We start from the raw sequence: 114,548 nt of genomic DNA on the forward strand, positions 1-114,548 counted from the left end.
CAGGACGGCGATGAAATCACCCTGCGCGGATGGTGCCAGGGCGAGGGATATCGCGTGGGCTTCGGCGAATGCGCGGGACGGATTTTGCCGGCGCGCGGGTGAAACACCGCGGCCGGTCGTTGCGGGTCAGGCTTTCCTGACGAACTCGGTCTTGAGGCTCATCGCGCCGAAGCCCTCGATTTTGCAGTCGATGTCGTGATCGGCGTCGACGAGCCGGATGTTCTTGACCTTGGTGCCCATCTTGACGACGCCACCGCCGCCCTTGAGCTTCAGATCCTTGATGACGGTGACGGTGTCGCCATCGTGAAGAACGTTGCCCGCGGAATCGCGATAGACCTTCGCGGCGGGCTCCGATGCGGTATCCGTCTGCGCGGACCATTCGTGCGCGCATTCGGGACAGATGTACATGCCCGCATCTTCATAGGTGAATGCCGACTGGCATTGCGGACAGGGAGGTAAAGCGCTCATACGTTTCCTTGATGCCTCGTAGCGGAATTGAAGGCCGGAAAAGTATACCGCCGACCTCGCGCCGAACGACACGCTCGAACTCCTAACCGCGCCGCTCCCACCACGCAGCAGCGAGAAACGCGCACGCGGCCGCCGTCAGCACGCCGATGAGCGCATCGGCGCCGACGCGCTGCATCAGCGTGCCCGCGACGATCGGTCCGCCGAAACTCGCGACGCTCCACGAAGCCCCGACAATCGCCGTCGCCGAGACCAGCGACGGTCCGCGAAAGCGTTCGCCGCACGCGACGAGCGACAGCGTGTACACGCTGCCCGCCGCCGCGCCGGTCACGAAGAGCATCGGCCAGCAGATCCACGGATACGCGATCGCCCAAGGCAAAAGCGGCAGCAGCAGCGCGACGACCACGCCCGCGCCCGCATGCACCTTCGCGCGCCCGATGCGGTCGGCGAGCCAGCCGATCGGGAACTGCATCGTCGTATCGCCGAGCAGGATCGCCGATGCGAACAGCACGCCGATATCCTCGCCGACGCCGTGCGACATCGCGAAAAGCGGCATCAGCGAGAGCGCGAGCGTGTCGAAGAGCGCGAAAAAGCCCGTGCCGATCACGAGCGCGGGCATGCGCGGCAACACGCTGCGCCAGTCGCCGTGCTCGCCTTCTTCCGATGCCAGCGCGTGCGGCGCGCCGCGTATCGATGCGAGCGCGGGCAACGCCAGCAGAAAGATCGCCCCGCAGATGGCAAAGCGCATCGACGGCAAGCCGCCGATCACGCTGACGAGCACCGGGCCCGTCATCTGGAAGAGCGTGAAGTTGGTCGCGTAGATCGCGACGACGCGGCCGCGCGTGGAGTCGTCGGCGAGTTGCGTGACCCATGCTTCGCCGATCGTGAAAAGCAGCATCAGCGCCGCGCCGCACAGAAAACGCAGCACGGCCCACAGCCACAGGTTCACGGTGAACTGCATCGCGATAGTCGAGAACGCCGCGACGATCACCGTGCCGACGATCGTCTCGCGCGCCCCGAAATGCCCCGCGAAGCGGCTCGCCACCGGCGCAACCATGAGCCCGCCGAGCGCCTGCGTCGCCGTCATCCAGCCGACGATGTCCGTGCCAAAACCCGATTGCGTCAGCGCGAGCGACGTCAGCGGCAGCGTCGCGCCGAGCCCCAGGCCGACAACCGCGACGCTCAGAATCAGCGCGAGAAAATCGCGCGAGAGAATGCCTTTCATGCAACGTACCGCCCGAAGGAACTCAGGCGGGTTGTCCGATCGAAAGGCGGCGCGCGCGCTTGTCGAGCGTCGCCGAGAGCAGCGTCAGGCCGAACGCGCTCACCGCCATCAGTACGCCGACCCACGGCAGCGACGTGAGCGGTGCGCCCGCGCCGATCACGCAGCCGCCGAGCCACGCGCCCGTCGCGTTGCCGAGATTGAACGCGCCCTGGTTCAACGTCGATGCGAGATTCGGCGCATCGCTCGCGCGGTTCACGATCAGCATTTGCAGCGGCGGCACGATCGCGAAGGCGAGCACGCCCCAGAAGAAGATCGTGATCATCGCGGCGACCGGCTGATGCATCGTGCCGGCGAAGATCGTCAGAACGGCGACGATCGCGAGCAGGAAGGACAGCAGCGAACGCAGCAGCTTCCAGTCCGCGAGCTTGCCGCCGAGCGTGCTGCCGACCGTCAGGCCGAGACCGAACAGCAGCAGCACATACGTGACCGCGTGCGGCGAAAGGCCCGTGACGTCTTCGAGAATCGGCGTGATATACGTGAACACCGAGAAAAGACTGGCCGACGCGAGCACGCTGATGCCGAGCACCATCAGCACTTGCGGGTTCTTGAGCACGTCGAATTCGCGCAGGATGCTGGTTTCCGGCATCTCGATGTGCTTCGGCAGGCACACATGCAGCGCGCCCGCCGCCGCGACGCCGATCAGCGTGACGACCCAGAACGTCGAGCGCCAGCCGGCCGCTTGGCCGAGCGCGGTGCCGAGCGGCACGCCGAGCACGTTGGCGAGCGTGAGGCCGGTGAACATCAGCGCGATGGCCTGCGCGCGGCGGTTCGGCGCGACGAGATCGGCCGCGACCACCGAGCCGATGCCGAAGAACGCGCCGTGACAGAGCGCGGTGACGATGCGCGCGCCCATGAGCACCCAGTAGTTCGGCGCGAGCGCGCACAGCAGATTGCCGACGATGAACACGCCGATCAGGCTCATCAGCGCCTTCTTGCGCGGCATCTTCGCGGTGACGACGGCGAGAATCGGCGCGCCGACCGTCACGCCGAGCGCATAGCCGGACACGAGCATGCCCGCCGCCGGAATCGTCACCGCGAGATCGCGCGCGACGTTGGGCAACAGGCCCATGATGACGAATTCCGTCGTGCCGATGCCGAACGCGGCAATGGCGAGAGCGAGAAGAGGCAGAGGCATGGCGGAAGAGAAGGAGATGTCACGTCTGGGCGCATCGTCGGATTGAGCGATGCAGGCGCCGAGGCGGAGTTGAAGGCTCGAATTGTACCGAAACGTCATTTTCGACGCTGGTATAAACCCTTATTCCGATCGGCCGATCCATGCTCCGGCCCGAACGGATATTCTTTCTGACGCGGCAGCGGCGCACGACTCTTGCAAACGCTGCGCCGCCATGCGTCAGATGTTTCCGGTAACACGCTCGCGGCCTCGCATTCCTTGCGCGTCGGGGGCGCCGCGCAGTGTTGGTCGCAGTGTTGGTAAAACGCAGCAACTTTTTGAACGAAAGATGTCACTGAAAAAATTCTGTATTCACGCGGCAGCCGCCGGCACGCTGTTCATCGCTACGCTTGCGTTCGCCCAGAGCGACGCCGCCGGGCCCATCGCAACGCAGGCGGGAACGCTGCACTTTCTCCGCGATGAATCCGGCATGGCCGCGGTCATCGACAAAGAGGTATTCGATCGCTTCGACGCGAAGCGCGTCGTCCATTTCGATGAAACTTCCGGCACGAGCGACACCGTCACGCGCATGCTCGTGCAGACCGGTTCGGGCCCGATCCTCTACGATTTCCGCCGCCATCCGCCGCTCGTGCAGCGCGCCGGCCAGCGCATGACGGTCAAGCGCGTGTTCTGGCAAGGCGAGGAGGTGGTGATGCAGTCGAATCTCGGCTGGTACCGCTTGCAGCGCGGCAAGCTCACGAAGCTGCAATCGTCGACGAACGTCTATCACTGAGCGGGAACACGCGCTCGCCCGCGATCACGTAGAGCGCTTCGCCGCGCACGCCGCCGTTGACTTCGAAGCCGCCCGTGAACGCGCCGAACGCCGGCAGCACGCCCGCGCGAGGGCCGAAGCGGAAGCACGGTAGACGCGCGCTGTCGACGCGCGTCGCGAGCCGGTACACCGGATGCTCGTGTCCCGCGAGCGCGTAAGCGCCATCGACCGTCTGCGGATGATGGCAAAGCGCCCACGGTCCGAGCGCGTGCGGTTCCTTCACGACATCGACGCCGAACAGCGCGGGCAGCGCGCCCGCGTGCCTGTCGTGATTGCCTTCGACGAGCACGAGCGCGAGTTCGCGATGCTTCGCGCGCCACGCGGCGAGGGCGTCGAGCGTCTCGTCGGCGTGGGATTCGCGCGCGTGCAGCAAGTCGCCGAGAAAGACGATCGATTCCGGCCGATGCGCCGCGACGAGCGCATCGAGCCGCGCGAGGCTCTCGCCGGTCGTGCCGACGGGCACCGGAATGCCGCGCGCGCGGAACACGGCGTCCTTGCCGAAGTGCGCATCGGCGATGAAAAGGCTTCGGGCGTGCGGATCGAACGCCGCGCGATCGGCGGATAGGACGAGCGCGTGGCCGTTTACATCGATGGTCAAAGCTTCCATTTATGTCTTCGCCGCCTTCTCCAGATCCGCGAGCATGCGCTCGACGCGATCCGAGAGCTTCTCCGTGCTCACCTTTTCCCGCAAGCGCGCGACGATCAGCGGAAACGCGAACGGCGTGGGCTTCTTCGGCGCATGCAGCGCGAGGCGGCTCGCGCTCATGCGTTCGAGCGCCGCGCGGATGCGGCCGAGTTCGAGTTCCTGCAACATCACTTCCTGATCGGCCTGCGCAAGCAGCAGATTGCTGCTGTCGTGCTTGCGAAAGACTTCGTAGAACAATCCGCTCGACGCCTGCAATTGCCTCGCGCTTTTCTGCTGTCCCGGATGCCCCTGATAAATCAGCCCCGACACGCGCGCGATTTCGCGAAAACGCCGCGCCGACAATTCGGATGCGTTGAGGCTCGCGAGAATGTCGTGCTCCAGATTCTCCGGGGAAAAAAGCCCTTCCGCGATGAGCGTCTCCCAGTCGAACGGTTTTGCCGACAGCAGTTCGAAGCCGTAATCGTTCATCGAAATCGAAAACGTGCTCGGCTGATCGCGTGCGACGCGCCATCCGATCAGCGATCCCAGGCCAATATGCGCCATGCGCCCCGCAAACGGATAGCAAAAGAAGTGATGACCTTCGCGCGAGCGCACGCGTTCGACGACGAGCACGCCCGGCCCCGGCAGCGCGGACCACTTCGCCTGCAAATCGAGCAGCGGTTTGACGGCGCGCATTTCCGGCTCGTCGTAGATGCCGTCGTTGGCGCGCGCGATCATCACGAGTGCGGCATCGGCCAGTTCGGACGACAGCGGCATCTTGCTGCCCGCCCATTGCGGCATCGCCCCGCGCGATGAAGTCGCGCGTTTCACATACGCGGTCATGTCGCGCACGCGCACGAGTTCGAGCGCGCGTCCGCCGAAGGTGAAGACATCGCCGGGCTTCAAGCGCGAGATGAACGACTCCTCCATCGCGCCGATGCGCCCGCCCGTCATATAGGCGACGTTGATGGTTGCGTTTGCAACTATCGTCCCGACGTTGTTGCGATGCCTGCGCACGAGGTCTTCGCGCGGCACGCGATACACGCCGTCATCGTCCTTCACTACGCGATGAAAGTCCGGATACGCCGCGAGCGATGCGCCGCCGCGCTCGACGAAAGCGAGCGCCCAGTCGAATTCCCGCTGCGTCAGATCGCGATACGCATACGCGCTCTTCACTTCGTCGAGCATGTCGGCGGGCGTGAAGCCGCCGCCGATCGCCACCGTCACGAGATGCTGGACGAGCACGTCGAGCGGCTTCAACGGCATGTCGCGTCCTTCGATGCGCCGCTCTTCGATCGCCCAGCGCGCCGCGGCCGCTTCGACGAGTTCGAGCGCATGCGTCGGCACGATCGTCACGCGCGATACGCGGCCCGGCGCGTGCCCCGAGCGTCCCGCGCGCTGCATCAGACGCGCGACGCCTTTGGGCGAGCCGATCTGAAACACGCGATCGACCGGCAGAAAATCGACGCCCAGATCGAGACTCGACGTGCACACGACCGCCTTCAGTTGCCCGTTCTTCAAGCCGAGTTCGACCCAGTCGCGCACTTCCTTGTCGAGCGATCCGTGATGCAGCGCGAGCAAGCCGGCCCAGTCGGGCCGCAATTCGAGCAGCGCGCGATACCAGATTTCCGATTGCGAACGCGTGTTGGTGAAGACGAGCGAGCTTTGCGCGCGCTCGATTTCGTCGGCGACGGGACCGACTTGCCGCACGCCGAGATGGCCGCCCCACGGGAAGCGCTCGATGGTTTCGGGAATCAGCGTATCGACGACGAGCGTTTTCGGCTGCGCGCCACGCACCACGACGCGCGGCGTCTTCACCGGATGCAGCAACGCATCGTGCGCGAGCGCGAGATTGCCGAGCGTCGCGGACAAGCCCCAGATCTGCAGATCGGGACGCCAGCGCGCGAGCCGCGCGATCGCCAGTTGCGTCTGCGTGCCGCGCTTGTTGCCGAGCAGTTCGTGCCATTCATCGACGACGATCATGCGCAGATGCTTCAGTTCTTCTTGCGCGTTGGCGCGCGTGAGCATCAGCGTGAGGCTTTCGGGCGTCGTGACGAGCGCGGACGGCATCCGGCGACTCTGACGCGCGCGTTCCGTCGATGACGTGTCGCCGGTGCGCAGCCCGACCGTCCACGGCACGTTCAGCGCAGTGACGGCGCTTTGCAGCGCGCGGGCGCTGTCGGCGGCGAGCGCGCGCATCGGCGTGATCCAGAGGACGGTGAGCGGCGCGGGATTCTTATCGGCTTTCGATGACCGCGCGAAAGCCGCGAGCGCCCCGAGCCACACGGCCCACGTTTTGCCCGCGCCCGTCGTCGCGTGAAGCAGGCCGCTCGCGCCACGCTCGATCTCACGCCACGCTTCGCGCTGAAATTCGAACGGCTGCCAGCCGCGCTCGTCGAACCAGCGCGCGATGCGTTCGTCGATTGGCTTTGCAGCTTCGTTCGCGTCGTACGCGAAAGGCGCGGGCGTGAAGGATTCGGCGGCGGCATCGAGTTTTGCCTGCGCCGCACGCGTGCGCGGCACGCGTCGAGGTCGCGGCGCGCGGTGCCTGCGCTCGCCGGCCGATTCGGACTCGCTCATGCCGTGGCCTCGTTCAGAAAGCCCTTGAGGATGTCGAGCGTATCGGCGTCTTCGATTTTTTTATCGGTGCGCCAGCGCAGCATGCGCGGAAAGCGCACGGCGATGCCCGATTTGTGACGCGGGCTCGCCTGTATGCCTTCGAAGCCGATCTCGAAGACGAGCGTCGGCGTGACGCTTCTCACCGGCCCGAATTTCTCGATGGTCGTCTTGCGCACGATCGCATCGACCTGGCGCATTTCTTCGTCGGTCAGTCCTGAATACGCTTTTGCGAAGGGCACGAGCGTGCGCATGCCGTCGGCTTCGTCCCAGACGGCGAAGGTGAAATCCGTGTACAGGCTCGCGCGCCGGCCGTGACCGCGCTGCGCATAGAGCAGCACGGCGTCGATCGCATACGGATCGATCTTCCACTTCCACCACGTTCCCGACGCCTTCGTGCGCCCGACGCCGTACATCGACGCGCGTTCCTTCAGCATGAATCCTTCGACGCCGCGCGCACGGCTTTCGTCGCGCAATTTCGCCAGTGCAGTCCAGTCGGATGCCGTCACGACCGGCGACACGCGCAAGACATTCACCGCAAGCGACGACGCGAGCGCGTCGAGTTGCGCGCGCCGCGTGTGCAGCGGCTCCATGCGCAGATCGCGGCCATCGATTTCGAGCAGATCGTAGGCAAGCAGCGCGGCGGGGGAATCGGCCAGCACTTTCTTCGTGAGCGACTTGCGCGTGATGCGCGGCTGCAGTCGCGCGAAGGGCAAGGGCGCGTCCGCGCCCGGTTCCCACGCGAGGATTTCGCCGTCGATCACGGTGCCGTCGGGCAACGCTTCGCCGAGCGACGCGAGCTCCGGAAAGCGCTCCGTGACGAGATCCTCGCCGCGCGACCAGATCCATACGCGGCCCGCGCGCTTCACGAGCTGCGCGCGTATGCCGTCCCATTTCCATTCGACGATCCAGTCGTCGGGCGAGCCGAGCGTCGCCGGATCGGCCTGCAGCGGATGCGCGAGAAAGAACGGATACGGCAGGCCGATATCGCTTTCGTGCGGCGTGTCGACGTCATCGCCTTCTGCTGCCGGCGCGATCAGCCGAAGATAGCGCGCGGCGCTCGGCTTCTCCCGCGAATCGGTCCAGCCGACCATCCGTTGCGCGATGCGCTTATGATCGACGCCCGCGACCTGCGCGAGCGCGCGCACGACGAGCTGCCGCGCGACGCCGACGCGAAAGCCGCCGCCGATCAGCTTCGTCAGCAGGAAACGCTCGCTCCAGTTGAGTTCGTCCCAGTAACTCAGAAGCCGCTCGCGCAATTCGGACGGATCCGCGCCGCGCAGCGTGAGGATGCGTTCCTCGATCCATTGCGCGAGTCCGAGCGACGATTCTCCCGACGCCGGCGGCAAAACGTGCGCGATGGTTTCAGCGAGATCGCCGACCGCCTGATACGACTCTTCGAAGAGCCACTCCGGCAAGCCCGCGCGTTCGCGGGCGAACTCGGTGAGCAGGCGCGTCGGCACCGACTGGCGCGGCTTGCCGCCTGCGAGAAAGTACGACGCCCACGCGGCGTCTTCGGCTTGCGCGCCCGAGAAATACGCGATCAGCGCTTCGAGCTTTTCGTTCGTCGATGTCGTCGCGTCGAGCGCGGCGTAGAGCGTCGCGAAGCGCTTCATGATGTTTGCGCCATATCGGCTTCGATGGCGTCGTCGCCGTATTCGGTCGTGAACGCGCCCGCATCGAGGCCTTGCTCGTTGAGCCAGCGCACCATCGGCTCGATCTGTCCGTGCGTGACGATCACGCGCTCGGCGCCGCTCGCACCGATGGCGAGCTGCAGGCCGGGCCAGTCCGCGTGATCCGAGAGCACGAAGCCGCGATCGACGCCCTTGCGGCGCCGCGTGCCGCGCAGACGCATCCAGCCGGACGCGAAGGCATCGCTGTATTCGCCGAAGCGGCGCATCCAGGTGCTGCCTTGCGCGGACGGCGGCGCGACGATCAGCGCGCCCTTGAACGCGGCCTTGTCTTTCGCGGCGATCTCGCTGACGAGGCGCGTCGGCGGCAACGCGACGCCCGATTCGCGATACGCGCGATTGAGCGGCTCGACCGCGCCGTGACAGAAGATCGGACCGATGGCGGCATCGACGCCCGCGAGCACGCGCTGCGCCTTGCCGAACGAATAGCAGAACAGTACCGACGCGCGGCCTTGCGCCGCGTTATGCCGCCACCATGAGTCGATGCCGTCGAACACATCGCGCGAGCTGTCCCATCGATAGATCGGCAGCCCGAACGTCGATTCGGTGATGAACGTATCGCAGCGCACCGGCTCGAACGGCGCGCAGGTCGGATCGGGCTCGACCTTGTAATCGCCGGACGCGACCCACACGCGGCCCTTGTGTTCAACGCGCACCTGCGCCGATCCGAGCACGTGCCCGGCAGGATGCAGCGAGACGCGCACACCGTTCACGACGATTGCTTCTCCGTAAGCGAGCGCTTGAACATCGATGCCCGGCAGCCGCGACAGCAACACGCCGACGCCCGGCTCGGCTGCCAGGTAATGCGTGTGCCCGAAGCGCGCGTGATCGGCATGCGCGTGCGTGATGACGGCACGTTCGACAGGCCGCCACGGGTCGATATGGAAGTTGCCCGGCACACAGAAAAGACCCTCGGGCCGCGCGACGATGAGATCGGAAGAAGTGTCCACGAGTCGTTGATCGGTGCCGTGAATGAAAGTCACATGACAAGCGATCTCGCAGGCTATGTCCATGTGTTCGATTCTGGCAACAAAAGCACATGCCGTGCCCGTCATGGCGCTTTCACGAATTGCGTCTAGGGTGTAAAAGTTTGTTTAGCCCGAGCGCCTGTTCAGCGGCGGTCGTTCAGGCTGCTTGTCAGCGAAACACGCGCGCACGGGGCGCGCGCGCCGCAGTCTTCTTCCTATGCCGAACATGGACACGATGGTTGCGCCGACCGCCGCAGAAGCGGTCTGGATCGTCAGATTGCAGAGCCATCCGCAGTACGACTTCGTGCGGCTGAAGCGGGTGTTCACCGACCATGGCTCGCGTCATCAGGTCGTGCTCGTCGACGTGAGGAAGCTCCTCGCGTGCGCCGATCGCGACGACACCGACTACGTGCTCAAGGCCGTCGACGACTGGCACGCGGGCAAGGTGCGCGGCATCCGCGAGTTTCTCGATCCGGACAATCCGCGCGTGCCCGAAATGCCCTACGTGACGATCAGCGTGCGCCGCTCGCCCGGGCTGCTCGGGTTGCTGGGCGTGCATCGGGAAGGTGTCGTGGCGTTTCGCAACGGCCAGCATCGCGCGCGCTACATGGCCTATGCCGGCGCCTTGTTGATGCCGGTTGAAGTGCACGAGCGCGAGGCGTCCTTGCTGCGCGAGATGTGCGCGGCGCCGGATGCGTCGAATGCGGAGTACGGGGAGGGTTGAGCGCCGCCCGATTCGGCGCTGGACGAAGCTTAGTTGTGCGGTGCGATCGGGAGATTGGGTCAGACGGCGGTAAAACGCCGTGCTGGCCCTTGTGCTTGCTATGGCTTCAGTTGGCGGTCGCGGTCGCGTTGCGCAACGCCTGCATCGGCATCATCGCCGGCATGGTCGGGCGGATGATTTCGTCGGGACGCGTGCCGCCTTGCGCGGTGAATTCCCGGCCGAGATAGTCCAGCGCATAGTCGATGAAAAAGCGCGTCTTCGCGGGCAGATATTGCCGCCCCGGATATACGATCGACACTTTCATGTCGGGGTCGTCGATCGAATAGCCGTCGAGCAGGCGGACGAGCGTGCCGCTTTCGATGTCCGCCCGCACGATGCCTTCGGGAAGAATCGAGAAGCCCATGCTTTTCAGCGTGGCGAGACGCACCATCAGCGCGTTGTTGACCGTGTAGACCGGCGCGAGCGTGACCTGATCGGCGGCGCCGTGACGATGCCGGAAATGCCAGGTCTGGCTGCGCATTTCGTTCGGCAGTCCGACGGACGGCAACGTTTGCAGATCGGTCGGCGTGGCGGGCGTGCCGTGCTCGGCGACGAACGCGGGCGTCGCGACCGTCACGAGCGCGCTGGTGCCGACCGGCCGCTCGATGAGCGCGGTGCTCGACACCATGAACGCCGTGACGATGCCGACGTCATAGCCGTCCTCGACGAGATCGACATGGCGCTCCGCGAGCGTGAGCCGCACGTTGACCTTCGGGTACACCTTGCGGAAGCCGTCGATGAGCGGCGTCAGCGTGAGCAGCGAAAGCGCGCTGGATGCAACGACGCGCAAAGTGCCGCTCGGCTCGCCTTCGGTGTGCGTGACTGTGGATTCCAGATGATCCAGTTCCTCCAGCAACGCGCGGCAGCCCTCGAGATAGCGTGTGCCCGCTTCCGTGAGAGACAGATTGCGGGTAGTGCGGTTGATGAGACGTGTTCGCAAATGCGCTTCGAGCATCGCGATTGCCCGAGTCACGAGCGCATTCGAGACATCGAGTTGTTGAGCAGCGCGGCGAAAACTCTCCGTGTCTGCCACGCGCACGAACACACGCATTGCATGGATCTGATTCATCATTTAGCCCTCTCAGGTTTTACCACACGGGCCGGACATGTTGTTCTAGGACAACTTTGTGTCCGGTTCTTGAATCTCGCGTTAAGTCGATAATATTTAGGGCTAACCAAATTTGCAATATCAAATTTCCATTGAGCGATAAATTTACCGCATCGTTATTGCCGCTGTTAATAGCGAAGACGCATGTTTCGAAAACTAATTTAGCGCTGTTCGAAATGCGATATGTACGAAATGCATGTATTTCGTAAATCTTTCGCGGATTAGGACTGTATGGTTAATTTGCTTAAAAAACGGCATTTTCTGCGCGCTTTCCGCGTGCGAACGCATCGAAGTAACACTCAAGGCCGAAAGAGATTTTATATATCGCCCGGTAAATGCCGATAAAAACTTTTGGTGCAAACCCGTTTCTCTTTTCGGATATTGATGGATATATCGATGCCGCGATTACGTTCGAAATTCGAAAACACGGGTTGACGTCATGATTTGGACTCTGCTTGCGGCGCATCCTGAAATCGCCCTATTTTCGAGCCTCGCTATTGGTTATCTCGTCGGGTCCGTGAAGCTCGGCCCCATTCAGCTCGGCGGCGTTTGCGGCACACTCGTCGTCGCGCTGATTCTTGGACAAAGCGGCGCGCGCATTTCACCCGATCTCAAGAACATCGCATTCGCGCTCTTCATCTTCGCGCTGGGTTTCACCGGCGGCCCGCAGTTCTTCGCGAACATCGGGCGCGGCTGGCGTTACGGCGCGTTGTCGATCGTCGAGATCGTCGTCGTGGTCGCGCTCGTGCTCGGCGCCGCCGTCATATTGAAACTCGACGCGGGAACGGCGGCCGGCTTGCTTGCCGGCGGCGCGACGGAATCCGCGGTGATCGGCACGGCGTCGGAGGCCATCGGGCGGCTCGGCCTGTCCACGACAGATACCGCGCGGCTGCAGGCGAACATCGTCACCGCTTACAGCGTGAGCTATCTGTTCGGCCTCGTCACGATCGTGCTGTTCACGAGCCAGTTCGCGCCGCTCATCCTGCGCGTGAATCTGCGCGACGAAGCGGAGCGCGTGTGGCGCAAGCTGGGCGGCGACGGCGCGCTCGGCACCGGGCAGACGCCCGCCGCGCCGCCGCTCGCGGGCCGCGAGCTAAGGGTGACGGCCGCCGCGGGCCTCACCGTCGGCGACCTGGAGAAGCGCTTTCGCGACAACATCAGCGTGCAGCGCGTGCAGCGCGACCGCTCGGTCATCAAGCCGCAAGCGGCGGTCATGCTGAAGGCGGGCGATCTCGTCGTGGTCGGCGGGCGGCGCGAGGCGCTGGTCGAGGCGATTCCCGCGATCGGCGAGGAAGTTTTCGGCAACGGCGTCTCCGATGTCTATGTCGAACGCACGGATGTGATGCTCACGCGGCGCGAACTGCACGGCCTCACGCTCGCCCAGGTGCGCGCCCGCGCCGCGCCCGCCGACGCCCACGGCGTCTTCGTCGCGGCCGTGACGCGTCTCGACAGCACGATTCCCGCGCTCGCCGGCACGCAGGTGCATCGCGGCGACGTGCTGACGCTCATCGGCAACAAGGAGGATGTCGCGCGCGGCGCGGCCAGGCTCGGCTACATCATCCGCGCGACGCAGAAGACCGACTTCGTGTTCCTCGGGCTCGGCGTGCTGCTCGGCATCGCGGTCGGGCGGCTGTCGGTACATGCCGGCGACATCGATCTCACGCTCGGGACGGGCGGCGGCTGCCTGCTCGCGGGGCTGCTGTTCGGCTGGATCCGCTCGCGTTATCCGCTGACCGGCTCGCTGCCCTCGGCGGCGGCGCAGATATTGAAGGACTTCGGCCTGTGCACGTTCATCGCGGCGGTCGGGCTGTCGGCGGGCCCGGACGCGTTGCGGCTCGTTCGCGAATACGGCATCGCGCTGCCGGTCGCGGGCATCGTCATCACGCTCGTGCCGGCGCTCGCGTCGCTCTTCATCGGACGATGGCTGCTCAAGCTCGACGTGCCGATGCTGCTCGGCGCGATCGCGGGGCAGCAATGCAGCACGCCCGCGATCAGCGCGCTCGTCGGCGTGACGGGCAACGCGACGCCGATGATCGGCTACACGATCACGTATGCGCTCTCGAACGTGCTGTTGCCGCTGCTCGGCCCGGTGATCGTCGGGCTCGCGAGCAAACTGGGCTGACCGTATGGAATGGCTCCACGACATCTTCCAGAAAGCGCCGGAATCGGCGCTCTTTCTTTCGCTCGCGGCGGGTTATCTGATCGGCCAGATCAGCTTCGGCAAGTTTCAACTGGGCGGCGTGGGCGGCTCGCTGATCGCGGCGGTGATCGTGAGCCAGGCGGGCGTGCAGATCGACAACGGCGTGAAATCCGTGATGTTCGCCGTGTTCATCTACGCGGTCGGCTACGACTCCGGCCCGCAGTTTTTCAGCTCGATCAACCGCCGCACGCTGCGCGAAATCGCGATGGCGCTGTTCCTCGCGGTGACGGCGCTCGCGAGCGTGATCGTCTGCGCGAAGCTGTTCGGGCTCAACAAGGGGCTAGCGGCCGGACTCGCGGGCGGGGCGCTGACGCAATCGGCGATTATCGGCACGGCGGGCGATGCGATCGCGCGGCTCGGATGGCCCGCCGATCAGACCAAGGCGTTGCAGGCCGACGTCGCGGTCGCGTACGCGGTAACGTACGTGTTCGGCTCGCTCGGCGCGATCATCGTATGCGTGAACATCCTGCCGAAGTTCATGGGGCAGAGTCTCAGGGATGCGTCGATCGAAGCGGAGAAGGCGCTCGCGGGCGGGGCGTCCGGTCCCGGACCAGGGCAGATTTCGGCGTTGCCCGCGCTCGTCGGACGCACGTATCGCGTGACGCACGATGGCGCGGCGGGGCGCACGGTCGCGCACGTCGAAGTCGACGACCGGGACATGATCACCGTCGAGCGCATCCGGCGCGGCGGGCGCGCGCTGGAGCCTGCCGCGGACTTCGTATTGCGAGCGGGCGATATCGTGCTCGTCGTCGGGCGGCGCGAGGCGATGGCGGGCGCGACGGCGCACATCGGCGAGGAAATCGCGGACGCCGATGGCAGCAGCGTCGTCATGCAGAAGCGTCAGGGCGTGTTCACGAAGCGCGGGATGAACCACGTGAGCATCGCCGACGTGCGCGCGACGGTCGATCGCGACATTCGGCACGGCGTGTATATCCACGGCATCACGCGTGCGGGGCATCCGTTGCCGGTGCTGCCCGAGACGACGCTCGATCACGGCGATGTCATCACGTTCTACGGCGCGCCGCAGGACACGAAGCGCGCCGTCGATGCCGCCGGTTACGAACTGCCGTATTCCGACAAGACCGATTTCATCTACATGGGCGTGGGTATCGTGCTCGGGTTGCTGATCGGGCTGATCGTCGTCGATGCAGGCGGCGTGCCGCTCACGCTCGGCTCGGGCGGCGGCTGCCTGCTCACCGGTTTGCTGTTCGGCTGGATGCGCGGCAAGCATCCGATGTACGGCGTGATGCCGCCGGCCGCATCGCAATTGCTGAAGGATTTCGGACTGGCGGCGTTCGTCGCGGTGGTCGGGCTGAATTCCGGCTTGCAGGCCGTCGTCACGGTGAAACAGAGCGGGCTGACGATCTTCCTGCTCGGCGTGTTCGTCACGCTGTTTCCGCTCGTGCTGACGATGCTCTTCGGCCGCTACGTCCTGCGTTACGACAACGCGGCGCTGCTCGCGGGCGCGCTCACCGGTTCGCGCAGTGCGAATCCGGCGTTCGGCGGCGTGCTCGACAAAGCCGAAAGCGCCGCGCCGACGGTGCCGTTCGCGATCACGTATGCGTTGGCGAACGTGCTGCTGACCTTGCTCGGACCTTTGGTGGTCGGGCTCGTCTGAAGCGGCGGGCGTGCTCCTTGCGCCATAATCGGCGGACCTGCAAGGAGACTTCTTCATGGCTCAATCCAATGCGGCAACCGTCACGCTTCCGTCCGGCGAAGCGATTCCGAAACTCGGCCAGGGCACCTGGGAAATGGGCGAGCGCCCGAACGCGCGCAAGAGCGAGATCGCCGCTTTGCGCGAGGGCGTCGATCTCGGCATGACGCTCATCGATACCGCCGAGATGTACGGCGAAGGCGAAAGCGAGAAGCTCATCGCCGAAGCGCTCGGCGACAGGCGCGACGAGCTTTTCATCGTCAGCAAGGTGTATCCGCATAACGGCAGCGAGCGCGGCGTGCAGAGCGCATGCGAGCGCAGCCTGAAACGCCTGAAGACCGATCGCATCGATCTGTATTTGCTGCACTGGCGCGGCGGCGAGGATCTCGAAGGCGTGATCGCGGGTTTCGAAAAACTGAAGGACGACGGCAAGATTCGCCACTGGGGCGTGAGCAACTTCGACACGGACGACATGGAAGAACTCTTATCGCTCGATGGCGGCGACGCCTGCGCGACCGATCAGATTCTCTTCAACGTCGCGCGGCGCGGGGCGGAGTTCGATCTGTTGCCGTGGCTGCGTGAGCACCGCATGCCCGCGATGGCGTACAGCCCCGTCGATCACGCGCGTCTGCCGCGCGGCGGCGCGCTGGAACAGATCGCGGCGGCGCGCGGCGTGTCGGCGTTTCAGGTGGCGCTCGCGTGGGTGCTGCAGCAGCCGCAGGTATTCGCGATTCCGAAAGCGTCGGATGTCGCGCACGTTCGCGAGAATCGCGCGGCGCTCGATCTTCACCTGTCCGCCGACGAGCTCGCGGACATCGATCGGCAGTTCAAGCCGCCGAAGTCGAAGCGCCCGCTCGAAATGCTGTGACGACGCGCCGGATCACGTGCACGCGTGATGCGCGTGCACCGAGCCGAGCACCGCGACTTCCGCGGGCGTGCGCCTCAGATCGGCTTCGTTGACCTGCTTCGCATCGGCGAGGAAGTCGTCGACGATCGACGACACGGTCGTGTCCGCGAGACACAGCGATACGCGCTTCGTCTCGCCATCGGGCAGCGAGGTGCGCTGCGACAGAAACAGCACGCCGTACTGATAACCGCGCACGATTCCGCGTACCGCGCCCACGCATTGTCCTTGCGCCGTGTTGTCGGACTTCGCGGCGCATTGCTGCGCGAGCGCGTAGGCCGAGAAAGTCGGATCGGACGCGCCGGGCGCCGGAGCCTGTGGTGCGGTCTGCGCCTGCGCGGCCGTCGCGACGCCGAAAGTCAGTGCGCAAAGCGCGGCGGAGAGGGCGGGTTTCATCGGTTGAATCCTCGTTGTTTTGAAGGTTGAACCGATGAGAGGCGCGCAACGCCGCTTTGGTTCCGACGAAAGCCTCAGCGCGCCTGACGCTGCAGCGTGCGCAATTCGTCGACGGGAATGTGGCAATGAATCGCGTGACCGTCGCCGGCGTCGCGGCACGGCGGCGTTTCGGTTTCGCAGATTTCGCCGATCTTGCGCGGACAGCGCGTATGGAACACGCAGCCCGAAGGCGGATTCGCCGCGCTCGGCAACTCGCCCGACAGCCGGATGCGCTTCGCGTGCGTCCCGTCGATCGACGGCACCGACGACAGCAATGCTTCGGTGTACGGATGCTGCGGTCCGTCGAAGACGGCGGCCGCGCGCCCGATCTCCATGATGCGCCCGAGATACAGCACGGCGATGCGGTCCGACAGATAGCGCACGACATGCAAATCATGCGAGATGAACACGTAGGAGACGCGGCGCTCGCGCTGCAGATCGGCAAGCAGATTGAGGATTGCGGCCTGCACGGAGACATCGAGCGCGGAAGTCGGTTCGTCGCACACGACGACGCGCGGATCGCCCGCGAACGCGCGCGCGATCGCGACGCGCTGCTTCAATCCGCCCGACAGTTGCCGCGTGCGCGAGCTCAGATAGCGCTCCGGCAGACGCACCGCTTCGGTCAGCGTGTGCAGGCGCTGTTCCTTCGCTTCGCCGTGCAACGCGGCGAGCTTCGACAGCGAACGCGCGATCAGTTGCCGCACGGAATGCGCGCGATTCAGCGCGGAATCCGGGTTCTGAAAGACGATCTGCAGCGACTTCACCTGTTCTTCGCTGCGCCGGGTCACGCGCTCGGGCAGCGCGGCGCCGTCGAGCTCGAGCGACGCGCCTTTGTCGGGCGATACGAGGCCGAGCAGCAGCTTCGCGAGCGTCGTCTTGCCGCTGCCCGATTCGCCGACGAGCCCGAGCGTTTCGCCCTGCACGAGATCGAGCGAGACATCGTGGACGGCGCGCACGTCTGCATCGCCGACGCGGAATGTCTTCGAGAGATTGCGCGCGGATAGCGCGAGCGGCTGATCGACACCGTCGGCATCGGCGACGGGCACCGGCGCTTCGTCGGCCGAGCGCGGCAGCGTTTCCGCGCGTTCGTGATAGTGACAGCGCGCCATCTGATCGCCGTGCGCCGACGCCACGCGATACGGCGGCGGCGCGTCCTTCAGACAACGCTCGTCGGCGAGCTTGCAGCGCGGCGCGAAAATGCAGCCCTGCGTGATCGATCCGGGCAGCGGGAGCGAGCCTGGAATCGTGTCGAGCCGGCCCGTTCCCTTGGCGCGCCCCGCACGCGGCAGACAGCGCAGCAGGCCGACCGTGTACGGATGACGCGGCTTGGCGAACACGTCGGCGGTCGTGCCTTCCTCGACGAGCTTGCCCGCGTACAGCACGCCGACGCGATCGCACATGCGCCCGATCACCGCGAGATTGTGGCTGATGAAGAGCACGGCCGTGCCCAACTCCGCACGCAATTGCGCGATGAGATCGAGCACTTCGGCTTCGACGGTGGCGTCGAGACCGGTGGTCGGTTCGTCGAGAATCAGCAGTTCGGGATTGCACGCGAGCGCCATCGCGATGACCACGCGTTGCTGCATCCCGCCCGAAAGCTGATGCGGATAACTCTTCATCACGCGTTCGGGCGATGCGATGCGCACGCGTCTCAGCATGTCGGCCGTGCGCGACAGCGCTTCGTCGGCGGATGCGCCCGTGACTTCGAACGCTTCGGAGACTTGCCGCGCGATCGTCAGCGACGGATTCAGCGCGCGTCCGGGATCCTGATAGACCATCGACACGGCGGTCGCGCGCATGCCGCGCAGCGCGTCGGCGTCGAGCGCGGCGACGTCGCGCCCGGCGATCGAAATGCGGCCAGCCTTCACGCGCCCGTTGCGCGGCAAGTAGCGCAGCACCGCGAGCGCGGCGGTCGACTTGCCACAGCCCGATTCACCGACCAGCCCGTAGGCCTCGCCGCGCCTGACGCGCAACGTGACGTCCTGCAGCACGTCACGTTCGCGTCCGCGCGAACGGTACGCGACCGTGAGGCCGACGACCGTGAGCGCGTCGGCCTGATCGCCTTTCGCGGCGCCGAACGTGGGAAAAGCCGATGGCGGCGGTCCGTTCATCGGTCGAGCACTCCTTGCACGGCATCCGCGACGAGATTCACCGCGACGACCAGCGATGCGATCGCGGCGGCGTCGAAGACGACGGTCCACCACGCGCCGCCCGCCATCAGCGTATAGCTTTCGGACAAGGCGAGACCCCAGTCGGCGGACGGCGGCTGAATGCCGAAGCCGAGAAACGACAGCGTCGCGACGGCGAAGATCGCGTAGCCGAGACGAACGGTCGCCTCGACGATGATCGGCGGCAGCACGTTCGGCAGAATCTCCGCGAACATGATGTAGAGCGCGTTCTCGCCGCGCAATTGCGCCGCGAGCACGTAGTCGAGATGGCGCTCGCTCAGCACGGCGGCGCGCACGGTGCGCGCGGTGATCGGCGCGAAGGTGAGGCCGATGACGAGGATCACTGTCGTGTTGCTCGCGCCGACGGCGGCGAGCGCGAGCAGCGCGACGATCACGAGCGGCAGCGCGAGCAGCGCATCGATCACGCGGCCGATGGCGGCGTCGACCCAGCCGTCGAAATAGCCGACGACGAGCCCGAGCGCCGTGCCCGCCGCCGTGCCGAGCAAGGTCGCGAGCGGCGCGATCGTCAGAATGTCGCGCGAGCCGACGATCACGCGCGCGAACACGTCGCGACCGAGCTGGTCGGTGCCGAACCAGTGATCGCCCGAAGGCGCGACGAGCGAGTTGAGCGGATCGGACGCGTAGGGATCGTGCGGCACGAGCCAGTGGCCGAAGAGCGCGCACAGCACCCAGAAGAGCAGGATCAGCACGCCGATATCGAAGGTCGCGGAACGCACGAGCGCGCTCAACGCTTCGAAGCGGCGCGATTTCGGTGCGATAGCGGCCGCCGTGCTCATTTCGCTTCCCCGGTGCGCAGGCGCGGATTGAGCACGACGTAGAGCGCATCGGCGATCAGATTCGCCGCCGTATAGATCACGCCGATGGTCAACACGCCCGCTTCGAGCATCGGAAAGTCCTTCGCTTTTGCGGCGTTGTAGATCAGCGAGCCGATGCCCTGGTAGTGAAACAGCGTTTCCACGACGACGAGTCCGCCGATCATGTAGCCGAGCTGCGTCGCGGCGACGGTGACGGTCGGCAAAAGCGCGTTGCGCAGCACATGGCGCACGATCACGACGCGCTGCGGCAAGCCCTTCAGGATCGCGGTGCGCGTGTAATCGGCGTCGAGCGCTTCGACGGTGCCCGCGCGCGCCATCCGCGCGATGTAGCCGAAGAACACGAAGACGAGCGGCAGCACTGGCAGGATCAGATGTTCGAGTTGCGTGAAGAAGCCCGCGTCGGCAGGCGCGGTCGCTTCGATCGGCAGCCATTGCAGCCAGACGCCGAAGATCAGGATCAGCACGATCGACGAGACGAATTCCGGCACCACCGTCGCCGTCAATCCGCCGATGCTGATGACGCGATCGATCCATCGTCCCGAATGCAGCGCCGCGTACACGCCGCCCGCGATGCCGAGCGGCACCACGACGACGAACGCGAGCGCGCCGAGCTTCGCCGAATTCCACAGCGCGTTGCCGATGAACGGCGCCACGGGCGCGCGAAACGCGTAGGACTCGCCCATGTCGCCGCGCAGGAAATGGCCGATCCAGCTCGAATACTGCGTGAGAAGCGGCCGGTCGACGCCAAGCTGATGGTTGAGCGCGGCGACCGCGCGCGCATCGGCGAGCGGGCCGAGAATCGCGCGGCCGACGTCGCCGGGCAGCAACTGGCCGCCCGCGAACACGATCATCGACAGAAGCCACAGCGTGACGAGCGCGAGCGAGAGCCGCACGCCGACGAAGCGCGCGATGCGCTTCATTCGGGCGAAGTCGGCGACGTGCGCCGTGGGCGTGATCGTGCTCATTCGCTTACGCCGAGATCGTCGCGCGGTCGAACCACATCTGCGAAATCGCGTTGAAGCGCACGCCGGAGACATTGGCGCGCGTGACGATCAGCTGGTCGTAGAAGTAGGGGATGACGACCGGCGTTTCGTCGAGCAGCAAATGCTGAATCTGCCCGGACAGCTTCTTCTGCGACGCGACGTCGAGCGCCGCGACGAACTGCGCGACGAGCTTGTCGTATTCGGGATTCTTGAAGTGCGCCGCGTTCCAGGTGCCGCCGCTCGTCAGCGGCGCGTTGAGGAACACGTTCGGCACGCCGCGATGCCCGTAATCGGTGATGCCGAGCGGCGAATCGAGCCAGTCCGACTTGCCGAACGTGCCCGAGCCGTAATAGAGGTCCTGACTCTCGACCTTCAACTGGATGCGTATGCCGATCGCCTTCGCCGCGTTCTGCACGACGACTGCGAGATCGGGAATCTCCATGTACTTTTCGGTCGTGAGCGTGACGTCGAAGCCGTTCGCGACGCCGGCATCGCTCATCAGCTTCTTCGCCTGCGCGATGTCGATCTTGCGTTGCGGCACGCTGAGATCGCTCGACGGAAAAACCGGCGCGAACGGGCTGTCGTTGCCGACTTGCGCGCGGCCGCGGAACAGGCCCTTCACGATGACTTCGCGATCGATCGCGAGCGCGAGCGCCTGACGCACGCGCTTGTCCTTGAACGGCGCCATGTCGCAGCGCATATGCAGTTGCCGATGCGAACTCGACTTCGTGCCGAGCACCTTGAATTGCGGATTCGTCAGCATCGCGACCCCGCCTTGCACCGTGAAGTCGCCCATCACGTCGGCCTGGCGGCCTTGCATCGCGAGAAGCTGCGCCTGTTGATCCGCGTAGAAGGAAAACTGCACGCGATCGGGCAGCGCTTTCTCGCCCCAGTAGTCGGGATTGCGCACGAACGATGCGCCCACTTTCGGCGTGTATTTCTCCAGCTTCAGCGCGCCCGTGCCCATGAACGTCTTCTCGTAAGGGCCGCTGAAATTCGCCGGGAGGATCACGGCGTTATACGTATCCGAGGAAACGTAATACGGGAAATTGCCATTGGGCGCGTCGAGATGAAACTCGACGGTGTGATCGTCGACGGCCTTCGCCGAATCCTTCGACAGCACGCCCTTCAGCACCGAAAGCGCAGCCGAGCCGGTCGCCGGATCGGACAGGCGGTTGAAGGTCGCGACGACGTCCTTCGCGGTCATCGGCTGGCCGTCGTGGAACTTCACGTTCGGGCGCAGCTTGAACGTCCACACGTCGCCCTTGGCATTCGACGACCACGACAGCGCGAGCGCCGGCTTGAGCGTCAGATGCTCGCTGTCGTCGTCGACGAGAAATTCGCCGGTCTGATTGATGAGCGCAAGCCCCGACGCATCCGTCACGGTGAGCGGATCGACGGCGCCCGCGGGCATCAGATGCGCGACGCGGATCGTGCCGCCCGGCTTGCCCGCGCCTTGCGCCCGCGCGCCCGGCATACCGAAGATGCCGCCCGCCGTGAGCGCGATGCCGAGCACGCTCGCATGGCGCAGCAACTCGCGGCGCGTGAGGCGTCCGGCCATGAACTCGTCGATCGCGTGATTGCCCAGTTCGCCCGCGCGAGGGCGGGCCAGTTCCAGAAGATGCGCGTCGGTCGAAGGTTTCTTCATCGTGTGCTTTTCCGTTGTCGTTGTTTGCTGGCCGTCGCCCACGCGCGATCGGCTCGACCGCGCCGTCGAGGTGCATTCGGGCATCGCTAGCAAGGAACGCGCCGCTCCATGACGCGCCCGTGCGCTTTTCAGTGATCGTGTGGATGCTTGTGAATCGGATCGACCCAATAGACTTCCTCGGGCTTCTCGACGGCATCGATGTTCAGATTCACCACCACCGCTTCGTTGTCGCTGCGCACGAGCACGCATTCGAGCGGATCGGCGGTGCTCGCGTTGATTTCCTGGTGCGGCACATAAGGCGGCACGAAAATGAAGTCGCCGGGACCGGCCTCGGCCGTGAACTCGAGATGCTCGCCCCAGCGCATGCGCGCCTGGCCGCGCACGACATAGATGACGCTTTCGAGCGCGCCGTGATGATGCGCGCCGGTTTTCGCATTCGGATGGATCGTGACCGTGCCGGCCCAGATTTTCTGGGCGCCGACGCGCGCCGCGTTGATGGCAGCCGCGCGGTTCATGCCGGGCGTCTGCGGCGTGTTGGTGTCGAGCTGATCGCCCTTGATGACCTTGACGCCGTGTTCGCGCCAATCGATGTGCTGATGTGGATCGCTCATGTCGCTCATGCCCGTGTATCGTCTGCGGATATGAAAAAGTCCGTTGCCGCCATCAAGGAAGCGAGCAACGGACTTCCGATACTACACGGTTCGATCGCGATTATTTCGCTTTCGAATTGATGATCGCTTCCGACACGTTCGACGGCGTCTCCGCGTAATGCTTGAACTCCATCGTGTAGGTCGCGCGGCCTTGCGTCAGCGAGCGCAGCGACGTCGAGTAGCCGAACATCTCGGCAAGCGGCACTTCCGCGCGCACGAGCTTGCCGCCGCCGCCCGCGATGTCCTCCATGCCCTGCACGATGCCGCGCCGGCCCGAGAGATCGCCCATCACGTTGCCCATGAAGTCCTCGGGCGTCTCGACTTCGACGGCCATCATCGGTTCGAGCAGCACGGGCTTCGCCTTGCGCATCGCTTCCTTGAAGGCCATCGAGCCGGCCATGCGGAACGCGTTTTCGTTCGAATCGACATCGTGATACGAGCCGAAGGTGAGCCGCACTTTCACGTCGACGACCGGATAGCCCGCGAGCACGCCGGCCTTCAGCGTTTCCTGAATGCCCTTGTCGACGGCGGGGATGAACTCGCGCGGAATCACGCCGCCCTTGATCTGGTCGACGAACTCGTAGCCCTTGCCGGGGTCCGGCTCCAGCGCGATCACGGCGTGACCGTACTGCCCGCGTCCGCCCGACTGCTTGACGAATTTGCCTTCGACATCCTCGACCTTGTTGCGCACGGTCTCGCGATACGCGACCTGCGGCTTGCCGACCGTCGCCTCGACGCCGAACTCGCGCTTCATCCGGTCGACGAGAATCTCGAGGTGCAGCTCGCCCATGCCGGAGATGATCGTCTGGCCCGATTCCTCATCGGTCGTCACGCGGAACGACGGATCTTCCTGCGCGAGACGGTTCAGCGCGATGCCCATCTTTTCCTGATCGGCCTTCGTCTTCGGTTCGACGGCCTGCGAGATCACCGGTTCAGGGAAGATCATCCGTTCGAGGATGATGACGTTCTGCGGATCGCAAAGCGTGTCGCCGGTCGTCGCTTCCTTGAGACCGACGGCCGCCGCGATGTCGCCCGCGCGCACCTCCTTGATTTCCTTGCGCTCGTTCGCGTGCATTTGCAGAATCCGGCCGAGGCGCTCCTTCTTGTCCTTCACCGGATTGAAGACCGTGTCGCCTGAATTCACGACGCCCGAATACACGCGGAAGAAGATCAACTGCCCGACGAACGGGTCGGTCATGATCTTGAACGCGAGCGCGGAGAACGGCTCGTCGTCGCTCGGATGACGCTCCGCTTCCTCGTCGTCTTCCGTGTGGCCGAGAATCGCGGGCACGTCGACGGGCGAGGGCAGGTAGTCGATCACGGCGTCGAGCATCGCCTGGACGCCCTTGTTCTTGAACGCGCTGCCGCAGAGCATCGGTACGATTTCGTTGGCGATCGTGCGTTTGCGCAGCGCGCCCTTGATCTCGTCCTCGGTCAGGCTGTTGTGGTCTTCCAGATACTTCTCGAGCAGCTCTTCGCTCGCTTCGGCGGCGGCCTCGACCATCTTCTCGCGCCACTCGTGCGCGAGATCCTTGAGGTTGTCGGGAACTTCCTCGTAGGTGAACTTGATGCCCTGGCTCTCGTCGTCCCAGACGATCGCCTTCATCTTCACGAGGTCGACGACGCCCTGAAAGTGATCTTCCGCGCCGATCGGAATCTGGATCGGCACCGCGACGCCCTTCAGCCGGTCGCCGATCTGCCGCTGCACGCGAAAGAAGTCCGCGCCGACGCGGTCCATCTTGTTGACGAACGCGATGCGCGGCACCTTGTACTTGTTCGCCTGACGCCACACGGTTTCCGATTGCGGCTGCACGCCGCCGACCGAGTCGTAGACCATGCAGGCGCCATCGAGCACGCGCATCGAGCGCTCGACTTCGATCGTGAAGTCGACGTGCCCCGGCGTATCGATGATGTTGATGCGATGTTCCGGATAATTGCCGGCCATGCCTTTCCAGAAGGCCGTCGTTGCCGCGGAGGTGATCGTGATGCCGCGTTCCTGCTCCTGCTCCATCCAGTCCATCGTGGCCGCGCCGTCGTGCACTTCGCCGATCTTGTGCGTCACGCCGGTGTAGAAAAGGATGCGCTCGGTAGTCGTAGTTTTGCCGGCATCGATGTGAGCGCTGATTCCGATATTCCGATAGCGCTCGATGGGAGTCTTGCGGGGCACGTGAACCTCCTGTGGTTTGAGTCGGCGCGGCGTGTGAAGCCAACGCGAATGCGTCGCGCCGAATCTTTTTAGGATAGCGCGTCGGCAGGCTCTTTGCAGGAATCCTGCCAGCCCGGCGCAAGCGACTTCCCGGACGCAAAAAAACCGGCGTGTCGTGCGACGACGCCGGTTGTTCGGGCGGGCAAGAAGCGCGTTACTGCGCGCGCGGCAAGCCTTTGATCTGCGTGCCCGGCTTGATGCCTTTCGCGGCAAACCATCCCTTCGGCATTTCGAGCGCATACACGCCGTTGTTGCGCGGGCAGTGGTTGTTCTCGGTTTCGGCCTGCATCTCGTCGATGTCGGTGATCGTGCCGTCCGCGCGGATGAACGCGATCGACAGCGGGATCAGCGTGTTCTTCATCCAGAAGCAATGCACGGCGTTTTCATTGAACACGAAGAGCATGCCTTCGTTCGGTGCGAGCTGCGTGCGATACATGAGACCTTGCTCGCGATCGGCATCGTTCGCGGCGACGGCGGCGTCGATCACATACATGCCCGCGGTCAGCTTTGCGCGCGGAAAGTCGGACGGCTGCTTGGCGCCGGGCGGCATCGTCTGCGCCTGTGCGAGCGGCAGTGCGGCGAAGGGCAGGGCAAGCGCGATCACGCATGCGCGCGCGAGCTTGCCGAGGTTGATTTGTTGATTGAAGAAGCGCGAGACGAGATTCACGGCAAAGCTCCCTTTCTGATCGATGGCTTGCGCCTGAGCCGGACAAACCCCGCGCATGTTACTCGATGCGCAGGCACAAAACAAAAGGGCAGACGCCTTGCGGCCATCTGCCCTTTGAACGCCGTAAGGACGGCGGTAATGCTCGTTCTTGACTTCGCTATACCGCCTCTTACAAAAAACTTACTGAGCTGCCGAAGCGGCTGCCGGAGCCGACGCAGCGGCTGCCTTCTTGTGCGACTTCGACGACTTGTGCGACGTCTTCTTGTGAGCCGACTTGTGAGCCGACGACGCAGCTGCCGGAGCAGCAGCGGCCGGTGCCGAAGCTTCTTGTGCGAAAGCAGCGGTTGCGAACAGGCCAGCGACGAGAGCAGCGATCAGTTTGTTCATCTGTGAATCCTCAGCTTGAGTTAATTAACCAAACGACCCGGTCATTGAGTCATGTCGGTAAACGAGCCACCTACCTTTCGGTTGACACTCGACATCGATAATTCAAATTCGATGCGACTGTGAACGCTTGAACCTTTCAAACTCCCTGGAGCACACAGGTAGTTGTAATCAGTTATTCGCTCATGCCGGATAGCTTTATGCGGCATCTGACGCCCTTAACGCGTCGCGTGAAGAGTCGGTTGACGCGATTTACAGAGAAAATTGCGCGGCGACAAAAAAATATCGGCGGCGCGATATGCGCTACTCGATCTCGATGACAGCACGTTTAAACACATCGCACTAAACGATGCACACGGCGATGCACACGGCCGATATTCAGGATAGTTGAATGCGATTCAACGAACGCGCTGCCACGGCGCGCGCGGGGCGACCTCGACAGTCTCGCCCGGCGCCAGGCCGAGCGTGAAGATATCGAGCGCGCCGATCGCGACGCGTACGAGCCGCAAGGTCGGAAAGCCGACTGCAGCCGTCATCCGCCGCACCTGCCGATTCTTGCCTTCGGTGATGGCGAGCTCGATCCACGTCGTCGGGATGGCGGCGCGATAGCGGATCGGCGGATTGCGTGGCCAGAGCGCTTCGATGTCGCGTTCGTCGACGAATGCGCTGCGGCACGGCTGCGTCACGTAATCGCCGAGATCGACGCCTTTCGAAAGACGCGCGAGCGCGGCTTCGTCGGGCGCGCCTTCGACTTGCGCCCAATAGCGCTTTACCAGCTTGTGACGCGGCTCCGCGATGCGGGCCTGGAGCGCGCCGTCGTCGGTGAGGAGGAGCAGGCCTTCGCTATCGGCGTCGAGCCGGCCCGCGGGATACACGCCCGGCGTCTTCACCCAGTCGCCGAGCGACGCGCGCGTCTCGTGCGCCGAAAACTGGCAGATGGTGCCGAAGGGCTTGTTCAGGGCGATAAGTGACATGCGAGGCGCGCGGCGTGGTCGGATGCGGCATCTTAAAGCATGCGCGCGGCGGCTTTCGGGCGCGCCGGGACAAGCCAGCATGGTTAGAATGATGAAGTGAACTTCATCGCGCGGGTTCATCGCTCGCGCATGCTGCATCGCATCGCTCTCTATCCAGTTTGCTTGCTTCCATTCAAGCCCGGCCTTATTTGGAGTCGACCATGCCGTATCAGCACATCAAGGTTCCGGAAGGCGGTGACAAGATCACCGTCAACGCGGACTTCTCGCTCAACGTCTCGGATCAGCCGATCATCCCGTATATCGAGGGCGACGGCACGGGCGTCGACATCACGCCGGTGATGATCAAGGTCGTCGATGCGGCGGTCGAGAAGGCCTACGGCGGCAAGCGCAAGATTCAATGGATGGAAATCTTCGCGGGCGAAAAGGCGACGCGCGTCTACGGCCCCGACGTGTGGCTGCCGGACGAAACGCTCGAAGTGGTGAAGGATTTCATCGTGTCGATCAAAGGGCCGCTCACGACGCCCGTCGGCGGCGGCATCCGCTCGCTGAACGTGGCGCTACGTCAGCAACTCGATCTCTACGTGTGTCTGCGTCCGGTGCGCTACTTCAAGGGCGTGCCGTCGCCGGTGCGCGAACCGGAGAAGATCGACATGGTGATCTTCCGCGAGAATTCGGAAGACATCTACGCGGGCGTCGAATGGCCGGCGGATTCGCCCGAAGCGAAGAAGGTCATCAAGTTCCTGCGCGAAGAAATGGGCGTGAAGAAGATCCGCTTCCCTGATTCGTCGGGACTCGGCATCAAGCCCGTTTCGCGGGAGGGCACGGAGCGGCTCGTGCGCAAGGCGATCCAGTACGCGATCGACAACGATCGCCGCTCGGTGACGCTCGTGCACAAGGGCAACATCATGAAGTTCACCGAAGGCGCCTTCCGCGATTACGGCTACGCGCTCGCGCAGAAGGAGTTCGGCGCGGAACTGATCGACGGCGGCCCGTGGATGAAGGTGAAGAATCCGAAGTCGGGCAGCGATATCGTCGTGAAGGATGTGATCGCCGATGCGTTCCTTCAGCAAATCCTGCTGCGTCCCGCCGAATACGACGTGATCGCCACGCTCAACCTGAACGGCGACTACATCTCGGACGCGCTCGCGGCGCAGGTGGGCGGCATCGGCATCGCGCCGGGCGCGAACATGTCGGATTCCGTCGCGATGTTCGAGGCGACGCACGGCACGGCGCCGAAATACGCGGGCAAGGACTACGTGAATCCCGGTTCGGAAATTTTGTCCGCCGAAATGATGCTGCGCCATCTCGGCTGGTTCGAGGCCGCGGACCGCATCATTTCGTCGATGGAGCAGTCGATTCTTTCGAAGCGCGTCACGTACGACTTCGCGCGTTTGATGGAAGGCGCGACGCAAGTATCGTGTTCGGGTTTCGGAGAGGTGATGATCGAGAATATGTGAGGACTCACCTCGATTCGATGTGGTAAATAAAAACCCCGGAAGGCCTACGCCTTCCGGGGTTTTTATTTCGCGCACATGCCTCATATGCGTGCAACGCGCGAGGCATGAAAAAACCCGGCGCGAAGGCCGGGTTTCACGAGGCTAAGACGATCGAACGGTCAGGCAGCGTCCTGAATGTTCGAAGCTTGTTTGCCTTTCGGTCCCTGGACGATCTCGAAGCTGACCTTCTGGCCTTCCTTGAGCGTCTTGAAACCGTTCATTTGAATCGCCGAGAAATGTGCGAACAGATCCTCGCCGCCTTCATCGGGCGTGATGAATCCGTAGCCTTTCGCGTCGTTGAACCATTTGACCGTACCAGTAGACATTCGTACTTCCCCTCTAACTCTTGTCGCACCCAGAGCACGCTCGAAAAGCTCGACGGCACACCCCACAATGTGAACCGCCCCCTCCTCACAAGCTCACCTCGGCCTCTTTTTTCGTCCGTGGTTGGCCCCCGGAAAAAAGTGCCAGTTTGATTGTTAAATCTCTTAAATCGGGTGTCAAGGAATTTTTGGGATAGCCGTTAAGCTCGTTGCAAAGAGCGCATTCGTAGGGTAATTCCTGCTTTGCGTGTGTGCTGCCGTCCAAGCAAGTCATCTTGAAAAGTCGCATAATCGACTCACTTGTGTGATACCCGGCGGCCCGCAGCGCTTGGTGCTCGGTTTGTTTTTTTTGAAGCTGTGCGATACTGGTTTCGACGAGGTGCAAGCGGGCCGCGCCGAAATGTTGGGCAGCGGCAGGATTCGATGGGCGACACCTGTGCGAGTGCGGTTTTCAGCGACACATTCCGACCGGGCGGTCGGTGCTGGAGCGGCGATTGCGAGGACGTCCGTGATGTTTAGAATGGGTGTATGGCGATCAATCCCAACAAGCAGGATGGCACGGTACTGGAGCGGCAGGAGCAGAAGCTCAAGAAGCCGGCCATGTACAAGGTGGTGCTGCTGAATGACGACTTCACGCCGATGGAATTCGTCGTGATGATCGTGCAGGAATACTTCAATAAGGATCGTGAGACCGCGACGCAGATCATGCTCAAGGTTCATCGCGAAGGCAGGGGAGTTTGTGGGGTCTACACGCGAGACATTGCGTCGACCAAAGTTGAGCAAGTCGTTAGCCATGCACGGCAAGCGGGGCATCCGCTGCAGTGCGTGATGGAGGAAGCATGATTGCCCAGGAACTGGAAGTCAGTCTGCACATGGCGTTTATGGAAGCACGTCAGGCGCGGCATGAGTTCATAACGGTCGAGCACCTGTTGCTCGCCCTGTTGGACAATCCGACCGCGGCTGAAGTGTTGCGCGCCTGCGCAGCCAACATTGAAGATTTGCGTCAGAACCTGCGCAATTTCATTCATGACAACACGCCGACCGTGCCCGGCACGGACGACGTCGATACTCAGCCGACGCTTGGTTTCCAGCGCGTGATCCAGCGCGCGATCATGCACGTGCAATCGACTTCGAATGGCAAGAAGGAAGTGACCGGCGCGAACGTGCTGGTCGCGATCTTCGGCGAGAAGGACTCGCACGCGGTGTACTACCTGCAGCAGCAGGGCGTCACGCGTCTCGATGTCGTGAATTTCATTTCGCACGGCATTGCGAAGACGAATAGCGGCGACGCCGCCAAGGCGAGCAGCGAAGCGAATCCGGAATCGGAAGACGCCGCTGCGCAGAAGGAAACGCCGCTCGCGCAGTTCACGCAGAACCTCAACCAGCTCGCGAAGGACGGCAAGATCGATCCGCTGATCGGCCGTGAACTCGAAGTCGAGCGTGTGGTGCAGGTGCTGTGCCGCCGTCGCAAGAATAATCCGCTGCTCGTCGGCGAAGCCGGCGTCGGCAAGACGGCGATCGCCGAGGGCCTCGCATGGCGCATCACGCGCGGCGAAGTGCCGGACATCCTCGCCGATGCACAGGTCTACTCGCTCGACATGGGCGCGCTGCTCGCCGGCACGAAGTATCGCGGCGATTTCGAGCAACGTCTGAAGACGGTGTTGAAGGAACTGAAAGAGCGTCCGCACGCGATTCTGTTCATCGACGAAATTCATACGCTGATCGGCGCGGGCGCGGCATCGGGCGGCACGCTCGACGCATCGAACCTGCTGAAGCCGGCGTTGTCGTCGGGTCAGTTGAAGTGCATCGGCGCGACCACGTTCACGGAATATCGCGGCATCTTCGAGAAGGACGCGGCGTTGTCGCGGCGTTTCCAGAAGGTCGATGTCACCGAGCCGTCCGTCGAACAGACGGTGGCGATTCTGCGCGGCCTCAAGACGCGCTTCGAAGAGCATCACGGCGTGAAGTATTCGTCGGGTGCGCTGTCGGCGGCGGCGGAACTGTCGGCACGATTCATCACGGACCGTCATCTGCCGGACAAGGCCATCGACGTGATCGATGAAGCGGGCGCGGCGCAACGCATCCTGCCGAAGTCGAAGCAGAAGAAGACCATCGGCAAGAGCGAGATCGAAGAGATCATCTCGAAGATCGCGCGCGTGCCGGCGCAGAGCGTGTCGCAGGATGACCGCAGCAAGCTCCAGACGCTCGATCGCGACCTGAAAGCCGTCGTGTTCGGTCAGGATCCGGCGATCGACGCGCTGTCGGCGTCGATCAAGATGGCGCGCGCGGGTCTCGGCAAGCTGGACAAGCCGATCGGCGCGTTCCTGTTCTCCGGCCCGACGGGCGTCGGCAAGACGGAGGTCGCGAAGCAGTTGGCGTTCACGCTGGGCATCGAACTGCTGCGCTTCGACATGTCGGAGTACATGGAACGTCATGCGGTCAGCCGTCTGATCGGCGCGCCGCCGGGATATGTCGGTTTCGACCAGGGCGGTTTGCTGACCGAAGCCGTCACGAAGAAGCCGCATTGCGTGCTGCTCCTCGACGAAATCGAGAAGGCGCATCCGGACATCTACAACGTGCTCTTGCAGGTGATGGACCACGGCACGCTGACGGACAACAACGGACGCAAGGCGGATTTCCGCAACGTCATCATCATCATGACGACGAACGCGGGGGCCGAGGCAATGGGCAAGGCGGTGATCGGCTTCACGTCGCGACGCGAGTCGGGCGACGAAATGGCCGACATCAAGCGCATGTTCACGCCGGAGTTCCGCAACCGTCTGGACCAGATCATCAGCTTCCGTTCGCTGGACGAGGAAATCATCCTGCGCGTGGTCGACAAGTTCCTCATGCAACTGGAAGATCAGTTGCACGAGAAGAAGGTCGATGCGGTCTTCACCGATTCGCTGCGCAAGCACCTGGCGAAGCACGGTTTCGATCCGCTGATGGGCGCGCGTCCGATGCAGCGTCTGATTCAGGACACGATCCGTCGCGCCTTGGCCGACGAGCTCCTGTTCGGCAAGCTGGTCAACGGCGGCCGCGTGACGGTCGATGTCGATGCGGACGACAAGGTGCAGCTGACGTTCGACGAAAACTCGGCGCCGCCGCGCAATCCGAATCCGGAAGCGATCGAAGTGGATTAACGCGTTTAAGGCGGGACGATAAGCGTGGACTCGAAAGAGCCCACGCTTTTTTTTTGCGCGTTTCACAACAGGCCGTTCCATGCTCAAGCATGTTTAATGTATCCGTGTCCCATCCCATCAGTCTCGAAGTCCAGATGATGCGCGGAAACGAGCAAGCGCGTTTTCTGTTTGCGTCCTCACGGGTTGAGCGTTCCGACCATGATGTTGATCGAGCTGATGGTTACGATGCGCAAGTCTTTATCTCCAGTTGTACCTGAGAGCCGAAACTTGCCGTGTTCCCCGTTATTGCTGTGAAACGAGACTGCCGATGAGGGTTTTACGAAGTCCGGCGACACTCCGAATATGGTGAAAAATCTCCAGCCGATTCCTTGCATGCACGACGAATCGTGGTGATCGTCGGGGCTCGCCAGTACGGTTTCCAGAGGCGGGGGCGGAAGCGGGCCAAGGATGATTTCCTCGCAGTCATTGCCGTGTATGTCTGCATCTACTTGAATGGCGACAAGGTAGAACAGGCCGTTATACGACGTCGGAAACAATTGCGCGGTGTAGGTGTTGGAGTAGAGACTCACTTGAGCCACATCAAGCTTACTTACTACGGTAGAAGTTGTTTCGCCCAGAAGCGCCTGCCCATCACGGCCGGGGTTGCAGACTGATTGGACGCCAGCGTCATTGGAGTAAAACCAGTGGTCATAGAATTTGAATCCGCTGGCAGGCGGTGCAAGGCCGGACAGCGAGACGGTGGGAAATTCCAGTGCGAGCTGATAGTTGTCTGAAAACATACATTCTTGGGCCATGATGCACTCCTAGAGATATGACTGTGAATCCTAAATAAAGCAGCGCGGATTAATCCAATTGGATCGAGTATTGAAGCGGTCTACATGGCTACCTCCACGGGTTTATTAAGTCAGAGTCGACAACAAACATTTGAATCGGAATTTCGCAGCGGAAACGTGCGTGAAAACATTGGGCTCATCGTCAAGCGATGAACTCGATGCTGTCTCGAACAACGCGCCGAGATAGCTGCAGTTATGTTGATGGAGATAGTCCGCGCGTTCTTTTGCTGTAGGGAGTTATAGGTTTGTAATGTCAAAATAACTGTGAAGGTTTGTAATACGCGCAAGCGATTTGATTGCGAGAATTTTCCTATTTGAAAGTTCGATATTTTGGATCGTTAAACAAAAACGCGGATTATCTAAAAGATAATCCGCGTTTCATCGGTAATGGAACTGATCAGTGGGACGATCTATGTCTCGTCCCAGCGCGAGTGCATTCGCTTTCAGTGTTTCCCGGTACTTCCAAATCCACCAAGCCCGCGCTCGCTCGCTTCGAAATCATCGACGATATTGAACTGCGCCTGCACGACCGGCACGATCACCATTTGTGCGAGACGCTCCATCGGGTTCAGCGTGAACGCGGTGTCGCCGCGATTCCACGTCGAAACCATCAGTTGGCCTTGATAATCCGAATCGATCAGCCCAACGAGATTGCCGAGAACGATGCCATGCTTGTGACCCAGACCCGAGCGCGGAAGGATCATCGCGGCATAGCCGGGATCGGCGAGATGAATGGCGAGGCCGGTCGGCACGAGCACGGTCTGATGCGGCTCGATGACGAGCGGCGCATCGAGGCACGCGCGCAGATCGAGGCCCGCGCTGCCGGGCGTGGCGTAGGCGGGCATGAAGTCGCGCATGCGCGCATCGAGAATCTTGACGTCGAGTTTCATGGATCGAGGCGTTATTGAATGGAATGGCCGAGCTCGAAAGCATCGGCGGGAAGTCGATAGGAGCGCGTGCGCGCGGCGTCGAGTTCGGTCACGACAACAGCGTGCCGCCGGTCTTCGGCGCGCGTTTTGCGATCTCCGCGATCAGCGTGCGCGCGAGTTCCTGCTTGCCGGCGCGCGGCAGCGGTGTCGTGCCGCTTTCTTCGAACAGCACGACTTCGTTGTCGTCGCGTCCGAACGTGAGCTGTCCGATATTGCCGATCAGCAGCGGCACGTTCTTGCGCTTGCGTTTCTCATCGCCATGAACCTCGAGATTGCCGCTTTCCGCCGCAAAGCCGACGCAAAAAGGCGGATTCGGCAGCTTCGCCACCGACGCGAGAATGTCCGGATTCTCGATGAAGTTGAACGTCGGCAACGCGTCGGCGGTCTTTTTGATCTTCTGCTCGCTGACGTGATCGACGCGCCAGTCCGCCACCGCGGCGACCGCGATGAAGATGTCGGTGTCAGGGGTCGCGGCCATCACCGCATCGTGCATTTCCTGCGCGGTCTGCACGTCTTCGCGATACACGCCCCACGGCGTCGGCAGGGAAACCGGACCGGCGACGAGATGCACGTCCGCGCCCGCCTGCGCCGCCGCGCGTGCGAGCGCGAAGCCCATCTTGCCCGACGAACGATTGGTGATGCCGCGGACCGGATCGAGCGGCTCGAAGGTCGGACCGGCGGTAATCAGCACGCGCTGGCCGCGCAGAATCTTCGGCTGAAAGAACGCGCAGATCGCTTCGAACGCGGCTTCCGGCTCGATCATGCGGCCGTCGCCGACTTCGCCGCACGCCTGCGAGCCCGAATCCGGACCGAGCACTTCGACGCCATCGGCGCGAAGCTGGCTGACATTGCGCTGCGTCGGCGGGCTTTGCCACATCTGGCGGTTCATCGCGGGCACGACGAGCAGCGGGCAATCGCGCGCGATGCACAGCGTCGAAAGCAGGTCGTCGCACATGCCATGCGCGAGCTTCGCCATGAAGTCGGTCGAGGCGGGCGCGATGACGATCGCATCCGCTTCGCGCGAAAGATCGATGTGCGGCATGTTGTTCGGCATGCGCGCATCCCACTGCGACGTGTACACGGGACGGCCCGACAGCGCCTGCATCGTGACGGGCGTGATGAACTGCGTGGCCGCTTCGGTCATCACGATCTGCACGGTTGCGCCGGCCTTGACGAGCAGGCGCGTCAGTTCGGCGATCTTGTAGCAGGCGATGCCGCCGGTCAGTCCTAAAACGAGATGTTTGCCCGCGAGTTCCAACTTGCCTCCATCGCAAAAGAACACGGCTCCGTGAGAGGAGCCGCGTCGTGAATATCAACGTGAACCGCGCACGCGCCGCAGTTCGTCGAAAATCAGCAGGACCGCGCCGACGGTGATCGCGCTATCGGCGAGGTTGAACGCCGGCCAGTGCCACGCGTTCACATGAAAATCCAGAAAGTCGATGACGTGCCCGTACGCAATCCGGTCGATGACATTGCCGATCGCACCGCCCATGATGAGCGACAACGCCGTGCAGAACATGCGCTGCCCCGAATGGCGCTTGAGCAGATAGCAAATCACGATCGCCGCGACGACGCCCAACGCCGTGAACGCCCAGCGCTGCCAGCCGCCCGCCATCGCGAGGAAGCTGAACGCCGCGCCGCGGTTGTAGACGAGCAGCAGATTGAAAAAGGGCGTGAGCGCATGCGGATCGCCATAGGCGAACACGCGCTGCACGGCGATCTTCGTCAACTGGTCGAACAGAATGACGATCAGCGCGACGCCGAGCCACGGCGCGAGCGAACCGCTGCTCGCGGTTCTAACGGAAGTTTGCTTTGCCATCGTTCGAGCCATTTATGCCGCGCCTCGCGTTTCGCCTGCGCCGAAGAGATTGGAGAAGCAGCGGCCGCAGAGGCCCGGATGTTCCGGGTGCGAGCCGACATCGGCGCAATAGTGCCAGCAGCGCTCGCACTTCATGTAGCTCGACGCGGCGACATCGACGCCTTCTTCTGCTTCGCTCGCCACCTTTTCCACTTGCGCCGACGACGTGATCAGCACGAAGCGCAATGCATCGCCGAGACTCGCGAGTGCGTCGTAACGCGCGCCGCTCGCACGAACCACGACTTCCGCCTGCAGCGACGAACCGATCTGATTGGCCGTGCGCGCTTCTTCGAGCGCCTTGGTGACGTCGCCGCGCGCGCTGCGGATGAGCGTCCACTTGTCGAGCAGATCGCCGCCGTTCGCGATCTCCGGATACGTCGCGAAGACTTCCGTGAAGATCGTTTCCTGACCGGGCTTGAGCACCTTGTACGCTTCTTCGGCCGTGAACGACAGATACGGCGCGACGAGACGCAACAAGCCGTGCGCGATATGGAACAGCGCGGTTTGCGCGCTGCGGCGCTCGCGCGAATCGGGCTTCGTGGTGTAGAGGCGATCCTTCAGCACGTCGAGATAGAAGCCGCCGAGGTCTTCCGAGCAGAATGTCGCGATCTTCGCGACGACCGGATGGAATTCGTACTTCTCGTAGTGCGCGAGGGCGTCGTCCTGCAGATTGCGCGTGAGCGCGATGGCGTATCGATCGATTTCGAGCCAGTCCTGAACCGGCAGCGCGTTCTTGTCGAAATCGAAGTCCGACAGATTCGCGAGCAGGAAGCGCAGCGTGTTGCGGATACGGCGATACGTCTCCGTCACGCGCTTCAGGATTTCCTCGGAGATCGCGAGCTCGCCCGAATAGTCCGTCGATGCGATCCACAAACGGATGATTTCCGCGCCAAGGCGATTGGACACTTCGTGCGGATCGATGCCGTTGCCGAGCGACTTCGACATCTTGCGGCCTTCGCCATCGACGGTGAAGCCGTGCGTGAGCAGCGCGTCGTAGGGCGCGCGGCCGTCGAGCATCGACGCGGTGAGCAGCGACGAATGGAACCAGCCGCGATGCTGGTCCGAGCCTTCGAGATAGAGATCGGCCGGAAACTGCAGCGAATCCTTGTGCGAGCCGCGCAGCACGTGCCAGTGCGTCGTGCCGGAATCGAACCACACGTCGAGCGTGTCGCGGTTCTTCTCGTACATGTTGGCTTCGTCGCCGATCAGTTCGCGCGGATCGAGCGATTGCCACGTTTCGATGCCGCCTTCCTCCACACGCTTCGCCACTTCTTCCAGCAACTCCAGCGTGCGCGGATGCAGCTCGCCGGTTTCCTTGTGCACGAAGAACGCCATCGGCACGCCCCACTGACGCTGACGCGAAAGCGTCCAGTCCGGGCGATTCGCGATCATGCTGTAAAGACGCTGCTTGCCCCATGACGGATAAAACGCCGTGTTCTCGACGCCTTCCAGCGCGATCTCGCGCAGCGTGCGGCCGCCGTCCTTCGGCTTCACGTCCATGCCGGCGAACCATTGCGAGGTCGCGCGATAGATGATCGGCGTCTTGTGGCGCCAGCAGTGCATGTAGCTGTGCGTGTACTTTTCGCTCTTGAGCAGCGATCCCGCGCCTTCGAGCGCTTCGACGATCTGCGGATTCGCCTTCCAGATCGACAGCCCGCCGAACAGCGGCAACGATTCGATATAGCGGCCATCGCCCATCACCGGGTTGATGATGTCCGAGTCCGGCATGCCGTGCGCCTTGCACGACACGAAGTCTTCCACGCCATACGCCGGCGACGAATGCACGATGCCCGTGCCGCTTTCCGTCGTCACGTAATCGCCGAGATAGACCGGCGCCGTGCGCTTGTAGCCCGGATGCGCTGCCGCGAGCGGATGGTGGAAGCGCAGGTTCGCGAGCTTTTCGCCGGTCGTCGTCGCGATGACTTCGCCCGTCAGGCCGTAGTTCTGCAGGCACGCTTCGACGCGCTCCTGCGCGAGGATCAGGAGACCGCGCGGCGTATCGACGAGCGCGTAGACGATCTCCGGATGCACGTTCAGCGCCTGGTTCGCGGGAATGGTCCAGGGCGTCGTCGTCCAGATGACGATGCCGCCTTCCGTCTTCGGCAGCGCGGGCAGGCCGAACGCCTGCGCGGTCTTCTCCGGTTCGGCGAACGCGAACATGACGTCGATGGTCGGATCGGTCTTGTCCTTGTATTCGACTTCCGCTTCGGCCAGCGCCGAGCCGCAGTCGAAGCACCAGTTTACCGGCTTCAGGCCGCGGAACACGAAGCCCTTCGCCATGATCTTGCCGAGCGCGCGGATCTCGCCCGCTTCGTTGGCGAAGTTCATCGTCTTGTACGGATTGTCCCAGTCGCCGAGCACGCCCAGGCGCCGGAAGCCGACCTTCTGTTTTTCGATCTGCTCGCCCGCATACGCGCGCGCCTTCCGCATCACTTCGATGGCGGGCAGCGTCTTGCCGAACTGCTTTTCGATCTGGATTTCGATCGGCATGCCGTGGCAGTCCCAGCCCGGCACGTAGACCGCGTCGAAGCCCGCGAGATTGCGCGCCTTGACGATCATGTCCTTCAGTATCTTGTTGACGGCGTGACCGAGGTGGATGTCGCCGTTCGCATACGGCGGGCCGTCGTGCAGGATGAACTTCTTGCGGCCCTTCGACGCCGCGCGGATCTTCTCGTAGATCTTGTTGTCCTGCCACTCCTTGACCCACGCGGGTTCGCGCTTGGGCAGGTCGCCGCGCATCGGGAAGGGCGTGTCGAGCAGGTTGACGGGATACTTCGAGGAGGCTTTTTCTTTCTTGTCGCTCATGGGTGACTCAGTGAATTCGGTGAGACGGCGCTCGTCTTTTAGCGCGCGGTGATTCGGAAGCGGGGCAGCGGACGGCACAAGAACGCGCCGCACGCTCACCTAATTCGGTCGGTCGCCGAGATGGCGAAGCCCGTCGCGCGGCTGCCGGCGTTGCTCGCGGGCGGCAGGCCGAAGTACGCGCGCGCGTTGTCGACGTCTTTCGCGATGGCGCGGCCGAGCGTTTCGAGGTCGACGTACTTTTCCTCGTCGCGCAGCTTTTTCAGGAATTCGACGCGCACGAGCTTGCCGTAGGCGTCGCCGTGCCAGTCGAGCACGAACACTTCGAGCAGCACGCGGCCGGAATCGTCGACGGTCGGGCGCAGGCCGAGGCTCGCGACGGCGGGCAGCGGTTCATCGGCGAGGCCGTGCACGCGCACGACGAAGATGCCCGCGAGCGCCGGCCGCTTGTGCGCGATCGGCAGATTCAGCGTGGGAAAGCCGAGATCGCGTCCGAGCTTCGCGCCGTGCACGACGTGACCGCTGATGACATACGGGCGCCCGAGCGCGACTTGCGCCGCGTCGAGATCGCCCGCGACGAGCGACGCCCGCACCGACGACGACGATATGCGCGTGCCGTTCGGATGCGCGACTGTTGCCATCTGCTCGACTTCGAAGCCGTATTTCTCGCCGGCGGCTTTCAACGACTCGAAATTGCCCGCGCGTTTCGCGCCGTAGCAGAAGTCGTCGCCGACCATGACCCAGCGCGCGTGCAGGCCATCGACGATGACGTTCTTCACGAACGTATCCGGCGATTGTCCCGCGAACGTCTTGTTGAAATGCTCGACCACCACGCGATCGACGCCGTTGGTGCGCAGCGCTTCGAGCTTGTCGCGCAGCATCGCGATGCGCGGCGGCGCGCCCGCCGGATTGAAGAACTCGCGCGGATGCGGCTCGAAAGTCATCACGCAGACCGGCAGGCCGCGCGCGTCGGCGGCTGCCCGCACGTGCGCGAGCAGCGCCTGGTGGCCGCGATGGACACCGTCGAAATTGCCGATGGTCAGTGCGCAGGGCGCCCGGCTTTCGGCATTGGGGAGGCCGCGAAAGACTCTCACGATAGGCGATGGTCGGTGGGAGGGGCTGATGCTGCAAAGCGTTAGATTATAAACGCTCGCAAGGAGGACGGGCGCGAGCGCCCCGGCGCGATGCCTGACCGAACCCGTTTGGCACGATTTTCGCACCCTTCGAATGATAAAATCCGCGGATGAAAAAAATCGTCATTCTGATCTCCGGACGCGGGAGCAACATGGAGGCCGTCGTGCGTGCATGCGCGCGCGAAGGCTGGCCGGCTCGCGTCTGCGCGGTCATTTCCAACCGGCCCGATGCCGCCGGGCTAGGCTTCGCGGCCGCGAACGGCATCGAAACGAAGGTGGTGGATCATCGTCAGTTCGACGGTCGCGAATCGTTCGATGCCGCACTCGCGCGCGAAATCGATCGCTTCGAGCCCGATCTCGTCGTATTGGCCGGCTTCATGCGCGTGCTGACCGACGCCTTCGTCGCGAAATATGCCGGGCGCATGCTCAACATTCATCCGTCGCTGCTGCCGTGTTTTCCGGGCTTGCGTACGCATCAGCAGGCGCTCGACGCCGGCGTGCGCGTGCACGGCGCAAGCGTGCATTTCGTGACGCCGACGCTCGATCACGGGCCGATCGTCGCGCAAGGCGCGGTGCCGGTCGTCGCCGGCGACGATGCCGCCGCGCTCGCCGCGCGCGTGCTCAAGGTCGAGCACGACATCTATCCGCGCGCGGTGCGCTGGTTTATCGAAGGGCGTCTTTCTATCGAAGGGGAGCGCGTCGCGCTCACGCCGTCTGAGCCGCAATGGCTCTTTGCCGACATTGCCGGGGAGGGCGTATGAGGCTGCATGGATTTCTGATCGGACAAACCGAAACGCTGCTTGCGGACGTGCTCCGCTTTTCCGGCCCCGCCGATGCCGCGACGAGCCGCTTTTTCCGCGCGCATCCGAAGCTCGGGCACGGCGAGCGCGGCGTGATCGCCGAGGCGGTTTTCGCGGTGCTGCGCCGGAAGATGGAGTTTTCGCATCTCGCGGAAAGCGGCAGCGGCAACCAGGCGCGCCGTCTGGCGCTGCTCGGGCTGATGCAGACGGCCGGGCTCTCCGCGCTGAAGCCGTTCGTCTCGGCCGATGAGTATCAATGGCTCTCGCAAGTCTCGAAGATCGATCCGGCGAGCTTGCCGGTGCGCGTGCGGACCAACCTGCCGCAGTGGATCTACGACGCGATGGGCAAGCGCTTCGAGCCGGAGGAACTCGCGCAGCTCGCCGCCGCGCTGAACTATCCCGCGCCGCTCGATCTGCGCTCGAATCCGATCAAGGCGGATCGCAAGGTCGTGCTGAAGGCGCTGACCGAAGCGGGCATCGACGCCGGCGAAATGCCGTTCGCGCCGTTCGGCATCCGCGTGGACGGCAAGCCGGCGCTCACGCGTCTCGCGCCGTTCCAGGAAGGCTGGATCGAAGTGCAGGACGAGGGTAGCCAGTTGCTCTGCTCGCTGATGGCCCCGCGCCGCGGCGAAATGATCGTCGATTTCTGCGCGGGCGCGGGCGGCAAGACGCTCGCCCTCGGCGCGATGATGCGCTCGACCGGCCGTCTCTACGCCTTCGACGTGTCCGATCGCCGGCTCGCGAAGCTCAAGCCGCGGCTTGCGCGCAGCGGTCTGTCGAACGTGAATCCGGTGCTGATCGACAGCGAGCACGACGCGAAGATCAAGCGTCTCGCGGGCAAGATCGACCGCGTGCTCGTCGATGCGCCGTGCTCGGGCCTCGGCACGCTGCGTCGCAATCCGGATCTGAAGTGGCGCCAGTCGCCCGCGACCGTCGCGGAACTCACGCCCAAGCAGCTCTCGATCCTGTCGAGCGCCGCGCGCCTCGTGAAGACCGGCGGCCGTCTCGTCTATGCGACCTGCTCGATGCTCGAAGCGGAGAACGAAGACGTCGTGAAGCAGTTCCTCGAGACGCATCCGAACTTCCGCGTCGTGCCCGCGCGCGACGTGCTGGCGGAACAGCGCATCGATCTCGATACGGGCGAATTCCTGTCGCTGTGGCCGCACAAGCACGGCACCGACGGCTTCTTCGCGGCGGTGCTGGAGCGCGTGCCGGACGCCGCAAAAGCGCCCAAAGCGGCCGAAGAAACCGCGTAAGCAATGCAGAACCACTTCCTGAACGAACTCTCCGCGCGGCTCTTCCGCGATTTCGGCGAGCCGGAAGTGATCTGGCAGGTGGCCGCGCTCGTCGGCCTGCTCGTAGTGGCGTGGTGGTGCGCGCGTCTGCTTCGCAAGAAGCTCGATGCGCGCCGCCAGTCGCGTTTCGAAGCCGTGCGCTTCGGCGCGGAAAGTCTCAACAAGGCGCTGTTTCCGTTGCTCGGCACGGTTTTCGTGTCGATCGCGCAGGTCGTGCTCGCGCCGTTCATCCATACGTCGCTGTTGCGGCTCGCGCTCGTGCCGCTGTGCGGCATCACCGTCATCTACACGATGCTCTACGTCGCGCGGCGCGTGTTCAGCCGCGGCCAGACGGAGCACGAGGCGAACGCGCTGCTGTATCTCTTCGAGAAACTCGTCACCGTGATCGTCTGGGTGACGATGGTGCTCACCGTCATGGGCATTCAGGACGACGTCGTCCACTGGATGGCGAGCGTGCGCTTCAACTTCGCGAACGCGCACATGACGCTGCTCTCGCTCGCCTCGGGCGTGCTGTGGGTGTGCGTGACGCTGATCGTCGCGATGTGGGCGGGCGCGCTGCTCGACGACCGCCTGATGCGCGCCCGCTCGCTCGACGCGAATCTCAAAGTGGTGCTCGCGCGCGTCGGCCGGGCGCTGATGATCCTCGCCGCCATTCTGGTGAGCTTGTCGATCGTCGGCATCGACATCACGGTGCTCGGCGTGTTCGGCGGCGCGCTCGGCGTCGGGCTGGGCTTCGGCTTGCAGAAGATCGCGAGCAATTACGTATCGGGCTTCATCATTCTGCTGGACCGCTCCTTGCGGCTCGGTGACATGATCAATGTCAGCGGAAATCAGGGCACGGTCACGCAGATTCGCACCCGATACACGGTGGTGCGCGGCCTCGACGGCATCGAAACGCTGATTCCGAACGAAAAGCTCATCACCGACGTGGTGCAGAACCATTCGTCGTTTCTCACGCGCGGCAACGCGAAGATCGCGGTGCAGGTGAGCTATCGCTGCGACGTCGAACGCGCGATGCAGTTGCTCGTCGAAGCAACGCAGGGCGTCGAGCGCGTGTTGCAGGACCCGGCGCCCGCGGCACTGCTCGCGAGCTTCGGCGCGGACGGAATCAATCTCGAACTGAGCTTCTGGATCGAAGAGGCCGCCAAAGGTACAGGCGGCGTAAAGTCGCACGTAAATCGGGCGGTTTGGCGGTTATTCTGCGAGCATGGCATTGAAATCCCGTACCCTCAGCGCGAGATAAGGATTATCGACGGCGTGCCCCGCCCGGGCGGCGAATCGGTACTTAATGCCGGAAGCGGCGGTGAAAGCGCTGCGCCTGCCGCCTGATCGCTGATCGTCAGAACCAATCTTTCGATTTGGCGTCGGAATCAACACCAATTCGGGGCGTGAGTTTTTCCTCGTTTTGGTACGATTCAAAAAATTTCACCTTTAGGACAAAGACTTGGAACGCATGCAGTAGAATGCGATCGAACTTGCGCACGTTCCTTTCATGTGCCCAACGCGTTGTTCGAAGTCTGTTCGACCGGCCATTTTTCCCGAATTTCACAGCTACACAGGTAACTGCCTTGCTGAATTCTTCCCTTGAATTTCTCGCCAACGGATTGCTGGACTTCTCCTGGTGGCAGATTCTGCTGTTCACGCTTGCGATGACTCACGTCACGATCGCCGGCGTCACGATTTACCTGCACCGTTGCCAGGCGCATCGCGCGCTGGATCTGCATCCGGTCGCGAGCCACTTCTTCCGTTTCTGGCTGTGGATGACCACCGGCATGTTGACCGGCCAGTGGGCGGCGATCCACCGCAAGCACCACGCGAAGTGCGAAACCGAAGAAGATCCGCACAGCCCGCAGACGCGCGGCATCTGGAAGGTGCTGCTCGAAGGCGCGGAGCTTTATCGCGCGGAAGCGAAAAACGAAGAAACCATGCGCAAGTTCAGTCACGGCACGCCGAACGACTGGATGGAACGCAACGTCTACACGCGTTATCCGATCCTGGGCATCAGCATCATGATGGTCATCGACGTGGCGCTGTTCGGCATCGTCGGTCTGTCGGTCTGGGCCGTGCAGATGATCTGGATCCCGTTCTGGGCGGCGGGCGTCGTCAACGGTCTCGCGCACTGGTGGGGCTACCGCAACTTCAATTCGTCGGATGCATCGACGAACATCTTCCCGCTCGGCATTCTGATCGGCGGCGAAGAACTGCATAACAACCATCACACGTTCGCGACGTCCGCGAAGCTGTCGAGCAAGTGGTACGAGTTCGACATCGGCTGGCTGTACATCCGCATGATGTCGATGGTCGGCCTCGCGAAGGTCAAGAAGGTCGCGCCGACGCCGAAGCTCGCCGCCAGCAAGGCCGTCGTCGATCAGGACACGCTGCAGGCCGTGCTCGCCAACCGCTACGAAGTGATGGCGCGCTACGGCAAGGCGCTCAAGCACGCCTACGCGCAGGAACTGGCGAAGCTGAAGGAGGCCGGCGCGCGCGAGAAGTATCAGTTGATGCGCGGTGCGCGCAAGTGGTTCCACAAGGAAGAAGACGGCCTGAACGAGCCGCAGTTGAAGCAACTGCCGGAGCTGACTTCGGATAATCAGAAGCTGCGCACGTTCATCGAGCTGCGCAAGGATCTGTCGGCGATGTGGGATCGCTCCAACGCATCGCGCGAGCAACTCGTCACGCAATTGCAGGACTGGTGCCATCGCGCGGAAGAAAGCGGCATCAAGGCGCTGCAGGACTTCGCGTTGCGTCTGCGCCGCTACGCCTGACGCGCGATATCCGTTAAAATTTGAGGACGTCACAAGACCCCGCTCTGGCGGGGTCTTTGTTTTTGTGCAGCCGATTCTTGCGTTACGTTGTTGGCACGGAGCAGGGGACAGGGACATGGAAGCGATCAGGAGCGTCGAGTACGACCGGCCGCAAGGCCTGACGTGTGGAGTGGGCGAAGCGTGGGCGCGCGTGCCGGACGCACCGTCGGCCGAACGGAAGCGCGAGTTGAAGGAGCGCATTCGCGCGTTGCTCAAGCGCGAAGAAGCCGTGCTCGTCGCGCACTATTATGTCGACGCTGAGCTCCAGGAACTCGCCGACGAAACTGGCGGCTGCGTTGCCGACTCGCTCGAAATGGCGCGGTTCGGCCGCGATCATGCTGCGAAAACGCTGGTCGTCGCGGGCGTGCGCTTCATGGGCGAGACGGCCAAGATTCTGAGTCCGGACAAACGCGTGCTGATGCCCGACCTCGACGCGACCTGCTCGCTCGACCTCGGCTGCCCGGCCGACGAATTCTCAGCATTCTGCGACGCGCATCCGGACCGCACGGTCGTCGTGTACGCGAACACGAGCGCGGCCGTGAAGGCGCGCGCGGACTGGATGGTCACATCGTCGATCGGGCTTGAAATCGTCGCCGATCTACACGCGCGCGGCGAAAAAATCCTGTGGGCGCCGGATCGTCACCTCGGCAGCTATATCCAGAAGAAGACCGGCGCGGACATGCTGCTGTGGCAAGGTTCATGTCTCGTCCACGACGAGTTCAAGGGCATCGAGCTCGATTTGCTGCGCAACGAATATCCCGACGCGAAAATCCTCGTGCACCCGGAATCGCCGGAAGGCGTCGTCGCGCTCGCGGATGTCGTCGGCTCGACCACGCAACTCATCGACGCCGCGGTGAAGCTGGACGCGAAGCGCTTCATCGTCGCGACGGACCTCGGCATCCTGCACAAGATGCGGCTCGCCGCGCCCGGCAAGATTTTCATCGAAGCGCCGACCGCCGGGAACAGCGCGACCTGCAAGAGCTGCGCGCACTGTCCGTGGATGGCGATGAACGGTCTCGCCAATCTCGCCGACGTGCTCGAACGCGGTCACAACGAGATTCACGTCGATCCGGCCATCGGGCAGCGCGCGCGCGTGCCGATCGATCGCATGCTCGACTTCGCGGCGCGTCACAAGAAACGCGTGCAGGCGAGCGGCGATCTCGCCAAGGACGGAACGCTGTTTTCGAACGTGGGAGCCGCGTGATGACGTATCCGGCGATTTTCGAGGAAGTCCGCAAGCAATACGGCGAAGCATTCGACGATGCGCTCGCACGCAATGTCGTCGATGCGCTCGAAGAAGACGTCGGCACGGGCGATCACACCGGGCGCCTCGTGCCCGCCGACGCCCGCCGCACCGCGCGCATCATCGTGCGCGAGGAAGCGGTGCTGTGCGGCGCGCCTTGGTTCGACGAAGTCATGCGCCGCGTCGATCCGACGATCGAAGTCGAATGGCAGTATCGCGAAGGCGATCGCATGGCGGCCAACTCCACGGTCGTACTGCTGCACGGCCCGGCGCGCTCGCTTCTGACGGCGGAGCGCAACGGCCTCAACTTCCTGCAATTGCTGTCGGGCGTCGCGACCGCCACGCGCCGCTATGTCGACGCGATCGAAGGCGCGCGCGCACGGATTCTGGACACACGCAAGACGCTGCCGGGCTTGCGGCTCGCGCAGAAATACGCGGTGCGCGTCGGCGGCGGCGCGAATCAGCGCCTCGCGCTCTACGACGGCATTCTCATCAAGGAAAACCATATCGCAGCGGCGGGCGGCGTCGGCGCGGCGATGGATGCGGCGCTCGCGCTGAAGGCGGGCGTGCCGATTCAGATCGAGGTCGAAACGCTGGAGCAACTCGAGACGGCGCTCGCACATCGGGCCGAATCGATCCTGCTCGACAACTTCACGCTCGACATGATGCGCGACGCGGTGCGCATCACGGCCGGGCGCGCGTTGCTCGAAGTGTCGGGTGGCGTGAACTTCGACACGGTGCGCGCGATCGCGGACACGGGCGTCGATCGCATTTCCATCGGCGCGCTCACAAAAGACCTGCGCGCGACCGATTTTTCGATGCGTCTGCTCTAAAGGCTCGTGCGGCGCGCGGCCGGCGGCATCAGCACCGTCGGCAGCGCTTTCGGCAAGGTCGCGGGCCAGTCGCGGCTGTAGTGCAGGCCGCGGCTCTCGCGGCGCGAGCACGCGCTTTCGACGATCAGCGACGCCACATCGACGAGATTGCGCAGTTCCAGCAGATCGCGGCTCACCTTGAAGTTGGCGTAGTACTCATGAATCTCGTCGCGCAGCAGCGCGATGCGATGTTGCGCGCGCGCAAGGCGCTTGTCCGTGCGCACGATGCCGACGTAATTCCACATCAGGCGGCGCAGCTCGTCCCAATTGTGCGCGACGACGACTTCCTCGTCCGGATCGGACACGCGGCTTTCGTCCCAGTCGGGCAGTTGGGCGTGACAACCATTCGAGAAGCCGTCCGCTTCGATCGCCTGCGCCGCCGCGCGCCCGATCACGAGGCATTCCAGCAGGGAATTGCTCGCGAGCCGGTTCGCGCCGTGCAGACCCGTGTACGACGTCTCGCCGACCGCATACAGCCCCGGACGATCCGTGCGCCCCGCGAGGTCCGTGACGACGCCGCCGCAGGTGTAATGGGCGGCGGGCACGACGGGAATCGGCTCCTTCGCGATATCGATGCCGAATTCGGCGCAGCGCGCGAGGATCGTCGGAAAGTGCTCTTCGAGAAACGCGCGCGGCTGGTGGCTGATGTCGAGATACACGCAATCGATGCCACGCTTCTTGATCTCGAAGTCGATCGCGCGCGCGACGATATCGCGCGGCGCGAGTTCGGCGCGCTCGTCGTGCGCGGGCATGAAGCGCGTGCCGTCCGGCAGACGCAGCACGCCGCCTTCGCCGCGCACCGCTTCGGAGATCAGAAACGACTTCGCATACGGATGGAAGAGGCACGTCGGATGGAACTGGATGAACTCCATGTTCGCGACGCGGCAACCCGCGCGCCACGCCATTGCGATGCCGTCGCCGGTCGCGGTGTCGGGATTGGTCGTATAGAGATAGACCTTGCCCGCGCCGCCTGTCGCGAGAACGGTGTGCGGCGCCTGGATCGTCACGGTGCGGCCCGAGTTCAGATCGAGCGCGTAGAGGCCGTGACAGCGATGGCCGGGCAGCCCGAGACGGTCGGACGTGATCAGGTCGATCGCGTAGTGATCTTCGAGGACGGTGATGTTCGGATGGTTGCGCACGCGTTCGGAAAGCGTCGTGACCACCGCGTGGCCGGTCGCGTCGGCGGCGTGGATGATGCGGCGATGACTGTGACCGCCTTCGCGCGTCAGATGGAAGCCGAGTTCGGCGGAGACATCGCGCGTGAAGGGCACGCCTTCGTCGATGAGCCATTCGATCGCGGCGCGCCCGTTTTCGACGATGAAGCGCGTCGCGGCTTCGTCGCACAGTCCGCCGCCCGCGACGAGCGTATCGTCGACGTGATTGTCGACGCTGTCGGCGGAGTCCAGCACCGCCGCGATGCCGCCTTGCGCCCAATCGCTCGCGCCGACGCTCGCCGCGCGCTTCGCGAGAATCGCGACGCGCCGCGTCTCGGCCAGATTGAGCGCGACGCTCAGACCCGCGAGGCCGCTTCCTACGATCGCCACATCGAAATTCATACTGCCGGTTCTCCGTCCGTGTTCTTCGTCGATAGCCGGCAAGCATAACGCGCATGAACATTCCGTGACAGCGAAAACCCCCGCACGATCGTGTGCAAAGCGTGTTAAAGCGGCGCCGGAAAACAAAAAGCCCCGCGAGGTGCGGGGCTTTCTGCTGTCTTCGTGCAGGCTACTCAAAAATCAAGCGGCTTACTTGATCTTGGTTTCCTTGTACTCAACGTGCTTGCGGACGACCGGATCAAATTTCTTGATCAGCATCTTTTCCGGCATGTTGCGCTTGTTCTTGGTCGTCGTGTAGAAGTGACCCGTGCCTGCGGTCGATTCCAGCTTGATCTTGTCGCGTGCGCCCTTGGCCATGTGCGTGCTCCTTAGATTTCACCGCGTGCGCGCAGGTCTGCGAGCACGGCGTCAATACCGTTCTTGTCGATCAGGCGCAGGCCGGCGTTCGAAACGCGCAGACGCACCCAGCGATTTTCACTTTCAACGAAGAAACGGCGATTCTGCAGGTTCGGCAGGAAGCGACGCTTGGTCTTGTTGTTTGCGTGGGAAACGTTGTTGCCCGACATCGGGCCTTTCCCAGTTACTTGGCATACGCGTGCCATGGTGACACTCCTAATACACGTTGAGTCCGAGACGAACGCTCGAATCGAAAGCACTCGCTTTCAGCTTCGATGCCTCTTATCGCCCAATTTGCCGATCGGGGACTTGGCAGCACGGTTATGCCAATGAGGGCCGCATTCGTTCAGAACAGGCGGGTTGAGAAAAGCAAACGAGGATTCTAACAGGAAAAACGCTGCAATATCAAACGTTTTATGCCGTCACAGCCAGCCATGCCGCGCGAACGAGAAGACCTCGTTCGCCGCCACGACGATGTGATCGAGCAGCCGCACGTCGATGAGCGTCAGCGCGTCCTGCAGCGTCTTGGTGAGTCGCCGGTCGTTCGCGCTCGGCTCGACGCCGCCCGACGGATGATTATGCGCGACGATGAGCCCCGCCGCGTTCAGCGTGAGCGCGCGCCGCACGATCTCACGCGGATACACGGCCACGCGCGTCAGCGAGCCGCGCGCCGACTCCTCGACATGCAGCAACTGATGGCGCGCATCCAGATACAGAGAGATGAACACCTCGTAGGGCCGCGTGCCGATCAAGAGCCGCAGATAGTCTTCCACCGCGCCCGGCGCGTTCAGCAGTTCGCGATCGCGCGCCTTCTCGGCGAGCGCGCGCCGGCACAATTCCGATACGGCGATGAGCGTCGCCGCCCGCGCCGGCCCGATGCCGCGCAGTTCGCGCAATTCCGCCGCCGACGCGTCCAGCACGCCGCGCAGCGACCCGAAACGCAGCAGAAGCTGACGCGCCACATCGACGGCCGTGGCCCCCGGAAGGCCGGTGCGCAGGAACAAGGCGAACAGTTCCGCGTCCGACAGCGACGCCGGGCCTGTATCGAGCAGGCGTTCGCGCGGCCGGTCCGCGCGCGCCCACTTGCGGATCGGCAGGAGAGGCGCGGTCGCGGACAAACTGTCGCCGTCGGGTGCGACGAGCGGCGGCACGAGCCGCAGATCGGCGCTCATCGCGGTGCTCCCCGACCGCGTGTCGTGCGGGCAAGCGCACACGGGACTGAGCCGCGTGACGCGTGCTGCCACAACTCTGTCTTACAATAGCGGTTTTGGCGTCCGGTTCGCACGGGCGCCGTGCGGTTCGCTGCCACGCGCCGAAGAGCCGCCCCATGCGGGGCCTGCGCCCTGCCTTCAAACGAACGGCCACATCCAATACTCATGAGCATCATCGATATCTCCGAGGTGAAACCCGGTTCGCACGTCACGCTTCATTACCGGCTCGCGCTTGCCGATGGTGCTGACATCGTCAATACGTTCGCCGACAAGCCCGCGACGCTTCTGCTAGGCGCAGGGCAACTCGCCGAACCGTTGGAAGAGATTTTGCTGGGACTGAAGGTCGGCCACCATTCGACCTTTCAGCTAACGCCGGATCAGGCGTTCGGGCCGCGCAATCCGGAACTGGTCCAGTGGGTGTCGCTCGCGACGCTGCGCGAAAACAGCATGATCGGCGAGGATTTTTCTCCCGGCGATCTCGTCGAATTCAACGCGCCGAACGGGGGACGCTACGCCGGCGTGCTGAAGGAAGTCGGCGAAACGGCGGCACTGTTCGATTTCAATCACCCGCTCGCGGGCCAGGCGCTCGTCTTCGAAGTGAAAATCATCGGGATTCTGTAACCATGATTGAAAGCCTCAACGAAGTTCAGACCGACGTCGAAATCCTGCTCGCGCAGCCGCGCGGGTTTTGCGCGGGCGTCGATCGCGCGATCGAGATCGTCGAGCGCGCGATCAAATTGTTCGGCGCGCCCATCTACGTGCGCCACGAGATCGTGCATAACGCATATGTCGTCGCCGATCTGCGCAAGAAGGGCGCGATTTTCATCGAAGAGCTTTCCGACGTGCCCGAAGGCGCGACACTGATCTTCAGCGCGCACGGCGTCTCGAAAGCGGTGCGCAGCGAAGCGGAGGCGCGCGGCCTGCGCGTGTTCGACGCAACGTGCCCGCTCGTGACCAAGGTGCATATCGAAGTCGCGAAGATGCGTCAGGAAGGCTTCGACATCGTGATGATCGGCCACAAGGGTCATCCGGAAGTCGAAGGCACGATGGGCCAGTCGGGCGAGGGCATGCATCTCGTCGAGGATATCGACGACGTGCTGAAGCTCGATCTGCCCGATCCGCAGCGCATCGCGTACGTGACGCAGACGACGCTTTCGGTCGACGATGCCTCCGCGATCATCGACGCGCTCAAGAGCAAGTATCCCGAGATCAAGGAGCCGAAGAAGCAGGACATCTGCTACGCGACGCAAAATCGCCAGGACGCGGTGAAATTTCTCGCGCCGCAGTGCGACGTCGTGATCGTCGTCGGCAGCCCGAACAGCTCGAATTCGAGCCGTCTTCGCGAAGTCGCTGAGAAGCGCGGCATCCCTTCTTATATGGTCGATTCGCCGACGCAGATCGATCCGCGGTGGGTGGAAGGCAAGAAGCGCATCGGCGTGACGGCGGGCGCATCGGCGCCGGAAGTGCTGGCTCAGGCTGTGATCGCGCGTCTGCGTGAACTCGGCGTGCGCAACGTGCGCTCGCTCGAAGGCATCGAAGAGACGATCTCGTTTCCGCTGCCGCGCGGACTGTCGCTGCCGCAGTAACTAGCGGCCTTCCTCTAAAAAAGCGCCTGCGGGCGCTTTTTTTTTTCGCGCTTGAAACCCATCGGGCGCCATCGAAACGGAACCCTCACGCGAGAGATGACACCAAGCGTAAGCACCGATATTGGGCGCGCGCCGCGACGAGCAATTTCGCCGAAAGCCTTCAGGGTTTCCCCGTAAATCCGATAAGCAAACGTAACCGTCGGAACCGATCGATTAAACCTGTTCCCGTTGTGGTGCAACTGCTGCACAAATGCGGATCGCAACCCGGTTGCGCTCTAGCCGGAAAATCGCTCGAAAATGCTGGTTGCAATGCTGGAAAACCCCGCCACGCAAGAATATTGCTCGTCTCATATTTAGCGTTACAATGCGCGCGTCTTGAGGCCAGAAGGGTTCACGACGACAGTTTTTAGAGGCGCAGGAGACCTATTTGATGCGATTCAAGTTTGCTCACGCCGTGTCCATCGCGGCTGCGGTTGCAATGGCAACCGCATGCGGCAAGAAGGATGAAGGCGGGGCGAGCACAGCGGCATCGGCAGCGAGTTCCGCCGCCGTGCCCGTTGCGTCCGCGCCGGCGCCAGCGCCCGCGAGCGAAGCAACTGTCGTGAAGATCGGTCATGTGGCACCCCTCACGGGCCTGCAGGCTCACCTCGGCAAGGACAACGAAAACGGCGCGCGTCTCGCACTGGAGGAGATCAGCGCGCAAGGCTTGACCATCGACGGGCGTTCCATCCGCCTCGAGCTCGACGCCCAGGACGATGCAGCCGATCCGCGCGTCGGCACCGAAGCCGCGCAGAAGCTCGTCGATGACCACGTGGTTGCGGTGATCGGCCACATGAATTCGGGCGTGTCGATTCCGGCGTCGAAGATCTACAGCGATGCGGGCATCGCGCAGATTTCGCCGTCGACGACGAATCCCGAGTACACGAAGCAGGGCTACAAGACGACGTTTCGCGTCGTCGCGACCGATGCGTTGCAGGGCCCGGTCCTCGCCGGCTACGCGATGAAGACGCTGCACGCGAAGAAGATCGTCGTGGTCGACGACGCGAGTGCCTACGGCCGCGGCCTCGCCGACGAATTCACGAAGAGCGCGCAGGCCGGCGGCGTGAAGATCGCCGCGCGCGAAGCAACGACCGAGAAGGCGCGCAACTTCAAAGCGATTCTCACGAAGATCAAGCGCATCCAGCCGGACGTCGTGATGTACGGCGGCATGGACGTGACGGGCGGCCCGTTCGCCAAGGAAGCGGCGGCGCTCGGCATCAAGGCGAAGATTCTGGCGGGCGACGGCGTCTGCACCGACAAGGTGGCCGAGCTCGCGGGCGACGCGGTGCAGAACATCGTCTGCTCGGAGGCGGGGCTCGCGCTTTCGAAGATGGACAAGGGAGCCGACTTCGAGAAGAAGTACGAAGCGCGCTTTCACACGCCGGTGCAGATTTACGCGCCGTTCACGTATGACGCGATGTACGTGATCGTCGATGCAATGAAGCGTGCGAACTCCATCGAAGCGCCCAAGGTGCTCGCTGCGATTGCCACGACCGACTACAACGGTCTGACGGGGCATATCGCATTCGACGACAAGGGCGATCTGAAGGCGGGGACCATCACGCTGTACGACTTCAAGGACAAGAAGAAGGACGTACTCGACGTCGTCAAGCAGTAGGCAGTCTGGCGGCGCCAGCTATCCGGCGGCGCTGTTTTCGTATCCGTCCGTGAACCGCTCGCAGCCTCATCCGGCCGCGGGCGGACGATCGGCGCTCAACCCTTACCGGTTTTTTAAAAGTACGCGCAGTGCCGCTTCAGATTTCACTTCACACCGGTTTATCGGCCGGTGATAAAGGCGTTATCGAATCGCACGGGGCTAAGGAGCTTTAAATGGATATTTTCATCCAGCAGATCCTCAACGGTCTGGTGCTTGGCAGCGTCTACGCCATCATCGCGTTGGGTTACACGATGGTGTACGGCATTCTCGGCATCATCAACTTCGCGCACGGCGACGTGCTGATGGTCGGCGCGATGGTCGCGCTCTCCGCCATCGGCGTCATGCAGAATCACGCGCCCGGCTTGCCCGGACCGATCATGCTGACGATCGCGCTCGTTATCGCCGCGATCGTCTGCGCGATCGTCGGTTACACCATCGAACGCGTCGCGTACCGGCCGCTGCGCAAGGCGCCGCGTCTCGCGCCGCTGATTACCGCGATCGGCGTCTCGATCCTCTTGCAGACCATCGCGATGATGATCTGGGGCCGCAATCCGCTCGCCTTCCCGCAGCTTCTGCCGACCGATCCGATCAACGTGATCGCCGCCGACGAAACCCGTCCGGGCGCGGTGATCTCGATGACCGAAATCGTCATCATCGTCGTCGCGTTCCTCGTGATGGGCGGCCTGCTGCTCCTCGTGCACAAGACCAAGCTCGGCCGCGCGATGCGCGCGATCGCCGAGAACCCGGGCGTCGCGTCGCTGATGGGCGTGAACCCGAACTTCGTGATTTCCGCGACCTTCATGATCGGCTCGGCGCTGGCTGCGTTGGCGGGCGTGATGATCGCGTCGGAATACGGCAACGCGCACTTCTACATGGGCTTCATTCCCGGCCTGAAGGCGTTCACGGCGGCGGTGCTGGGGGGCATCGGCAACCTGGGCGGCGCGATGGTGGGCGGCGTGCTGCTCGGTCTCATCGAACAGTTGGGCGCCGGTTACATCGGCAATCTGACGGGCGGGGTCTTCGGTTCCAACTACCAGGACGTCTTCGCCTTCGTCGTGCTGATCATCGTGCTCGTGTTCCGTCCGTCGGGTCTGCTCGGCGAACGTGTCGCGGACCGCGCTTAAAGAACGTGTGAGGAGCTCAAAAAAATGACTTCGATTCAACCGATTGAGCCGTCCACGACGCTCATCCCCGAGAAGAACATGACGAAGACGCTCGTCATCGGCATTCTCACCGCTGTGTTCGTGATTGCCGCGCCGATGGTCATCGGCGCAGCGGGCGGCAACTACTGGGTCCGCGTGCTCGACTTCGCGATGCTCTACGTCATGCTCGCGTTGGGTCTCAACGTCGTGGTCGGCTTCGCCGGCCTGCTCGACCTGGGCTACATCGCGTTCTACGCGGTCGGCGCTTACACGGCGGCGTTGCTGTCGTCGCCGCAACTGTCGACGCAATTCGAGTGGATCGCGGCGCTCGCGCCGAACGGACTGCATGTGCCGTTCCTCATCATCGTGCCGATCGCGATGGCGCTCGCCGCGACCTTCGGCGTGCTGCTCGGCGCACCGACGCTGCGTCTGCGCGGCGACTACCTCGCGATCGTGACATTGGGCTTCGGGGAAATCGTCCGGATCTTCATGAACAACCTCGATCGTCCGGTCAACATCACGAACGGTCCGAAGGGCATCACGGGTATCGATCCGGTGCACGTCGGCGGCTACAGCCTCGCGCAGACGCACGAGTTCTTCGGCTTCAAATTCCCGTCGGTGTACCTGTACTACTACCTGTTCGTGCTGTGCGCGCTGTTCGTGATCTGGGTGTGTACGCGCCTTCAGCATTCGCGTATCGGCCGCGCGTGGGCCGCTATCCGCGAAGACGAAATCGCCGCGAAGGCGATGGGCATCAACACCCGCAACGTGAAGCTGCTCGCATTCGCGATGGGCGCGTCGTTCGGCGGTCTGTCGGGCGCGATGTTCGGTGCGTTCCAGGGCTTCGTGTCGCCGGAATCGTTCACGTTCTGGGAGTCGATCGTCGTGCTGGCGTGCGTGGTGCTGGGCGGCATGGGCCATATTCCGGGCGTGATTCTCGGCGCGGTGCTGCTCGCCGTGTTCCCCGAATTCCTGCGCACGACAATGGGTCCGCTGCAGAACGCCATCTTCGGTCATCAGCTTGTCGATACCGAAGTCATCCGCCAGTTGCTGTACGGTCTGGCGATGGTGCTGATCATGCTGTATCGCTCGGAAGGCCTGTGGCCCGCCGCGAAACACGAAGACAAGATCGCGAAGATCGCGAAGCGCAACGGCAAGAAGCCGGTGCGTGCTTAAAGGCGGGGGATTGAAAGATGAGCGATAAGCAAACACGACTTTCCGTCACGGGCGTCAACAAGCGTTTCGGCGGCTTGCAGGCGTTGTCCGACGTACGCCTCGAAATCAAGGAAGGCGAAATCTACGGTCTGATCGGCCCGAACGGCGCAGGCAAGACGACGTTCTTCAACGTGATCACGGGTCTCTACACGCCGGATTCGGGCGAGTTCAAGCTCGACGGCCAGGCGTACACCCCGACGGCGGTTTATCAGGTGGCGAAGGCGGGCATCGCGCGCACGTTCCAGAACATTCGTCTTTTCGGCGGCATGACGGCGCTGGAGAACGTGATGGTCGGACGTCACGTTCGCACGAAGCACGGTCTGGTCGGCGCGGTGTTCCAGACGCCCGCCGAACGCCGCGAAGAGCGCGAGATCAAGGAGCGCGCGCTCGAACTGCTGGAATACGTCGGCGTGCTGCAATACGCGGATTACACGTCGCGCAATCTGTCGTACGGGCATCAGCGCCGTCTGGAGATCGCGCGCGCGTTGGCGACCGATCCGAAGCTGCTCGCGCTCGACGAACCCGCCGCCGGCATGAACGCGACGGAGAAGGTCGAGCTCACTCGTCTGCTCGACAAGATCCGCGCGGACGGCAAGACGATTCTTCTGATCGAACACGACGTGAAACTCGTGATGGGATTGTGCAACCGCATGACGGTGCTCGATTACGGCAAGGTGATCGCCGAAGGTCTGCCGCAGGACGTGCAGAAGGACCCGAAGGTGATCGAGGCATATCTGGGTGCGGGGGTGCACTAAATGGCGACCACAAGCGCAATGTTGAAGGTCAAGGGTCTGCAGGTGAATTACGGCGGCATCCAGGCGGTGAAGGGTGTCGATCTCGAAGTCGGGCAGGGCGAACTGGTTACGCTGATCGGCGCGAACGGCGCGGGCAAGACGACGACGATGAAGGCCATCACCGGCCTCAAGCCGTACTCGGGCGGCGATATCGAGTACATGGGCCAGTCGATCAAGGGCGTGCCGACGCACGAACTGCTCAAGCGCGGCCTCGCGATGGTGCCGGAAGGCCGCGGCATCTTCGCGCGCATGTCGATTCTCGAGAACATGCAGATGGGCGCGTATCTGCGCAACGATTCGGACGGCATTCAGAAGGACACGGAGCGCATGTTCGGCTTCTTTCCGCGTCTGAAGGAACGTGCGTCGCAGTACGCGGGCACGCTGTCGGGTGGCGAACAGCAGATGCTCGCGATGGCCCGCGCGCTGCTGTCGCGCCCGAAGCTCTTGCTGCTCGACGAACCGTCGATGGGTCTTTCGCCGATCATGGTCGAGAAGATCTTCGAAGTCGTGCGGGAAATCTCGAAGGAAGGGCTGACGGTGCTGCTCGTGGAGCAGAACGCGCGTCTCGCGCTGCAGGCGGCGAATCGCGGTTACGTGATGGATTCAGGCACGGTGACGATGTCCGGCGACGCGAAGGTCATGCTCGATGATCCGAAGGTCAGGGCGGCGTATTTGGGTGAGTGAAGACTTAACCGTCCGATGCTCGAAAGGGAGCCGACTGTCGCGAGACAGTCGGCTTTTTTCTTTTCCAGGATTATGGGTGCTTCGCCAAATCGTTCTCGCTTTCTTGTCATCTATCGCATTAGCCCGCTTTCTCAGATTCTTCCCACTATCGAAGCTCAGGATGCCGATCAAGAATCGGGGATTTTGCGCGATGTTCACCTCCAGTCTCAGCCAGCTGCCGAAGCGCGGCCACCTCCTCATCGCAGCCACGATGGCACTGACGGGCTGCGGATTGTTTCCGCAGCCCAGTCATAACGTGACCGTCGCGGCGCCGGAATACGATAGCGCGGTCTCTGCGCGTATCAGACTTCTCTCCGGCAACGGAACGCGCACTGCCTCGTACCTTCCCAATCACGCCTGTTATGGCGGTTCCGTCGAGGGAGCTGAATGGGTGGCCGGTGACGACGGTTTTTTTGCCAATTGGAAATATTCGTCGCGGAGCGAGGTTATCGGCATGCCGCCGAGCCCGCGCGAGTTCATGCGAGTCGACGGCCTGGAGTTCAAGGATTCCATCAGAGAGTATGTGGTGGCGGGCGGCCAGCCGATTGTCCTGAGCATGGGAACGAGCGGCAGTGCGGGTAACGCCCATTGGTGGTGTACTCCACCGCGTGTGACTTTCAGTCCGGTTGCGGGCCGTGACTACGATGCGTTTCTCGAGATGAAGGGCAGGCAGTGCTGGATATCCGTTCGTCTTATCGACGGCCATGACATGGATGAACCCGTCGCTGTGACACGCGCTGCCAAATGTGCCGACGCGAGAGTTGACACGGATTCGAATTCAACTTCGCAATGATCGCGAGCCTTGCATCGCCTTTCGCTCTGCCATTCACATTCGAACCTCTCAGATCAGATAAGAATAATGCAACGCTTGAAAATCATACGTTGGCTCTTGGCTGCCTTCGCTTTCCTCTCGATAGCGACGGCGACAGGACAGACTCAACCGATCGCACCCGTATCCGCCGAGACGAGAGACTTGGCGGACTTCAACTCGCGGCTTGCATCATCAGGTATCGACCCGGATTCGCCGCAGGGCGCGATGCTGCGCCAATACTTTTCGAAGCTATGGCGAGGTGGTGCAACGCGGTCTTCCCGCTAAGGGCAGCCAGATTCTTCCCTACAAGCGACTGATCATCGAAGCAGATTGGGTCGATTCACGCTCACCACTGAAGCGTGTGCCCTTCACGTCAACTCTTGTGAACCGTCACGACAATGGTGTCGTTTCGGAGCAAAGCGTCACGACCGCTGGAGATAGTGCGGTTACATGGGCCTATTTCCGGACCTACTACCGAATGGCGGACCTGCGTTCTCAGGAACTGTGGGGCGATAGCCAGATCGGCATGGCGAACCTCAAAGATAGCACTGCGATCCGCGCGACCCCACAGACCCTGGTCAAAGGGGCGGAATTTGATATGTCCGTTCCTCAGCCTTCCCGAAAGGGCGAAAAGCGCATGCAGTGCCGGGTCGGAAACACAAAACCGGCGTTCGACGTGTTTGCTTCGCTCACCGGCTCCGCGGTCGAAACCCACTGCTCAGTAGCGACGCAGAGCGGATTCGTCGTGGAGTACGACGGCGTTTGGCTCACTGAATACAACGTAGACCTGACGCTGAAATACAGGGAAGAAAGCGGCACAACGGACGTGGTCTTTCGCAACATTTCGATCGAACCCAATCCGTCGTTCAAGGTGCGCGGCTCGTCGGTAGAAGATGCGGCGCGCAATCCGCAAAGAAAGCAAAGACGCGCAGCGGCCGTCGACGAGATGCCTCAAATCTGCTTTTCTTGTTGAACCTGGTCGACATCTGAGAAAGATAGCGGCCTTGTCGAAGCGTTCAGCCTGAGTTCGCGCGTCAAAGCCGCTTCCCCAAACTCACCACTTCATCCATCCGATACCCGAGCCTTTCATAGAATCCGCGCAGCTCCGTCTTGAACGACAGAATCTGCAGATTCACCTTCGGGCAGCCGAGCTTCGTCAACGCCGCTTCCGCGTGCTTCATCAACGCACTGCCGTATCCGCGGCCGCGCAGCGCAGGCGTGACAGCAAGCGAATACACCCAGCCGCGATGCCCGTCATAACCGGCCATCACCGTGCCGATCACTTCGCCATCCATCGAGCCGACGAAGAACAGCTCCGGTTGCGTGCGCATCTTGTTCTCGATCGACAGCGCCGGATCGCGCTGCGGCCGCGATGCGTCCGCGTACTCCGGAAACACATCGCGCCACAGGGCGATCACGGCGTCGCGATCGCCTGCATCGAAAGTGCGGATGATCACAGCGAATCGAGCACCGAACGCAGCATCGTCATCATCTGGTCGATCTCGTCCTTCGTCACGTTGAGCGCGGGCATGAAGCGCAGCAAATTCGGGCGCGCCGCGTTGAGGAGGAGGCCGTCGGGCTGCATCAGACGCGCCTTCTCGACGATTTGCGGACCCTTGTCGCTGTCCAGCAGCAACGCGCGCAGCAAACCTTCGCCGCGCTCGCCCTGGAAGCCGCGCTCGTCCGACAGCTTCAGCAGTTCCTGCTTCAGATACTCGCCGCGCTCGCGCACGCCTTCGAGAAAGCCCGGCGCGACGAGTTGCGAAATCACCGAGTAGCCGACCGCCGTCATCAGCGGATTGCCGTTGTAGGTGCCGCCCTGATCGCCCGCATCGAAGCACGCGACGTCCGCCTTCGACAGGAGCGCCGCGAGCGGAACGCCGCCGCCGATGCCCTTGCCGAGCGTCATGATGTCCGGCTCGACGCCCGACAGCTCGTACGCGAACAGCGTTCCCGCGCGGCCGCATCCGCTTTGCACTTCATCGACGATGAGCAGGATGTTGTGCTTCTTCGTCAATTCGCGCAGTTGCTGCATGAATTCGCGCGTCGCGGGAATCACGCCGCCTTCGCCCTGAATCGGCTCGAGCATCACGCCCACGGTCTTCTCGTTGATGAGCTTCTCGACCGACGCGATATCGTTCAGATCGGCCTTCGGAAAGCCCGGCACTTGCGGCGCGTAGATCGTGTCCCAGCCGGCCTTGCCGCTCGCGGACATCGTCGCGATCGTGCGGCCGTGGAAGCTGTGGTCGAACGTGATGATCTCGTACGCGCCGTTCTTGAACTTCTTGCCCCACTTGCGCGCGAGCTTGATCGCGCCTTCGTTCGCTTCCGCGCCGCTGTTGGCGAAGAACACCTTGTCGAAGCAACTGTTCGCGGTGAGCAGGCCGGCGAGCTGCGCCATCGGCGCGTTGTAGAACGCGGGCGACGGGTTGATCAGCGTGCGCGCCTGCTTTTCCATCGCCTCGATCATGCCTTCGTTGCAGTGGCCGAGCGAGTTCACCGCCCAGCCCTGGATGAAGTCGAGATAGCGCTTGCCCGTGTTGTCGTAGAGCCAGGAACCCTTGCCATGCGTGAACACGATCTCGGGACGGTTCGTGATGTACATCAGCGAATCAACGGGGTACTCATTGAAATTCATGACAGCGGGCTCCACGAAGGCTAGTGCGAGAAAAAGAGGAAAACGATGCGGAAAAAAACAAAAGCCACGGATTTCCGTGGCTTCATTTCGTACGCTTCGACAAGACCGAACCGTGAGCGCAATGCGTGACGAGCCAGCGGCATCCCTAGGGAAGCGGCGAGCGGCGACGTCGAAGTGCGTTCAGGGTTTTGAGCATTCGCGAAGGATACGTTAAGCGGTTGCCGCCTGTAAACCGTGCACGCGGATTTTTTGTCCGCGTGCACGTTGTGTGCAAGCTCACACGGGATGCGCGAGATCTGCCGCGCTCGTGAACGAATCCGCGTAGAACTCGTCCTCCGGCAGCCGATGATGCTGCGTGAAGTCGCGCTGCGCCGATTCCACCATCACGGGCGCGCCGCACGCGTACACCTGATAGCCGCTCAAGTCTGGCAGATCTTCGATGACAGCCCGATGAACGAAGCCCGTGCGGCCCGTCCAGGCGTCGCCGGCGTCGGGTTCGGAGAGCACCGGCACGAACTTGAAATTCGGAACCTCGCGCGCCCACTGTTCGGCGAGCGACATCATGTAGAGATCCTTCTTGCGGCGGCCGCCCCAATAAAGCGTCATCGGGCGATTCAGATTCTTGAAGACCGCATGTTCGATGATCGCCTTGATCGGCGCGAAACCCGTGCCCGAAGCGAGCAGAACGATCGGCTTGTCGGACTCGTCACGCAGGAAGAACGTGCCGAGCGGGCCTTCGAAGCGCAAGATGTCGCGCTCTTTCATCGCGCCGAAGACGTGATCCGTGAACGTGCCGCCCGGCATGTGGCGAATGTGCAGTTCGAGCGGCCCTTCGTGATGCGGCGGGCTCGCCATCGAATAGCTGCGGCGCTTGCCGTCCTTCAGGATGAATTCGATGTACTGGCCCGCGTAATACTGCAGGCGTTCGTTCGCGGGCAGTTGCAGCTTCAGTTCGATGACGTCGTCGGCTTTGCGTTCGAGCGCGTTCACGCGGCACGGCAGCTTTTTCACCTGGACGTCGCCGACGCCCGCGACTTCGCGCACGTCGATGGTCAAATCCGTCTGCGCGGTCGCGCAGCAGAAGAGGGCCATGCCGCGCGTCTTTTCGTCGTTCGACAGTGCCGACGACGAATGCGGCGCCTGCTCTACCTCGCCGCTCACGACGGCGCCCTTGCACGAACCGCACGCACCGTTCTTGCAGCCGTACGGCAGGCCGATGCCCTGGCGCAGCGCGGCGGTCAGCACCGGTTCGTCGGGTTCTACTTGAAACTGCCGGCCGCTTTGCCGGAGCGTTACGTTGAAAGCCATAGATCGATTTCTGCGATGTGTGGAGTTGTCTCGTGAGTCTTTTCGGACGCCGCACGCGGGTTTCAGGCGACGGATAAAATGCTCCGATGATCGCCACTCGAAACCTTCGCCGCGCGCGCGTCCTGATCGTCGGATGCGGCGATGTCGGCATGCGCGCGTTGCCGCTTCTGCATGCGCGCGCCGCTGCGCCCCGCGTCGTCGCGCTCACGCATCATCCCGAACGCGCCGGCGAATTGCGCGCGGCCGGCGCGACGCCCATTTCCGGCGATCTCGATGTGCGCCGCAGCCTCGCAAGGCTCGCCGGCCTCGCACGCGACGTGCTGCATCTCGCGCCGCCTCAGCGCGACGGCGACTCGGACCGCCGCACGCGCGCGCTGATCGCCGCGCTGCGCAGACCGCGCCGCTCGGTGGCGCGCGCCGCCGCAAGCCATTGGCTGCATGCGGATCGCGCCGGAAAAACATCTTTCATTGTACCCGACGGTCTTCGTGCGGCCGCGAAGCGCCGGGACGGGCAGCGCACGCGTTTCGTCTATGCGAGCACGACCGGCGTTTATGGCGATTGCGCCGGCGCGTGGATCGACGAAACGCGGCCTGCGCGGCCTGCGAACGAACGCGCGCGGCGGCGCGTGTCGGCGGAGCGGCAGTTGCGCGCGGCGGGCGTGAAAAGCGGCTGGCGGGTGTCGATCGTGCGGATTCCGGGCATTTACGCGGCCAACCGCCTGCCGATCGCGCGCATCGAAAAGGGCATGCCCGCGCTCGCCGAACCGGACGACGTCTACACGAACCACATTCACGCCGACGACCTCGCGGCCATTCTCGTGCGTGCGCTCGCGCGCGGGCGTGCGCAGCGCGTCGTGAACGCGTCGGACGACACGGATTTGCGCATGGCGGATTACTTCGACCGCGTGGCCGATGCCTACGGCCTGACGCGCGTGCCGCGCATTTCGCGCAGCGAAGCGCAAACGCGCCTGGAGCCGGTCACGCTTTCGTTCATGCGCGAATCGCGGCGGCTCGCCAACACGCGCCTGAAGCGCGAACTGGGCTACGTGCTGCGCCATCCGACGGTCGACGCGTTCCTAAAGCAGAACGCGCGGCGTTAGATCAGCGCCGGAATCGTTTCGAGCAGAACGAAGCACATCAACGCGCCGATCAATGCGCCGATGAGATTCGGCGAATACTTGTGGCGCATGTGCATGACGAAGCCCAGCACCCCGATGAGGACTGCGCACAGCGCGACGAACGCTACCAGCGCAACGGCCGATTGGGAGACCATGATGCCCTCCTGCTTTTTTCGTAATCATTTTGGTATCCGTTAGACCAGTATAAGAGTACGAAACGCGGAAGGCATGCTGCATCGCAGCGTCCGCGGTGAGGGGATTCACCGATTTGCATGCTCAATGCGAAGTGTTTCGCAACGCGGCGAGATCGGCGTCTTCGAGCCAGCGCCATGCGCCTTCGACGAGCGTGTCGGGCAACGCATAACCGCCGACCCGCTCGCGATGCAGCTTCTCCACGCGGTTGCCCGCGGCCGCGACCATGCGCTTGACCTGATGGTATTTGCCTTCGAGCACGGTGAGTTCGAGCAGCCGTTCGCCGCGTTGTTTGGCGGCGAGCGCGGCGCTCGGTTTCGGCTCGCCGTGCAGCAGCACGCCTTCGCGCAACTTCGCGAGTTGCAGACCGTCGAGCGGATGACGCACGGTCGCGAGATAGACCTTCGGCACCTTGCGCTTGGGCGACGTGAACGCGTGCACGAACGCGCCGTCGTCGGAAAGCAGCAGCAGGCCGGTCGTGTCCTGGTCGAGCCGGCCGACGGCCTGCACGCCGCGCTCGGCGAGTTGCGGCGGCAGCAGATGAAACACGCTCAGATGATGCTGCGGATCGCGCGAGCATTCGTAGCCCGCGGGCTTGTTGAGCGCGATGTACGCCTTCTCGCGATACGTCCAGAGATGATCGTCGACTTCGAATTCGAGACCGGGCGTGACGGGGAGATGGGCGTGCGGATCGTCGCGCACGATGCCCGCGATGCGCAGGCGGCCTTCGGCCACGATGCCGCGGCACTGGCGGCGCGACCCGAAGCCTTGGGAGAAGAGGAGGGTTTCGAGGTCCATCGGATGAGCGGAGTTGAAGCGCGCATTCTAGCAAGCCGCGCTTTCGGTCCGCGCGCGCCGGCGCGCTTCGCATCGCCAAAAAAAGCGCCGCCCGAACCGCGGGCGGCGCCGAGCGTGGCGATGCGCTTTCGGACGGCCATGCGTCCGCGGCCAGCGTCATCGCCCAGGGAATCGTCGCGTGCGCGTCATTGCATGTCGATGCGGCCATACACGCCGTTGGCTTCGTCGTTCGGCCCGGCGGCGAAAAACAGCGTGTTCGACGGCTGCGCGTTCAGGTTGTTGCCGAACGCGATGCCCCACAGACCGCGCTGCACGAGCGGCGCGCCGCCGGTATCCGTGAGCGCGCCGACGAACGCGCCGGTATTCGGATCGAACGCGTTGATGGTGCCGTCGCCGAAATTGCCGATGAGGATATCGTTGCTGAACGTGGCGAAGTTTCCGGGCGCCTGCGCGATGCCCCACGGAGCGTTGAGCGGCCCGTTCGCCGCGAAGCGCTGCATCAGATTGCCGTCGATGTCGAACACGTCGACGAAGCCCAGGCCCGCGCCGGGCACGTCGTCCTCGGCGTCGCCGTCCTGCTTCGCGTAGGTGACGAATATCTTCGAGCCGATCGTCTGAATGCCGAAGGGCGCGAAACCCGCCGGAATCTGCGCGTCCCTGAAGCCGCCGGGCACGGCGATCTTCGTGAACGTGCCGTCGAAGACGTCGACCTTGTTGTTATGGAAATCGGTCGCGTAAAGGCGATGCGCGCCGGTCGACGTCGTGGCGATCGCGAGTCCCTTGTAGATCGCGCCCGACGCGCTCGAATCGACGGCGGTGAACGCGTGCGTCATGTCGACGGCGGGCGCCCACGCGGTGATCGAGCCGCCTTCTCCCGCGAAGACGAACGCGGCGACGCCCGACTTGCCCTTGCGCGAGAGCGTGAGATCCGGTCCCTTGTTGAAGACGATTCCGGTCGGTTTGGCGGGCCCGGACGCGCTCGGAGGGATCGATACGACCAGCGACTGAACGACGCCGTTGCCGTCGTAGAGCGTGGCCGTCTGCGTGCCGTTGTCGGCGACCCAAACGAAGCCGTTCGGGTTGAACGCCACGCCCCAGCCATTCTTCAGATTCGGGTCGGTGTGAGGCGCGGACACGGCGCCATCGGAGACGACGATCGACATCTTGAAACGTGTCGCCGTCGGCATGTTGTCGTCCGAGCCGCCGCCGCATGAGGCGATGCCCGCGAGCGAGACGACCGCGGCGGCGCAAACCACCAGACGGCGCAACAATCCGGTTTGCATGATGGTGACTCCTTCGGCGCGGTTCGCCGGCAGCTCGTTCGTCACCTTTAAACGGATGTGCGTTGCGGCTTATTCCGTTTGCATCATGCTGAATGGCGCGTCAGTACATCAATGCGCGTCGCCGCGTCCCTTCGATACGGCCGGCACGCCCAGGCCGAAGAGCGTGAAGCGCGAATCGTCGTCATCCGGTATCCCCGCATGATGGGCGTGCGCGTTCCAACGGCCGTCGTAGGTCATCGTCGGGACGACCGGCTTCGGGATGCCGCTCGCCTGGCGGAAGTACTCGGTGTTGCTCTCGTTCTGCACAGCGAGCGCGCGGCGCAGCGTCGCCTGCGCCTGGCCGTTGCGCGGGTCGAGCGCGACCGCGCGGCGTGCGTTGCGCAACGCGCACGCCGCTTCCATGTTGGCGGCGCAGGCGCGCGCGTTCGCTATCGCGCCGTCGCGCGCACGTTCCTGACGCGACAATTCGGCCGCGAGCTGCTGGATTTCCGGACTGCGCGGCTCGCTCGCCGAGAGGCCGCGCATGTGACGGCGCGCCGCCGCGAGGTCGCGCCCGGCGAGCGCTTGCTGAACCGCCGCGATGCTCCGCGCGACGGCTGCGGGAAGCGGCTCCGGCGCAGGCTGAACGGCGGGCGTGGCGGGCGTGGGCGGTTTGTCGATCGAGGCGACCGTCGCGGTGCTGCGCGGCTGTTCGGATTGTCGGGCGACGGGCGCGGTATTTCGAGGCTGCTCGATCGCGCGGGCGACGGGCGCGGGCGCTTGCGTCACCGGTTTCGGCGGCACCGGCGCCGCTGCGGCGATCGTCGCGACCACGCGCGGTTCAGGCTTCTGCAGCGATGCGACGACCGGCGTCGTCGGCTTGGTCGGCGGCGCGACGGCAGCGACCGATGCGGCTGTCGCTGCGGCTGCGTTCGTCGTGGGAACGGGCGTCGCCGGCTTCGCAGTTGCGAACATGGCTGGCGACGCGTTGCTCGCCGGAGCCGCGTTCGCCGCAACGTGCGGCGTCGTCGGCAACATGCTCGATGCCGTGACGCGCGGCGCGACAGACGCGGTTTCCGCTATCGGCGCGGGCTTCTTCGCGATCGTCGTTGTCGTCGTCGCTGACGGGACAGGCTGCGCACTCGGCGTATCCGCTTTGGAGCGCGCCAACGATGCGTGCCGCGCGGCATCGGCTTTGAGCGCGCCGGAGGCGCCGTCGCGAATCGATCCCGCCGCGCTGATACCGGGCTCCGCGCTCGGCGACGGCGCGTTGTCGTCCAGACGCGCATAAAAGTATCCGCCGACCGCGATGCTGGCGATCACCCCGCCGACCAGCATCGCCATGCCGGTGCGGGCGGGCTTGCGCTGATCCTGCGCATCGGGCTCGACGAAGTTCGGGTAGGACGTCAGCATCCTGCGGCGCACGAGGCGCTGCAGCCAGTGGCTATCGTCCCAGTCGAGAATGTCGAGCGGCGCGGGCACCGGCGCCGCGGCGGCCGCGGCGGCTTCGGCCGCGCGGCTCGTGAAAATCGCGCCCTGACGATCGGCGCCGCACGCGGGGCAGGTGTCTTCCGAGGCAGGGGAAACGGTGTTGCAGCGCTTGCAGATGACGGAGTCGAGAGACAGCGAGTGATCAGGTCGATTCATGTCGTACCTTTCTTCGAGTTATGGCTCGGCGCGTCGCGCGAGCGGGTCACGACATCGAGAGGGTCCTAAGCAACCCGAAATGCGGGCGCTGCGCGTGCGAGCATCCCCGCGATGCTCCGCGCGCCGGGGTTCCGAATGCCGATGGAGGCCATTTTTTGCTGACGCGGCAGTGCGCGTCTACGCGAGAGCGCACATAGCCGGACGGACGACTTACGCGCGCTCGCGTCATCGGCGAAATTGCGTGTCATCACGCACATCAGGACGATGACAATGCAATCGAAGGGCTTCGACGCGACGGCGCGGCAACTGATCGTCGGACTGCCGCTATTCATGGGCGCGATCGAGTACATCTTGAGGGTGGCGCTGAAGCAGCCGGGCAGGGATGACTTCTTTCCGATTTCGCTCGTCGCGTCGAGCGTCAGTCTGAATCTTGCTTTGACGGTGCTGCGGGGTGAGCTTCGCCGCGGCGCCTATTCTCGATGGTTCTCCGAGCGACGAATCGCTCAGGCGTTTCTTGTCGCGAATCTGGGAATTTTCGCCTCTCTAATCGGGATGCTTCTCTGGATATACTTGCTCGTCGCTTCGTTCAGTGAGGAAGTTCGGGCGATTCTGCCTATGCATCCTCTTCGGGATGCTCTGGTCTACTATGTATTTTCGATCGCGGTGAATGAATGGAAGGCGTGGGTGGAAAAATGTTGAACTTCGTGCTGGGTTTCTTTCGAGAGTATTGGCCTGTCGTGTTGGCTTACGCGATCGCCAGGTTCGTCGTTCCGCCCGTCGTGGGCTGGATTTATCGGAAGACTGCGGGCGATGAGCCGCGCGTCGAAGTCGGGCGCGGTTCAGGCAACGTTCAAACGCAGATTGCCGCGAAACCCGGCGAGATGCCGAAATGACGCCGAAGCCGTGCCCCAAACGCAAAAAAGCCGCTCACAACGGAGCGGCTTTTTCAACAATCCTGGTGCCCAGGGCCGGAATCGAACCGGCACGCCTTGCGGCGGGGGATTTTGAGTCCCCTGCGTCTACCAATTTCACCACCTGGGCCTGAATCGACTCGTAGCGGAACAGAGCGAACCAACGAGCCAATCGAGTCGGCGATTATGACCGAAAACGCCGTCGCCGGCAAGCATCGACAGCAGCGTTTTCAGAACAAAGGACATTACTGCGCGAGATACGTAAATGCGCCGTTCTTGATGACGCCCATTACGCTCGCGCGCTGATCCAGACCGACGTGATCCGTCGCGCTCGTATTGACGACGCCGTTCGGCACGACCAGTTCGTGCGCATGCTCGAGTTCCGAGCGCAGCGCCACGCGAAACTCCTTCGTGCCCGGCTTGGCCGTCTTCAGCGCGCGCGCCACGGCGTCCTGAAGACGCGGATACACGCCCGCCGCATCGCCCGCGAACTGCGTCACGGTGCCCTTGCCGTACTTCTCCTCATACGCATTCGCGAACGCCAGCGCAGCCTTCTTCGACGGATGATCCGCCGGCAGCGTCCGCGCGACGACGACCGGCTGCGTCGGGAACAGTGTGCCCTCGACGTCCTTGCCGCCGAGCTTGATGAACTCGGGCGTCGCGATGCCGTGCGTCTGATAGATCGCGCCCTTGTAGCCGCGCTCGACGAGCGTGCGCTGCGGCAACACCGTCGGCGTGCCCGCGCCCGCGATCAGCACCGCGTCGGGCTTCGCGGCCATCAGCTTGAGAATCTGGCCGGTGACGCTCGCATCGGTGCGATTGAAACGCTCGCTCGCGACAATCTTGATATGCCGAAGATCGGCGAACTTGGTGAACTCGTTGAGCCAGCTATCGCCGTAGCTGTCCGCGAAGCCGATGAAACCCACCGTCTTCACGCCGTGATTGGCCATGTAGCGCGTCATGACGTCGGCCATCGCGCGATCGGTCTGCGCCATCTTGAACGCCCACACTTTCTTGCCTTCCTGCGGCTCCACGACCGATGCCGAGCCGATCAGCGTGATCATCGGCGTTTCGGATTCGGCGACGGGATCGAGCGCGGCGAGCGCCGCCGGCGTGATGTTCGGCCCGACGATCACATCGACGTGATCTTCGCTGATGAGCTTGCGGATGTTGCGCACGGCCGCGCCCGGATCCGAGCCGTCGTCGAGGATGATGTACTCCGCGCTCTGCCCGGCGATGGTTTTCGGCCACATGAGCATCGCGTTCTTGCTGGTGATGCCGATGGCGGCGGCCGGACCGGTGCTCGACAGATCGATGCCGACCTTCAACTGGGCGTGCGCGGCGGCGGCAACTACGGATAAGGCGACGCCGGCAGCGAGCCGGCGCGTGAACTTCGACAACGTCATCGGATGGTCTCCAAATGGGCAGGATTTTCTAGGCGGCGGGCGCCGCCGATATTCAAAGCTCGTAACTCTCGTGCTCGCCGGACAGCGCCTGTTCGATCAGCTTGCGATTCAGCGACGGCGACAGCAGTTCGACGAGCGTATACACATAGCTGCGCAGGTACGCGCCCTGTTTGAGCGCGAGCCGCGTGACGTTCGTGCCGAAGAGATGTCCGACCGGCATCGCGCGCAAATGCCGATCGCGTTCCGGATTGAACGCGATATCCGCCAGAATCCCGACGCCGAGCCCCAGTTCGACGTAAGTCTTGATGACGTCGGCATCGATGGCTTCGAGCACGATGTCCGGTGTCAGATTGCGCAGCGCGAACGCCTGATTGATCTTCGTGCGCCCGGCGAACGACGCCTCGTAAGTGATGATCGGGAATTGCGCGAGATCGTCGAGCGTCAGCGTCTTGCGCTCCAACAGCGGATGATCCGGCAGCATGACGGCCAGATGCTGCCACTGGAAGCAGGGCAGCGACACCAGTTCCTTATAGTTGGCGATCGCTTCCGTCGCGATGGCGATATCGGCCTGATCGTGGATGACCATTTCGGCGACTTGCGTCGGACTGCCTTGCAGAATCGAAAGGTGGACCTTCGGGAAGCGCTTCTTGAATTCTGCGATGGCGGACGGCAGCGAATAACGCGCCTGCGTATGCGTGGCGGCGATGACGAGATTGCCCTGATCCTGCGCGGCGTAATCCTTACCGACGCGCTTCAGGCTTTCCACTTCCTGCAAGATTTTCTCGACCGACGCGAGAATGATGCGCCCCGGCTCGGTGAGCGACCTCACGCGTTTCCCGTGCCGCGTGAAGATTTCGACGCCCAACTCGTCTTCCAATTCGATGATCGCTTTCGAGACGCCCGGCTGCGACGTATACAGCGCCTTGGCGGCTTCCGTCAGGTTGAAGTTCTGCCGGACGGCCTCGCGCACGAAGCGAAACTGATGCAGATTCATTTATAGCCTTTGTTTATTACTACCGGGCATATCAAAGTAATTTTTCAGTCGTTTGCAATATATAGCAGGTTCTTTACTATCAGTCCAATTTTTCCAATATCCATATCTCTATCTGTCATAAGCAAATGAGCGTTCAGTCTGAACGGCTCGGGCAATAGCGACTCAATGGATATTCGATGGACGAGACGCGCCGCGTAACCTAGGACGCTGCGCTTTACACAAGAACTTGGGGCCCCCGAATGTACCAATACGATCAGATCGACCAACGCATCGTCGACGAACGTGTCGCGCAGTACGCCGACCAGGTCCGCCGACGTTTGTCGGGCGAATTGAGCGAAGAAGAATTCCGTCCGCTGCGTTTGCAGAACGGCCTGTACATGCAGCGCCACGCGTACATGCACCGCATCGCGATCCCGTACGGCAACCTGCGCAGCGACCAGCTCCGCATGCTGGCCACCATCGCGCGCGAGCACGACCGCGGCTACGGTCACTTCTCGACGCGGACCAACATCCAGTTCAACTGGGTCGAGCTCGAAGAGACGCCGGAAATCCTGCGCAAGCTCGCGTCGGTGCAAATGCACGCGATCCAGACGTCGGGCAACTGCATCCGCAACATCACCGCCGATCAGTTCGCGGGCGTCGCGCCCGACGAGCAGGTCGATCCGCGTCCGTGGGCGGAAGTTCTGCGTCAATGGTCGACGTTCCATCCGGAATTCGCGTGGCTGCCGCGCAAGTTCAAGATCGCGGTGAACGGCTCGGCGGAAGACCGCGCGGCCGTGCAAGTCCACGATCTCGGCGTGTATCTGAAGAAGAACGCGCAAGGCGAAGTCGTGATGGACATTCTCGCGGGCGGCGGCCTCGGCCGCACGCCGATCGTCGGCGCGATCATCAAGCGCGATCTGCCGTGGCAACACTTGCTTACTTATTGCGAAGCCGTGCTGCGCGTGTACAACCGCTACGGCCGTCGCGACAACATGTACAAGGCGCGTATCAAGATTCTCGTTAAGGCGCTGTCGCCGGAGAAGTTCAGCAAGCAGGTCGAGGAAGAGTGGCAACACTTGAAGGACGGCCCGTCGACGCTCACGCAGGAAGAAGTCGATCGCGTGTCGAAGTTCTTCGCGCCGCCCGTCTACGAGAAGCTCGCGGACACCGACGCTTCCTATGAAAAGCATCTGATCGACAGCAAGCCTTTCGCGCGCTGGGTCGAGCGCAACGTGCGTCCGCACAAGGTGCCGGGCTACGCCGCCGTGACGCTCTCGCTCAAGCAGCGCCACATCGCGCCGGGCGACGCCACCGATCAGCAGATGGACGACGTCGCCGCGCTCGCCGATGAATTCTCGTTCGGCGAAATCCGCGTGTCGCACGAGCAGAACCTGATTCTCGCGAACGTGAAGAAGCGCGATCTGCACACGGTGTGGGAACGCGCGAAGGCGCTCGGTTTCGCGACGGCGAACATCGGCCTGTTGACGGACATCATCGCGTGCCCGGGCGGCGATTTCTGCTCGCTCGCGAATGCGAAGTCGATCCCGATCGCGCTCGCCATTCAGGACCGTTTCAACGATCTCGACTACGTGCACGACCTCGGCGACCTTTCGCTGAACATCTCGGGCTGCATCAACGCGTGCGGTCATCACCACGTCGGCAATATCGGCATTCTGGGCGTCGATAAGGACGGCTCGGAGTGGTATCAGGTGACGCTCGGCGGCGAGCAAAGCTCGGGCGCGACCGGCGCGCATCTCGGCAAGGTGATCGGCCCGTCGTTCTCGGCCGAAGAGATGCCCGACGTGATCGCGCAAGTGATCGACACTTTCGTCGACAACCGCATCGAAGGCGAGCGCTTCATCGAGACGTTCGGCCGCATCGGCATGGCGCCGTTCAAGGAGCGCGTGTACGCATCGCGCCAGGCTCACGCTTAAGGATCTGCAAATGACGTTGATTATCAAGAACCGCGCGGTCGTCGAAGACAGTTTCACCGTTGTGCGCGCCGCCGAAGACGGTACGTTGCCCGCCGTCGATGCGCTGCCGGCCGGCAAGATCATCGTGCCGTTTGCGCTGTGGAAAGAGCACAAGCCGGCGATCGTCGCGTCGCGCGCGAAAGAAGACATCGGCGTGTGGCTCGCGCCGGACGACGAACCCGCCGACATCGTCGCGGATTTCGCGCAGATTTCCGTGATCGCCGTCGATTTCCCGGTGTTCCGCGATGGTCGCGGCTTTTCCATCGGCCGCTTGCTGCGCGAGCGCTATCAGTGGACGGGCGAACTGCGCGCAATCGGCGACGTGCTGCGCGATCAGGTTGCATTCCACGCGCGCTGCGGCTTCGATGCGTTCGCCGTGCGCGCGGACAAGGACATCAACGACGCGCTCAACGCGTTCACCGAGTTCACGAATCTGTATCAGGGCGCGACCGACAATCCGGAACCGCTGTTCCGTCGTCGCGCGGCGCTCGTCGCAGCGCTCGGAGCCTGATGTATGACGCCTGAATTGCAAGCCAAGGTTGAACGCCTGGATGCGCTGCTCGATTCGATCGCGGCGCGCCACCAGAACGTCAAGCTAGCCAGCAGCCTCGCCGCCGAAGACATGGTGCTGACGCACGCCATCCTTTCGCGCGATGTGAAGATCGGCATCTTCTCGCTGAATACGGGCCGTTTGCACGCGGAAACGCTCGGCATGCTCGATACCGTGAAAGCGCGCTACGGCTACGACATCGAGCAGTTTCATCCGCAACAGGACGCGGTCGATGCCTACGTGCGCGATCACGGTCTGAACGCGTTCTACGAAAGCATTGATTTGCGCAAGAGCTGCTGCCATATCCGCAAGGTCGAGCCGCTCAATCGCGCGCTGTCCGATGTCTCCGCGTGGGTGACGGGACAGCGCCGCGAACAATCGGTGACGCGCGCCGAGCTGCACGAGGAAGAGCGCGACGAGCCGCGCAACATCGCCAAGTTCAATCCGCTCGCGGACTGGACCGAAACCGATGTGTGGGATTACCTGAAAGCCTTCGATGTGCCCGTGAATCCGCTGCACGCGCGCGGCTATCCGAGCATCGGCTGCGAGCCTTGTACGCGCGCGGTGCGCCCCGGCGAAGACAGCCGCGCCGGACGCTGGTGGTGGGAATCGCGCGATACGAAGGAATGCGGCTTGCACATCACGAATATCAAGATCGTCGAAGCAGCACCAAGCTCCGCGATCTAAGGCACTACCCCCTGTCACTGAACGCGGCGCTCATAGAAGCGCCGCTAGAAAAAGGATCGACGAACATGAGCACGACGCTCGACTCTAACGTCACCGCACCGGTCGTCAACAAGGCGACTCGCATGGATCACCTGGATTGGCTCGAAGCCGAGTCGATCCACATCATTCGCGAACTGGTCGCGGAATGCAGCAAGCCCGCGCTCCTGTTCTCGGGCGGCAAGGATTCGGTCGTCGTGCTGGCGCTCGCGCTCAAGGCGTTCGGCCTCGGCGGGGGCCGCAAGACGACGCTGCCGTTCCCGCTGGTTCACATCGACACGGGTCACAACTTCCAGGAAGTGATCGATTTCCGCGATCGCCGCGCGGCCGAGATCGGCGCGGAGCTCGTCGTCGGTCATGTCGAGGATTCGATCAAGAAGGGCACGGTGCGTCTGCGTCGCGAGACGGATTCGCGCAATGCCGCGCAAGCGGTGACGCTGCTCGAAACCATCGAGCAATACGGCTACACGGCGATGATCGGCGGCGCGCGCCGCGACGAAGAAAAGGCGCGCGCGAAAGAGCGCATCTTCTCGTTCCGCGATGAATTCGGCCAGTGGGATCCGAAGGCGCAGCGTCCGGAACTGTGGAGCATCTACAACGCGCGTCTGCACAACGGCGAGCATCTGCGCGTGTTCCCGATCTCGAACTGGACCGAGCTCGACGTGTGGCAGTACATCGCGCGCGAAAAGCTCGAACTGCCGAACATCTACTACGCGCATGACCGCGAGATCGTGCGCCGCAACGGCCTGCTCGTGCCGGTAACGCCGCTCACGCCGGTGCGCGAAGGCGAGACCGCCGAGATCGCGCAAGTGCGTTTCCGCACCGTCGGCGATATCAGTTGCACGTGCCCGGTCGCGAGCGATGCCGATGACGTCGAGAAGATCATCGCGGAAACGGCCGTGACGGAAATCACGGAACGCGGCGCGACGCGCATGGACGATCAGGCTTCCGAAGCCGCGATGGAACAGCGCAAGAAGCAAGGTTATTTCTAAGCATCACGCCACAGGAAGAAACGAGTCATGAGCATCTATCAAGCTGAAGATCTGGGCGTGTTGCGCTTCATCACCGCGGGTTCCGTCGACGACGGCAAGAGCACGCTGATCGGCCGTCTGCTGTATGACAGCAAGGCCGTCTTGTCGGATCAGTTGTCGGCGATTTCGCGCGCGAAGAACAAGCGCACGGTCGGCGATGAAATCGACCTCTCGCTGCTCACGGACGGCCTCGAAGCCGAGCGCGAGCAGGGCATTACCATCGACGTCGCGTATCGCTATTTCGCCACGGCGAAGCGCAAGTTCATCATCGCCGATACGCCGGGCCACGAGCAGTACACGCGCAACATGGTGACGGGCGCGTCGACGGCGCATGCGGCGATCATTCTCGTCGACGCAACGCGCGTCACGTTCGAGGACGGCGTCGCGCAACTGCTGCCGCAGACGAAGCGCCACAGCGCGATCGTCAAGCTGCTCGGTCTGCAGCACGTGATCGTCGCGATCAACAAGATGGATCTGGTCGAGTACAGCGAAGCGCGCTTCAACGAGATTCGCGATGCGTACGTCGTGCTCGCGCGTCAGCTCGGGCTGTCGAACGTGCGCTTCGTGCCGGTGTCGGCGCTGAAGGGCGACAACATCGTGACGGCGAGCGAGCGCATGCCGTGGTACGCAGGCGAGCCGCTGCTCGATCTGCTGGAATCGCTGCCGGTCGCGCAGCCGAACGATCAGGCGCTGCGTTTCCCGGTGCAATGGGTCGCGCGTCAGGACGGCTCGCAAGCCGACGATTTCCGCGGCTACATGGGCCGCGTCGAAGCGGGCGAAGTGCGCGTCGGCGATGCGCTGACCGTGCTGCCCGCCGGCCGCGAAGCGACGGTTGCCGAGATCATCGCGCCGGTGCCGGGTGGTGTCGCGCCGGTGGATCGCGCGTTCGCTGGCCAGACGGTGACGATTCGCCTGACGGAAGACGTCGACGTGTCGCGCGGCGATACCTTCGTGCCCGCCGCGGCGAAGGTCGAGCCGGCGAAGAAGCTCGAAGCGGACCTCTGCTGGTTCGACGAAGAGCCGCTTTCGCCGCAGCGCAAATATCTGCTGAAACAGACGACGAACACGGTGTTCGCGCGCATCGGCGCGGTGAAGCAGGTGCTGGACGTGCATACGCTGTCGCATTCGGTCGATCGCAGCACGCTCGCGATGAACGATATCGGCCGCGTGGCGCTCACGTTGCAGAAGCCGATCGTCGCGGACGAGTACGATACGCATCAGGGCACCGGCGCGTTCGTGCTGATCGATGAAGCGACGCATCACACGGTCGCCGCCGGCATGATTCGTTCGATCGCGGCTTGATCGACATTTAGCGACGGATGATTGCAATGGGTAAGGTCTATCTGATCGGAGCGGGGCCGGGCGCGGCGGATCTCATCACCGTGCGCGGCATGCGCTTGCTCGAGCAGGCGGACGTCGTGCTGCACGACGCGCTCGTCGAACCGGCGATGCTCGACTACGCGCCCAACGCGAAGAAGATTGCTGTCGGCAAGCGCTGCGGACAGCGTTCGACGGCGCAGCACTTCATCAACAAGCAGATCGTCGATGCCGCGCTGGAACACGGTGTCGTGGTGCGTCTGAAGGGCGGCGATCCGATGCTCTTCGGCCGCGCCGACGAGGAAATGCGCGCGCTCGAAGTTGCGGGCATCGAGTTCGAAGTGGTGCCGGGCATCACGGCGGCGCTCGCGAGCGCGGCGACGCTGAAGCGCTCGCTGACCTTGCGCGGTGTGGCGCGCAGCGTCGCACTGGCGACGCATTCGCGTGCGGCGGACAGCGACGAGATTCGCGAGCAGGCGAAGGCCGATTCGCTCGTGTTCTACATGGGCCGCGACAGCGCGCCGGACATCGCGCAGCAGTTGATCGATGCGGGACGTCCCGGCTCGACGCCGGTGGCGATCGTCGAGGCGTGCAGCACGCCGCGCGAACGCACGCTGACGTTGACGCTCGCGCGCATGGCGCTGGGCGAGGCGCAGGAGTGGCTGGATCCGTCGCAGCCGAGCTTGCTGATGATCGGTGAGGCGTTTCGCGAACGGGCGTCGGCGGTGAAGCCGAAGGTGCATTTGAAGGGGATGCAGGCGGCGGCTTGATGTCGTTCGACAGGCTCAAAGTAAGGAGCGCACCGGAGACGGTGCGCTCCTTTTGCTTTGGATCTCGGAATTCAAAAGTCGAGAGCTTGATTTTCTTCTTTTTCGAGTTGCTGGCGCGGGAATGCGTACTGCGAGGCTATTGCCCACTTGGAAATGAGCAGGTTCATACGGAGCCCAATCGGATATACGGAAAAGTCAATCCAAGTAGAGGCGCTCGATTCGGAGGGTGCCATTCGGCCGAACGGCCAGCGATGAACTACGCGCCCATCTGCCGCAAACAATACCCCGCGACCGCTTCCAGCACCGCGTCATCTTCCCCGACTGCCGTCGCGCAGGAAATCGCAACGTCGGGATGTGCCTTCCGGCACTTCTCGACGATCTCCGGCAAGTCGCGACGCACATGCCCGCCCTGCCCAAAAAACACGGGCACGACCGTAATGGCATCGCATCCATCGGCGGCTTGCCGCGCCACTGCGGCCGGCAATTCCGGCGACATCAACTCGAGAAACGCCAGCGCCACCGGCTGATCGCCGCGCGAACCACGCAACTTCTGCGCGAGCCGCTCGAATGGCTCGGCCCAGCGCGGATCGCGCGCGCCGTGACCGAACAGGATGATGCCGTGCTTCTTCATCGCGCGTTCTCCGTCAGAGAAGAAACGTCAGTGCCGCTCGACCCACTTCAGTCCGATCAACCCGACCGCCAGATAGGCGAGCGCGGGCGCGGCCGCCGTGAGCGGCGCGGGCCAGGTATTCAGATTGCCGATATGCGAGAACAGCGTGTTGAACAACTGGAAGCTCATGCCGATCATGATGCCGCCGAACACCTTCACGCCGACCACGCCCGCGCGCGTATGCAGGTACGCGAACGGCAGCGACAGAATCAGCATCACGAACACCGCGAACGGATAAAGAATCTTGCGCCAGAACGCGATTTGATAGCGCTGCGCGTCCTGATGGTTCTCCGTCAGATGCTGGATATAGCGAAAGAGGTTGAACATCGACATCCGGTCCGGCGACACGAGCAGCACCGACAGAATCTGCGGCGTCAGCTCGGAGCGCAACGAGTACTCCGGCAGCGTGGTCTGCGTCGCGCGATACACCGGATTCAACGTGTCGCCGGGATTGACGGCCTGCGGCGGCGCGTCGTTCAGGCGGGTGTCGGTCACGCCGGTGAGCTTCCAGTGGCCGGGCGGCGCGTACACACCCGTCTTCGCGATGCGTACGTTGGTCAGGCGGAACTTCGAATCGAACTCGTAGATTCGCACGTTGGCGATCGTCGTATCGGGGTTCAGCGTGCCGACGTTGACGAAACGCGTGACCTGTTCGCCGTTCTCTTTCGCCGTCAACGTGTCCTTGACCCACACGCCCGACTGAAAATTCGATGACACCGACGATCCGAGCGCCTCAAGCCGCACGCGCTCGGACAACTGGTCCGTGTATGGCCCGATCACTTCGCCGATGAGGTACGTGATGAACACCAACGGAATGCCGATCTTCATCAGCGAGCGCAGCGCCGCGCCGGTCGAAAGCCCCGACACGCGGAAGATCGTGAATTCCGAGGCTGCCGCCATCTGCGCGAAGACGTAAATGGCCGAGATGAGCGCGGCGACGGGAATGATCTCGTAGAAGCGCGAAGGCGTCTGCAGCCCGACGCGCAGCACCGCGAGCATGAAGTTGTATTTGCCGTGCCCGACCGTGTTCAGCTCGTTGATCAGGTCGAAGAAGAAGAACAGCCCCGAGAACGCGAACAGGATGAAGATGAACGCGAGGTAGATCTGGCGCGCGAAGTATCGTTCGTAGATGCGCAACATGTCAGGCCCCCTTTGAACCCGTCAGCGACGAGAGCCTGAAGAGCGGCCGGTTGCGAATCCGCAGCCAGAAGATGATCGCGACGAGCGCCCCCACGACGAGGTGCAGCCCGACGAGTCCCACGCCGAACGACAGCTTGCCTTGCTCGATCCACGACTGCACGACGTTCAGCAGGTTCGAATACGTGAGATAGATGAGCACGGCCATCACGAGATTGATCGTGCGGCTGCGGCGCGGGTTTTGATACGAAAGCGGAATGGCGAGCAGCATCAGATTGATGGCGATGATCGGCAAGCCCGCGCGCCACGCGAACTCCGCGAGATTTTCCTTGGTCGGATCCGCGAGCAGATCGGGCGTGTAGATGCCCGTGGTCGTCGGCGTGTTGACGACCTGGCGGCTCATTATCTTCACACCATAGCGCTCGAATTCCATGATCCGAAAGTTCGGCTGGCCGGGCTCGCCGTCGTAGCGGCGGCCGTTGTCGAGCACGATGAAGCGGTCGCCGTCGGGACGCGTTTCGGTGTGCCCGTTCTTCGAAACGATCACGTTGACCTTGCCGCCTTCCGTGCTCGTGACGAACACGTTCTCGACGTGCCCCTGATCCTGCGACATCTTCTCGATGAAGAACACGCGATGGCTCGCCGGCGATTCGCGGAACTGGCCCGGCGCGAGCAGCGACACTTCATCGCGCTGCTGAAAGCGCTGCTTGATGAGCTTGCTCTGCTGATTCGACCACGGCCAGCCGACGAAAGCGAAGAACATGATGAGGATGATGATCGGCGTCGAGAACACGGCGATCGGCTTGATGAGCTGCGTCTGACTCACGCCCGACGCGAGCCACACGACCATTTCCGAGTCGCGGTACCAGCGCGTGAGCACGAAGAGGATGGAGACGAACAGCGTCACGATCAGCATGACCGCGAGATAGCCGATGACGGTGAGCCCGATCAGCACGACGACGTCTTTCGGGTCGATCTGACCTTGCGCCGCGAAGCCGACGATGCGGATCATCATCGTCGTGAGCATGATCGTGAGCAGGACCATGAACACGGCGCCGGCCGTATACGCGAGTTCGCGCTGCAGGGAGCGTTCGAAGATCATTGAATTTTGCGATTTGCCGGCGGGGATGCGGAATCATGCACGCATCTTGTGGCGAAGGGGAAGGGCATCGTGCTCATCCTCGCTTTGCGCCTGTGACCGCCGCGGAAAAAATAGCGGATAATTGCGGCTTTCATCCTTCAGCCTAGATTTTATCCGAGGATAAGCGCGATGGACTTTAGCATAAAAGCCTGTGATTGGAGCAAAGGCGAGGCAAATGGTTTCCTTACCGGAAAGTCGGATGTCATCGTGCTCGGCATCTTTGAAGCGCAGACGCTCACGGGCGCCGCGCGCGACATGGACGTCGCCACCAAGGGCCTCATTTCGCGCGTCGTGAAAGCCGGCGACATGAGCGGCCGCGCCGGCACGACGCTGCTCGTGCCCGAAGTGACCGGCATCGGCGCATCGCGCGTGCTGCTCGTCGGGCTCGGCAAGCAGGACGCCTTCAATCAGAAAGCCTATGGCGAAGCCGTGCGCGCCGCGTGGCGCGTGCTGCTCGGCTCGAAGATCGGCCAGGCGACCTTCACGCTCGCTCAACTGCCGGTCCAGGAGCGCGACGGCGTGTGGGCCGTGCGCGCCGCGATCCTCGCGCTGCGCGAGCTGACCTACAAATTCACGCAGATGAAGAGCAAGCCCGACAACGGTGCGCGCTCGCTCAGGAAGATCGTGTTCAGCATCGATTCCGCGGACGAGAAAGCCGCCAGGGTCGCGGTGAAGCAGGGCGTCGCGATCGCGAACGGCATGGATCTCACGCGCGATCTCGGCAATCTGCCGCCGAACGTCTGCACGCCGACCTATCTCGGCCAGACCGCGAAGAAGCTTGGCCGCGACTTCAAGCTGAAGGTCGAGGTGCTCGGCCAGAAGCAGATCGAGGCGCTCGGCATGGGCTCGTTCCTGTCGGTGGCGAAGGGTTCGGTCGAGCCGCCGCAGTTCATCGTCATGCATTACCAGGGCGCGGGCGTCGAAGCGAGCAAGACGAAGGGCAAGAACGCGCCGATCGTGCTGGTCGGCAAGGGCATCACGTTCGACTCGGGCGGCATCTCGATCAAGCCGGGCGAGGCGATGGACGAGATGAAGTACGACATGTGCGGCGCGGGTTCCGTGTTCGGCACGATGCGCGCGGTCGCCGAAATGGGCCTGAAGCTCAACGTGATCGGCGTGATCCCGACTTGCGAGAACATGCCCGCGGGCAACGCGGTGAAGCCGGGCGACATCATCACGGCGATGAACGGCACGACCATCGAAGTGCTCAATACCGACGCCGAAGGCCGCCTGATCCTGTGCGACGCCTTGACCTACGCGGAGCGCTTCAAGCCCGCCGCCGTGGTCGATATCGCGACGCTCACGGGCGCGTGCATCATCGCGCTCGGGCATCACAACACCGGTCTCTTCTCGAAGGACGACGCGCTCGCGGGCGAGTTGCTCGACGCATCGCGCGAAGCGTCCGATCCGGCATGGCGCCTGCCGCTCGACGACGAGTATCAGGACCAGCTCAAGTCGAATTTCGCGGATGTCGCGAATATCGGCGGACGTCCGGCCGGCAGCGTGACGGCGGCGTGCTTCCTGTCGCGCTTCGCGACGGCGTATCCGTGGGCGCACCTCGATATCGCCGGAACCGCGTGGAAGAGCGGCGCGGCGAAGGGCGCGACGGGCCGTCCCGTGCCGCTGCTTTCGCAGTTCCTGATCGATCGCGCGGGCGCATGACACGCATCGACTTCCATACGAATGTCGGCGATCCGCTCGCCTACGCCTGCCGCCTCGCGCGCAAGGTGTATGCGAGCGGCAAGCCGCTCGTCGTGCTCGCCGAACCGCAGCGTCTCGCCGCGTTCGACGAGCAGTTGTGGACCTTCCAGCCGCTCGAATTCGTGCCGCACTGCATGGCGAAGAGCGCGCTCGCGCTGGACACGCCTGTCGTGCTCACGTCGAATCTGGATGAAGCGCCGCATCATCAGGTGCTGGTGAATCTCGGCGCGCCGGTGTCCGCGCAGTTCGCGCGCTTCGAGCGGCTCGTCGAGATCGTCGGCAGCGAGGGCGACGAACTCGCCGCGGGCCGCGAGCGTTATCGCTTCTATCGCGATCGCGGCTATGCGATCGAGACGCACAATCAGGGCGGTTGAGCGAACAGAAAGCGCGCGTTGCGTGCGCTACGCTGGCAGTGACAAAGGAGACCACCCGAGATGACCGACAAGCCCGAATCCTTCGATTCCTCCATTCCGACGCTGACCGATGTCGTCGTGCCCGGCAAGCCGGAATACGCGCGCGCGCCGTCGATCAACGCCGCGATCGAATACGACGCGGACCAGATCGCCGAGCGGCTGCGCGGCCGCTTCACGAACTTCCTGACAGGCGATGCGCGCGCGCTCATCGAAGAACGCTGCCGCGAAGTGCTGCGCGAACATTCGACGCAACTCGTCTCGGCGATCACGCGCGAAGTCGCGATGGCGCTCGAAGGCCGGATGAGCGAATGGGTGCGCGATGCAGTCGAGGAAGAGTTGCGCCGTCAGCGCGGCGAATGAGTTCTATCGCGGCGACGGTATCTCCGCCCGGCACGCGATAACCTGATCCCGGCGACACCCTGTTTCTCCAGTCGAACGCGCGCGTTCGATTGTTGCGCTATTTCTTTTGGCGAACTGATCATGTTCGCCTGCCACGCATATCGTTACAAAGAGGATGACGCCGGAATTCGACGGGCGTTTACCTATACTGCCAATGCTTCGACCAGATACAGCGATGAGCGCGTGACTCGCAGTCGTGATGCACGCCTTGGGACGTCGGTGGAACGGAGTCGTCCAGCGCATGAGCAAACAACGATATCGCGGGCGGGACCGGCCATTCTTTACTGAACCGCGTCCTCATTCCGCCGCCGTGCTCCTTCTTTTCGCGATGTCGGCGCACGCCGTCACGACACTCGGGCCAAGCTCGGCCACGCAGACGGTTTCCACCGACACGTCCTACCTGATCAACCCCGGCACCGCGATCACGACCTCATCGGGCAACGCCATCAACGTCGAGGGCATTGCGCCCGTAACCATGTCGAACGCGGGTTCGATCATCAGTTCTACGGACAACATCGCGGCGGCAGTTGTGTTCGACGTGCCCGGATCGCTCGTCAATCAGGTGTCCGGCGCGGCGCTGGGCCATACGCACGGCATCCTCTTCAACAACAACGGTGCAGCCAACAATATCGTCAATCGCGGCGATGTCAGCGCGCGTATCAGCCATGCAATTACCTACTTGGGCGCGGCGAGCGGGACCGTCGACAACTTCGGAACGCTCAACGCCAACTCGGCGGTGACGGCCAGCACGGACGGCATTCTCCTCGGATCGACGGGCAACGTGACCGTGAACAATCACGCCGGGGCGGTCATCCGCTCGGGTATGGGCGATCACGATAACGGCAGCGGGATCCTCGTGAGTGCCGGAACGGCGCTGATTGGCAATGACGGACTCATCGATGCCTATCACGAAGGCATTCTCGGCAGAAGCCGCCTTCCCATGGAGGTACGCAATGGCGCCACGGGCGTGATCCGCAGCACGATCGGGGCGGGCGTGCGGCTCCAAAGCGGGAGCACGCTCGATAACGCCGGCGTCATTGCCAGCGGGTCGGAAACGGCCATTCTGCTATTCGGCCCGAACAACGTCGTGACGCTCGGCGCGGGTTCGCGGCTGATAAGCGGCAATGGCAACGCCATCACCAGCCAGAGCACAGACAATTCGATCATCCTGACGGGCACCAACACGGAGTCGGGGAACTTCTTCGCAAGTCCCGAACATGGCTTCATCCGGCTGAACCCGCGCGCGGGCAGCGACTGGACGCTCAACGGCACGGTGCTGATGGGCGGGACATCCTCAGCGGCGCTCGATGTCGAAGGCGCGCTGACGCTCGGCGGCGCGGTCATTCAGAACGGCGGCGGCACGACGGTAAGGTCTTCGGGCTCGCTCACGCTCGGCACGGGCGGCGCGGCCGGCATCGTGACGGGCAATGTCGTCAATGACGGCCTGCTTCGGTTCAATCGCAGCGACGCCTTTTCGTTCGACGGCGCGATAACGGGAACGGGCACGCTCGTGCAGGCGGGCAGCGGCACCGCCGCGCTGACAGCAGCGGGATCGTCGCAAGGCGCGGTAAACGTGCAAGCGGGCACGCTCGCGCTGAATCAGCCGGGCGCGTTCAATGCGGGCAGCTATGCGACGCAGCCTGGCGCGACGACCGCCATCGCCGCGGATTCGACGCTGAACGTCGCGACGAACTTCAGCCAGGCGCCGGGCGCAGCGCTGACGATCGCCATCGGACAGGCCCAGCCGATCATCACGGCGGCGAGCGCGAGTCTCGGCGGCGCGCTGAACGTGAGCGGCTTCGGCGCGAGCGCGCCGGATTCCGCGAGCGCGCTCACGAGCACGCGCTTTGACATCATCCATACGAGCGGCGGTATCGCAGGCGATTTCGCGAGCGTCGGGTTCGGCGGCACGGCGAGTCCCGTCGATTATCTGACGCTCGCCGGCGCGAAGACCAACAACGGGCTCGACTACGAAGTCGGCTTCGGCCTGCGCTGGCTCGCAGGCGCGGCACAGGGCGACGGCGCGTTCACGCTCGCAGGCGCGGCGGATACCTTCAATGCCGATGTCGCGCTCAACGACCAGACTGGCCGGTTCGCGAGCGGCTGGGACGGCCGGACGTTGACGAAGAAGGGCGCGGGCACGTTGATCCTGTCGGCGGCGAACGGCTATACCGGCGCGACACTGATCGACGCCGGCACGCTCGCCGCGGGCGCGCGCGACGTGATCGCGGGAAGTTCGCAGCTCGCGGTGGCGGCGGGCGCGACCTTCGATCTGCGCGGCTTCGATCAGCACGTCAGCGATCTCGCCGGCGCGGGCAATGTGACGCTCGCCGGCGGTGCGCTGAGCGTGAACAGCGCGGCCGATTCGACGTTCAGCGGCACGATCGGCGGCGCAGGCAGTTTGACGAAGAGCGGCGCGGCCACGCTGACGCTGAACGGCGACAACACGTTCACCGGCACGACGACGATCGCTTCGGGCGCGCTGCGGCTCGGCGCGGGCGGGACGACGGGCAGCGTCGCCGGGAACGTCGTCGATGACGGCGCGCTCGTCTTCGACCGCGCCGACAACGTGATCTTCCGCAACACGATCAGCGGCACGGGCGATGTCGTTCAGCAAGGCAGCGGCGTCGTCACGTTGACCAACGCGCAAACCTACAGCGGCGCCACGCGCGTCGATGCGGGCGCGCTGGTGTTGACCGACGGCGCGCGGCTCGCGAATACGTCTCAGGTAAGCGTGGCTCCGAGCGCGACCTTCGGCGGCTATGGCTCGGTGGGCGGCGCGGTGCTCAACAACGGCGTGCTGGCCATAGCCGATGCCGCGCCGGGTTTCGCGGGCGGTCCGGCGGGACAATTCCTCATCGGCGGCGCGCTCACGAACAACGGCGAGATTCGCATGGCGAGCGCCGCGCCCGCGAGCACGCTGACCGTCGCGGGCGATTACACCGGCAACAACGGCCGGATGGCGCTCTCCACGGTGCTCGCGGGCGACGGATCGGCGACCGACAGACTTGTCGTACACGGCGGCACGGCGGGGCAGACGCGCGTCGCAATCGCAAATGCGGGCGGCGCGGGCGCGCAAACGGCGAACGGCATCGAGATCGTCCAGGTGGACGGGCAATCGAACGGCGTGTTCACGCTTGACGGCCGCGTGGTCGCGGGTCCGTACGAATACAGTCTGCGGCAAGGCGGCCTGGCGACGCCGGGCGATGGCGACTGGTATCTGCGTTCGGCGCCGACGCCGCGCCCGGAGCCGGGCGCTTACCTCGGCAATCAGCGCTCGGCCGAAACGATGTTCACGATGACACTGCACGATCGCGCAGGCTTCGCCGATTCCTACGCCGCGCTACCGCCGGACGCCGATAACGCGACGGCCTGGGCGCGCACGAGAGGCGCGCATACCGACAGCGACGCGGCCAGCGGGCGTATCGGCGAATCGACGGACACCGCGCTCGTGCAGGCGGGCATCGACCTGCTGCATCGGGTGTCGGACGGGCATCGCTGGCAGGCGGGCGTGATGGCGGGCTACGGCTCGTCCACCACCGATGCGACCGCGCAGAACAGTTCCGCGACCGCGCGCGGCAACGTCAACGGGGCGAGCGCGGGCGTCTACGCGACGTGGCGCGGCAATGCCTGGTCAGCCGATGGCCCGTACGTCGACACCTGGCTGCAGTACGCCCATTTCGACAACACCGTGAAGGGCGCGGATCTGCCGGGCGAGAATTATTCGAGCAGCGTGTGGGCGGGATCGCTCGAAGGCGGCTGGGCCTTTGCGCTCGGGCAGACATCGACGGGACCGGTGCTCGTCGAGCCGCAGCTTCAGTTGATCTACACGAACTATCACGCCGGCGATCACGTCGAGCACAACGGAACGGTGATTCACAGCGACGATGGCGGCGGATTCACGACGCGCGTCGGCGTGCGGATCTTTCACGCGCCCGGCTCGGCGGCGTCGCCCGGATGGCTGCCGTTCGCGGAAATCAACTGGTGGCACGACACGCAGCTTTCCTCGGTTTCGTTCAACGACGTGCGCGTGTCGCAGGACGGCCCGAGAAATCGCATGGAGTTCAAGCTCGGCGCGCAAGGCCAGATCGCGAAACAGTGGCGCGTGTGGGGCAATCTCGGCTATCAGCAAGGCGACGGCGGTTATCGGAGCTACGAAGGGCTGCTCGGCGCGCGCTACATCTGGTGACGCGCGCGCCGGTCGCGCGTCAACCCGTCACCGCGCCCTTGTTCGCCGGCCCCGCGAGCGCCGCGAATTTCGCCAGCACGCCGCGCGTGTACTTCGGCGCGGGCTGCTTCCACGCGGCGCGGCGGCGCGCGAGTTCGGCGTCATCCACGTTCAGTTGCAGAAGCAGCTTGTGCGCGTCGATGGTGATCGAATCGCCTTCCTGCACGAGCGCGATGGTGCCGCCCGCGAACGCTTCCGGCGCGACGTGGCCGACCACCATGCCCCAGGTGCCGCCCGAGAAACGCCCGTCGGTGATGAAGCCGACGGATTCGCCCAGCCCCTTGCCGATGATCGCCGATGTCGGCGCGAGCATCTCCGGCATGCCCGGACCGCCGACCGGCCCCAGATAGCGCAGCACGAGAATGTCGCCAGCTTTGATCTTGTCGCTGAGAATGGCGTCCATCGCGCTTTGCTCGTCGTCGAACACGCGCGCAGGACCCGTGATGACCGGATTCTTCAGGCCCGTGATCTTCGCGACCGCGCCGTCTTCCGCGAGATTCCCGCGCAGGATCGCGAGATGCCCTTCCTTGTAAAGCGCCTGTTGGATCGGGAAGATGACCTTTTGATCCGCGCGCGGCTTGCTCGGCACGTCCTTCAGTTCTTCGGCCATCGTGCGGCCGGTGATCGTGATGCAGTCGCCGTGCAAGAGACCCGCGTCGAGCAGGATCTTCAGCACTTGCGGAATGCCGCCGGCTTTGTGCAAGTCCGTCGCGACATATTGACCGGAAGGCTTCAGATCGCAGATGACCGGCACTTTCTTGCGCATGCGCTCGAAGTCGTCGATGCTCCATTCCACGTCCGCCGCGTGCGCGATGGCGAGATAGTGCAGCACGGCGTTCGTCGAGCCGCCCGTCGCCATGATGAGCGCCACCGCGTTCTCGATCGAATTCTTCGTGATGATGTCGCGCGGCTTCAGATCCCTCTTCACCGCTTCGACGAGTACGCGCGCCGATTCGGCCGCGGAATCGACCTTTTCCTGATCCGGATTCGCCATCGTCGACGAATACATCAGCGACATGCCGAGCGCCTCGAACGACGAGCTCATCGTGTTCGCCGTGTACATGCCGCCGCACGAGCCGGTCGACGGGCACGCGTTCTTCTCGACGCCCTTGAAATCCTCCTCCGACATGCGCCCCGCGGTGAACTCGCCGACCGCCTCGAAAGACGACACGATCGTCAGATCCTTGCCCTTCCAGTTGCCGGGGCGAATCGTGCCGCCATACACATAGATCGACGGCACGTTCATGCGCGCCATGCCGATCATGCCGCCCGGCATGTTCTTGTCGCAGCCGCCGATCACGACGACGCCGTCCATCCACTGGCCTTGCACGGCGGTCTCGACGCAGTCCGCGATGACCTCGCGCGACACGAGCGAGTACTTCATGCCTTCGGTGCCCATCGACATGCCGTCGGAGATCGTCGGCGTGCCGAAAATCTGCGGATTCGCATCGGATTTCCTGATCGATTCGACGGCGGCGTCCGCGAGGCGCTGCAAGCCCGCGTTGCACGGCGTGATCGTCGAGTGGCCATTGGCGACGCCGATCATCGGCTTGTCGAAGTCCTCCTCCTTGTAGCCGAGGGCGTAATACATCGAGCGATTGGGCGAGCGCGCGACGCCCTGAGTGATGTGCTTCGAGCGGCGATTGAAGGCCATGGTGTGCTCCTGAGGGGATGTTCTTGATTTGATGCAGCAAGAATGCAACCGCGCTATGTGTCTGTCCAATATATTATTCAGGGCTTACTAGGTCGCAAAACATATCAATGGAACTACGACTCCTGCGTTATTTCGTGACGGTCGCCGAAGAGATGCACTTCGGCCGTGCCGCCGCGCGCCTCGCGATGACGCAGCCGCCGCTCTCGCAGGCGATCCGCGCGCTGGAAGAATCGCTCGGCGTCGCGCTTTTCGTGCGCACGAAACGGACCGTGGAGCTGACGCCCGTCGGCAAGGATCTGTTGCCGGAAGTGCGCCGCCTGCTCGCATCCGCCGATGCGCTGCGTCCGCTCGCGCAATCGCTCGCGCGCGGCGAGGCGGGCGTGCTGTCGCTCGCGTTCGTCTCCACCGCCGATTACGGGCTTCTGCCGGCGCTGCTGCGCGATTACGGTGCGCGTCATCCCGGCGTGCGTCTGCAACTGACCGAAGCGACGAGCGACGTGCAGATCGACGAACTCGTCGCCGGGCGCGTCGATGCGGGCCTCGTCATTCCGCCGCTGCCGCCGCGTTACGCGTCGTCGCTCGAGTATGTGCCGATCGCGCGCGAGCCGCTGATGATCGCGATGTCCGAGAAGCAGGCGCAAGAGCTGAATTCGAGCGAAGGCGAGCCGGTCGACCTGCACGATCTCGCCGCCGCGCCGCTCGTCGTCTTTCCGAGGCGTCTCGCGCCCGGCTTGCACGACATCATCATGGGCTGCTATGGCGCGGCCGGGCTCACGCCGCGTATCGGGCAGGAGGCGATCCAGATGCAGACCATCGTGAGCCTCGTGTCCGCCGGCATGGGCGTCGCGCTCGTGCCGCAATCGCTGCGTCATCTAAGGCGCACGGGCGTCGTGTATCGTCCGCTTCTCGATCCCGGTCCTTTCGTGGAAACGGGGCTGGTATGGCGGATCGCGGAAGTGAGTCCGGTGCTCGCCGGGTTCATCGAAATCGTGCGTTCGAGGGCCGAAAGCGCCGGTTCTGTATGATTCGCCCCTGTAGCCCGCTTAAAGATTCCCACATCAGAATGCTCATACATCCCAATTTCGATCCCATCGCGATTCATCTCGGACCGCTCGCCGTGCGCTGGTACGGCCTCATGTACCTGGTGGCGTTCGTGTCGGCCATCGTCATCGGCCGGTTGCGGCTGCGGCTGCCTTATGTCGCCGCGCAAGGCTGGACCGTGAAGGACATCGACGACATGCTGTTCTACGGCGTGCTCGGCACGATTCTGGGCGGGCGCATCGGCTACGTGCTGTTTTACAAGGCCAGCTATTACGCCGCGCATCCGCTCGATATCTTCAAGGTATGGGAAGGCGGGATGTCGTTTCACGGCGGCTTTCTCGGCGTGACGCTCGCGATGGTGCTGTTCGCGTATCACCGCAAGCGCACGTGGCTGCAGGTGACGGATTTCGTCGCGCCGATGGTGCCGCTCGGTCTCGCGGCGGGGCGACTCGGCAATTTCATCAACGGCGAGCTGTGGGGCCGCGTGACGGACCCGAACGCGCCGTGGGCGATGCTCTTCCAGAACTCGACGAACGACGACGCCGTGTGGCTCTCGAAGAACCCGCAGCTCGACGCGCAGTATCACCTCACGGAAATTTTTCAGCGTTACCACATGCTGCCGCGTCATCCGTCGCAGTTGTACGAAATCGCGCTGGAAGGGCTCGTGTTGTTTATCGTGATCTGGACGTTCTCGCGCAAGCAGCGTCCGGTCGGCGCGATTTCGGCGCTGTTCCTGGTCGGTTATGGACTCGCGCGCTTCACCGTGGAATTCGCGCGTGAGCCGGACGATTATCTCGGCTTGCTCGCGCTCAATCTCTCGATGGGCCAATGGCTTTCGCTGCCGATGATCGTCGCCGGCGTGGTAATGATGGTGTGGGCCTACAAGCGCAATCTGCGCCTGCCGCCCGAATCCGCAAAGGCTTGAGGAAAGAGCGGGGCGGTCGAACGCCGCCCCGCGTGAACACCGTGAACGGCGTTTAGCGTCCCATTTGTACGGAGCCGGAAACGTCGACTGTCACCGTGGTCGTGCCGGCTTCCATCGCGATCGGGGCCATCTTCGCATCGGCGCTCATCGCGCGCGATTGCATCATCATGACGGGACGCGGCTGCGCGCCGCTCCGTCCGACATTCACTTCCCGAATCGTGAAATTGCTGTAGCCGAAGCCTTGCGCGGCGCTTTGCGCCTGCTTGCGGAACGAATCGATGGCTTGCGAGACGAGCTTTTGCTCGGCCGCGCGCTGCGCTTCGGGCGACAGCGAGAACGCGACGCTACCCACTTGCATCGACGAACTCATCTTGCCCGCGAGCTTCGATGCCGCCGCGAAGTCATGCGATTCGAGCACGACTTCGGTGCGCCCGCGCCACGCGGAAATCTTGCCGTCGCGATCCGTCGACGGATAGACGGTGAACGAGCCGCTCTTCGCGGTCACGCCGTCGACACCTTTGGCTTCGCGTAACGCGGCCTCGGCGCGCTGATTGAGCGTGCTGGTGAGCGACGACGGATCGGCCGCTTCCTGTTCGTAGAAGAGCGTGATGTTGACGACATCCTGCGGCACTTGCGCGCTCGCTTGTGCGGAGAGCGAGAGCACGCCCGAGGGCTGTGGCTGCGTCATCACCGTCTGCGCAGCGGCGGTTTGAGACAACGTAAGCGCGGCACCGGACATCGCGAGCAGGGCGAAGGCGGCGGCGGTTTTCTTATTGAGCATCGAAGGACTCCGTGACATCGCGTACGTGCGACGGGATTTAGTCGCAGTCGTGAAGTCGTAAGTTCCTTGTTAGACGAGGTGCTCGGTAATAAATCGCCATTGCGCTTCGGTCACGGGCGTGATCGAGAGCCGGTTGCCGCGCGCGAGCACTTGCATGTCGGCAAGCTCTGGATGTTCGCGCAACGCGGCGAGCGATATGAGCGGCGTCTTCTTCACGAACTTCACGTCGACGAGCATCCAGCGCGGCGTTTCCTGCGTCGATTTCGGATCGTAGTAATCGCTCTTCGGATCGAATTGCGTGGGATCCGGATACGCCGTCGAGCACACTTTCGCGATGCCCGCGATGCCCGGCTCCGGGCAGCTCGAATGATAGAAGAGCACGCCGTCGCCGATCTGCATCTGATCGCGCATGAAGTTGCGCGCCTGATAGTTGCGTACGCCCGTCCACGGCAAGGTTTTTTTCGGCGCGTGCGCGAGATGATCGATGCTCGCTTCGTCCGGTTCGGACTTCATCAGCCAGTAGCGCATGGTCGTGTGCATGAATCGAAGAGCGAACGGCAGGGACAAACGAAAACGGCATCGGAAAAACCGATGCCGTTTCTTGAATGAGGTCCCCGCCACAGCCGCTAGGCCGGCATCCTGAACCTGGGTTCAAGATTGGTCGCGGTAAGCAACACTTCGGGTACATCGGACTAGCGACGCGCGCGCCCGTGCTGCAAGGTTCCGCAACCGTGCCAATGTAGCATTGGTTCAAGGAATATATGACCTTGGCGTACCAGGCAGGGAAACGTCACTCTACACCAATCGTTTGCCTTCTGCAGCCTCTTCACGCTACTTCGGCGGTTTCTTTTTTCGATTGACATTGCGCGCTGATTGACTCGACGCGCATCTGCCTTATTGCGCTTCGTGTTGCGCAATGACCGCGCCCAATTGCTCGTTCATCGAGTGCATCGTGCGGCGGATTTCTTCGGCGGGGAAGGCCTCGCCGTGACGCACGCTGTCCTGCAGCTTAAGCAATTCCGACGCCAGCGAAAGCGCCGCCATCACCGCGATGCGATCCGTGCCGCGCACGCTGCTTGCATTGCGCACTTTGTTCATTTCGGCGTCGACGCGCGCGACGGCTTCACGCAATGCGCCTTCGGTTTCCGGCGAGCACGCGAGACGATACGGCTGCCCGAGAATGGATACTTCGATCTGCGTGGTCGTCATGCCTTCTCTCCCTGATGATGCTCGCCGTGCAATTCCGTTTCATGTGCTTCCCGGGAATCGGCTTCGAGGAGATCGAGTTGATTGTCGGACTCGGCATGTTGCGCGGACTTGCCGCGCGGCAGCTTTTCGAGAATCGCGTTCAGGCGGATTTGCGCGTCGTCGATTTTCGCGGACAGCGAATCGCGTTCGGACTGCAGCGTATCGCGCTCTTCGCGCACTTGCGCGAGCTCGGCCTGCACGTTCGCATAGTCGGCGCGCAGCTGTTCGAGTTGTTCCTGCAGCGCTTGATGCGCCTGCTTGTGGCGCTCGCTGATCTGGATCAGCCGGCCGATGTTTCCTGACAGTGATTCGAGTTCGTTGAGCATGTGCTGCGTCCTCTAAAGACCTCGCATTTTAGCGCGGTTCAACGGAGCTTCCGATAAATGTCTCGTTTCGAGACGTAACAACACGCGATCTAGCGCTTAATCCTTCGAATCAAGCGCATGTCGCGATGCATTCGTGTGCAGAAAACGCGAGCGCCCCGCAACGCTCGTGATGACAGGCCGGCCGCTTCTCTTTCGCTTCTCGTTCGATTCGTCATGCGCCGCGCCAGTCTGCCCGCGCGGTTTTCTTGACGGCCCCGAACCGCGCTCCTACACTTGCCGCACTTTTGGTGCTCGCATCCGCGGATCTCGTGGATGCAGTCAAACGGGAAACAGGGAGCGAAGTCGCCGCAATCGACGACGAGCCAACCTGTGCTGCCCCCGCAACGGTAAGCGACCGCAACGCAAGTTGCAAGTCGTCTCATGCGCGTTTTTGCCGCGCGAGCGTGTCGAAATTCGTCGCACGCGCGCGACTGCAAGAAACGTGTCGATGCCACTGCGCGCCATGCGCGGGAAGGCGAGACGATTGATCGCCAGCCCGGATACCGGCCGGAGTCCGACGCATCGGCGCGCATGGCGCGGTGCGTTCGTCGCGCATCGTCCTCGCGGGGAGCGGGGTCGCGCTCACGCGAAACGGAACACTTCACACATGGTATTGCCACTGGCCGCGCTCAGAAGCGGTCTCTCCCGTCATGGCGCGCTCGTTGCGGCCATCGGCGCCTTGCCGTTCGCCGGCGCTGCACAGGCGGCCCAGACGGAAGACAGCACGCAAACGCTTGCGCCCGTCGTCGTCACATCGACGCGCGCGCCGCAGCCGCTTGCCGAATCGATTCCGCAGACATCGCTTTTTGACGAGCAGGACATCGCCGATGCAAACGCAAGCGACGCGCTCGGACTCGTCGCGCTCGCGCCCGGCGTGCAGATCACGCGCAACGGCGGACCGGGCTCGAACTCGGGGCTTTTCATACGCGGTGCGGCGTCGTCGCAATCGCTCGTGCTGATCGACGGCGTGCGCGTCGAATCGGCGTCGCTCGGCGCGGCACAGCTATCGCAATTGATGCTCGACCAGATCGGGCGCGTCGAGGTCGTGAACGGCAACGTGTCGGCGCTCTATGGATCGAATGCGATCGGCGGCGTCGTGCAGATCTTCACGAAGGAAGGCGAGGCGCATCCGCCGCGCTTCAACTTCGAGGCCGAGTACGGCAGCTATCACACGCAGCGGCAATCGGCGGGCGTGAGCGGCGCGCTCGACAAGGACGGCCGCACGACCTTCAGCGTGAACGTCTCGCGCGAGAAAACCGACGGCTTCTCGTCGATCGATCCGGGAATCGCGCCCGGCGCCAATCCGAACGCGAACGGCTATCTGAACGAGAGCGTCGCGGCGACGCTGCGTCACAAGTTCAGCGACAAGTGGGACGCGGGCGTGCGCTTCCTGCAATCGAACGGCATCAACAGTTTCGACGATGCCTATGGCCAGCCGACGGATATCAACGAAACGCACGATCGCGTGCGCTCGGCGTCGGTGTTCGCGAACGGCCGCGTCACGGATAACTGGACGGCGCACTTCACGATCGCGCAGGGACAGGACCGCGCGAACATCGAGCAGAACGGCGTCTATACGAGCCGTTTCGATTCGGAGAACCGGCAATATACGTGGCAGAACGACGTGCGGATCAGCGACGCGCACAAGCTGCTCTTCGGCTACGAGCATCTCGATCAGACGCTCGATTCCGATCAGTTCAGCGCGCCCGACCGTCATGTGAATTCGATGTTCGCGGGTTACGTGGCGCACATCGGCGCGAACGAGTTGCAGGCGAATCTGCGCCGCGATCAGTATTCCGATTTCGGCGGCGCGAACAGCTACTATCTGGGCTACGCGTATAACTTCGACGCGCACTGGAAGGCGAGCGCGAGCTATTCGGCCTCGTTTCGCGCGCCGAGCTTCGACGATCTCTACTATCCGCTGAGCGGCAATCCGTCGATTCAGCCGGAGCGGAGTCATTCGGTCGAGGCGGCGTTGCAGTACGCATCGAATGCGCTCGGCGTGGTGCGCGTGACGCTTTTTCAGACGCGCTATTCGAATTTGATCGATTACGTGTCCGACGGCGGCTTCTACTATGTCGCGCAGAACGTCGGGCGCGCGAAGGTGCAGGGCATCGAGGGATCGTGGGCGGGGCACGTCGGCGCAACGGATGTGCGCGCGGGCGTCACGTTCCAGAATCCCGTCGACGAAACGAATCACGAGGATTTGACGCGGCGCGCGCGGCATTTCGCGACGCTGACGGCGCATCGCACGATCGGGCCGTGGCGCGTCGGTGGCGAATGGATCGTGAGCGGTCAACGCAGCGATTACGATTCGACGCTCGCGGGCTACGGCATCGTGAATCTGTCGGCGCGCCACGACATCTCGAAGTCGTGGTACGTCACGGCGCGCATCGACAACCTGTTCGACAAGGACTATGAACTTGCGTACTCGTACAACACGCCACGACGCGGCGCGTACATCACGTTGGGCTGGCATCCGTCGTGAGCCGCGTGGCTGAACGTCCGCGCGCGATGAACGCGAGCCGCGCCACCGCGATCTGGATCGCGCTCGGCGCAGCGACGCTCGTCGTGCTGGTCGCGTCGCTCGCGATGGGCAGCGTCGCGTTGCCCGTATCGCGTGCGATCGGCGCGCTCTTTCACGCGCACTCGGCGACGCCCGATATCGCCGATGACATCGTGCTGACCTTGCGTCTGCCGCGCGCGCTCGCGGGCTTCGCGTCGGGCGCATTGCTCGCGTTCGCCGGCGCGCTGCTGCAAGTGCTGTTGCGCAATCCGCTGGCGGAACCGTACGTGCTCGGCGTATCCGGCGGCGCGGCAACCTTCGCGCTTGCCGCGATGCTCGGGTCGCTGCCGTGGTGGGGCGTCGATATCGCGGCTTGCGCGGGCGCGTTCGCATCGATCGTTCTGGTCCTCGGACTCGCGCGCAAGGACTTGTGGCAAAGCGGACAGGACGCATCGCCGAGGCTCTTGCTGACGGGTGTCGTGATCGCATCGGGATGGGGCGCGCTCATCACGCTGATCCTGAGCGTCGCGCCCGAGAACCGTTTGCGCGGCATGATCTTCTGGCTGACGGGCGATCTCAACGGCGCGGCGGCGCCATGGCCCGCGCTGATCGCGCTCGCCGTCGTGCTCGCGGTCATCGTTCCCGTCGCACCGCAACTGAACGTGCTCTTGCGCGGCGATACGACCGCGCGCGCGCTCGGCGTGCCGGTCGAGCGCTTGCGTCTGCGCGTGTATCTCGTCGCATCGATCGCGGCGGCGGCCGCCGTGACGACGGCGGGCACCATCGGCTTCGTCGGGCTCGTCGTGCCGCATCTGCTGCGCCTCGCGTTCGGCAACGATCAGCGCATGCTCGTGCCCGCCGCCGCGCTCGCGGGCGGACTCGCGGTGATGGCCGCCGATCTCGTCGCGCGCACGGTGATCGCGCCCGCGCAATTGCCGGTCGGCGTCGTCACGGCATTGATCGGCGTCCCGATGTTCCTGTGGATGCTGCTGCGGAGGCCGCGATGATTTTGCGGCTCGACGCCATCGTGCTTCGCGCGGGTAAGCGCACGCTCATCGACGGGCTCACGCAGTCGATCGAAGCGGGCGAAATGTGGTGCATCGCCGGGCCGAACGGCGCGGGCAAGACGACGCTCATCAACGTGCTCGCCGGGATTGCGAAAGCCGCATCGGGCAGCGTGTCGCTCGACGGCCGCGCGCTCGCGTCATGGCGCGCGACGGAACTCGCGCGCGCACGCGCTTTGATGCCGCAAGCCGCGCACGACGCCTTCAGCGCGAGCGTGCTCGATACCGTGCTGCTCAACCGCTTTCCGCATCTCACCGGCTGGGGCTGGGAGAGCGACGAGGATCGCGCCGCCGCGCACGCCGCGCTCGAAACGTTGGGTCTCGCATCGTTCGCGTCGCGCGACGTGCTGACGCTTTCCGGCGGCGAACGCCAGCGTGTCGCGCTCGCCGCCGTGCTGTGCCAGAACGCGCCGCTGCTGTTGCTCGACGAACCGCTTTCGCATCTCGACCTGCATCATCAGATCGATTGCCTGCACGCGTTGCGCGACGCGGCGCGCGCGCACAAGCGCACCGTAATCTTCTCGTGCCACGATCTGAATCTCGCGCGCCGTTTCGCGACACACGCGCTTCTGCTCGACGGCAACGGCGGCGCTCATGCGGGACTCGTCGCCGACGTGCTCACGGCCGAACGCGCGAGCGCCGCATTCGGCTATCCGCTCGCGTTGATTCGCGATGGCGAGCACGAAGCGCTCGTGCCTTCCATCCCTCGCTCATGAAAGGAATTCCGATGTCCACGAATAACGGCATCCCGATGCCCCGCGCGCTCGACCGCGCCATCGAAGGCGAACTGCGCCGCATCATCGACACGAAGACGAAGCCGCCCGGCAGTCTCGGGCGGCTCGAAGACATCGCGCTGCAAATGGGCCTGATTCAACGCACGGCGAAGCCGCGCATCGAGCGTCCCGCGATGATCGTCTTCGCGGGCGATCACGGCATCGCGAAAGAGGGCGTGAGCTCGTATCCGCAGGAAGTGACCGCGCAGATGGTCGCGAATTTTCTGGCGGGCGGCGCTGCGATCAACGCGCTGTCGCGCTCGGTCGGCATGACGCTCGAAGTCGTCGATGCGGGCGTCGCGACGCCGATTCCCATCGATCATGGATACGAGCGTCTGTCGCTCGGGCTCGGCACGCGCAACTTCGCGCACGAACGCGCGATGTCGCGCGAGACCGCGCTCGAAGGCATCGCGCGGGGCGCGGCGCGCGTGCGGCATCACGCGTCGCTCGGCACGAACGTGATCGGCTTCGGCGAAATGGGCATCGCGAATACGTCGGCGGCGGCATGTCTGATGAGCCGTCTGTGCGTTCTTTCGATCGACGAGTGCGTCGGGCGCGGCACCGGTCTCGACGAGCGAGGACTCGCGCACAAGCGCGAGGTGCTGTCTAAAGCGCTCGCGCTGCATCGCGATGAAGGCGATGCGATCGACACGCTCGCGACCTTCGGCGGCTTCGAAATCGCGATGATGACGGGCGCGTATCTCGCCGCCGCGTGCGCGGGCATGACGATACTCGTCGATGGTTTCATCGCGACTTCCGCGTTGCTGGTTGCATCGAAGATGGCGCCTGACGTGCTCGACTATTGCGTGTTCGCGCATGCATCGAACGAGACGGGGCATCGCCGGATGCTCGCGCATTTCGGTGCCGCGCCGCTGCTGCAACTCGAGTTGCGTCTGGGCGAAGGCACGGGCGCGGCGCTCGCGTTGCCGATCCTGCGCGCGGCCGTCGCGTTCGTCGACGAAATGGCGAGCTTCGAGTCGGCGGGCGTCTCGAATAAAGCCGACTGAGATGCGCCCGCTCGACGAACTGCGCTATTTCTTCACCGCGCTCGGCTATTTCACGCGCGTGCCGGTGCCGCGCTGGGTCGGCTTCGAGCGCGACTATCTGAACGCGGCGGCGCGCTATTTTCCGCTCGTCGGCGCGATGGTCGGCGGCGTCGCGGCGCTGGTGTATCTCGCGGCGTTGCGCGTGTTTCCGGCGGGCATCGCGGTGCTGCTTTCGATGGCCACGACGCTCGTCTTGACCGGCGCGTTTCACGAAGACGGACTCGCCGATTGCGTCGATGCCTTCGGCGGCGCATACACGCGCGAGGACGCGTTACGCATCATGCACGACTCGCGCATCGGCGCGTTCGGCGCGATTGCGTTGATGATCGCGCTCGCGCTGAAATGGCAGACGCTCGCCGCATTGCCGCCGCAACGCGTCGCGTGGACGATGATCGCCGCGCACGCCGCGAGCCGCGCGTTCGCAATCAGCTATCTCGTCACGCTCGATTACGTGCGCGCCGAAGGCAAGGCGAAGCCGGTCGCGCAGCGCATGAGCGTGTCGTCGTTCGCGCTGGCGCTCGCGTTCGGCCTGCCGTGGCTCTTCGTGACCGACTGGAAGCTCGCGTGCGTGACGATCGTCGCGCTGATCGTTCTGCGCTTGTTCATCGGACGGTACTTCGTCCGGCGCATCGGCGGTTACACGGGCGATTGCCTCGGTTTCGCGCAGCAAGTGTTCGAGATCGCGATCTATCTCATAGGGCTCGCATGGATCTCGTCCTGATCCGGCATCCGGAAGTCGCCGTCGATGCGGGCGTTTGCTACGGGCAAACCGATGTGCCTTTGCAGCGCGATGCGCGCGAATCGGCGAGCGCGTTGACGGCGCGCATGAAGGCGCTGAACGTGCCCCCATGCGTCGATGGATGGCACGCGAGTCCGCTCGTGCGTTGCGCTTCGATCGCGCGTGCGCTGGGCGGCGACGTTCATCCCGACGCACGTCTGGCCGAGATGCACTTCGGCGCGTGGGAAGGGCGCGCGTGGGACGCGATCGATCGCGCGCTGATCGATGCATGGGCCGACGATATCGCCCATGCTCGTCCGCACGGCGGCGAGAGTCTCGCGCAGTTCGCGCATCGCGTGATCGCGTGGTTCGATGCGACGTGTGTCGATGAACGGGCCGTGCATGTCGTCGCGCATGCGGGCGTCGTGCGCGTGCTTGCTGCGCATCTGCTCGGCGTCGCGCGTGAATCGGCGTTGCAATGGCCGCTCGATTTCGGCGGGATCGCTTGGTTCAGGCGCGTGCGCGGGCAGTGGCTGCCTGTGCGGTGGAACGCCTGACTACTTCGTCCTCCGCTCGCGCGCGATTTCCAAATCGCGGCACAGCTCATCCGCGCCCAGCGCAAGCCGCGGCGTCGGCCGATTGATCAGATCGCCGTCGATGCCGAAAAGATTGCCGCGCGCCACCGCCGTCATCGATGTCCAGCGCCGCCATCTTTCGAGCGCGGGCAACGGGCGATCCGGCTTCGTCGCGCCGGGTGTCGCCGTGACGATCGCTTCCGGATTCGCCGCGAGCACGGCTTCGGTCGATATCGTCGGCACGCGCGGTTTCTCGGCTGCGAACACGTTCGCGCCGCCGCACAAGCCGATCACTTCGTCGAAAACGTTGTCGCGATTGAGCGTCATCAACGGATCGTCCCACACCTGATAGAACACGCTCACGCGCGGCCGTTCCGCGTAACGCGCACGCAATCGCGCAATCTCGCGCGTGAAGGCATCGGACGCGGCGCGTGCCTCATTCTGCGTGCCGAGCAGCGCGCCGAGCTTGCCGATGCTCGCCGCGATATCGTCGAGATGCTTCGGCTCGCTGAAATAGATCGGCACGCCGAGCGCCTGCAGTCGATCCGTCTGACGCGCCGCATTTCCATGCCGCCACACGACGATCAGATCCGGATGCAACGCGACGATGCGTTCGAGATCGAGCGCCTTGTTGTCGCCGACGCGGGCAATCGCCTGCGCCTCTTTCGGATAATCGCTATACGTGACAGCGCCGACGACGCGCGCGCCGCCGCCCGCCGCGAACAGCAACTCGGTCACATGCGGCGCGAGACTGACGACACGTTCGGCGGGCTTCGCGAGCGTGACGGACGCGCCGCTGTCATCGACGACGGTGATCGCATGCGCTTGCGTCACCGCGAAGCCGATCAGCAGGGCAATCGCACGGCGCAACCTCACGCGCAAATCTCCCGCAGCGCGAGCGACAGGCGCGCCCAGTCGCCTTCCGCGCCTGGCAATCCGATGCGCAGGCTCGGCGTCATGCCGGGCAGATCGAAAAGACGCGTCCAGATGCCGCGCAACGCGAGCGCGTGTTGCAGTTCGGGCGCTTTCGGCGTCGCTGTCCACGCGAAAAGCGGCGTCGCGCGCACGTCGAAACCGTAGATCGCGATCGATGCGGCAAGGCGCGCGCCATCGCGATGCAGACGCTCGCGCATTTCGCGCTGCCACGCGATATCGGCGAAAGCGGCGGCGACCGCATGTCGCGCCGGGCCGCTCACGGTCCATGCGCCGAGCGCGTCGCGCAACGCGTCGGCGAGCGCGGGCGCGGCCAGCACGAAACCCGCGCGAATGCCCGCGAGCCCGAAAAACTTGCCGACCGAGCGCAGCACGACGAGCCCGTCGTGCGCCGTCTCGCTCGCCAGCGACGATGCGGGATCGGTATCGGCGAACGCTTCATCGACGATCAGCGTGCCGCCGCGCGAGGCGAGCTGTTCGTGCCAGGAAAGCAGCGTGTCGCGCGCGACGCGCTCGGCCGTCGGATTGTTCGGATGGGCGACGATGACGTGATCGAACGTATCGGGCAAATCGTGCTTCGTGATGTCGAGCGTGGCGATCGCGTGGCCCGCGCGTGCGAACGCGGGCGCGTATTCGCCGTACGTGAGCGGCGCGACGGCCGCCGTGCCGCGGCGCAAAAGCGCGGGCAACGCGCGTATCGCCGCCTGCGATCCCGCCACCGGCAACGCGAGCGGCGCGCCGTAGTAGCGCGCGGCGTCTTCGGCGAGGCCGTCGTCGTCTTCGGGCAGGCGCCGCCACGCATCGGGCGCGACGGGCGGCACCGGATAGCCGTGCGGATTGATGCCGGTCGACAGATCGAGCCAGTCATCGAGAGATATCGCGTAGCGGCGCGCGGCCTCGCGCAGATTGCCGCCGTGCCGGATGGATTGCGTCATGTCAGTCAGCCACTCGTCGTTACGCTCAGAACCGCGATCATCAATAGCACCGCGAGCCACATCAATGTCGCGCGCTCGACGAGCCGCAACGCCGCGACGACATGCTTCGCCGTCGCCGGATGGCCCGCGCCGAGCGTCGGACGCGTTTCGAGCACGCCGTGATACACCGCCGCGCCGCCGATCAGCACGTTGAGACTGCCGGCGCCCGAGGCCATCACCGGCCCCGCGTTCGGGCTATCCCACGAGCGCGCCTGCGTGCGCCAGCAGTGCCACGCCATGTGCGTGTCGCCGGCGAGCGCGTAGGTCGCGGCCGTGAGGCGCGCGGGGATGAAGTTGAGCACATCGTCGAAGCGCGCGGCCGCCCAGCCGAAACGCAGAAAGCGCGGCGTGCGATAACCCCACATCGCGTCGAGCGTGTTGGCGAGGCGGAACATCAGCGCGCCGGGGCCGCCCGCGACCGCGAACCAGAAGAGCGCGCCGAAGATCGCATCGTTGCCGTTTTCCAGCGCCGATTCGACCGCCGCGCGCGAGAGCGCGTTTTCATCGGCTTGGGATGTATCGCGCGACACGATGCGCGACGTCAGCACGCGCGCGTGATCGATATCGCCGAAACTCAACGCGCGAGCGATCGGCGCGATGTGCTGGCGCAGGCTTTTCGCGCCGAGGGCGAACCAGAGCAGCAGAACATGCACGAGACACGCATACGCGAACGGCAGCGCGCCGACCAGAAACCACGCGATGCCGACCGGCGGCGCGACCAGCGCGAACCACGCGAGGATGCCCGCCGGCCGCGCGCGAAAGCCGGTGTTCACGCGCGCTTCGAGCTTCGTCGCGAGATTGCCGAAGCCGACGAGCGGATGCCGCGCGCGCGGCTCGCCGAAGATGCGATCGACGATCACGCCGAGCACGGCGAGAAGCGCCATTGCGTAGGCGGAGAGAAGGAGCATCGCGCTAACCCTTGAGCGCGAGCGGAAGGCCCGCGACCATCAGCGTCGCGCGTGTGCTCGCGGCCGCGACGCGCTGATTCAGCCGGCCGAGTTCATCGACATAAAGACGCGTGACGGAGCCGAGCGGCACGACGCCCAGCCCGATTTCGTTGCTCACGACGATCACTTTGCCTTTCGTCTGCCCGAGCGCCGCGTCGAATTGCGCGAAGGCATCGCGGGCGCTGTCGGGCAGAACGGCGATTTCGTCGCTCATCGCTTCTTTCGAGAAAAGCAGATTCGCGAGCCACAGCGTCAGGCAGTCGATCAGCACGCAATGTCCCGCGCGATCCGCTTCGCGCAGCGCGCCCGCGAGATCGAGCGGCGCTTCGACGAGCGTCCAGTGTGCGGGCCGGCGCCCGCGATGCAGCTTCACGCGTTCGGCGAACTCCGCGTCGCCGACGCGCGCAGTCGCGATATACGTCACGGGCAGGCCGCTTTCGGCGGCGAGCCGTTCGGCGTGCGCGCTCTTGCCGGAGCGTGCGCCGCCGAGGATGAAAGTGAGGTCGGGGGTCATCGCGATATTGTACTGACGGGCTAAGATAGCGCGTCGCTCTTCATGGGAATCCTCCGATGCCATTCACGCCACGCGGCACGCTGATGATCCAGGGCACGACGTCCGATGCCGGCAAAAGCACGCTCGTCGCCGGATTGTGCCGCTTCGCCCGGCGCGGCGGGGTGCGCGTCGCGCCGTTCAAGCCGCAGAACATGGCGCTCAATAGCGCAGTGACCGTCGATGGCGGCGAGATCGGCCGCGCGCAGGCGCTTCAGGCGATCGCGGCGGGCGTCGATGCGCGCATCGACTTCAATCCGGTCCTGCTCAAGCCGACGAGCGATCGCGGCGCGCAGGTCATCATCCACGGTCACGCGCACGCGAACCTCGACGCACGCGCGTATCACGCGTACAAGCGCATCGCGTTCGACGCCGTGCTCGCGTCGTACGAGCGCTTGCAGAAGGACTTCGACGCGGTGATCGTCGAAGGCGCGGGCAGTCCCGCCGAAATCAATCTGCGCGACGGCGATATCGCCAACATGGGCTTCGCGGAGCGCGTCGATTGCCCGGTCGTGCTCGTCGCCGATATCGATCGCGGCGGCGTGTTCGCGCATCTCGTCGGCACGCTCGCGTGTTTGTCGGAGAGCGAAAGGGCGCGCGTTCGCGGCTTCGTCATCAACCGGTTTCGCGGGGATATCGGCTTGTTGAAGCCAGGGCTCGACTGGCTGGAAGCGCAGACGGGCAAGCCGGTGTTCGGCGTGCTGCCGTATCTGCACGGCCTGACGCTCGACGCCGAGGACATGCTGCCGAGCCAGCCGCACACGCGGGGCGATGCACCCGCGCTGAAGGTGATCGTGCCGGCGCTGCCGCGCATCAGCAATCACACGGATTTCGATGCGCTGCGGGCGCATCGTCAGATCGACTTCAGCTATGTGCGCGCGGGCGTTGCGCCGCCGCCCGCCGATCTGATCGTGCTGCCCGGTTCGAAGAGCGTGCAGCGCGATCTCGCATGGCTGCGCGAAAACGGCTGGGATCGCGCGATCGAACGGCATCTGCGATACGGCGGCAAGGTGCTCGGCATATGCGGCGGCATGCAGATGCTCGGACGCGAGATCGACGATCCCGATGGCGTCGAAGGCGCGGCGGGGTGCGTGGGCGGGCTCGGGCTGCTCGATCTCTCGACCGTGCTAACGCCGCAGAAGCAACTGGAGAATGTCACCGGACGGTTGACCATCGGCGATGCCAAAGCGCCCGTGCGCGGCTATGAAATCCACATGGGCCGCACGCGCGGACCGGCGCTCGCGCGTCCGCTGGTCGCGCTGGACGGCGGGCGTGTCGACGGCGCGGTATCGGATGACGGCCAGATCGCCGCGACGTATCTGCACGGCGTTTTCGATACGCCCGAAGCCTGCGCCGCGCTGCTCGCATGGGCGGGCGTAAAAGACGCCGAGCTGCTCGATTATCCGGCGCTGCGCGAGGCGTCGCTGGATCGCCTCGCCGATTCGTTCGCGCAGTCGCTCGATCTGGACGCGCTACAAGCTGCCTTCGGTCAATAAAGAATCATCTGCGTGCAACGGAACATGGCGATCAGCTTGCCGTCGCCGTTCGTGACCGTCGCGTCCCACACCTGCGTGCTGCGCCCGAGGTGCACGGCCGTCGCCTTCGCGACGATCCTGCCTTCGCGCGCCGTCGAAACGTGGTTGCTCTTCAGTTCGAGCGTCGTGAAGTTCTGCGCCTTCTCCGGCAGATGCGCGATGCACGCGTAGCCGCAACACGTATCCGCGAGGCCGACGACCGTCGCCGCATGCAGAAAGCCATTCGGCGCGAGCAATTCCGGGCGGATCGTGAGTTCGCCGCTCAACTGGCCCTGATCGAGCGAGATCAGTTGCACGCCGAGCAGCTCGGGCAGGCGGCCTTTCTGGCGATTGCGAAGAAAATCGAGCGTGACATCGGGGCGAAGGGGCGTCATGAGCGTTCGGTCGGTTGAAATGGAGGAAGGCGTACGGCCGTTCGGGAGAGATGCCGGCCGCGCGAGTTTTGCCGATAATATCAACGCTCGAAATCATGCACCTGTTCTAGTCAAGACGAAATCGTGCGCGGCGCGGAAACACTGCGCGAGCGCGCCCAACAAAATCCAGGACACTTCATGACCGTGATCGTGGTGGCAAATCCTAAAGGCGGCGTCGGCAAAAGCACGCTCGCAACCAATCTGGCCGGCTATTTCGCGGCGCAAGGCGAATGGGTCGCGCTCGCGGATCTCGACAAGCAGCGCTCGTCGCACGCGTGGCTTTCGCTGCGCGTCGATATGCTGCCGAAGATCGAGGAATGGGCCGTCGACGTCGATTCTCCCGCGAAGCCGCCCAAAGGTCTGGAGAAAGCCGTCGTCGATACGCCCGCCGGCGTGCACGGCAACCGCCTGTCGCTCGCGCTGGATCTCGCCGATAAAGTGATCGTGCCGCTCCAGCCGTCGATGTTCGACATCCTCGCGACGCAGGACTTTCTCACGCGGCTATCGAAGGAGAAGGCGGTGAGGAAGGGCGCGATTCAGGTCGGCGTGGTCGGCATGCGCGTCGATGCACGCACGCGCTCGGCCGAACAGTTGCATCGTTTCGTCGAAGGACTCGATTTGCCGGTGCTCGGCTTCTTGCGCGATACGCAGAACTACGTGCAGCTCGCCGCGCACGGCCTCACGATCTGGGACGTGGCCAAAAGCCGCGTCGAAAAGGATCTGGAGCAGTGGGAGCCGATCATCGACTGGGTGTCGAAGAAATGAAAAAAGCCGGCGTCCGTTGAGGAACGCCGGCTTCGTCGGACGAAAACCGCCCGGAAATCAGGTCCAGTTCTGCGTCGGGACGTGATCGCGGCTGCCCTTGATGCGATTGTCCTCGTCGACGAACACGAGGTTCGGCTTCCAGCCCGCCTTGATCTCTTCCTCGTCGACTTGCGCGAACGCCGCGATGATGACGAGATCGCCGAGTTGCGCGCGGCGCGCCGCCGAGCCGTTCAGCGAAATCATGCCGCTGCCGCGCTCGCCCTTGATCGCGTACGTGGTCAGGCGCTCGCCGTTGTTCACGTTCCAGATGTCGATCTGCTCGTTTTCCATCAGGTTCGCGGCGTCGAGCAGGTCTTCGTCGATCGCGCACGAGCCTTCGTAATGCAATTCGCAATGCGTGACCGTCGCGCGGTGAATCTTCGATTTCAACAAGGTGCGCTGCATGGTGCTTCCTTCCTTCAGATTTCCAGATTGTCGATGAGACGCGTCGCGCCGAGCTTGGCCGCCGCGACCACGACGAGCGGCGCGTCGGTTTCGTCGGCGCCCGGCGCGATCAGGTTCGAGCGCTTGCGCACGCTGATGTAGTCCGGCTTCCAGCCGCGGTCGGCGAGCGCGTTCATCGCGTCGCGTTCGAGTGCGGCGATATCGCGATTGCCCGACAGCACGGCTTCGCGCACGCGCTGCAACGCGGCGGCGAGCTGCGGCGCTTCGGCGCGCTCGTCGGCGGACAGGAAGCGGTTGCGCGACGACAGCGCGAGGCCGTCTTCATCGCGCACGGTTTCCGCCGCGACGATTTCCGTCGGCAGCGCGAACTGATGGCACATGGCGCGCACGATCATCAACTGTTGATAATCCTTCTTGCCGAACACCGCGACGCGCGGCTGCACGCACGACATCAGTTTCATGACGACGGTGCACACGCCCGTGAAAAAGCCGGGGCGGAATTCGCCTTCGAGAATGTCGCCGAGATTGTGCGGCGGATGCACGCGATACTCCTGCGGCTCCGGATACATGTCCGTCTCGGTCGGCGCGAACAGCACGTAGACGTTCTCCTTCTGCAGCTTTTCGATGTCGTCCTGCAGCGTGCGCGGATATTTGTCGAAATCTTCGTTCGGGCCGAACTGCAGACGATTCACGAAAATGCTCGCGACCACGGGATCGCCGTGCTGGCGCGCGAGACGCATCAGGGAGAGATGGCCTTCGTGGAGGTTGCCCATCGTCGGGACGAAGGCGGTTCGGTTCTGGCCGCGCAACTGGTCGCGCAGTTCGTGGATGGAGCTGATGACTTTCATCGAGCGGGTGTCTCCTGTCGAGCGGCCGGTGCGCCGCCACGCGGAAAAAGATAAGAAAGACTAGGCAGGAGAATACGCGAGCCGCACGTAGATCGGCGCGTAGGGTTCGGCCTGCGTGATTTCGATCAGCGATTCGCGCGACAGCTCCAGCATCGCGATGAAGTTCACGACGACTACCGGCACGCCGCGCGTGGTGTCGAAGAGTTCCGTGAACTCCATGAAGCGCGCGTTCTGCAGACGCCGCAGGATCACGCTCATGTGCTCGCGCACCGAAAGCTCTTCGCGCGTGATCTTGTGATGCTGCACGAGCTTCGCGCGCTTGATGACGTCGGCCCACGCGGCGCGCAGGTCGTTCATGTCGACGTCGGGGAAGCGCTGCTCGGCGGACTGCTCGATGTAAATGTCCGCGCGCAGGAAGTCGCGGCCGAGTTGCGGCAACTGGTCGAGCTTCTGCGCGGCGAGTTTCATCTGCTCGTATTCGAGCAGACGCCGCACGAGTTCGGCGCGCGGATCTTCGGCTTCTTCGCCGGTGTCGGCCTTCTTGACCGGCAGCAGCATGCGCGACTTGATCTCGATCAGCATCGCAGCCATCAGCAGATATTCCGACGCCAGCTCGAGATTCGATTCGCGAATCTGATCGACGTAGCCGAGATATTGCGCGGTGACATCCGCCATCGGGATGTCGAGCACGTTGAAGTTCTGCTTGCGGATGAGATAGAGCAGCAGGTCGAGCGGGCCTTCGAAGGCTTCGAGAAAGATCTCGAGCGCGTCGGGCGGGATGTACAGGTCGGTCGGCAGCTTCCAGAGCGGCTCGCCGTACAGGTGCGCGATCGCGACGCCGTCGATGGTGTCGGGCGTCGAATCGGTTGCGGGCGTGGCGAGCGCCACGGCACGGTCTTCCCGGGCTTCGTCGCGCTTTGCCTCAGACGGCGAATGCGCGGACGATTGCGGCTCGCGGCCTGCTGCGCTCACGTTCAGAAGTTCTGGTAATAGACGTAGGGCGTCTGGTTCACGCGCGATTGCTGCTGCGTGGTGCGCTCGTCGAGGTCGATCGGCTGCTTGTCCCACAGTAGCGCGCGGCCGCGGCGCTGTTCTTCTTCCAGCGAGGGCTTCTGCTCTTTCAACTGATTGATGAACTGGGTGATATCCGACTGATACATGATCCGGCTTCCGTTGAGGTCGAGGCGTGAGCCTGTGATTTTGCCTGTGCGCGCAATTTTACCGCAAGCGCGCGGCAGTTTCGTCGCTCGGAAGGCGCACGCGCGTGCAGCTTTCGCGGAACCCACGCGGCGCGCAGCCGTCCAACGGCGCACGTCCGGCGCGAGATGGCCGCTTTTGCGGCGTGCGTCCATGCCGATGTGGTGAAATAGCGCCTGCGTCCGATTGCGTCGGCTGCAAGTTTTACCTCGAATCCCACTTTTTCCCGATGCCGGAGGTCACGTTTGGCGGGGCGTTCGTTTGATCCGCTGCGCGCGTGGCGCGTAAGGCCGCGCGGCATGAGCCGCTGGCCGGCCCTGATTGTGGCGCTCGTCGCGTTCGGCTTCGCTGCGCCCGCTTGCGCCAAGTACGACGTCGACATCGACGCGCCGCGCAGCATCAAGAAGCTGCTGAAGGAGAACCTCGATCTCTCCCGTTTCGCCAAGCGCGACGACGTCAGCGACGACCAGTTCCAGTTCCTCGTCACCGCGACGCCGAAGGACGTGCGCGATCTCGTCGCGACGGAAGGCTATTTCACGCCCATCGTGCGTACGGACGTCACGACGGTCGACGACAAGCGCAACGTCAAGGTGAGCGTCGATCCCGGCCCGCGCACGATGGTCGCCTCGGTGCAACTGAATTTCACGGGCGCGGTGACGACCGAAGATCGCGCGCAGGAGAACGCGGCGCGTTTCGCTTTTTCGGTCAGCGAAGGCGATCCTTTCACGCAAAGCGGCTGGGACGACGCTAAAAACGCCGCGCTGCGGGCCCTGCAATCGAAACGCTATCTCGGCGCGAAGATCGTGCGTTCGCAGGCGCGCATCAATCCGCGCGCGCATCTGGCCGATCTCTCCGTGACGTTCGACAGCGGCCCGACCTTCACGCTCGGCAAGCTCGAGGTGAGCGGCCCGAAGCGCTATCCCGCGTGGATCATCGACCATGTGAATCCGATCCGCGAAGGCGAGGTCTACGACATCGCGCGCCTGAACGAGTTGCAGCGCCAGATCCAGAACACGCCGTATTACGCGAGCGTCGCGATCGATGCGGACAGCGACGTGAACAAGCCGGTCGACACACCGCTGCATGTGAAGGTGAGCGAGTATCCGTACAACAGCATCCGCTACGGCGTGGGTTACGCGACGGACACGGGTTTCCACATTCAGGGCGCCTACAGCTATCTCAATACGTTTGGCGCGGCGTACCCGTTCACGATTTCCGGGCGGCTCGACCAGACGCAGCAATACGGCCGCGTGCAACTCGCGATGCCGCCCGATTCGTCCGGCTGGGTCAACGCCGTGTTCGGCTCGTACACGATCACCGACGTCTCGAGCACGAAGATCTATAGCGGGCGCGTCGGCGTGCAGCGTTCGCGCTCGCGTCAGAACATCGACACGACGTATTCGCTGACCTTCTACGACGACCGCCTGACGCAGAACGAGCCGAATCCGTCGACGGCGCGTGCGCTCGTGCCCGCGTGGAGCTGGGTGCGCCGCGACGTCGACGATCCGCTGTTTCCGCGCCGCGGCAACATCATCCGCGCGGAGGCGGGTTTCGCCGTCAAGGGCGTGATGGCCGATCAGACTTTCGCGCGCCTGTACACCAACGCGCTGCAATACGTGCCGCTCGGCAAGAACGATCTGCTCGTGTTTCGCGCGGAGTTTGGCGGCGTGTTCACGAGCGGGCCGTCGAGCGGCGTGCCGGCTTCGCTGCTGTTCCGCGCGGGCGGCGCGAATTCGGTGCGCGGCTATAGCTATCTCAGCATCGGCAACAATGTGGCCGGCTCGATCCTGCCGACCAAATACATGGTGACGGCCAGCAGCGAATATCAGCACTGGTTCACGCACGACTGGGGCGGCGCGGTGTTCTTCGACATCGGCACCGCGACCGACAACTGGAGCGAGCGCGTGTTCGATCCGGGCGTGGGCGTCGGCGCGCGCTGGCGCAGTCCGGTCGGCCCGGTCAACGTCGACCTGGCGTATGGGCTGAAGAACAAGAGCATCAAACCGTATCTGACGCTCGGCATCGCGTTCTGATGCGTGAGAACGATGAAGGACATTGAATCGGCATGACGGACCCGAACAAGCAGGCGGACGCCGAAGCGCCGCCGCCCGAAAACGTTGGCGGCGGCGACGGCGGCGCGCAGAAACCGCCGCCGCGCAAAAGCGGCTGGCGCCGTTTGGCGCGGTGGATCGGCGCGCTCGTGCTCGTCGTCGTGCTGATCGCCGGGATCGCCATCGGCACGGTCTTTTACGTGCTGACGACCGAGCGCGGCACGCGCTACGCATGGAACGCGGCAACGAAGCTGCTCAAGGGGCAACTTACCGGCAAGCTCGACGGCGGCGCCATCGCGACCGGCCTGCAACTGCGCGACGTGCGCTGGAAGGACGGCAAGGGCACGGATATCGCGGTGGATAGCGTGTCGGGCCGCTGGGCGCTCACACGCGAGCCGCTGCGCTTCACGATCGATTATCTGCACATCGGGACGGTCGATGCGCGCATTGCGCCGTCGAACGAGCCGAGCAAGAAAACGGAACTGCCCAAGGATCTGCGCATTCCGATTCAGCTTGCGATCAACGATCTTTCCGTCGGGAAACTGCGTCTGCATCAGGGCACGGCGACGACCGAATTCTCGCGCCTGCTTTTCCACGGCCGAAGCGACGGCCAGCATCACGAAGCGGCGGTAGAGCGGCTCGACACGCCGTTCGGCGCGGTGACGGCGTCGGCGAAGCTCGATGGCGGCGCGCGTCCGTTTCCGCTTTCCGGCGATGCGGGCTATGCCGGCAAGGTCAACAACGAAACGGTGAACGTGAGCGCGCGGCTCTCGGGCTCGCTCGAAGACCTGATCGCCGACGTCGATGCGAGCGGCCTGAAACTCAACGGACGCGCGCACGTCGAGGCGCTGCCGTTCGCGGACGTGCCGCTCAAGTCGGCGCTCGTCACGTTCGATCACGTCAATCCGCAGGCGTTCGCGCCGGGCGCGCCCGAGGCCGACCTCGCCGTGCGCGCCGAAGTGAAGCCCGTCGAAGGCGCGGACCCGAACGCGTTCGTCGTCGCCGGGCCGGTGTCGATCGTGAACGCGAAGCCCGGTTCCATCGACAAGAAGCTGCTGCCGCTCATCGACGCGCACGCGAACGTGCGGCTCGACGCGTCCGAGCAAAGCATCACCGATCTCGATGTGCGGCTCCTGAAGAACGCGTCGGTGACGGGCGGCGGCGCGCTCAAAAGCGGCAAGGGCAAGTTCGACCTCAAGGTCGCGAAGCTCGATCTGAACGCGATCGAGCCGACGCTGCGCCCGACGGATTTCGCCGGACCGATCCGCATCGAGCTGGATGGCGACACGCAGCGCATCGCCGCCGACCTGAACGATCCGAAAGCCGCGATCCGCGCGCAGGCCAAAGTGAAGCTCGATCCGCAAGCGACCACGCTCGACGACGTGAAGCTCACGGTCGGGAAGGGCCGCGTCGAAGCGAGCGGCGTGCTGAAGAAGGACGCGAATTCGAGCTACGACCTGAAGGCGAAAATCGTCGAGTTCAATCCGCTGCTGCTGCAACAGCAGTTGATCGCGCCGAAGCCCGCGCCGGCGAAGAAAGGCGCGAAGCCGTCGAACAAGCCGGCCGCGCCGGCGCGTGTCGTGGAAGCGCGCGTGAACGGCACGCTGGCGGCATCGGGGCAACTCGCGCCGACGCTCACGACCAAGGCGACCTTCAAGCTCACCGACAGCATGTACGACAATCTGCCGCTGACGGGCGAGGGCACGATACAGGTCGCGGGCATGCGGCTGTTGCCGAGCAAGGCGGCGCTGTCGGTGGCGGGCAACAACGTCGATCTGAACGGCAGCTTCGGCGCGCCCGGCGACCGGCTGCGCTTCAAGGTCGACGCGCCCGCGCTCGAACGGCTCGGCTTCGGCATCGCGGGCACGGCGAAGGCGGACGGCGATCTGACCGGCTCGATCGCGCATCCGAACATCGCGGCGAACTATCAGGCCGATGGCCTCGTGTTCGGCGCGAATCGGCTCGGTCACGCGGAAGGCCGCGCCGATATCCGCGACGGCGCGAACGGCGCGCTCGTCTTCACGCTGAAGGCGCGCGATGCGAGCACGGAAGACATCGACATCGCGAATCTCGACGCGAATCTGAACGGCACGCGCGCGCATCACACGCTCGACGTGACGGCGACCGGCAAGGTGCGCGGCCAGCCCGTGAATCTCGCGCTCGGCGCGAACGGCAAGTTCACCGACGCGCCCGACGGCCCGCACTGGGACGGCGCGATCACGAAGCTGTCGAACAAGGGCACGCCGTCGCTGAATCTCGAATCGCCGCTTTCGGTGAGCTACGGTCCGAAGCGTCTCGTGCTCGGCGCGACGCGGCTCGTCGCGGAAGGCGCGGTGCTGAATCTGAAATCGTTCGCGATGGAGAACGGCCGCCTGCAATCGGCGGGCACGCTGACGAACCTGTCGGTGCCGCATCTGCTCGACGTGCGCCAGACGCTGACGGGCGCGGAGCCGCCGATCCGCACCGATCTCGTTTTCGACGGCGACTGGAACTTCACGCTCGGCGTGACCGCGACGGGCTACGCGCAGATCAAGCGCCGCGCCGGCGACGTGACGATCGACGGTACGCGCGGTCTGTCGGCGCTCGGCATTTCCGATATCGCCGCGCGCGCGGATTTCACCGACGGCAACCGCCTGAACGCGTCGCTGCACGCCCAGGCGAGCCGCATCGGCGTGATCGATGCCAACGTGCACACGCCGCTCGTCAATCGCGACGGCATGCTCACCATCGACGACAACGCGCCGCTGACCGGCGCCATCAACGCGAACGTGCCGGAATTGCGCACGACCGGCGGCCTGCTCGGCGCGAACTATCTGCTCGGCGGCAGGATTGCGCTCAAACTCGTGATCGCGGGCATCGTCGCGAAGCCGAATCTGTCGGGCTCGCTGACGGGCGACAACATTTCCGCGACGGTCGTCGATCAGGGCGTGCAACTGAAGGACGGCATCATCCGCATTGCGCTGTCGGAGAATCTCGTCGATTTTCAGCGCGTCGAGTTTCATGGCGCGAGCGGCACGCTGCGCGCGACCGGCAAGGTGCGCCTCGATCAGCAGGAGCCCGATCTGACCGCGAGCATCATCGCGGACAAGCTGGAGCTGTTCGCATCGCCGGATCGCGAGCTGATGCTGTCAGGCAGCGCGACGATCGCGAACGCGGGCTTGCAGGGCGGCATGGCGATCGACGGCAAGTTCACCGTCGATCACGCGCTCATCGATCTGCCGGAATCGTCCGCGCCGTCTCTCGGCGACGATGTCGTGATCGAGCGCCCCGATGGCACGATCAAGGGCGAGAACCAGTCGATCACCGCGAAGACCGAGAAGCCGGTCGGGCCGTTCACGCCGCGCGCGAACATCGGGATCGATCTCGGTCAGCACTTCCGCTTCAAGGGCGCGGGTGCGGACCTCGGCCTCGCGGGGAAGATTACGGCGATGAGCGCGCCGAACATGCCGCTGCGCGCGGTCGGCAACGTGCGCGTGACGACGCCGGGTTCGTCGTACACGGCGTTCGGGCGCAAGCTGAACATCGAGAACGGTTTCTTCACGTTCAACGGGCCGGTGGCGAATCCCGGCCTCAACATTCTCGCGATGCGGCGCAATCAGGAAGTCGAGGCGGGTGTGCAGGTGACGGGCACGGTGCAGGCGCCGGTCGCCAAGCTGATTTCCGAGCCGAGCGTGCCAGACAACGAAAAGCTCTCGTGGCTGCTGTTCGGCCACGGCACCGATCAGGGCAACAACGTCGGCCAGCAGAGCGCGATGACGAGCGCGCTCGCGCTGCTCGGAAGCCGCGGCGGCGCGAAGATCGCGCAGACGGTCGGACTGGACGAGTTCACGGTCGGATCGAGCGAAGTGGGCCTGACCGATCCGCAAGTCGTGCTGCTGTCGAAGGCGATCAACGAACGGCTCGTGATCGGCTACGAGCAAGGCTTGCAATCGGCGAGCAACGCGGTCAAGGCGACGCTGAACCTGTCGCGGTTCTGGGCCGTGACGGTGTACGGCGGGACGTATCAGGGCGTCGATCTGTCTTATACGCGGCGCTTCAATCGCTGGTCGAGGCTGTGGTCGTCGTCTTCGTCTTCGTCGGCATCGCGGGCGTCGGCTGTGCAGCCATCGGCGGCCTCGGGGGCGTCGGGCGTGAGCGCGCCATTCGGGGCATCGGCGACGGAAGTGGAATCGGACTGAGCATCGTCTGCTTCAAGCAAAAAGGGCACGCGATCTGCGTGCCCTTTTCGTTATGCGATGCGTGTTACTTCACCCGCATGCCCGGTTTCGCGCCGCTGTGCGGCTCGAGAATGTAGAGGCCCGGTTCGGCTTTTTCGTCCGTGGCGGATGCCGCGAGCACCATCCCTTCCGACAGACCGAACTTCATCTTGCGCGGCGCGAGGTTGACGACCATCACGGTCAGCTTGCCGATCAGATCCTGCGGCTGATACGCCGACTTGATGCCCGACAACACATTGCGCGTCTTGTCCTCGCCGACGTCGAGCGTGAGTTGCAGCAGCTTGTCGGAGCCTTCGACGGCCTTGCAGTCGACGATCTTCGCGATACGCAGATCGACCTTCGCGAAGTCGTCGATGGAAATGACGCCCGCGTCGTCCGGCTTCTTAGCGGCGGTCTTGGCCGGAGCGGCTGTTGTCGTCGCCGTTGCGGCTGCGGCTTCCGCGGCCGGCGCGAGCGATTCGCGATTCGCGGCGAGCAACGCCTCGATCTGCTTCGGATCGACGCGCGTCGTCAGATGCTTGTATGCGTTGATCGCGCTCGCCGACGACAGCGGCTTGTCGGCATCGGCCCAGACGAGCGTTGCGATGCCGAGGAACGATTCCACCGCTTCGATGAGCTTCGGCAAAACCGGCTTCAACGCGAGCGACAGCAGGCGGAAGGCTTCCAGGCTCACGCTGCAGGTTTCATGCAGCGCGACGGCGTTCGCCGGATCCTTCGCCTGTTCCCACGGCTTCGCGGTGTCGACGTAGGCGTTGACGGCGTCGGCCAGTTCCATCGTCGTGCGCAGCGCGCGGCCGTATTCGCGCGACTCGTAGAAGCCGGCGATGTGCGGAAT

The 114,548-nt window shown here is 63.9% G+C and carries 104 protein-coding genes, 1 tRNA gene, 1 other RNA gene and 1 riboswitch (1 of these 107 running past the window's edge); of the genes, 48 read left to right on the forward strand and 58 right to left on the reverse strand.

Annotated features, from left to right (window positions below; genetic code table 11):
* Nucleotides 1-126: 126 nt before the first annotated feature.
* The 3 genes from NCS67_RS02255 to NCS67_RS02265 form a co-directional block, all read right to left on the reverse strand.
* On the reverse strand, nt 127-468 hold the full coding sequence (locus NCS67_RS02255; RefSeq protein ID WP_008351239.1) for a zinc ribbon domain-containing protein YjdM: 342 nt from the start codon (nt 466-468) through the stop codon (nt 127-129).
* An 82-nt stretch (nt 469-550) separates the two neighbouring features.
* Nucleotides 551-1,690, reverse strand: coding sequence for an MFS transporter (locus tag NCS67_RS02260; RefSeq protein WP_250433922.1), 1,140 nt, complete (start codon nt 1,688-1,690; stop codon nt 551-553).
* 22 nt (nt 1,691-1,712) lie between these two features.
* The gene (locus NCS67_RS02265) at nt 1,713-2,885 is read right to left on the reverse strand and encodes an MFS transporter (protein WP_250433925.1); all 1,173 of its coding nucleotides are present in this window, start codon (nt 2,883-2,885) and stop codon (nt 1,713-1,715) included.
* Nucleotides 2,886-3,210: 325 nt separating this feature from the next.
* Here NCS67_RS02265 and NCS67_RS02270 point away from each other — a divergent pair, with 325 nt between their 5' ends.
* A complete protein-coding gene (locus tag NCS67_RS02270) occupies nt 3,211-3,654 on the forward strand; it encodes a hypothetical protein (protein WP_250434582.1) in 444 nt (147 codons plus the stop codon).
* Here the strand turns inward: NCS67_RS02270 and pdeM are convergent.
* The 4 genes from pdeM to NCS67_RS02290 are packed head-to-tail and all read right to left on the reverse strand — an operon-like array spanning nt 3,617 to nt 9,575.
* Entirely contained in the window at nt 3,617-4,300 is a 684-nt protein-coding gene (pdeM, locus tag NCS67_RS02275) for a ligase-associated DNA damage response endonuclease PdeM (RefSeq protein ID WP_008351232.1), read from the reverse strand. The two genes, NCS67_RS02270 and pdeM, sit on opposite strands and share 38 nt — an antisense overlap.
* Nucleotides 4,301-6,898, reverse strand: a complete 2,598-nt coding sequence (locus NCS67_RS02280) for a ligase-associated DNA damage response DEXH box helicase (RefSeq protein ID WP_250433927.1) — start codon at nt 6,896-6,898, stop codon at nt 4,301-4,303.
* Nucleotides 6,895-8,550 (reverse strand): ATP-dependent DNA ligase, encoded by a 1,656-nt coding sequence (locus NCS67_RS02285; RefSeq protein WP_250433929.1) that lies wholly within the window; start codon nt 8,548-8,550, stop codon nt 6,895-6,897. The genes NCS67_RS02280 and NCS67_RS02285 overlap by 4 nt, the downstream gene beginning before the upstream one ends.
* Nucleotides 8,547-9,575: a ligase-associated DNA damage response exonuclease gene (locus NCS67_RS02290; protein WP_034473003.1), complete on the reverse strand. Its 1,029-nt coding sequence runs from the start codon at nt 9,573-9,575 to the stop codon at nt 8,547-8,549. The genes NCS67_RS02285 and NCS67_RS02290 overlap by 4 nt, the downstream gene beginning before the upstream one ends.
* 235 nt (nt 9,576-9,810) lie before the next feature.
* Between NCS67_RS02290 and NCS67_RS02295 the strand changes: the two genes are divergently transcribed.
* Nucleotides 9,811-10,317, forward strand: a complete 507-nt coding sequence (locus tag NCS67_RS02295; protein WP_008351228.1) for a plasmid fertility inhibition factor family protein — start codon at nt 9,811-9,813, stop codon at nt 10,315-10,317.
* A 106-nt stretch (nt 10,318-10,423) separates the two neighbouring features.
* Here NCS67_RS02295 and NCS67_RS02300 read toward each other — a convergent pair whose 3' ends face one another.
* Nucleotides 10,424-11,428 carry a LysR family transcriptional regulator gene (locus NCS67_RS02300; protein ID WP_239295376.1) on the reverse strand — a complete coding sequence of 335 codons (1,005 nt, stop codon included), beginning with the start codon at nt 11,426-11,428 and terminating at the stop codon, nt 10,424-10,426.
* A gap of 475 nt (nt 11,429-11,903) precedes the next feature.
* Between NCS67_RS02300 and aspT (NCS67_RS02305) the strand changes: the two genes are divergently transcribed.
* The 3 genes from aspT (NCS67_RS02305) to NCS67_RS02315 are packed head-to-tail and all read left to right on the forward strand — an operon-like array spanning nt 11,904 to nt 16,186.
* Nucleotides 11,904-13,586: an aspartate-alanine antiporter gene (aspT, locus tag NCS67_RS02305; RefSeq protein ID WP_250433931.1), complete on the forward strand. Its 1,683-nt coding sequence runs from the start codon at nt 11,904-11,906 to the stop codon at nt 13,584-13,586.
* Between the two features lie 4 nt (nt 13,587-13,590).
* Nucleotides 13,591-15,282, forward strand: a complete 1,692-nt coding sequence (gene aspT, locus NCS67_RS02310; protein ID WP_250433940.1) for an aspartate-alanine antiporter — start codon at nt 13,591-13,593, stop codon at nt 15,280-15,282.
* A gap of 55 nt (nt 15,283-15,337) precedes the next feature.
* On the forward strand, nt 15,338-16,186 hold the full coding sequence (locus NCS67_RS02315) for an aldo/keto reductase (RefSeq protein WP_250433942.1): 849 nt from the start codon (nt 15,338-15,340) through the stop codon (nt 16,184-16,186).
* Between the two features lie 12 nt (nt 16,187-16,198).
* On the opposite strand, the gene NCS67_RS02320 is transcribed toward NCS67_RS02315, so the two are convergent.
* The 10 genes from NCS67_RS02320 to NCS67_RS02365 all read right to left on the reverse strand — a co-directional run bounded on the left by NCS67_RS02320 (nt 16,199) and on the right by NCS67_RS02365 (nt 27,173).
* Complete coding sequence (locus NCS67_RS02320; RefSeq protein WP_008351222.1) at nt 16,199-16,618, reverse strand: Rap1a/Tai family immunity protein; 420 nt, start codon at nt 16,616-16,618, stop codon at nt 16,199-16,201.
* Between the two features lie 74 nt (nt 16,619-16,692).
* Entirely contained in the window at nt 16,693-18,768 is a 2,076-nt protein-coding gene (locus NCS67_RS02325) for an ABC transporter ATP-binding protein (protein WP_250433944.1), read from the reverse strand.
* Complete coding sequence (locus tag NCS67_RS02330) at nt 18,765-19,622, reverse strand: ABC transporter permease (protein WP_008351220.1); 858 nt, start codon at nt 19,620-19,622, stop codon at nt 18,765-18,767. The genes NCS67_RS02325 and NCS67_RS02330 overlap by 4 nt, the downstream gene beginning before the upstream one ends.
* On the reverse strand, nt 19,619-20,626 hold the full coding sequence (locus tag NCS67_RS02335) for an ABC transporter permease (RefSeq protein WP_250433945.1): 1,008 nt from the start codon (nt 20,624-20,626) through the stop codon (nt 19,619-19,621). Before NCS67_RS02335 ends, NCS67_RS02330 begins: the two co-directional genes overlap by 4 nt.
* Nucleotides 20,627-20,630: 4 nt before the next feature.
* Nucleotides 20,631-22,292: an ABC transporter substrate-binding protein gene (locus tag NCS67_RS02340; protein WP_250433946.1), complete on the reverse strand. Its 1,662-nt coding sequence runs from the start codon at nt 22,290-22,292 to the stop codon at nt 20,631-20,633.
* A gap of 128 nt (nt 22,293-22,420) precedes the next feature.
* Complete coding sequence (locus NCS67_RS02345; protein WP_033537126.1) at nt 22,421-22,903, reverse strand: cupin domain-containing protein; 483 nt, start codon at nt 22,901-22,903, stop codon at nt 22,421-22,423.
* Nucleotides 22,904-23,003: 100 nt separating this feature from the next.
* A complete protein-coding gene (fusA, locus tag NCS67_RS02350) occupies nt 23,004-25,109 on the reverse strand; it encodes an elongation factor G (RefSeq protein WP_250433955.1) in 2,106 nt (701 codons plus the stop codon).
* 193 nt (nt 25,110-25,302) lie between these two features.
* The gene (locus tag NCS67_RS02355) at nt 25,303-25,872 is read right to left on the reverse strand and encodes a DUF192 domain-containing protein (protein ID WP_008351215.1); all 570 of its coding nucleotides are present in this window, start codon (nt 25,870-25,872) and stop codon (nt 25,303-25,305) included.
* A gap of 123 nt (nt 25,873-25,995) precedes the next feature.
* Complete coding sequence (locus NCS67_RS02360) at nt 25,996-26,202, reverse strand: hypothetical protein (protein ID WP_075583544.1); 207 nt, start codon at nt 26,200-26,202, stop codon at nt 25,996-25,998.
* Nucleotides 26,203-26,597: 395 nt separating this feature from the next.
* Complete coding sequence (locus NCS67_RS02365; RefSeq protein ID WP_008351207.1) at nt 26,598-27,173, reverse strand: pseudouridine synthase; 576 nt, start codon at nt 27,171-27,173, stop codon at nt 26,598-26,600.
* 200 nt (nt 27,174-27,373) lie between these two features.
* Here NCS67_RS02365 and icd point away from each other — a divergent pair, with 200 nt between their 5' ends.
* Nucleotides 27,374-28,630 (forward strand): NADP-dependent isocitrate dehydrogenase, encoded by a 1,257-nt coding sequence (icd, locus tag NCS67_RS02370; RefSeq protein ID WP_008351202.1) that lies wholly within the window; start codon nt 27,374-27,376, stop codon nt 28,628-28,630.
* A 158-nt stretch (nt 28,631-28,788) separates the two neighbouring features.
* Here icd and cspD read toward each other — a convergent pair whose 3' ends face one another.
* Nucleotides 28,789-28,995, reverse strand: a complete 207-nt coding sequence (cspD, locus tag NCS67_RS02375; protein ID WP_008351201.1) for a cold shock domain-containing protein CspD — start codon at nt 28,993-28,995, stop codon at nt 28,789-28,791.
* 525 nt (nt 28,996-29,520) lie between these two features.
* On the opposite strand from cspD, the gene clpS reads away from it, so the two are divergent.
* Together clpS and clpA are read left to right on the forward strand one after the other, a co-directional pair.
* Nucleotides 29,521-29,835 (forward strand): ATP-dependent Clp protease adapter ClpS, encoded by a 315-nt coding sequence (clpS, locus tag NCS67_RS02380; protein WP_008351199.1) that lies wholly within the window; start codon nt 29,521-29,523, stop codon nt 29,833-29,835.
* Nucleotides 29,832-32,135 carry an ATP-dependent Clp protease ATP-binding subunit ClpA gene (clpA, locus tag NCS67_RS02385; protein WP_008351197.1) on the forward strand — a complete coding sequence of 768 codons (2,304 nt, stop codon included), beginning with the start codon at nt 29,832-29,834 and terminating at the stop codon, nt 32,133-32,135. The genes clpS and clpA overlap by 4 nt, the downstream gene beginning before the upstream one ends.
* 176 nt (nt 32,136-32,311) lie before the next feature.
* Here clpA and NCS67_RS02390 read toward each other — a convergent pair whose 3' ends face one another.
* The 6 genes from NCS67_RS02390 to NCS67_RS02415 all read right to left on the reverse strand — a co-directional run bounded on the left by NCS67_RS02390 (nt 32,312) and on the right by NCS67_RS02415 (nt 39,651).
* Nucleotides 32,312-32,929 carry a hypothetical protein gene (locus NCS67_RS02390; protein ID WP_250433957.1) on the reverse strand — a complete coding sequence of 206 codons (618 nt, stop codon included), beginning with the start codon at nt 32,927-32,929 and terminating at the stop codon, nt 32,312-32,314.
* A gap of 482 nt (nt 32,930-33,411) precedes the next feature.
* Nucleotides 33,412-33,858, reverse strand: coding sequence for a dUTP diphosphatase (gene dut / locus NCS67_RS02395; protein WP_008351195.1), 447 nt, complete (start codon nt 33,856-33,858; stop codon nt 33,412-33,414).
* A gap of 88 nt (nt 33,859-33,946) precedes the next feature.
* The gene (gene coaBC / locus NCS67_RS02400; RefSeq protein ID WP_034472998.1) at nt 33,947-35,155 is read right to left on the reverse strand and encodes a bifunctional phosphopantothenoylcysteine decarboxylase/phosphopantothenate--cysteine ligase CoaBC; all 1,209 of its coding nucleotides are present in this window, start codon (nt 35,153-35,155) and stop codon (nt 33,947-33,949) included.
* 54 nt (nt 35,156-35,209) lie between these two features.
* Entirely contained in the window at nt 35,210-35,728 is a 519-nt protein-coding gene (gene lspA, locus NCS67_RS02405) for a signal peptidase II (RefSeq protein WP_033537118.1), read from the reverse strand.
* A complete protein-coding gene (ileS, locus tag NCS67_RS02410) occupies nt 35,729-38,560 on the reverse strand; it encodes an isoleucine--tRNA ligase (protein WP_250433959.1) in 2,832 nt (943 codons plus the stop codon).
* A gap of 95 nt (nt 38,561-38,655) precedes the next feature.
* Nucleotides 38,656-39,651, reverse strand: a complete 996-nt coding sequence (locus tag NCS67_RS02415; protein WP_008351191.1) for a bifunctional riboflavin kinase/FAD synthetase — start codon at nt 39,649-39,651, stop codon at nt 38,656-38,658.
* 149 nt (nt 39,652-39,800) lie between these two features.
* Between NCS67_RS02415 and purN the strand changes: the two genes are divergently transcribed.
* The 6 genes from purN to nadC all read left to right on the forward strand — a co-directional run bounded on the left by purN (nt 39,801) and on the right by nadC (nt 46,665).
* Complete coding sequence (gene purN, locus NCS67_RS02420; protein ID WP_175982813.1) at nt 39,801-40,451, forward strand: phosphoribosylglycinamide formyltransferase; 651 nt, start codon at nt 39,801-39,803, stop codon at nt 40,449-40,451.
* Nucleotides 40,448-41,746, forward strand: coding sequence for an RsmB/NOP family class I SAM-dependent RNA methyltransferase (locus tag NCS67_RS02425; protein WP_008351189.1), 1,299 nt, complete (start codon nt 40,448-40,450; stop codon nt 41,744-41,746). The genes purN and NCS67_RS02425 overlap by 4 nt, the downstream gene beginning before the upstream one ends.
* A 3-nt stretch (nt 41,747-41,749) precedes the next feature.
* Nucleotides 41,750-43,114, forward strand: coding sequence for a mechanosensitive ion channel family protein (locus NCS67_RS02430; protein WP_250433962.1), 1,365 nt, complete (start codon nt 41,750-41,752; stop codon nt 43,112-43,114).
* Nucleotides 43,115-43,353: 239 nt separating this feature from the next.
* Nucleotides 43,354-44,550: a DesA family fatty acid desaturase gene (locus NCS67_RS02435; protein ID WP_008351187.1), complete on the forward strand. Its 1,197-nt coding sequence runs from the start codon at nt 43,354-43,356 to the stop codon at nt 44,548-44,550.
* A gap of 115 nt (nt 44,551-44,665) precedes the next feature.
* Nucleotides 44,666-45,793, forward strand: coding sequence for a quinolinate synthase NadA (nadA, locus tag NCS67_RS02440; RefSeq protein ID WP_034472958.1), 1,128 nt, complete (start codon nt 44,666-44,668; stop codon nt 45,791-45,793).
* Nucleotides 45,793-46,665, forward strand: a complete 873-nt coding sequence (nadC, locus tag NCS67_RS02445) for a carboxylating nicotinate-nucleotide diphosphorylase (protein ID WP_008351185.1) — start codon at nt 45,793-45,795, stop codon at nt 46,663-46,665. Before nadA ends, nadC begins: the two co-directional genes overlap by 1 nt.
* Here the strand turns inward: nadC and nadB are convergent.
* The 4 genes from nadB to radC form a co-directional block, all read right to left on the reverse strand.
* Complete coding sequence (gene nadB, locus NCS67_RS02450) at nt 46,662-48,260, reverse strand: L-aspartate oxidase (protein ID WP_008351184.1); 1,599 nt, start codon at nt 48,258-48,260, stop codon at nt 46,662-46,664. The genes nadC and nadB overlap by 4 nt on opposite strands.
* 189 nt (nt 48,261-48,449) lie before the next feature.
* A complete protein-coding gene (gene rpmG, locus NCS67_RS02455) occupies nt 48,450-48,617 on the reverse strand; it encodes a 50S ribosomal protein L33 (protein WP_007180630.1) in 168 nt (55 codons plus the stop codon).
* Between the two features lie 11 nt (nt 48,618-48,628).
* Complete coding sequence (gene rpmB, locus NCS67_RS02460) at nt 48,629-48,862, reverse strand: 50S ribosomal protein L28 (protein WP_008351171.1); 234 nt, start codon at nt 48,860-48,862, stop codon at nt 48,629-48,631.
* Nucleotides 48,863-49,078: 216 nt separating this feature from the next.
* Nucleotides 49,079-49,828: a RadC family protein gene (gene radC / locus NCS67_RS02465; RefSeq protein ID WP_250433973.1), complete on the reverse strand. Its 750-nt coding sequence runs from the start codon at nt 49,826-49,828 to the stop codon at nt 49,079-49,081.
* Nucleotides 49,829-50,032: 204 nt separating this feature from the next.
* Between radC and NCS67_RS02470 the strand changes: the two genes are divergently transcribed.
* The 9 genes from NCS67_RS02470 to NCS67_RS02510 all read left to right on the forward strand — a co-directional run bounded on the left by NCS67_RS02470 (nt 50,033) and on the right by NCS67_RS02510 (nt 58,807).
* The gene (locus tag NCS67_RS02470; protein ID WP_008351167.1) at nt 50,033-50,488 is read left to right on the forward strand and encodes an FKBP-type peptidyl-prolyl cis-trans isomerase; all 456 of its coding nucleotides are present in this window, start codon (nt 50,033-50,035) and stop codon (nt 50,486-50,488) included.
* Nucleotides 50,489-50,490: 2 nt separating this feature from the next.
* Nucleotides 50,491-51,453 (forward strand): 4-hydroxy-3-methylbut-2-enyl diphosphate reductase, encoded by a 963-nt coding sequence (ispH, locus tag NCS67_RS02475; RefSeq protein ID WP_008351164.1) that lies wholly within the window; start codon nt 50,491-50,493, stop codon nt 51,451-51,453.
* A 430-nt stretch (nt 51,454-51,883) separates the two neighbouring features.
* Complete coding sequence (locus NCS67_RS02480) at nt 51,884-53,110, forward strand: branched-chain amino acid ABC transporter substrate-binding protein (protein WP_008351162.1); 1,227 nt, start codon at nt 51,884-51,886, stop codon at nt 53,108-53,110.
* A 212-nt stretch (nt 53,111-53,322) separates the two neighbouring features.
* Nucleotides 53,323-54,273, forward strand: coding sequence for a branched-chain amino acid ABC transporter permease (locus NCS67_RS02485; protein ID WP_008351160.1), 951 nt, complete (start codon nt 53,323-53,325; stop codon nt 54,271-54,273).
* A gap of 24 nt (nt 54,274-54,297) precedes the next feature.
* Nucleotides 54,298-55,467 (forward strand): ABC transporter permease subunit, encoded by a 1,170-nt coding sequence (locus NCS67_RS02490; protein ID WP_008351157.1) that lies wholly within the window; start codon nt 54,298-54,300, stop codon nt 55,465-55,467.
* Between the two features lie 17 nt (nt 55,468-55,484).
* On the forward strand, nt 55,485-56,261 hold the full coding sequence (locus NCS67_RS02495; RefSeq protein WP_008351156.1) for an ABC transporter ATP-binding protein: 777 nt from the start codon (nt 55,485-55,487) through the stop codon (nt 56,259-56,261).
* Nucleotides 56,262-56,279: 18 nt separating this feature from the next.
* Complete coding sequence (locus NCS67_RS02500; protein ID WP_008351154.1) at nt 56,280-56,984, forward strand: ABC transporter ATP-binding protein; 705 nt, start codon at nt 56,280-56,282, stop codon at nt 56,982-56,984.
* Between the two features lie 160 nt (nt 56,985-57,144).
* Complete coding sequence (locus tag NCS67_RS02505) at nt 57,145-57,816, forward strand: hypothetical protein (RefSeq protein WP_244807748.1); 672 nt, start codon at nt 57,145-57,147, stop codon at nt 57,814-57,816.
* Nucleotides 57,817-58,096: 280 nt separating this feature from the next.
* A complete protein-coding gene (locus NCS67_RS02510) occupies nt 58,097-58,807 on the forward strand; it encodes a hypothetical protein (protein ID WP_250433982.1) in 711 nt (236 codons plus the stop codon).
* Nucleotides 58,808-58,868: 61 nt separating this feature from the next.
* Here NCS67_RS02510 and NCS67_RS02515 read toward each other — a convergent pair whose 3' ends face one another.
* The 3 genes from NCS67_RS02515 to NCS67_RS02525 form a co-directional block, all read right to left on the reverse strand.
* On the reverse strand, nt 58,869-59,291 hold the full coding sequence (locus NCS67_RS02515; protein ID WP_175982808.1) for a GNAT family acetyltransferase: 423 nt from the start codon (nt 59,289-59,291) through the stop codon (nt 58,869-58,871).
* A complete protein-coding gene (locus NCS67_RS02520; protein ID WP_250433993.1) occupies nt 59,288-60,472 on the reverse strand; it encodes an acetylornithine transaminase in 1,185 nt (394 codons plus the stop codon). The genes NCS67_RS02515 and NCS67_RS02520 overlap by 4 nt, the downstream gene beginning before the upstream one ends.
* A gap of 276 nt (nt 60,473-60,748) precedes the next feature.
* A complete protein-coding gene (locus NCS67_RS02525) occupies nt 60,749-61,780 on the reverse strand; it encodes a CDP-6-deoxy-delta-3,4-glucoseen reductase (RefSeq protein WP_008351145.1) in 1,032 nt (343 codons plus the stop codon).
* 86 nt (nt 61,781-61,866) lie between these two features.
* Between NCS67_RS02525 and NCS67_RS02530 the strand changes: the two genes are divergently transcribed.
* A complete protein-coding gene (locus NCS67_RS02530) occupies nt 61,867-62,880 on the forward strand; it encodes an NAD-dependent epimerase/dehydratase family protein (protein ID WP_008351144.1) in 1,014 nt (337 codons plus the stop codon).
* Here the strand turns inward: NCS67_RS02530 and NCS67_RS02535 are convergent.
* The 4 genes from NCS67_RS02535 to NCS67_RS02550 all read right to left on the reverse strand — a co-directional run bounded on the left by NCS67_RS02535 (nt 62,877) and on the right by NCS67_RS02550 (nt 66,797).
* Nucleotides 62,877-63,053, reverse strand: coding sequence for a hypothetical protein (locus NCS67_RS02535; protein WP_008351142.1), 177 nt, complete (start codon nt 63,051-63,053; stop codon nt 62,877-62,879). The two genes, NCS67_RS02530 and NCS67_RS02535, sit on opposite strands and share 4 nt — an antisense overlap.
* A gap of 121 nt (nt 63,054-63,174) precedes the next feature.
* Entirely contained in the window at nt 63,175-63,888 is a 714-nt protein-coding gene (locus NCS67_RS02540; RefSeq protein ID WP_008351140.1) for a pseudouridine synthase, read from the reverse strand.
* A gap of 185 nt (nt 63,889-64,073) precedes the next feature.
* Nucleotides 64,074-65,171, reverse strand: coding sequence for a TIGR03118 family protein (locus tag NCS67_RS02545; RefSeq protein WP_250433995.1), 1,098 nt, complete (start codon nt 65,169-65,171; stop codon nt 64,074-64,076).
* Nucleotides 65,172-65,279: 108 nt separating this feature from the next.
* Nucleotides 65,280-66,797, reverse strand: coding sequence for a hypothetical protein (locus NCS67_RS02550; protein ID WP_250433998.1), 1,518 nt, complete (start codon nt 66,795-66,797; stop codon nt 65,280-65,282).
* 270 nt (nt 66,798-67,067) lie between these two features.
* On the opposite strand from NCS67_RS02550, the gene NCS67_RS02555 reads away from it, so the two are divergent.
* Complete coding sequence (locus NCS67_RS02555; RefSeq protein WP_250434000.1) at nt 67,068-67,496, forward strand: hypothetical protein; 429 nt, start codon at nt 67,068-67,070, stop codon at nt 67,494-67,496.
* Complete coding sequence (locus NCS67_RS02560; RefSeq protein ID WP_152563226.1) at nt 67,469-67,690, forward strand: hypothetical protein; 222 nt, start codon at nt 67,469-67,471, stop codon at nt 67,688-67,690. Before NCS67_RS02555 ends, NCS67_RS02560 begins: the two co-directional genes overlap by 28 nt.
* 63 nt (nt 67,691-67,753) lie before the next feature.
* On the opposite strand, the gene NCS67_RS02565 is transcribed toward NCS67_RS02560, so the two are convergent.
* The 3 genes from NCS67_RS02565 to NCS67_RS02575 all read right to left on the reverse strand — a co-directional run bounded on the left by NCS67_RS02565 (nt 67,754) and on the right by NCS67_RS02575 (nt 70,108).
* Nucleotides 67,754-67,838: transfer RNA gene (locus NCS67_RS02565), tRNA-Leu, on the reverse strand.
* A 115-nt stretch (nt 67,839-67,953) separates the two neighbouring features.
* On the reverse strand, nt 67,954-69,114 hold the full coding sequence (locus tag NCS67_RS02570) for an ABC transporter substrate-binding protein (protein WP_008351129.1): 1,161 nt from the start codon (nt 69,112-69,114) through the stop codon (nt 67,954-67,956).
* Nucleotides 69,115-69,166: 52 nt separating this feature from the next.
* The gene (locus NCS67_RS02575) at nt 69,167-70,108 is read right to left on the reverse strand and encodes a CysB family HTH-type transcriptional regulator (protein WP_008351128.1); all 942 of its coding nucleotides are present in this window, start codon (nt 70,106-70,108) and stop codon (nt 69,167-69,169) included.
* 239 nt (nt 70,109-70,347) lie between these two features.
* Between NCS67_RS02575 and NCS67_RS02580 the strand changes: the two genes are divergently transcribed.
* From NCS67_RS02580 to cobA, 6 genes are all read left to right on the forward strand, one after another.
* The gene (locus tag NCS67_RS02580) at nt 70,348-72,024 is read left to right on the forward strand and encodes a nitrite/sulfite reductase (RefSeq protein WP_034472944.1); all 1,677 of its coding nucleotides are present in this window, start codon (nt 70,348-70,350) and stop codon (nt 72,022-72,024) included.
* A 10-nt stretch (nt 72,025-72,034) separates the two neighbouring features.
* Nucleotides 72,035-72,574 carry a DUF934 domain-containing protein gene (locus NCS67_RS02585; protein WP_034472943.1) on the forward strand — a complete coding sequence of 180 codons (540 nt, stop codon included), beginning with the start codon at nt 72,035-72,037 and terminating at the stop codon, nt 72,572-72,574.
* 3 nt (nt 72,575-72,577) lie between these two features.
* On the forward strand, nt 72,578-73,300 hold the full coding sequence (locus NCS67_RS02590) for a phosphoadenylyl-sulfate reductase (protein ID WP_244807757.1): 723 nt from the start codon (nt 72,578-72,580) through the stop codon (nt 73,298-73,300).
* A gap of 65 nt (nt 73,301-73,365) precedes the next feature.
* The gene (gene cysD, locus NCS67_RS02595; protein ID WP_008351121.1) at nt 73,366-74,328 is read left to right on the forward strand and encodes a sulfate adenylyltransferase subunit CysD; all 963 of its coding nucleotides are present in this window, start codon (nt 73,366-73,368) and stop codon (nt 74,326-74,328) included.
* Between the two features lie 27 nt (nt 74,329-74,355).
* Nucleotides 74,356-75,669, forward strand: coding sequence for a sulfate adenylyltransferase subunit 1 (locus tag NCS67_RS02600; RefSeq protein ID WP_008351120.1), 1,314 nt, complete (start codon nt 74,356-74,358; stop codon nt 75,667-75,669).
* Between the two features lie 26 nt (nt 75,670-75,695).
* Complete coding sequence (cobA, locus tag NCS67_RS02605) at nt 75,696-76,454, forward strand: uroporphyrinogen-III C-methyltransferase (protein WP_008351119.1); 759 nt, start codon at nt 75,696-75,698, stop codon at nt 76,452-76,454.
* Between the two features lie 256 nt (nt 76,455-76,710).
* Here the strand turns inward: cobA and NCS67_RS02610 are convergent, their stop codons facing one another.
* Genes NCS67_RS02610 through lptF form a run of 3 tightly spaced genes read right to left on the reverse strand, consistent with a single transcriptional unit; the run spans nt 76,711 to nt 79,363 of the window.
* Nucleotides 76,711-77,085 carry a sirohydrochlorin chelatase gene (locus NCS67_RS02610; protein WP_250434003.1) on the reverse strand — a complete coding sequence of 125 codons (375 nt, stop codon included), beginning with the start codon at nt 77,083-77,085 and terminating at the stop codon, nt 76,711-76,713.
* 27 nt (nt 77,086-77,112) lie between these two features.
* Nucleotides 77,113-78,261: an LPS export ABC transporter permease LptG gene (lptG, locus tag NCS67_RS02615; RefSeq protein ID WP_008351117.1), complete on the reverse strand. Its 1,149-nt coding sequence runs from the start codon at nt 78,259-78,261 to the stop codon at nt 77,113-77,115.
* Nucleotides 78,262-78,265: 4 nt separating this feature from the next.
* Complete coding sequence (lptF, locus tag NCS67_RS02620) at nt 78,266-79,363, reverse strand: LPS export ABC transporter permease LptF (protein ID WP_250434005.1); 1,098 nt, start codon at nt 79,361-79,363, stop codon at nt 78,266-78,268.
* Between the two features lie 168 nt (nt 79,364-79,531).
* On the opposite strand from lptF, the gene NCS67_RS02625 reads away from it, so the two are divergent.
* From NCS67_RS02625 to NCS67_RS02640, 4 genes are all read left to right on the forward strand, one after another.
* Nucleotides 79,532-81,064, forward strand: coding sequence for a leucyl aminopeptidase (locus NCS67_RS02625; protein ID WP_034472942.1), 1,533 nt, complete (start codon nt 79,532-79,534; stop codon nt 81,062-81,064).
* Nucleotides 81,061-81,477, forward strand: coding sequence for a DNA polymerase III subunit chi (locus NCS67_RS02630; RefSeq protein WP_008351114.1), 417 nt, complete (start codon nt 81,061-81,063; stop codon nt 81,475-81,477). The genes NCS67_RS02625 and NCS67_RS02630 overlap by 4 nt, the downstream gene beginning before the upstream one ends.
* A 60-nt stretch (nt 81,478-81,537) precedes the next feature.
* Entirely contained in the window at nt 81,538-81,876 is a 339-nt protein-coding gene (locus tag NCS67_RS02635) for a DUF2486 family protein (protein ID WP_008351113.1), read from the forward strand.
* A gap of 280 nt (nt 81,877-82,156) precedes the next feature.
* Nucleotides 82,157-86,104 carry an autotransporter outer membrane beta-barrel domain-containing protein gene (locus NCS67_RS02640; RefSeq protein ID WP_250434007.1) on the forward strand — a complete coding sequence of 1,316 codons (3,948 nt, stop codon included), beginning with the start codon at nt 82,157-82,159 and terminating at the stop codon, nt 86,102-86,104.
* Between the two features lie 19 nt (nt 86,105-86,123).
* On the opposite strand, the gene ilvD is transcribed toward NCS67_RS02640, so the two are convergent.
* On the reverse strand, nt 86,124-87,797 hold the full coding sequence (ilvD, locus tag NCS67_RS02645; protein WP_250434009.1) for a dihydroxy-acid dehydratase: 1,674 nt from the start codon (nt 87,795-87,797) through the stop codon (nt 86,124-86,126).
* Nucleotides 87,798-87,904: 107 nt separating this feature from the next.
* Here ilvD and NCS67_RS02650 point away from each other — a divergent pair, with 107 nt between their 5' ends.
* Nucleotides 87,905-88,822, forward strand: a complete 918-nt coding sequence (locus NCS67_RS02650) for a LysR family transcriptional regulator (RefSeq protein WP_250434011.1) — start codon at nt 87,905-87,907, stop codon at nt 88,820-88,822.
* Nucleotides 88,823-88,860: 38 nt separating this feature from the next.
* Nucleotides 88,861-89,763, forward strand: a complete 903-nt coding sequence (gene lgt / locus NCS67_RS02655; protein WP_250434021.1) for a prolipoprotein diacylglyceryl transferase — start codon at nt 88,861-88,863, stop codon at nt 89,761-89,763.
* A gap of 52 nt (nt 89,764-89,815) precedes the next feature.
* Here the strand turns inward: lgt and NCS67_RS02660 are convergent, their stop codons facing one another.
* The 5 genes from NCS67_RS02660 to NCS67_RS02680 all read right to left on the reverse strand — a co-directional run bounded on the left by NCS67_RS02660 (nt 89,816) and on the right by NCS67_RS02680 (nt 92,118).
* Nucleotides 89,816-90,544 (reverse strand): SIMPL domain-containing protein, encoded by a 729-nt coding sequence (locus NCS67_RS02660; RefSeq protein WP_034472932.1) that lies wholly within the window; start codon nt 90,542-90,544, stop codon nt 89,816-89,818.
* A 69-nt stretch (nt 90,545-90,613) separates the two neighbouring features.
* Complete coding sequence (locus NCS67_RS02665; RefSeq protein WP_008351103.1) at nt 90,614-91,072, reverse strand: EVE domain-containing protein; 459 nt, start codon at nt 91,070-91,072, stop codon at nt 90,614-90,616.
* A gap of 79 nt (nt 91,073-91,151) precedes the next feature.
* A non-coding RNA gene (gene ssrS / locus NCS67_RS02670) (6S RNA) lies at nt 91,152-91,333 on the reverse strand.
* A gap of 105 nt (nt 91,334-91,438) precedes the next feature.
* Nucleotides 91,439-91,753: a cell division protein ZapA gene (locus NCS67_RS02675; protein WP_008351102.1), complete on the reverse strand. Its 315-nt coding sequence runs from the start codon at nt 91,751-91,753 to the stop codon at nt 91,439-91,441.
* A complete protein-coding gene (locus NCS67_RS02680) occupies nt 91,750-92,118 on the reverse strand; it encodes an ATPase (RefSeq protein WP_008351100.1) in 369 nt (122 codons plus the stop codon). Before NCS67_RS02680 ends, NCS67_RS02675 begins: the two co-directional genes overlap by 4 nt.
* A 267-nt stretch (nt 92,119-92,385) precedes the next feature.
* Nucleotides 92,386-92,683: riboswitch (cobalamin riboswitch) on the forward strand.
* A gap of 81 nt (nt 92,684-92,764) precedes the next feature.
* Between NCS67_RS02680 and NCS67_RS02685 the strand changes: the two genes are divergently transcribed.
* From NCS67_RS02685 to NCS67_RS02710, 6 genes are read left to right on the forward strand one after another with little or no spacing between them, the layout of a single operon-like run.
* Nucleotides 92,765-94,645 carry a TonB-dependent receptor domain-containing protein gene (locus NCS67_RS02685; protein WP_250434031.1) on the forward strand — a complete coding sequence of 627 codons (1,881 nt, stop codon included), beginning with the start codon at nt 92,765-92,767 and terminating at the stop codon, nt 94,643-94,645.
* On the forward strand, nt 94,642-95,670 hold the full coding sequence (locus tag NCS67_RS02690) for a FecCD family ABC transporter permease (RefSeq protein ID WP_502799582.1): 1,029 nt from the start codon (nt 94,642-94,644) through the stop codon (nt 95,668-95,670). Before NCS67_RS02685 ends, NCS67_RS02690 begins: the two co-directional genes overlap by 4 nt.
* Nucleotides 95,667-96,443 (forward strand): ABC transporter ATP-binding protein, encoded by a 777-nt coding sequence (locus NCS67_RS02695; protein WP_034472993.1) that lies wholly within the window; start codon nt 95,667-95,669, stop codon nt 96,441-96,443. Before NCS67_RS02690 ends, NCS67_RS02695 begins: the two co-directional genes overlap by 4 nt.
* An 11-nt stretch (nt 96,444-96,454) precedes the next feature.
* Nucleotides 96,455-97,507 (forward strand): nicotinate-nucleotide--dimethylbenzimidazole phosphoribosyltransferase, encoded by a 1,053-nt coding sequence (gene cobT / locus NCS67_RS02700; protein WP_244807764.1) that lies wholly within the window; start codon nt 96,455-96,457, stop codon nt 97,505-97,507.
* A 1-nt stretch (nt 97,508) separates the two neighbouring features.
* Nucleotides 97,509-98,267 carry an adenosylcobinamide-GDP ribazoletransferase gene (locus tag NCS67_RS02705; protein ID WP_250434033.1) on the forward strand — a complete coding sequence of 253 codons (759 nt, stop codon included), beginning with the start codon at nt 97,509-97,511 and terminating at the stop codon, nt 98,265-98,267.
* Complete coding sequence (locus tag NCS67_RS02710; RefSeq protein ID WP_250434045.1) at nt 98,252-98,821, forward strand: histidine phosphatase family protein; 570 nt, start codon at nt 98,252-98,254, stop codon at nt 98,819-98,821. Before NCS67_RS02705 ends, NCS67_RS02710 begins: the two co-directional genes overlap by 16 nt.
* On the opposite strand, the gene NCS67_RS02715 is transcribed toward NCS67_RS02710, so the two are convergent.
* From NCS67_RS02715 to cobU, 4 genes are read right to left on the reverse strand one after another with little or no spacing between them, the layout of a single operon-like run.
* Nucleotides 98,822-99,715 carry a cobalamin-binding protein gene (locus tag NCS67_RS02715; RefSeq protein ID WP_250434047.1) on the reverse strand — a complete coding sequence of 298 codons (894 nt, stop codon included), beginning with the start codon at nt 99,713-99,715 and terminating at the stop codon, nt 98,822-98,824.
* On the reverse strand, nt 99,712-100,707 hold the full coding sequence (gene cobD / locus NCS67_RS02720) for a threonine-phosphate decarboxylase CobD (protein ID WP_034472921.1): 996 nt from the start codon (nt 100,705-100,707) through the stop codon (nt 99,712-99,714). Before cobD ends, NCS67_RS02715 begins: the two co-directional genes overlap by 4 nt.
* A gap of 5 nt (nt 100,708-100,712) precedes the next feature.
* Entirely contained in the window at nt 100,713-101,654 is a 942-nt protein-coding gene (cbiB, locus tag NCS67_RS02725; RefSeq protein ID WP_250434049.1) for an adenosylcobinamide-phosphate synthase CbiB, read from the reverse strand.
* Between the two features lie 4 nt (nt 101,655-101,658).
* Nucleotides 101,659-102,207, reverse strand: coding sequence for a bifunctional adenosylcobinamide kinase/adenosylcobinamide-phosphate guanylyltransferase (gene cobU / locus NCS67_RS02730; RefSeq protein ID WP_008351080.1), 549 nt, complete (start codon nt 102,205-102,207; stop codon nt 101,659-101,661).
* A gap of 56 nt (nt 102,208-102,263) precedes the next feature.
* On the opposite strand from cobU, the gene NCS67_RS02735 reads away from it, so the two are divergent.
* The gene (locus NCS67_RS02735; RefSeq protein ID WP_250434051.1) at nt 102,264-103,739 is read left to right on the forward strand and encodes a cobyric acid synthase; all 1,476 of its coding nucleotides are present in this window, start codon (nt 102,264-102,266) and stop codon (nt 103,737-103,739) included.
* On the opposite strand, the gene NCS67_RS02740 is transcribed toward NCS67_RS02735, so the two are convergent.
* Entirely contained in the window at nt 103,733-104,152 is a 420-nt protein-coding gene (locus NCS67_RS02740; RefSeq protein ID WP_034472911.1) for a PaaI family thioesterase, read from the reverse strand. The genes NCS67_RS02735 and NCS67_RS02740 overlap by 7 nt on opposite strands.
* A 177-nt stretch (nt 104,153-104,329) precedes the next feature.
* Here NCS67_RS02740 and NCS67_RS02745 point away from each other — a divergent pair, with 177 nt between their 5' ends.
* Entirely contained in the window at nt 104,330-104,956 is a 627-nt protein-coding gene (locus tag NCS67_RS02745; protein WP_008351074.1) for a ParA family protein, read from the forward strand.
* 57 nt (nt 104,957-105,013) lie between these two features.
* Here NCS67_RS02745 and panD read toward each other — a convergent pair whose 3' ends face one another.
* The 4 genes from panD to NCS67_RS02765 form a co-directional block, all read right to left on the reverse strand.
* Nucleotides 105,014-105,400 carry an aspartate 1-decarboxylase gene (gene panD / locus NCS67_RS02750; RefSeq protein WP_008351073.1) on the reverse strand — a complete coding sequence of 129 codons (387 nt, stop codon included), beginning with the start codon at nt 105,398-105,400 and terminating at the stop codon, nt 105,014-105,016.
* Between the two features lie 14 nt (nt 105,401-105,414).
* Nucleotides 105,415-106,248, reverse strand: a complete 834-nt coding sequence (panC, locus tag NCS67_RS02755; protein WP_008351071.1) for a pantoate--beta-alanine ligase — start codon at nt 106,246-106,248, stop codon at nt 105,415-105,417.
* A 60-nt stretch (nt 106,249-106,308) separates the two neighbouring features.
* On the reverse strand, nt 106,309-107,136 hold the full coding sequence (locus NCS67_RS02760) for a segregation and condensation protein A (RefSeq protein WP_034472990.1): 828 nt from the start codon (nt 107,134-107,136) through the stop codon (nt 106,309-106,311).
* Between the two features lie 86 nt (nt 107,137-107,222).
* Nucleotides 107,223-107,411, reverse strand: coding sequence for a DUF3460 family protein (locus NCS67_RS02765; protein WP_174447747.1), 189 nt, complete (start codon nt 107,409-107,411; stop codon nt 107,223-107,225).
* A 333-nt stretch (nt 107,412-107,744) separates the two neighbouring features.
* Between NCS67_RS02765 and NCS67_RS02770 the strand changes: the two genes are divergently transcribed.
* Nucleotides 107,745-109,478 (forward strand): autotransporter assembly complex protein TamA, encoded by a 1,734-nt coding sequence (locus NCS67_RS02770; RefSeq protein WP_239295371.1) that lies wholly within the window; start codon nt 107,745-107,747, stop codon nt 109,476-109,478.
* Nucleotides 109,479-109,510: 32 nt separating this feature from the next.
* Nucleotides 109,511-113,674, forward strand: a complete 4,164-nt coding sequence (locus NCS67_RS02775) for a translocation/assembly module TamB domain-containing protein (RefSeq protein ID WP_250434053.1) — start codon at nt 109,511-109,513, stop codon at nt 113,672-113,674.
* Between the two features lie 64 nt (nt 113,675-113,738).
* Here NCS67_RS02775 and metG read toward each other — a convergent pair whose 3' ends face one another.
* Nucleotides 113,739-114,548: the final stretch of a methionine--tRNA ligase gene (metG, locus tag NCS67_RS02780; RefSeq protein WP_250434056.1), read on the reverse strand. 1,338 nt of this gene lie beyond the right edge of the window; the window shows 810 of its 2,148 coding nt (coding positions 1,339-2,148); its start codon lies beyond the right edge, outside the window; the stop codon is at nt 113,739-113,741.

It is taken from the genome of Caballeronia sp. ATUFL_F2_KS9A, from assembly GCF_023630765.1.
Classification (GTDB): Bacteria; Pseudomonadota; Gammaproteobacteria; order Burkholderiales; family Burkholderiaceae; genus Caballeronia; species Caballeronia zhejiangensis.

Bases quoted from the DNA above. Each gene is read 5' to 3' on its own strand.
- NCS67_RS02255 (WP_008351239.1), bottom strand. From the start codon at position 468: ATGAGCGCTTTACCTCCCTGTCCGCAATGCCAGTCGGCATTCACCTAT.
- NCS67_RS02260 (WP_250433922.1), bottom strand. From the start codon at position 1,690: ATGAAAGGCATTCTCTCGCGCGATTTTCTCGCGCTGATTCTGAGCGTC.
- NCS67_RS02265 (WP_250433925.1), bottom strand. From the start codon at position 2,885: ATGCCTCTGCCTCTTCTCGCTCTCGCCATTGCCGCGTTCGGCATCGGC.
- NCS67_RS02270 (WP_250434582.1), top strand. From the start codon at position 3,211: ATGTCACTGAAAAAATTCTGTATTCACGCGGCAGCCGCCGGCACGCTG.
- pdeM (WP_008351232.1), bottom strand. From the start codon at position 4,300: ATGGAAGCTTTGACCATCGATGTAAACGGCCACGCGCTCGTCCTATCC.
- NCS67_RS02280 (WP_250433927.1), bottom strand. From the start codon at position 6,898: ATGAGCGAGTCCGAATCGGCCGGCGAGCGCAGGCACCGCGCGCCGCGA.
- NCS67_RS02285 (WP_250433929.1), bottom strand. From the start codon at position 8,550: ATGAAGCGCTTCGCGACGCTCTACGCCGCGCTCGACGCGACGACATCG.
- NCS67_RS02295 (WP_008351228.1), top strand. From the start codon at position 9,811: ATGCCGAACATGGACACGATGGTTGCGCCGACCGCCGCAGAAGCGGTC.
- NCS67_RS02300 (WP_239295376.1), bottom strand. From the start codon at position 11,428: ATGATGAATCAGATCCATGCAATGCGTGTGTTCGTGCGCGTGGCAGAC.
- aspT (WP_250433931.1), top strand. From the start codon at position 11,904: ATGATTTGGACTCTGCTTGCGGCGCATCCTGAAATCGCCCTATTTTCG.
- aspT (WP_250433940.1), top strand. From the start codon at position 13,591: ATGGAATGGCTCCACGACATCTTCCAGAAAGCGCCGGAATCGGCGCTC.
- NCS67_RS02315 (WP_250433942.1), top strand. From the start codon at position 15,338: ATGGCTCAATCCAATGCGGCAACCGTCACGCTTCCGTCCGGCGAAGCG.
- NCS67_RS02320 (WP_008351222.1), bottom strand. From the start codon at position 16,618: ATGAAACCCGCCCTCTCCGCCGCGCTTTGCGCACTGACTTTCGGCGTC.
- NCS67_RS02325 (WP_250433944.1), bottom strand. From the start codon at position 18,768: ATGAACGGACCGCCGCCATCGGCTTTTCCCACGTTCGGCGCCGCGAAA.
- NCS67_RS02330 (WP_008351220.1), bottom strand. From the start codon at position 19,622: ATGAGCACGGCGGCCGCTATCGCACCGAAATCGCGCCGCTTCGAAGCG.
- NCS67_RS02335 (WP_250433945.1), bottom strand. From the start codon at position 20,626: ATGAGCACGATCACGCCCACGGCGCACGTCGCCGACTTCGCCCGAATG.
- NCS67_RS02340 (WP_250433946.1), bottom strand. From the start codon at position 22,292: ATGAAGAAACCTTCGACCGACGCGCATCTTCTGGAACTGGCCCGCCCT.
- NCS67_RS02345 (WP_033537126.1), bottom strand. From the start codon at position 22,903: ATGAGCGATCCACATCAGCACATCGATTGGCGCGAACACGGCGTCAAG.
- NCS67_RS02355 (WP_008351215.1), bottom strand. From the start codon at position 25,872: ATGCGCGGGGTTTGTCCGGCTCAGGCGCAAGCCATCGATCAGAAAGGG.
- NCS67_RS02360 (WP_075583544.1), bottom strand. From the start codon at position 26,202: ATGAACAAACTGATCGCTGCTCTCGTCGCTGGCCTGTTCGCAACCGCT.
- NCS67_RS02365 (WP_008351207.1), bottom strand. From the start codon at position 27,173: ATGTCACTTATCGCCCTGAACAAGCCCTTCGGCACCATCTGCCAGTTT.
- icd (WP_008351202.1), top strand. From the start codon at position 27,374: ATGCCGTATCAGCACATCAAGGTTCCGGAAGGCGGTGACAAGATCACC.
- cspD (WP_008351201.1), bottom strand. From the start codon at position 28,995: ATGTCTACTGGTACGGTCAAATGGTTCAACGACGCGAAAGGCTACGGA.
- clpS (WP_008351199.1), top strand. From the start codon at position 29,521: ATGGCGATCAATCCCAACAAGCAGGATGGCACGGTACTGGAGCGGCAG.
- clpA (WP_008351197.1), top strand. From the start codon at position 29,832: ATGATTGCCCAGGAACTGGAAGTCAGTCTGCACATGGCGTTTATGGAA.
- NCS67_RS02390 (WP_250433957.1), bottom strand. From the start codon at position 32,929: ATGGCCCAAGAATGTATGTTTTCAGACAACTATCAGCTCGCACTGGAA.
- dut (WP_008351195.1), bottom strand. From the start codon at position 33,858: ATGAAACTCGACGTCAAGATTCTCGATGCGCGCATGCGCGACTTCATG.
- lspA (WP_033537118.1), bottom strand. From the start codon at position 35,728: ATGGCTCGAACGATGGCAAAGCAAACTTCCGTTAGAACCGCGAGCAGC.
- ileS (WP_250433959.1), bottom strand. From the start codon at position 38,560: ATGAGCGACAAGAAAGAAAAAGCCTCCTCGAAGTATCCCGTCAACCTG.
- purN (WP_175982813.1), top strand. From the start codon at position 39,801: ATGAAAAAAATCGTCATTCTGATCTCCGGACGCGGGAGCAACATGGAG.
- NCS67_RS02425 (WP_008351189.1), top strand. From the start codon at position 40,448: ATGAGGCTGCATGGATTTCTGATCGGACAAACCGAAACGCTGCTTGCG.
- NCS67_RS02430 (WP_250433962.1), top strand. From the start codon at position 41,750: ATGCAGAACCACTTCCTGAACGAACTCTCCGCGCGGCTCTTCCGCGAT.
- nadA (WP_034472958.1), top strand. From the start codon at position 44,666: ATGGAAGCGATCAGGAGCGTCGAGTACGACCGGCCGCAAGGCCTGACG.
- nadC (WP_008351185.1), top strand. From the start codon at position 45,793: ATGACGTATCCGGCGATTTTCGAGGAAGTCCGCAAGCAATACGGCGAA.
- nadB (WP_008351184.1), bottom strand. From the start codon at position 48,260: ATGAATTTCGATGTGGCGATCGTAGGAAGCGGCCTCGCGGGTCTGAGC.
- rpmG (WP_007180630.1), bottom strand. From the start codon at position 48,617: ATGGCCAAGGGCGCACGCGACAAGATCAAGCTGGAATCGACCGCAGGC.
- rpmB (WP_008351171.1), bottom strand. From the start codon at position 48,862: ATGGCACGCGTATGCCAAGTAACTGGGAAAGGCCCGATGTCGGGCAAC.
- radC (WP_250433973.1), bottom strand. From the start codon at position 49,828: ATGAGCGCCGATCTGCGGCTCGTGCCGCCGCTCGTCGCACCCGACGGC.
- NCS67_RS02470 (WP_008351167.1), top strand. From the start codon at position 50,033: ATGAGCATCATCGATATCTCCGAGGTGAAACCCGGTTCGCACGTCACG.
- ispH (WP_008351164.1), top strand. From the start codon at position 50,491: ATGATTGAAAGCCTCAACGAAGTTCAGACCGACGTCGAAATCCTGCTC.
- NCS67_RS02480 (WP_008351162.1), top strand. From the start codon at position 51,884: ATGCGATTCAAGTTTGCTCACGCCGTGTCCATCGCGGCTGCGGTTGCA.
- NCS67_RS02485 (WP_008351160.1), top strand. From the start codon at position 53,323: ATGGATATTTTCATCCAGCAGATCCTCAACGGTCTGGTGCTTGGCAGC.
- NCS67_RS02490 (WP_008351157.1), top strand. From the start codon at position 54,298: ATGACTTCGATTCAACCGATTGAGCCGTCCACGACGCTCATCCCCGAG.
- NCS67_RS02495 (WP_008351156.1), top strand. From the start codon at position 55,485: ATGAGCGATAAGCAAACACGACTTTCCGTCACGGGCGTCAACAAGCGT.
- NCS67_RS02500 (WP_008351154.1), top strand. From the start codon at position 56,280: ATGTTGAAGGTCAAGGGTCTGCAGGTGAATTACGGCGGCATCCAGGCG.
- NCS67_RS02505 (WP_244807748.1), top strand. From the start codon at position 57,145: ATGCCGATCAAGAATCGGGGATTTTGCGCGATGTTCACCTCCAGTCTC.
- NCS67_RS02520 (WP_250433993.1), bottom strand. From the start codon at position 60,472: ATGAATTTCAATGAGTACCCCGTTGATTCGCTGATGTACATCACGAAC.
- NCS67_RS02525 (WP_008351145.1), bottom strand. From the start codon at position 61,780: ATGGCTTTCAACGTAACGCTCCGGCAAAGCGGCCGGCAGTTTCAAGTA.
- NCS67_RS02530 (WP_008351144.1), top strand. From the start codon at position 61,867: ATGATCGCCACTCGAAACCTTCGCCGCGCGCGCGTCCTGATCGTCGGA.
- NCS67_RS02535 (WP_008351142.1), bottom strand. From the start codon at position 63,053: ATGGTCTCCCAATCGGCCGTTGCGCTGGTAGCGTTCGTCGCGCTGTGC.
- NCS67_RS02540 (WP_008351140.1), bottom strand. From the start codon at position 63,888: ATGGACCTCGAAACCCTCCTCTTCTCCCAAGGCTTCGGGTCGCGCCGC.
- NCS67_RS02545 (WP_250433995.1), bottom strand. From the start codon at position 65,171: ATGCAAACCGGATTGTTGCGCCGTCTGGTGGTTTGCGCCGCCGCGGTC.
- NCS67_RS02550 (WP_250433998.1), bottom strand. From the start codon at position 66,797: ATGAATCGACCTGATCACTCGCTGTCTCTCGACTCCGTCATCTGCAAG.
- NCS67_RS02555 (WP_250434000.1), top strand. From the start codon at position 67,068: ATGCAATCGAAGGGCTTCGACGCGACGGCGCGGCAACTGATCGTCGGA.
- NCS67_RS02560 (WP_152563226.1), top strand. From the start codon at position 67,469: ATGGAAGGCGTGGGTGGAAAAATGTTGAACTTCGTGCTGGGTTTCTTT.
- NCS67_RS02570 (WP_008351129.1), bottom strand. From the start codon at position 69,114: ATGACGTTGTCGAAGTTCACGCGCCGGCTCGCTGCCGGCGTCGCCTTA.
- NCS67_RS02575 (WP_008351128.1), bottom strand. From the start codon at position 70,108: ATGAATCTGCATCAGTTTCGCTTCGTGCGCGAGGCCGTCCGGCAGAAC.
- NCS67_RS02580 (WP_034472944.1), top strand. From the start codon at position 70,348: ATGTACCAATACGATCAGATCGACCAACGCATCGTCGACGAACGTGTC.
- NCS67_RS02585 (WP_034472943.1), top strand. From the start codon at position 72,035: ATGACGTTGATTATCAAGAACCGCGCGGTCGTCGAAGACAGTTTCACC.
- NCS67_RS02590 (WP_244807757.1), top strand. From the start codon at position 72,578: ATGACGCCTGAATTGCAAGCCAAGGTTGAACGCCTGGATGCGCTGCTC.
- cysD (WP_008351121.1), top strand. From the start codon at position 73,366: ATGAGCACGACGCTCGACTCTAACGTCACCGCACCGGTCGTCAACAAG.
- NCS67_RS02600 (WP_008351120.1), top strand. From the start codon at position 74,356: ATGAGCATCTATCAAGCTGAAGATCTGGGCGTGTTGCGCTTCATCACC.
- cobA (WP_008351119.1), top strand. From the start codon at position 75,696: ATGGGTAAGGTCTATCTGATCGGAGCGGGGCCGGGCGCGGCGGATCTC.
- NCS67_RS02610 (WP_250434003.1), bottom strand. From the start codon at position 77,085: ATGAAGAAGCACGGCATCATCCTGTTCGGTCACGGCGCGCGCGATCCG.
- lptF (WP_250434005.1), bottom strand. From the start codon at position 79,363: ATGATCTTCGAACGCTCCCTGCAGCGCGAACTCGCGTATACGGCCGGC.
- NCS67_RS02625 (WP_034472942.1), top strand. From the start codon at position 79,532: ATGGACTTTAGCATAAAAGCCTGTGATTGGAGCAAAGGCGAGGCAAAT.
- NCS67_RS02630 (WP_008351114.1), top strand. From the start codon at position 81,061: ATGACACGCATCGACTTCCATACGAATGTCGGCGATCCGCTCGCCTAC.
- NCS67_RS02635 (WP_008351113.1), top strand. From the start codon at position 81,538: ATGACCGACAAGCCCGAATCCTTCGATTCCTCCATTCCGACGCTGACC.
- NCS67_RS02640 (WP_250434007.1), top strand. From the start codon at position 82,157: ATGAGCAAACAACGATATCGCGGGCGGGACCGGCCATTCTTTACTGAA.
- ilvD (WP_250434009.1), bottom strand. From the start codon at position 87,797: ATGGCCTTCAATCGCCGCTCGAAGCACATCACTCAGGGCGTCGCGCGC.
- NCS67_RS02650 (WP_250434011.1), top strand. From the start codon at position 87,905: ATGGAACTACGACTCCTGCGTTATTTCGTGACGGTCGCCGAAGAGATG.
- lgt (WP_250434021.1), top strand. From the start codon at position 88,861: ATGCTCATACATCCCAATTTCGATCCCATCGCGATTCATCTCGGACCG.
- NCS67_RS02660 (WP_034472932.1), bottom strand. From the start codon at position 90,544: ATGCTCAATAAGAAAACCGCCGCCGCCTTCGCCCTGCTCGCGATGTCC.
- NCS67_RS02665 (WP_008351103.1), bottom strand. From the start codon at position 91,072: ATGCGCTACTGGCTGATGAAGTCCGAACCGGACGAAGCGAGCATCGAT.
- NCS67_RS02675 (WP_008351102.1), bottom strand. From the start codon at position 91,753: ATGACGACCACGCAGATCGAAGTATCCATTCTCGGGCAGCCGTATCGT.
- NCS67_RS02680 (WP_008351100.1), bottom strand. From the start codon at position 92,118: ATGCTCAACGAACTCGAATCACTGTCAGGAAACATCGGCCGGCTGATC.
- NCS67_RS02685 (WP_250434031.1), top strand. From the start codon at position 92,765: ATGGTATTGCCACTGGCCGCGCTCAGAAGCGGTCTCTCCCGTCATGGC.
- NCS67_RS02695 (WP_034472993.1), top strand. From the start codon at position 95,667: ATGATTTTGCGGCTCGACGCCATCGTGCTTCGCGCGGGTAAGCGCACG.
- cobT (WP_244807764.1), top strand. From the start codon at position 96,455: ATGTCCACGAATAACGGCATCCCGATGCCCCGCGCGCTCGACCGCGCC.
- NCS67_RS02705 (WP_250434033.1), top strand. From the start codon at position 97,509: ATGCGCCCGCTCGACGAACTGCGCTATTTCTTCACCGCGCTCGGCTAT.
- NCS67_RS02710 (WP_250434045.1), top strand. From the start codon at position 98,252: ATGGATCTCGTCCTGATCCGGCATCCGGAAGTCGCCGTCGATGCGGGC.
- cobD (WP_034472921.1), bottom strand. From the start codon at position 100,707: ATGACGCAATCCATCCGGCACGGCGGCAATCTGCGCGAGGCCGCGCGC.
- cbiB (WP_250434049.1), bottom strand. From the start codon at position 101,654: ATGCTCCTTCTCTCCGCCTACGCAATGGCGCTTCTCGCCGTGCTCGGC.
- cobU (WP_008351080.1), bottom strand. From the start codon at position 102,207: ATGACCCCCGACCTCACTTTCATCCTCGGCGGCGCACGCTCCGGCAAG.
- NCS67_RS02735 (WP_250434051.1), top strand. From the start codon at position 102,264: ATGCCATTCACGCCACGCGGCACGCTGATGATCCAGGGCACGACGTCC.
- NCS67_RS02740 (WP_034472911.1), bottom strand. From the start codon at position 104,152: ATGACGCCCCTTCGCCCCGATGTCACGCTCGATTTTCTTCGCAATCGC.
- NCS67_RS02745 (WP_008351074.1), top strand. From the start codon at position 104,330: ATGACCGTGATCGTGGTGGCAAATCCTAAAGGCGGCGTCGGCAAAAGC.
- panD (WP_008351073.1), bottom strand. From the start codon at position 105,400: ATGCAGCGCACCTTGTTGAAATCGAAGATTCACCGCGCGACGGTCACG.
- panC (WP_008351071.1), bottom strand. From the start codon at position 106,248: ATGAAAGTCATCAGCTCCATCCACGAACTGCGCGACCAGTTGCGCGGC.
- NCS67_RS02770 (WP_239295371.1), top strand. From the start codon at position 107,745: ATGAGCCGCTGGCCGGCCCTGATTGTGGCGCTCGTCGCGTTCGGCTTC.
- NCS67_RS02775 (WP_250434053.1), top strand. From the start codon at position 109,511: ATGACGGACCCGAACAAGCAGGCGGACGCCGAAGCGCCGCCGCCCGAA.